This is a genomic window from Ruegeria sp. BF7, from assembly GCF_056538605.1.
In genome coordinates this window covers 618891-731278 of record NZ_JBQFTM010000001.1, presented here as the reverse complement: position 1 = coordinate 731278, position 112388 = coordinate 618891, and the positions used below count along the sequence as shown (strand labels likewise).

General features: G+C 57.6%; 115 protein-coding genes, 3 tRNA genes and 1 other RNA gene (1 of these 119 only partly in view). 68 read left to right on the top strand and 51 right to left on the bottom strand.

From position 1 onward, the window contains the following. Positions 1–10: 10 nt before the first annotated feature. Both ACR0IK_RS03700 and tpiA read right to left on the bottom strand, forming a co-directional pair. Positions 11–826 (bottom strand): FkbM family methyltransferase, encoded by an 816-nt coding sequence (locus ACR0IK_RS03700; protein WP_480640484.1) that lies wholly within the window; start codon positions 824–826, stop codon positions 11–13. Between the two features lie 176 nt (positions 827–1002). Next, complete coding sequence (gene tpiA, locus ACR0IK_RS03695) at positions 1003–1752, bottom strand: triose-phosphate isomerase (protein WP_480640483.1); 750 nt, start codon at positions 1750–1752, stop codon at positions 1003–1005. Between the two features lie 124 nt (positions 1753–1876). On the opposite strand from tpiA, the gene ACR0IK_RS03690 reads away from it, so the two are divergent. Next, positions 1877–2788, top strand: a complete 912-nt coding sequence (locus ACR0IK_RS03690) for an isopenicillin N synthase family dioxygenase (RefSeq protein ID WP_480640482.1) — start codon at positions 1877–1879, stop codon at positions 2786–2788. On the opposite strand, the gene ACR0IK_RS03685 is transcribed toward ACR0IK_RS03690, so the two are convergent. After that, positions 2785–3150, bottom strand: a complete 366-nt coding sequence (locus ACR0IK_RS03685; protein ID WP_480590751.1) for a HesB/IscA family protein — start codon at positions 3148–3150, stop codon at positions 2785–2787. The genes ACR0IK_RS03690 and ACR0IK_RS03685 overlap by 4 nt on opposite strands. Positions 3151–3320: 170 nt before the next feature. Between ACR0IK_RS03685 and ACR0IK_RS03680 the strand changes: the two genes are divergently transcribed. Next, a complete protein-coding gene (locus ACR0IK_RS03680) occupies positions 3321–3647 on the top strand; it encodes a hypothetical protein (protein WP_480640481.1) in 327 nt (108 codons plus the stop codon). A gap of 227 nt (positions 3648–3874) precedes the next feature. On the opposite strand, the gene ACR0IK_RS03675 is transcribed toward ACR0IK_RS03680, so the two are convergent. The 3 genes from ACR0IK_RS03675 to ACR0IK_RS03665 all read right to left on the bottom strand — a co-directional run bounded on the left by ACR0IK_RS03675 (position 3875) and on the right by ACR0IK_RS03665 (position 5502). Then, entirely contained in the window at positions 3875–4237 is a 363-nt protein-coding gene (locus ACR0IK_RS03675; RefSeq protein WP_475209640.1) for an SUF system Fe-S cluster assembly protein, read from the bottom strand. Positions 4238–4333: 96 nt separating this feature from the next. Next, on the bottom strand, positions 4334–4612 hold the full coding sequence (locus ACR0IK_RS03670) for an NfeD family protein (RefSeq protein ID WP_480640480.1): 279 nt from the start codon (positions 4610–4612) through the stop codon (positions 4334–4336). Then, the gene (locus ACR0IK_RS03665) at positions 4612–5502 is read right to left on the bottom strand and encodes an SPFH domain-containing protein (protein ID WP_480640779.1); all 891 of its coding nucleotides are present in this window, start codon (positions 5500–5502) and stop codon (positions 4612–4614) included. Before ACR0IK_RS03665 ends, ACR0IK_RS03670 begins: the two co-directional genes overlap by 1 nt. 184 nt (positions 5503–5686) lie before the next feature. Between ACR0IK_RS03665 and ACR0IK_RS03660 the strand changes: the two genes are divergently transcribed. The 3 genes from ACR0IK_RS03660 to lon all read left to right on the top strand — a co-directional run bounded on the left by ACR0IK_RS03660 (position 5687) and on the right by lon (position 10415). After that, entirely contained in the window at positions 5687–6598 is a 912-nt protein-coding gene (locus ACR0IK_RS03660) for a nucleoside hydrolase (RefSeq protein WP_480640479.1), read from the top strand. Between the two features lie 64 nt (positions 6599–6662). Then, on the top strand, positions 6663–7793 hold the full coding sequence (gene tgt, locus ACR0IK_RS03655) for a tRNA guanosine(34) transglycosylase Tgt (protein ID WP_480640477.1): 1131 nt from the start codon (positions 6663–6665) through the stop codon (positions 7791–7793). Between the two features lie 213 nt (positions 7794–8006). Next, positions 8007–10415, top strand: coding sequence for an endopeptidase La (lon, locus tag ACR0IK_RS03650; RefSeq protein ID WP_480590759.1), 2409 nt, complete (start codon positions 8007–8009; stop codon positions 10413–10415). A gap of 32 nt (positions 10416–10447) precedes the next feature. Here lon and ACR0IK_RS03645 read toward each other — a convergent pair whose 3' ends face one another. The 3 genes from ACR0IK_RS03645 to ACR0IK_RS03635 form a co-directional block, all read right to left on the bottom strand. Continuing rightward, complete coding sequence (locus ACR0IK_RS03645; RefSeq protein WP_480640476.1) at positions 10448–12034, bottom strand: APC family permease; 1587 nt, start codon at positions 12032–12034, stop codon at positions 10448–10450. Between the two features lie 128 nt (positions 12035–12162). Beyond that, positions 12163–12237: transfer RNA gene (locus ACR0IK_RS03640), tRNA-Val, on the bottom strand. Positions 12238–12362: 125 nt separating this feature from the next. After that, positions 12363–13745: a M10 family metallopeptidase C-terminal domain-containing protein gene (locus ACR0IK_RS03635; RefSeq protein ID WP_480640475.1), complete on the bottom strand. Its 1383-nt coding sequence runs from the start codon at positions 13743–13745 to the stop codon at positions 12363–12365. A gap of 1018 nt (positions 13746–14763) precedes the next feature. Here ACR0IK_RS03635 and ACR0IK_RS03630 point away from each other — a divergent pair. The 3 genes from ACR0IK_RS03630 (at position 14764) to uvrA (ending at position 17995) form a co-directional block, all read left to right on the top strand. Further along, a tRNA-Asp gene (locus ACR0IK_RS03630) sits at positions 14764–14840 on the top strand. Between the two features lie 44 nt (positions 14841–14884). Then, positions 14885–14961, top strand: a tRNA-Asp gene (locus ACR0IK_RS03625). 175 nt (positions 14962–15136) lie between these two features. Continuing rightward, complete coding sequence (gene uvrA, locus ACR0IK_RS03620) at positions 15137–17995, top strand: excinuclease ABC subunit UvrA (protein WP_480640474.1); 2859 nt, start codon at positions 15137–15139, stop codon at positions 17993–17995. Between the two features lie 10 nt (positions 17996–18005). Here the strand turns inward: uvrA and ACR0IK_RS03615 are convergent, their stop codons facing one another. The 5 genes from ACR0IK_RS03615 to ACR0IK_RS03595 form a co-directional block, all read right to left on the bottom strand. Continuing rightward, positions 18006–18335, bottom strand: a complete 330-nt coding sequence (locus ACR0IK_RS03615) for a hypothetical protein (RefSeq protein WP_480640473.1) — start codon at positions 18333–18335, stop codon at positions 18006–18008. A 99-nt stretch (positions 18336–18434) separates the two neighbouring features. Then, entirely contained in the window at positions 18435–19307 is an 873-nt protein-coding gene (gene mmsB, locus ACR0IK_RS03610; RefSeq protein ID WP_480640472.1) for a 3-hydroxyisobutyrate dehydrogenase, read from the bottom strand. 3 nt (positions 19308–19310) lie between these two features. After that, the gene (locus ACR0IK_RS03605) at positions 19311–20351 is read right to left on the bottom strand and encodes an enoyl-CoA hydratase/isomerase family protein (protein WP_480640471.1); all 1041 of its coding nucleotides are present in this window, start codon (positions 20349–20351) and stop codon (positions 19311–19313) included. A 7-nt stretch (positions 20352–20358) separates the two neighbouring features. Continuing rightward, positions 20359–21501, bottom strand: a complete 1143-nt coding sequence (locus tag ACR0IK_RS03600; protein ID WP_480590773.1) for an acyl-CoA dehydrogenase family protein — start codon at positions 21499–21501, stop codon at positions 20359–20361. A 105-nt stretch (positions 21502–21606) separates the two neighbouring features. Beyond that, on the bottom strand, positions 21607–22722 hold the full coding sequence (locus ACR0IK_RS03595) for a carboxylate-amine ligase (RefSeq protein WP_480590774.1): 1116 nt from the start codon (positions 22720–22722) through the stop codon (positions 21607–21609). Between the two features lie 132 nt (positions 22723–22854). Between ACR0IK_RS03595 and ACR0IK_RS03590 the strand changes: the two genes are divergently transcribed. Then, positions 22855–23706 (top strand): class I SAM-dependent methyltransferase, encoded by an 852-nt coding sequence (locus ACR0IK_RS03590; protein WP_480590776.1) that lies wholly within the window; start codon positions 22855–22857, stop codon positions 23704–23706. A gap of 60 nt (positions 23707–23766) precedes the next feature. Beyond that, positions 23767–24243: a fasciclin domain-containing protein gene (locus ACR0IK_RS03585; RefSeq protein WP_480640470.1), complete on the top strand. Its 477-nt coding sequence runs from the start codon at positions 23767–23769 to the stop codon at positions 24241–24243. Between the two features lie 51 nt (positions 24244–24294). On the opposite strand, the gene ACR0IK_RS03580 is transcribed toward ACR0IK_RS03585, so the two are convergent. Further along, positions 24295–24879, bottom strand: a complete 585-nt coding sequence (locus ACR0IK_RS03580; protein WP_480591087.1) for a L,D-transpeptidase — start codon at positions 24877–24879, stop codon at positions 24295–24297. 196 nt (positions 24880–25075) lie between these two features. Then, the gene (locus tag ACR0IK_RS03575; RefSeq protein WP_480640469.1) at positions 25076–26575 is read right to left on the bottom strand and encodes a CoA-acylating methylmalonate-semialdehyde dehydrogenase; all 1500 of its coding nucleotides are present in this window, start codon (positions 26573–26575) and stop codon (positions 25076–25078) included. A 103-nt stretch (positions 26576–26678) separates the two neighbouring features. Between ACR0IK_RS03575 and ACR0IK_RS03570 the strand changes: the two genes are divergently transcribed. The 3 genes from ACR0IK_RS03570 to coaD all read left to right on the top strand — a co-directional run bounded on the left by ACR0IK_RS03570 (position 26679) and on the right by coaD (position 28655). Further along, complete coding sequence (locus ACR0IK_RS03570) at positions 26679–27581, top strand: LysR family transcriptional regulator (RefSeq protein ID WP_480640468.1); 903 nt, start codon at positions 26679–26681, stop codon at positions 27579–27581. 59 nt (positions 27582–27640) lie between these two features. Beyond that, complete coding sequence (locus ACR0IK_RS03565) at positions 27641–28078, top strand: CBS domain-containing protein (RefSeq protein WP_480590784.1); 438 nt, start codon at positions 27641–27643, stop codon at positions 28076–28078. A gap of 85 nt (positions 28079–28163) precedes the next feature. Continuing rightward, positions 28164–28655 carry a pantetheine-phosphate adenylyltransferase gene (coaD, locus tag ACR0IK_RS03560; protein WP_480590785.1) on the top strand — a complete coding sequence of 164 codons (492 nt, stop codon included), beginning with the start codon at positions 28164–28166 and terminating at the stop codon, positions 28653–28655. On the opposite strand, the gene gap (ACR0IK_RS03555) is transcribed toward coaD, so the two are convergent. The 3 genes from gap (ACR0IK_RS03555) to gap (ACR0IK_RS03545) form a co-directional block, all read right to left on the bottom strand. Then, on the bottom strand, positions 28647–29651 hold the full coding sequence (gap, locus tag ACR0IK_RS03555) for a type I glyceraldehyde-3-phosphate dehydrogenase (RefSeq protein ID WP_480590787.1): 1005 nt from the start codon (positions 29649–29651) through the stop codon (positions 28647–28649). The genes coaD and gap (ACR0IK_RS03555) overlap by 9 nt on opposite strands. 81 nt (positions 29652–29732) lie before the next feature. After that, on the bottom strand, positions 29733–29876 hold the full coding sequence (locus ACR0IK_RS03550; RefSeq protein WP_480590789.1) for a hypothetical protein: 144 nt from the start codon (positions 29874–29876) through the stop codon (positions 29733–29735). A gap of 71 nt (positions 29877–29947) precedes the next feature. Next, positions 29948–30949 (bottom strand): type I glyceraldehyde-3-phosphate dehydrogenase, encoded by a 1002-nt coding sequence (gap, locus tag ACR0IK_RS03545; RefSeq protein ID WP_480640467.1) that lies wholly within the window; start codon positions 30947–30949, stop codon positions 29948–29950. A 181-nt stretch (positions 30950–31130) separates the two neighbouring features. On the opposite strand from gap (ACR0IK_RS03545), the gene ACR0IK_RS03540 reads away from it, so the two are divergent. Beyond that, positions 31131–32090 (top strand): DUF808 domain-containing protein, encoded by a 960-nt coding sequence (locus ACR0IK_RS03540; RefSeq protein WP_480640466.1) that lies wholly within the window; start codon positions 31131–31133, stop codon positions 32088–32090. Between the two features lies 1 nt (position 32091). Continuing rightward, positions 32092–32505 (top strand): hypothetical protein, encoded by a 414-nt coding sequence (locus tag ACR0IK_RS03535; RefSeq protein ID WP_480640465.1) that lies wholly within the window; start codon positions 32092–32094, stop codon positions 32503–32505. A gap of 45 nt (positions 32506–32550) precedes the next feature. Here the strand turns inward: ACR0IK_RS03535 and tkt are convergent, their stop codons facing one another. After that, positions 32551–34575, bottom strand: a complete 2025-nt coding sequence (tkt, locus tag ACR0IK_RS03530; RefSeq protein ID WP_480640778.1) for a transketolase — start codon at positions 34573–34575, stop codon at positions 32551–32553. Between the two features lie 234 nt (positions 34576–34809). On the opposite strand from tkt, the gene ACR0IK_RS03525 reads away from it, so the two are divergent. From ACR0IK_RS03525 to ACR0IK_RS03515, 3 genes are read left to right on the top strand one after another with little or no spacing between them, the layout of a single operon-like run. Further along, positions 34810–35607, top strand: a complete 798-nt coding sequence (locus ACR0IK_RS03525) for a hypothetical protein (protein ID WP_480640464.1) — start codon at positions 34810–34812, stop codon at positions 35605–35607. Then, positions 35607–36002, top strand: a complete 396-nt coding sequence (locus tag ACR0IK_RS03520) for a cell division protein ZapA (RefSeq protein WP_480640463.1) — start codon at positions 35607–35609, stop codon at positions 36000–36002. Before ACR0IK_RS03525 ends, ACR0IK_RS03520 begins: the two co-directional genes overlap by 1 nt. Next, a complete protein-coding gene (locus ACR0IK_RS03515; protein ID WP_480590802.1) occupies positions 35999–36352 on the top strand; it encodes an MliC family protein in 354 nt (117 codons plus the stop codon). Before ACR0IK_RS03520 ends, ACR0IK_RS03515 begins: the two co-directional genes overlap by 4 nt. On the opposite strand, the gene grxD is transcribed toward ACR0IK_RS03515, so the two are convergent. The 6 genes from grxD to ACR0IK_RS03485 all read right to left on the bottom strand — a co-directional run bounded on the left by grxD (position 36353) and on the right by ACR0IK_RS03485 (position 43351). Further along, positions 36353–36715, bottom strand: a complete 363-nt coding sequence (grxD, locus tag ACR0IK_RS03510; protein ID WP_480640462.1) for a Grx4 family monothiol glutaredoxin — start codon at positions 36713–36715, stop codon at positions 36353–36355. It abuts the gene before it with no gap. Continuing rightward, positions 36702–36992 (bottom strand): hypothetical protein, encoded by a 291-nt coding sequence (locus ACR0IK_RS03505; RefSeq protein WP_480640461.1) that lies wholly within the window; start codon positions 36990–36992, stop codon positions 36702–36704. Before ACR0IK_RS03505 ends, grxD begins: the two co-directional genes overlap by 14 nt. Positions 36993–37174: 182 nt before the next feature. Beyond that, positions 37175–37411, bottom strand: a complete 237-nt coding sequence (locus ACR0IK_RS03500) for a BolA/IbaG family iron-sulfur metabolism protein (protein ID WP_170324811.1) — start codon at positions 37409–37411, stop codon at positions 37175–37177. 135 nt (positions 37412–37546) lie between these two features. Beyond that, a complete protein-coding gene (gene purL, locus ACR0IK_RS03495) occupies positions 37547–39706 on the bottom strand; it encodes a phosphoribosylformylglycinamidine synthase subunit PurL (RefSeq protein ID WP_480640460.1) in 2160 nt (719 codons plus the stop codon). A 171-nt stretch (positions 39707–39877) separates the two neighbouring features. Then, positions 39878–42163 (bottom strand): mechanosensitive ion channel family protein, encoded by a 2286-nt coding sequence (locus tag ACR0IK_RS03490; RefSeq protein ID WP_480640459.1) that lies wholly within the window; start codon positions 42161–42163, stop codon positions 39878–39880. Between the two features lie 279 nt (positions 42164–42442). After that, on the bottom strand, positions 42443–43351 hold the full coding sequence (locus ACR0IK_RS03485; protein ID WP_480590811.1) for a LysR family transcriptional regulator: 909 nt from the start codon (positions 43349–43351) through the stop codon (positions 42443–42445). Positions 43352–43520: 169 nt separating this feature from the next. On the opposite strand from ACR0IK_RS03485, the gene ACR0IK_RS03480 reads away from it, so the two are divergent. From ACR0IK_RS03480 to ACR0IK_RS03435, 10 genes are all read left to right on the top strand, one after another. Then, on the top strand, positions 43521–46940 hold the full coding sequence (locus tag ACR0IK_RS03480) for an indolepyruvate ferredoxin oxidoreductase family protein (RefSeq protein ID WP_480640457.1): 3420 nt from the start codon (positions 43521–43523) through the stop codon (positions 46938–46940). A gap of 79 nt (positions 46941–47019) precedes the next feature. Beyond that, the gene (locus ACR0IK_RS03475) at positions 47020–47898 is read left to right on the top strand and encodes a lysophospholipid acyltransferase family protein (RefSeq protein ID WP_480590814.1); all 879 of its coding nucleotides are present in this window, start codon (positions 47020–47022) and stop codon (positions 47896–47898) included. A gap of 8 nt (positions 47899–47906) precedes the next feature. Next, positions 47907–48716 carry a glutamate racemase gene (locus tag ACR0IK_RS03470; RefSeq protein WP_480640456.1) on the top strand — a complete coding sequence of 270 codons (810 nt, stop codon included), beginning with the start codon at positions 47907–47909 and terminating at the stop codon, positions 48714–48716. A gap of 94 nt (positions 48717–48810) precedes the next feature. Beyond that, complete coding sequence (argC, locus tag ACR0IK_RS03465; protein ID WP_480640455.1) at positions 48811–49839, top strand: N-acetyl-gamma-glutamyl-phosphate reductase; 1029 nt, start codon at positions 48811–48813, stop codon at positions 49837–49839. Between the two features lie 7 nt (positions 49840–49846). Beyond that, positions 49847–50293 carry a cytochrome c maturation protein CcmE gene (ccmE, locus tag ACR0IK_RS03460; protein WP_421599844.1) on the top strand — a complete coding sequence of 149 codons (447 nt, stop codon included), beginning with the start codon at positions 49847–49849 and terminating at the stop codon, positions 50291–50293. 148 nt (positions 50294–50441) lie between these two features. Then, the gene (locus ACR0IK_RS03455) at positions 50442–51053 is read left to right on the top strand and encodes a holin-associated N-acetylmuramidase (protein WP_480640454.1); all 612 of its coding nucleotides are present in this window, start codon (positions 50442–50444) and stop codon (positions 51051–51053) included. Next, positions 51044–51622, top strand: coding sequence for a holin family protein (locus ACR0IK_RS03450; protein WP_480640453.1), 579 nt, complete (start codon positions 51044–51046; stop codon positions 51620–51622). Before ACR0IK_RS03455 ends, ACR0IK_RS03450 begins: the two co-directional genes overlap by 10 nt. Before the next feature lie 75 nt (positions 51623–51697). Continuing rightward, a complete protein-coding gene (locus tag ACR0IK_RS03445; protein WP_480640452.1) occupies positions 51698–53662 on the top strand; it encodes a heme lyase CcmF/NrfE family subunit in 1965 nt (654 codons plus the stop codon). Then, positions 53659–54126 carry a cytochrome c-type biogenesis protein gene (locus ACR0IK_RS03440; RefSeq protein ID WP_480640451.1) on the top strand — a complete coding sequence of 156 codons (468 nt, stop codon included), beginning with the start codon at positions 53659–53661 and terminating at the stop codon, positions 54124–54126. Before ACR0IK_RS03445 ends, ACR0IK_RS03440 begins: the two co-directional genes overlap by 4 nt. A gap of 74 nt (positions 54127–54200) precedes the next feature. Further along, positions 54201–54977, top strand: a complete 777-nt coding sequence (locus ACR0IK_RS03435) for an enoyl-CoA hydratase-related protein (RefSeq protein WP_480590827.1) — start codon at positions 54201–54203, stop codon at positions 54975–54977. Positions 54978–54980: 3 nt separating this feature from the next. Here ACR0IK_RS03435 and bmt read toward each other — a convergent pair whose 3' ends face one another. Beyond that, the gene (bmt, locus tag ACR0IK_RS03430; protein ID WP_480590828.1) at positions 54981–55994 is read right to left on the bottom strand and encodes a betaine--homocysteine S-methyltransferase; all 1014 of its coding nucleotides are present in this window, start codon (positions 55992–55994) and stop codon (positions 54981–54983) included. 123 nt (positions 55995–56117) lie between these two features. Beyond that, complete coding sequence (locus ACR0IK_RS03425; RefSeq protein ID WP_480590830.1) at positions 56118–56435, bottom strand: DUF1476 domain-containing protein; 318 nt, start codon at positions 56433–56435, stop codon at positions 56118–56120. A gap of 187 nt (positions 56436–56622) precedes the next feature. Here ACR0IK_RS03425 and purC point away from each other — a divergent pair, with 187 nt between their 5' ends. From purC to ACR0IK_RS03380, 9 genes are all read left to right on the top strand, one after another. After that, positions 56623–57378, top strand: a complete 756-nt coding sequence (gene purC / locus ACR0IK_RS03420; RefSeq protein ID WP_475209549.1) for a phosphoribosylaminoimidazolesuccinocarboxamide synthase — start codon at positions 56623–56625, stop codon at positions 57376–57378. A 131-nt stretch (positions 57379–57509) separates the two neighbouring features. Continuing rightward, positions 57510–58172 (top strand): MarC family protein, encoded by a 663-nt coding sequence (locus tag ACR0IK_RS03415; RefSeq protein ID WP_480590832.1) that lies wholly within the window; start codon positions 57510–57512, stop codon positions 58170–58172. A gap of 116 nt (positions 58173–58288) precedes the next feature. After that, positions 58289–58519, top strand: coding sequence for a phosphoribosylformylglycinamidine synthase subunit PurS (purS, locus tag ACR0IK_RS03410; RefSeq protein WP_109311572.1), 231 nt, complete (start codon positions 58289–58291; stop codon positions 58517–58519). Positions 58520–58523: 4 nt separating this feature from the next. Then, positions 58524–59567 (top strand): zinc-dependent alcohol dehydrogenase family protein, encoded by a 1044-nt coding sequence (locus tag ACR0IK_RS03405; RefSeq protein WP_480640450.1) that lies wholly within the window; start codon positions 58524–58526, stop codon positions 59565–59567. Positions 59568–59578: 11 nt separating this feature from the next. Continuing rightward, a complete protein-coding gene (purQ, locus tag ACR0IK_RS03400) occupies positions 59579–60247 on the top strand; it encodes a phosphoribosylformylglycinamidine synthase subunit PurQ (protein WP_480590835.1) in 669 nt (222 codons plus the stop codon). A gap of 36 nt (positions 60248–60283) precedes the next feature. Beyond that, complete coding sequence (locus ACR0IK_RS03395; protein ID WP_480640449.1) at positions 60284–62062, top strand: sensor histidine kinase; 1779 nt, start codon at positions 60284–60286, stop codon at positions 62060–62062. A 13-nt stretch (positions 62063–62075) separates the two neighbouring features. Beyond that, a complete protein-coding gene (locus ACR0IK_RS03390) occupies positions 62076–63410 on the top strand; it encodes a sigma-54-dependent transcriptional regulator (protein ID WP_480590839.1) in 1335 nt (444 codons plus the stop codon). A 503-nt stretch (positions 63411–63913) separates the two neighbouring features. Further along, positions 63914–66757 (top strand): Rne/Rng family ribonuclease, encoded by a 2844-nt coding sequence (locus ACR0IK_RS03385; protein WP_480640448.1) that lies wholly within the window; start codon positions 63914–63916, stop codon positions 66755–66757. Positions 66758–67054: 297 nt separating this feature from the next. Then, on the top strand, positions 67055–67234 hold the full coding sequence (locus ACR0IK_RS03380; RefSeq protein ID WP_480590843.1) for a hypothetical protein: 180 nt from the start codon (positions 67055–67057) through the stop codon (positions 67232–67234). Positions 67235–67359: 125 nt separating this feature from the next. Here the strand turns inward: ACR0IK_RS03380 and ACR0IK_RS03375 are convergent, their stop codons facing one another. Then, positions 67360–67593, bottom strand: a complete 234-nt coding sequence (locus tag ACR0IK_RS03375; RefSeq protein ID WP_480590844.1) for a sulfurtransferase TusA family protein — start codon at positions 67591–67593, stop codon at positions 67360–67362. A 105-nt stretch (positions 67594–67698) separates the two neighbouring features. Here ACR0IK_RS03375 and ACR0IK_RS03370 point away from each other — a divergent pair, with 105 nt between their 5' ends. The 4 genes from ACR0IK_RS03370 (at position 67699) to ACR0IK_RS03355 (ending at position 72030) form a co-directional block, all read left to right on the top strand. Further along, entirely contained in the window at positions 67699–68451 is a 753-nt protein-coding gene (locus tag ACR0IK_RS03370; protein ID WP_480590846.1) for a cytochrome c biogenesis CcdA family protein, read from the top strand. Positions 68452–68514: 63 nt separating this feature from the next. After that, positions 68515–69729, top strand: coding sequence for a hypothetical protein (locus ACR0IK_RS03365; RefSeq protein ID WP_480640447.1), 1215 nt, complete (start codon positions 68515–68517; stop codon positions 69727–69729). Further along, the gene (locus ACR0IK_RS03360) at positions 69726–71075 is read left to right on the top strand and encodes a cytochrome P450 (protein ID WP_480640446.1); all 1350 of its coding nucleotides are present in this window, start codon (positions 69726–69728) and stop codon (positions 71073–71075) included. The genes ACR0IK_RS03365 and ACR0IK_RS03360 overlap by 4 nt, the downstream gene beginning before the upstream one ends. 73 nt (positions 71076–71148) lie before the next feature. Continuing rightward, positions 71149–72030 (top strand): fructose bisphosphate aldolase, encoded by an 882-nt coding sequence (locus ACR0IK_RS03355; protein WP_480640445.1) that lies wholly within the window; start codon positions 71149–71151, stop codon positions 72028–72030. Between the two features lie 6 nt (positions 72031–72036). Here the strand turns inward: ACR0IK_RS03355 and ACR0IK_RS03350 are convergent, their stop codons facing one another. From ACR0IK_RS03350 to fumC, 6 genes are all read right to left on the bottom strand, one after another. Further along, a complete protein-coding gene (locus ACR0IK_RS03350; RefSeq protein WP_480640444.1) occupies positions 72037–72639 on the bottom strand; it encodes a DNA-3-methyladenine glycosylase I in 603 nt (200 codons plus the stop codon). Between the two features lie 7 nt (positions 72640–72646). Next, on the bottom strand, positions 72647–72934 hold the full coding sequence (locus ACR0IK_RS03345) for a YciI family protein (RefSeq protein WP_480590856.1): 288 nt from the start codon (positions 72932–72934) through the stop codon (positions 72647–72649). Positions 72935–72946: 12 nt separating this feature from the next. Continuing rightward, complete coding sequence (locus ACR0IK_RS03340; RefSeq protein ID WP_480640442.1) at positions 72947–73528, bottom strand: TetR/AcrR family transcriptional regulator; 582 nt, start codon at positions 73526–73528, stop codon at positions 72947–72949. 82 nt (positions 73529–73610) lie between these two features. After that, positions 73611–73838, bottom strand: coding sequence for a ribbon-helix-helix domain-containing protein (locus tag ACR0IK_RS03335; protein ID WP_480590860.1), 228 nt, complete (start codon positions 73836–73838; stop codon positions 73611–73613). Next, positions 73835–74011 (bottom strand): DUF4169 family protein, encoded by a 177-nt coding sequence (locus ACR0IK_RS03330; protein ID WP_480640441.1) that lies wholly within the window; start codon positions 74009–74011, stop codon positions 73835–73837. The genes ACR0IK_RS03335 and ACR0IK_RS03330 overlap by 4 nt, the downstream gene beginning before the upstream one ends. Beyond that, complete coding sequence (fumC, locus tag ACR0IK_RS03325) at positions 74008–75405, bottom strand: class II fumarate hydratase (RefSeq protein ID WP_480640440.1); 1398 nt, start codon at positions 75403–75405, stop codon at positions 74008–74010. The genes ACR0IK_RS03330 and fumC overlap by 4 nt, the downstream gene beginning before the upstream one ends. Before the next feature lie 231 nt (positions 75406–75636). Between fumC and ACR0IK_RS03320 the strand changes: the two genes are divergently transcribed. Then, positions 75637–76164 carry a hypothetical protein gene (locus ACR0IK_RS03320; protein ID WP_480591089.1) on the top strand — a complete coding sequence of 176 codons (528 nt, stop codon included), beginning with the start codon at positions 75637–75639 and terminating at the stop codon, positions 76162–76164. 14 nt (positions 76165–76178) lie between these two features. Here the strand turns inward: ACR0IK_RS03320 and ACR0IK_RS03315 are convergent, their stop codons facing one another. The 7 genes from ACR0IK_RS03315 to ACR0IK_RS03285 form a co-directional block, all read right to left on the bottom strand. Next, entirely contained in the window at positions 76179–76637 is a 459-nt protein-coding gene (locus ACR0IK_RS03315; protein ID WP_480640439.1) for an SspB family protein, read from the bottom strand. Positions 76638–76713: 76 nt separating this feature from the next. Next, positions 76714–77967, bottom strand: a complete 1254-nt coding sequence (gene chrA / locus ACR0IK_RS03310) for a chromate efflux transporter (RefSeq protein ID WP_480640438.1) — start codon at positions 77965–77967, stop codon at positions 76714–76716. Then, complete coding sequence (locus ACR0IK_RS03305; RefSeq protein ID WP_480640437.1) at positions 77964–78779, bottom strand: chromate resistance protein ChrB domain-containing protein; 816 nt, start codon at positions 78777–78779, stop codon at positions 77964–77966. Before ACR0IK_RS03305 ends, chrA begins: the two co-directional genes overlap by 4 nt. A gap of 128 nt (positions 78780–78907) precedes the next feature. Further along, positions 78908–79339, bottom strand: coding sequence for an ester cyclase (locus ACR0IK_RS03300; RefSeq protein ID WP_480590871.1), 432 nt, complete (start codon positions 79337–79339; stop codon positions 78908–78910). 100 nt (positions 79340–79439) lie between these two features. Beyond that, positions 79440–79812, bottom strand: a transfer-messenger RNA (tmRNA) gene (ssrA, locus tag ACR0IK_RS03295). Positions 79813–79848: 36 nt separating this feature from the next. Next, a complete protein-coding gene (locus ACR0IK_RS03290; protein ID WP_480640436.1) occupies positions 79849–80211 on the bottom strand; it encodes a DUF4345 family protein in 363 nt (120 codons plus the stop codon). Positions 80212–80221: 10 nt separating this feature from the next. Further along, on the bottom strand, positions 80222–80953 hold the full coding sequence (locus tag ACR0IK_RS03285; RefSeq protein WP_480590874.1) for a FadR/GntR family transcriptional regulator: 732 nt from the start codon (positions 80951–80953) through the stop codon (positions 80222–80224). An 86-nt stretch (positions 80954–81039) separates the two neighbouring features. On the opposite strand from ACR0IK_RS03285, the gene ACR0IK_RS03280 reads away from it, so the two are divergent. The 18 genes from ACR0IK_RS03280 to ACR0IK_RS03195 all read left to right on the top strand — a co-directional run bounded on the left by ACR0IK_RS03280 (position 81040) and on the right by ACR0IK_RS03195 (position 97208). Continuing rightward, a complete protein-coding gene (locus tag ACR0IK_RS03280) occupies positions 81040–81831 on the top strand; it encodes a DUF2182 domain-containing protein (protein ID WP_480640435.1) in 792 nt (263 codons plus the stop codon). Positions 81832–81835: 4 nt separating this feature from the next. Further along, positions 81836–82540, top strand: a complete 705-nt coding sequence (locus tag ACR0IK_RS03275; protein ID WP_480640434.1) for a DUF1326 domain-containing protein — start codon at positions 81836–81838, stop codon at positions 82538–82540. After that, on the top strand, positions 82537–83046 hold the full coding sequence (locus ACR0IK_RS03270) for a DinB family protein (RefSeq protein ID WP_480640433.1): 510 nt from the start codon (positions 82537–82539) through the stop codon (positions 83044–83046). Before ACR0IK_RS03275 ends, ACR0IK_RS03270 begins: the two co-directional genes overlap by 4 nt. Further along, the gene (locus ACR0IK_RS03265) at positions 83047–84150 is read left to right on the top strand and encodes a dimethylsulfoniopropionate demethylase (protein WP_480640432.1); all 1104 of its coding nucleotides are present in this window, start codon (positions 83047–83049) and stop codon (positions 84148–84150) included. Positions 84151–84250: 100 nt separating this feature from the next. Further along, complete coding sequence (acuI, locus tag ACR0IK_RS03260) at positions 84251–85246, top strand: acryloyl-CoA reductase (protein ID WP_480640431.1); 996 nt, start codon at positions 84251–84253, stop codon at positions 85244–85246. A 187-nt stretch (positions 85247–85433) separates the two neighbouring features. After that, positions 85434–85997, top strand: coding sequence for a ribosome recycling factor (frr, locus tag ACR0IK_RS03255; RefSeq protein WP_480590883.1), 564 nt, complete (start codon positions 85434–85436; stop codon positions 85995–85997). Between the two features lie 9 nt (positions 85998–86006). Next, positions 86007–86738: an isoprenyl transferase gene (locus ACR0IK_RS03250; protein WP_480590885.1), complete on the top strand. Its 732-nt coding sequence runs from the start codon at positions 86007–86009 to the stop codon at positions 86736–86738. Continuing rightward, a complete protein-coding gene (locus tag ACR0IK_RS03245; RefSeq protein WP_480640430.1) occupies positions 86735–87517 on the top strand; it encodes a phosphatidate cytidylyltransferase in 783 nt (260 codons plus the stop codon). The genes ACR0IK_RS03250 and ACR0IK_RS03245 overlap by 4 nt, the downstream gene beginning before the upstream one ends. Further along, on the top strand, positions 87517–88689 hold the full coding sequence (dxr, locus tag ACR0IK_RS03240) for a 1-deoxy-D-xylulose-5-phosphate reductoisomerase (RefSeq protein ID WP_480640429.1): 1173 nt from the start codon (positions 87517–87519) through the stop codon (positions 88687–88689). Before ACR0IK_RS03245 ends, dxr begins: the two co-directional genes overlap by 1 nt. 4 nt (positions 88690–88693) lie before the next feature. Further along, positions 88694–90046 (top strand): RIP metalloprotease RseP, encoded by a 1353-nt coding sequence (rseP, locus tag ACR0IK_RS03235; RefSeq protein ID WP_480640428.1) that lies wholly within the window; start codon positions 88694–88696, stop codon positions 90044–90046. A gap of 89 nt (positions 90047–90135) precedes the next feature. After that, complete coding sequence (locus ACR0IK_RS03230) at positions 90136–90264, top strand: hypothetical protein (protein WP_480590893.1); 129 nt, start codon at positions 90136–90138, stop codon at positions 90262–90264. Between the two features lie 128 nt (positions 90265–90392). Then, positions 90393–92753 carry an outer membrane protein assembly factor BamA gene (gene bamA, locus ACR0IK_RS03225; RefSeq protein WP_480640427.1) on the top strand — a complete coding sequence of 787 codons (2361 nt, stop codon included), beginning with the start codon at positions 90393–90395 and terminating at the stop codon, positions 92751–92753. Between the two features lie 24 nt (positions 92754–92777). Beyond that, positions 92778–93344 (top strand): OmpH/Skp family outer membrane protein, encoded by a 567-nt coding sequence (locus ACR0IK_RS03220; RefSeq protein ID WP_480640426.1) that lies wholly within the window; start codon positions 92778–92780, stop codon positions 93342–93344. 71 nt (positions 93345–93415) lie between these two features. Beyond that, positions 93416–93889 carry a 3-hydroxyacyl-ACP dehydratase FabZ gene (gene fabZ, locus ACR0IK_RS03215; protein WP_170398715.1) on the top strand — a complete coding sequence of 158 codons (474 nt, stop codon included), beginning with the start codon at positions 93416–93418 and terminating at the stop codon, positions 93887–93889. Continuing rightward, positions 93886–94671 (top strand): acyl-ACP--UDP-N-acetylglucosamine O-acyltransferase, encoded by a 786-nt coding sequence (gene lpxA / locus ACR0IK_RS03210; protein WP_480590899.1) that lies wholly within the window; start codon positions 93886–93888, stop codon positions 94669–94671. The genes fabZ and lpxA overlap by 4 nt, the downstream gene beginning before the upstream one ends. Before the next feature lie 4 nt (positions 94672–94675). Further along, entirely contained in the window at positions 94676–95470 is a 795-nt protein-coding gene (locus ACR0IK_RS03205) for an LpxI family protein (protein WP_480590901.1), read from the top strand. Then, complete coding sequence (lpxB, locus tag ACR0IK_RS03200; RefSeq protein WP_480640425.1) at positions 95470–96627, top strand: lipid-A-disaccharide synthase; 1158 nt, start codon at positions 95470–95472, stop codon at positions 96625–96627. The genes ACR0IK_RS03205 and lpxB overlap by 1 nt, the downstream gene beginning before the upstream one ends. Continuing rightward, entirely contained in the window at positions 96627–97208 is a 582-nt protein-coding gene (locus ACR0IK_RS03195; protein WP_480640777.1) for a cadmium resistance transporter, read from the top strand. The genes lpxB and ACR0IK_RS03195 overlap by 1 nt, the downstream gene beginning before the upstream one ends. On the opposite strand, the gene mnmA is transcribed toward ACR0IK_RS03195, so the two are convergent. Further along, positions 97205–98350: a tRNA 2-thiouridine(34) synthase MnmA gene (mnmA, locus tag ACR0IK_RS03190; protein ID WP_480640424.1), complete on the bottom strand. Its 1146-nt coding sequence runs from the start codon at positions 98348–98350 to the stop codon at positions 97205–97207. The two genes, ACR0IK_RS03195 and mnmA, sit on opposite strands and share 4 nt — an antisense overlap. A gap of 129 nt (positions 98351–98479) precedes the next feature. On the opposite strand from mnmA, the gene sciP reads away from it, so the two are divergent. The 5 genes from sciP to ACR0IK_RS03165 all read left to right on the top strand — a co-directional run bounded on the left by sciP (position 98480) and on the right by ACR0IK_RS03165 (position 104141). Beyond that, a complete protein-coding gene (sciP, locus tag ACR0IK_RS03185) occupies positions 98480–98773 on the top strand; it encodes a CtrA inhibitor SciP (RefSeq protein WP_480640423.1) in 294 nt (97 codons plus the stop codon). Between the two features lie 83 nt (positions 98774–98856). Then, a complete protein-coding gene (gene ctrA / locus ACR0IK_RS03180) occupies positions 98857–99573 on the top strand; it encodes a response regulator transcription factor CtrA (RefSeq protein ID WP_480590909.1) in 717 nt (238 codons plus the stop codon). 119 nt (positions 99574–99692) lie between these two features. Then, complete coding sequence (ligA, locus tag ACR0IK_RS03175; RefSeq protein WP_480640422.1) at positions 99693–101819, top strand: NAD-dependent DNA ligase LigA; 2127 nt, start codon at positions 99693–99695, stop codon at positions 101817–101819. Further along, positions 101816–103906, top strand: coding sequence for an ATP-dependent DNA helicase RecG (recG, locus tag ACR0IK_RS03170; RefSeq protein ID WP_480640421.1), 2091 nt, complete (start codon positions 101816–101818; stop codon positions 103904–103906). The genes ligA and recG overlap by 4 nt, the downstream gene beginning before the upstream one ends. Positions 103907–104018: 112 nt before the next feature. After that, positions 104019–104141 carry a hypothetical protein gene (locus tag ACR0IK_RS03165; protein WP_480590914.1) on the top strand — a complete coding sequence of 41 codons (123 nt, stop codon included), beginning with the start codon at positions 104019–104021 and terminating at the stop codon, positions 104139–104141. 185 nt (positions 104142–104326) lie between these two features. Here the strand turns inward: ACR0IK_RS03165 and ACR0IK_RS03160 are convergent, their stop codons facing one another. Both ACR0IK_RS03160 and ACR0IK_RS03155 read right to left on the bottom strand, forming a co-directional pair. Next, a complete protein-coding gene (locus ACR0IK_RS03160; RefSeq protein ID WP_480590916.1) occupies positions 104327–104965 on the bottom strand; it encodes a MarC family protein in 639 nt (212 codons plus the stop codon). Positions 104966–105024: 59 nt separating this feature from the next. Next, the gene (locus tag ACR0IK_RS03155) at positions 105025–105477 is read right to left on the bottom strand and encodes an iron-sulfur cluster assembly scaffold protein (RefSeq protein WP_480590918.1); all 453 of its coding nucleotides are present in this window, start codon (positions 105475–105477) and stop codon (positions 105025–105027) included. 48 nt (positions 105478–105525) lie between these two features. Between ACR0IK_RS03155 and hisI the strand changes: the two genes are divergently transcribed. Further along, entirely contained in the window at positions 105526–105915 is a 390-nt protein-coding gene (hisI, locus tag ACR0IK_RS03150; RefSeq protein ID WP_480590920.1) for a phosphoribosyl-AMP cyclohydrolase, read from the top strand. A gap of 5 nt (positions 105916–105920) precedes the next feature. On the opposite strand, the gene gluQRS is transcribed toward hisI, so the two are convergent. The 4 genes from gluQRS to ACR0IK_RS03130 all read right to left on the bottom strand — a co-directional run bounded on the left by gluQRS (position 105921) and on the right by ACR0IK_RS03130 (position 109840). After that, the gene (gene gluQRS, locus ACR0IK_RS03145) at positions 105921–106814 is read right to left on the bottom strand and encodes a tRNA glutamyl-Q(34) synthetase GluQRS (protein ID WP_480590922.1); all 894 of its coding nucleotides are present in this window, start codon (positions 106812–106814) and stop codon (positions 105921–105923) included. Continuing rightward, positions 106811–107425, bottom strand: coding sequence for a class I SAM-dependent DNA methyltransferase (locus ACR0IK_RS03140; protein ID WP_480640420.1), 615 nt, complete (start codon positions 107423–107425; stop codon positions 106811–106813). Before ACR0IK_RS03140 ends, gluQRS begins: the two co-directional genes overlap by 4 nt. A gap of 37 nt (positions 107426–107462) precedes the next feature. Further along, positions 107463–108803: a methylenetetrahydrofolate--tRNA-(uracil(54)-C(5))-methyltransferase (FADH(2)-oxidizing) TrmFO gene (gene trmFO / locus ACR0IK_RS03135; protein ID WP_480640419.1), complete on the bottom strand. Its 1341-nt coding sequence runs from the start codon at positions 108801–108803 to the stop codon at positions 107463–107465. Between the two features lie 251 nt (positions 108804–109054). Next, positions 109055–109840 (bottom strand): enoyl-CoA hydratase, encoded by a 786-nt coding sequence (locus tag ACR0IK_RS03130; protein WP_480590931.1) that lies wholly within the window; start codon positions 109838–109840, stop codon positions 109055–109057. 58 nt (positions 109841–109898) lie between these two features. Between ACR0IK_RS03130 and ACR0IK_RS03125 the strand changes: the two genes are divergently transcribed. Further along, positions 109899–110342, top strand: coding sequence for a PaaI family thioesterase (locus tag ACR0IK_RS03125; protein ID WP_480590932.1), 444 nt, complete (start codon positions 109899–109901; stop codon positions 110340–110342). A 57-nt stretch (positions 110343–110399) separates the two neighbouring features. Here the strand turns inward: ACR0IK_RS03125 and ACR0IK_RS03120 are convergent, their stop codons facing one another. Beyond that, positions 110400–110627, bottom strand: a complete 228-nt coding sequence (locus tag ACR0IK_RS03120; RefSeq protein ID WP_480640418.1) for a DUF1127 domain-containing protein — start codon at positions 110625–110627, stop codon at positions 110400–110402. Positions 110628–110726: 99 nt separating this feature from the next. Between ACR0IK_RS03120 and ACR0IK_RS03115 the strand changes: the two genes are divergently transcribed. Further along, entirely contained in the window at positions 110727–112130 is a 1404-nt protein-coding gene (locus ACR0IK_RS03115) for an aminotransferase-like domain-containing protein (RefSeq protein WP_480640417.1), read from the top strand. A gap of 4 nt (positions 112131–112134) precedes the next feature. Here the strand turns inward: ACR0IK_RS03115 and ACR0IK_RS03110 are convergent, their stop codons facing one another. Then, positions 112135–112388: the 3' portion of a nuclear transport factor 2 family protein gene (locus tag ACR0IK_RS03110; RefSeq protein ID WP_480590938.1), read on the bottom strand. Its footprint extends 109 nt past the window's final position; the window shows 254 of its 363 coding nt (coding positions 110–363); its start codon lies off the right edge, out of view; it ends in the stop codon at positions 112135–112137.

The following is a 112388-nucleotide window of genomic DNA, read 5'->3' as shown; positions in this document are numbered from 1 at the left end:
AACAAGGGTGTTATTTGCGTTTTCTGAACAAGCGGGAAAAACCTCGTTTTTTCCTGGATTTGGCACTGTCTGTTCGCGTCGTTTCAGACGGCTCAATGCGTTCCGGGGGGGACGGTTCTTTGGTTGTCGGTTGGTAGTTGTGCCATTTGTCGATGGAAAATCCACCTTTAAGGACATCCACATAGTCGGCAGGCGCGTATTTTGGGTTGATGAACACAAGGTCCACTTGAAAGAGGTAACCGCTGTAATAGCACAGGTCGATTATCTCCAAGAGCTCAAAACCGGCGGCCATCGCCAGCTGCATTCGCTCGAATATTCTTTCTCGCGGAGATTCAAGGATCAGGACCGAGCAGTGCTCTAATGCTTCTTGCGCACCTTCCAGAATCATTTCTTCGGCCCCGTCGACATCGATTTTCAACAGGAAAGGGGCAGCCGGGGCCTGTTCGAGGACAAAGGTATCAAGCTTCAGCGTCGGCACTGTGCGTAGCGTTTCGGTCGGTGCTTCGCCGTGCGCGAACCTTGCATGTGTGACGTCTTGTCCTTGCATGACGGTGGAGACCGTCAGTTGCGCAGTCCCGTCAGAATTGGAAACCGCGACTTTGTTGAGCTCGTAATCTATGTTTGCGTCGCTGTAGACTTTTTCGATGGATTCGAAATGCTCTTCGATGGGCTCAAACAGATAGTGCTTCTTTTCTGGAAATGCGGCCATCAATTCATGTGTGCCAAAGTGGATGCCAACATCCAGCACGCATTCGATGGGAAATTCGGCATCGCGAAGCTGTTGAAGAAGCGAAATCTTGCTCGGGTGACGCTGACTACTTTTCATAACGTTCCTTAAATCGGCGAAAGTGTGTGGTGTCTGGTTGGTGTGCCGGGACACACGACTGCTACAGATTGAGTTTGATTCTGGTCCGGGTAATTTACCTCGCGCGAGAGTTTGACGATGAGGCGAGCGAATTCAACAAGTTCTTTTCCCGCCGAATAAAATCAGACGAGAAGCGCTCAGGCTTGCTCCAATGCCTCGACAATTGCAGAGAAGTCTGCAGCCTTCAGGCTAGCGCCGCCAACCAGTGCACCGTCCACGTTTGATACACCAAAGATTTCGGTCGCGTTGGACGGTTTGACCGAACCCCCGTAAAGTAGCCGCACCGAGCGACCGACGCCTTCACCGAAACGCCGTTCCAGACGGGTGCGGATAAAGTCGTGAACCTCTCCGATTTCGTTCAGCGTGGGAACTTTGCCGGTTCCAATGGCCCAAATCGGTTCATAAGCGACGATCAGGTTCTCGCCGGTCGACTGGTCGGGGATCGAGCCCGACATCTGTCCGCCGATGATGTCCAGTGTGTTGGCGGCTTCGCGCTGTTCCAGGCTTTCGCCGACGCAGATTATCGCCTTCAGCCCGGCATCTATAGCAGCGCGGGCCTTGGCGCGAACGTCTTCGTTCTGCTCGTCGTGATCCTCGCGGCGCTCGGAATGGCCCAGAATGACCGCGTTTGCACCGGCGTCCACCAGCATGTCTGCGCTGATATCGCCAGTATGCGCGCCCGAAGTCGCCGCATGGCAATCTTGCCCGCCGACAGTGATCCCCGTTCCACGCACGGTCTCGGCCGCGCGGTGCAACAAGGTTGCAGGCGGGCAGATCAGCACATCTATGGCCGTAGAGGGGAATGCACGGGCCAAAGCCTCCAACTCGCTCAGGGCTGCCGTGGTTCCGTTCATTTTCCAATTGCCAGCCGCCAGCTTACGCCGCATGTCCCATTCTCCCTGAAGTATAGTTGTTCTTTGAACCGGATAGCACCGCCAGTCCAGACTGACAATTCCGGTTGCAGAGCAGACCGCAAAACGGCAGTGTCCGGGCGCAGAAAGGAACGGGCGTATGATCGAAAACCTTGATCTGACAAAACTGGACCAACGCGATCCGGTCGAACTTGGCAAGCTGCTGCGCGCGATGGGTGAAGTAGGTTTTCTGACCGTTTCGAACACCGGGCTGAACGCTGACCGCGTGCGCCAGGTTCTGGGCGCGTATCGTGGGTTCTTTCATCTGCCCGAGGCCGAGAAGAAACGGGTCGATATGGCGCTGACCGGGTCCAACCGGGGCTGGGGCGCGTCGCGATCCGAGCAGGTCGACCCGGAGGCGAACGCCGATTTAAAAGAGGTGTTCGATTGCGGCTTTGAGTTGCCTGTGAACAGTCCCTATGCCGATGCAGGGCTTGGCGTCTATGCCCCGAATCTGTGGCCGGATAACCAGCCCGCGTTCAAGGAAAAAATCCAAGCCTATTACACGGATGCCTGCGCGGTTGCGATGCGGGTTCTGCGCGCGATTGCGGTGGCGCTGGGGCGTGCAGAGAACAGCTTTGATATCACGTTTGATACGCCGATGGCGTTGCTGCGCGGCAACTACTATCCTCAGCGCCCGGACTGGGCCGGAGATCGCGACTTTGGCATCGGCGCGCATACAGATTACGGCTGCCTGACTTTGCTGGCCACTGACGGGACCTCGGGGCTTGAGGTGCGAATGCCCGATCATAGTTGGGTAAAGGTTGAGGCCGCGCCTGGGACCTTTATCATCAATTTTGGTGAAATGCTGGAGTTCTGGACCGCAGGGCAGGTTAAGGCCACTCTACACCGTGTGGTTGGTGGCCCGCACGAGCGCCTGTCCGTGCCGCTGTTTTTCAACCCGTCATTTGACACCAACGTGGCACCACCGAACTCAGGTCGGATCATTCGCGCCGGCGAGCATCTGACCCGACGGTTCAATGAGACCTACGTCCACCTACAGGCATCTTAGGATTGGGGCGTCAGCCCTTCGTCAAACTTGATCGACTCGCCGCAACCGCAAGCGTCGACAACGTTTGGGTTGCGGAATTTGAAACCGGCCTCGAGCAACGAGACTTCATAGTCGATCTCGGTTCCGAACAGGAACATCTGCGCCATCGGAGCAATCATGATCCGCGCGCCGTCCTGTTCGACGACCTCGTCATTCGTAGCGGCTTGATCGACATAGTCCATGGTGTATTCCATGCCGGCACAGCCGCCTTTCTTGACGCCGATGCGCAGGCCGGCGTGACCACCTGATTTCATCAGGCGGACAATCTGCTCTGCCGCTTTGGGCGTCATGGTCACGGCCTGTTTGCCGGGAATGCCGAACATTGTGATCTCCGTTGTCGCACGTAGCCTTCAATTTAGTGCTGACAGGGCAACGGCTCAAGACATAGCAGCGCTGCTTACCTAACTTTTCTGCCATCCCAGGAATGATGCTTGCCTTTTGAAATCAGGTGACTTTAGCTGAGCCCAAGGGTTTTCAGACAAGGTGAGATGAGATGGCTGACAATAAAGTTTTTGGCAAAAACATGGCATTGGCGTCAATTCTTGTGGTGACCGCCGGTATGGCGTCGGCCGAAACCGCGCAAAAAGTACATCCAGTCAATTGCACAACTGCCGAAGGCGATTTGCGCGCGATTGCGGCAGAGAAGAAGCACGCGCAGGATCAGCAGGTCGAAAGCGTGGTCGCACTTACACCTGCAGGCGCGCTTTTGGGATTGGCGACCGGCACCGAAAACAAGAGATTGTCCATGCTGTCAGGCGACTATGTTAAAGCGTTGGATGAAAGAGCCGCCGAGATCAAGTCCAAGTGCGGTGTTCAGTAACCTTTTGGTTAAAATAAGAAAAGACCGCTCTCGGGCAAGAGCGGTCTCTTATTCAGGCCGTCCGGCCGGGACTACGGGGGACGTGTAATTCCTTCCGGCCTGTACTGTGTACTTATTGGGATGCATGTACCAGCACGCCGGGACTATTCGCGGACCATGTAACGGTATTTCGACAAGTCGGTGACAGAAAAATAAATCTTTTGCGACAAAGGATTATTTTGCCTGGCTTACATAAAGCCAAGTTCCAGCCGCGCTTCGTCCGACATCATCTCCATGCCCCAGGGTGGTTCCCATGTCAGTTCGACGTCAACCTCTTTGACACCCGCGACGGGTTCGATTGCTTCGACGATCCAGCCGGGCATTTCGCCGGCGACCGGACAACCGGGCGCGGTCAGCGTCATGATGACTTTCACCGCGTTTTCCTGCGTGATGTCAATCGTGTAGATCAAACCCAGATCGTAGATATTCACCGGGATTTCCGGATCAAAGACCGTACGGCAGGCTTCTACCACTGCGTCGTAAAGGGGATGCTCAATGGACGAAGGCGCAATCAGTGGTGTGCCTTCCAGATGTTCACTCGGATGAGTCATTCGTGCCTCGGGTCTAGTTCCTGAGCAATTATATAGGGAAAGCCTGTGGCAGCGTCCAGTGGCGCAATGACGCCCCCTAAGGGGCGCCCGCAGGTCTTAGTCGTTGATGTCGTGCCGGAAGGTTTTCACCTGACCATGGGGCAGGGAATAAACTCGCCGCAAAACCAGCCATGCGATCAGGGATAATGCCGCAAAGATCAGCAGCAAAACCGGCAGCGAGGGCGTCATTCCGGGGATGACAAGAAACAACCCGGTGATGGCTGCCCCGATCGCAAAGCCCAGAAAGATAAATCCGGGCAACACGATCTCAAGGATTCCAAGTGCTAGCGCCGCGGCCAGCCAGATCCACCAGGTCAGCCAGAAGGGATCGGCCATTACTTACCTCCTCTCAGCATCTTGAAGGCATCGCCAAAGGCCTCGAGCGCGTTGGCGGGCACAACGACGGTTTGAGAACCGGTGCCATTGCCCAATGCATTCAATGCCTCGACCTGTTTCAGGGCAACCTGATACTGTGCGGCCTCGATACCGTTGTCCTGAATGGCCTTGGCAACCACGCCGGTAGCATAGGCTTCTGCTTCGGCCTGAATTCGGCGGGCCTTAGCGGTCTGTTCGGCCGCATAAAGTTCCGCATCGGCGCTCAACTCAACCGCACGTTTCTGGCCCTCGGCTTCGGTCACCTGTGCGCGACGCGCGCGCTCGGCGTTCAACTGCTGCAGCATCGCGTCGCGGGTGGCCTGATCCAGGTTCACGTCCAGAATCTCGGCACGAGTCACTTCGATCCCCCAGTCATCAACGGCGGTTTCTACGCTTTCCTGGATGCGTTCAATCAACTGAGCGCGGTTCGACTGGACTTCATCCAGATCCATCTTACCAATTTCAGCCCGGACGATACCGGCAACGGTTGTTGCAATCGCTCCGTCAACGTCACGAATACGGTACACCGTCTTTTCCGGTTCGAGAATGCGATAAAACACCGAGGTGTCAATCTGTACCAGAACGTTGTCCTTGGTAATCGCGTCCTGCGTTGCGTTAGGCAGCTGGCGTTCAAGAATGGATATCTTGTGGCGGGCAACGTCAAGAAAAGGCACGATAAAGTTGATACCCGGGCCAAGCACCGAGTGCAGACGCCCGAACCGCTCGACCACGTATTTTTCGGATTGCGGTACGATCTTGATGCCCTTGAAAATGACAACGACGATCAACACCGCCGCCAACACATAAATGATGTTTGATGTCAGCAATCCAATGATCTGTTCTTCGTTCATGCCTATCATATCTGTCCTCTTTTATTGTGTACTATAGTATACATATGGGGATTGAGTCGCCCGTTTTCAATTCTGGTATGGGGTGATCTGGCGTGGATGCAAATCTCTGAAATCGTAGATGAGCAGTGGAAAATGCGGATTGTGACCGCTTTGCATCCCACCGTGTTTGCGTTATCGGGCAGGGATGAAACTGATCATCGATACAGACCCCGGCATCGACGATGCCATGGCGATTGCCTATGCCGCCGCCGCGCCCGAAATTGACCTTATTGGGCTGACCACAGTTTTCGGCAATACGCATGTACATCAATCCAGCCGCAACGCGCGTTTTTTGCTGCATAAACTGGGGTTGGACGCGCCAGTGGCCGAGGGTGCTGCATTCGCGTTGGGTCAAAGCCGTCACGCTCCGTCCGAGCACGTGCATGGCCCGGAAGGCTTTGGAGATATTACTGAAATCCCTGACATCGGTGCAAACCACGGCATGTCGGCGGCCGAGTTTTTGGTCGATACAGCGCGTAGCCATAAGGGAGAACTGGTCGTCTGTGCGGTTGGCCCTTTGACCAATATCGCCCTGGCTATGCAGCTGGACCCTGGGTTTACCCACAATATCCGGCGCTTGGTCGTCATGGGTGGGGCGGTTTATTGCCCCGGCAATGTGAACGCCCATGCCGAGGCCAACATCTATCACGACGCCCGTGCCGCGGATATCGTCTTTGCCACGCCACCGGAAACCGTGCTGGTAGGGTTGGATGTGACGTTGAAAACTCTCTATGAAACCGCCGATTTCGAGGCGCTAGCCGGACAATCGCCTGATATGGGTGGGTTTCTGCGGGATATCTCTCGGTTCTATCTAAAGTTCTACAAAGAGGTTGGCGGGTTGGAAGGGTGCGGCCTGCACGACTCAACTGCGGTGATCGCCTGCACGCATGAACCGATGTTCGAAATGGTCGAAACCGGTCTGAACGTGGTAACCGAAGGGCCAGAGATCGGCGCCACGCGCCCCGATCCGTCGCGCCCTGCGGTCCGCGTGTGCCGGGATGTGGACGGGGCAGGGGTCGTCCATCTGTTTACCGAGCGCGTCGCGTCACTGCCCTGACGGGTTGCAATGGCTGGGCAGATCGGGCACATCCCACCCGGTTCAGCGACCCCGAGGCAACCCCATGACCGAGCGTTTTTCTTTTGATCTGAAAGCTACTGACGGCAAGGCCCGAACCGGTGTTATCAACACGCCGCGCGGCGATGTGCGAACGCCCGCTTTCATGCCCGTGGGTACTGCGGCGACGGTCAAGGCGATGATGCCCGAAAGCGTGCGTGCGACAGGGGCGGATATCCTGCTGGGCAATACCTATCACCTGATGTTGCGTCCCACGGCCGAACGCATTGACCGGTTGGGCGGGTTACATAAGTTCATGAATTGGGAGTGCCCGATCCTGACCGACTCGGGCGGGTTTCAGGTCATGTCGCTGGCCGGGTTGCGAAAGCTGACCGAAAAGGGTGTGACGTTTAAGTCCCATGTCGACGGCTCAAAGCACGAGCTGACGCCGGAAAGGTCGATGGAGATCCAGCGCCTTCTGGGCTCCGACATTGTCATGTGTTTTGACGAATGCCCGGCCCTGCCTGCCGACCGGGATCGCATTGCCGAGTCGATGCGCTTGTCGATGCGGTGGGCTGATCGCTCGCGTGAGGCGTTCGGCGATCGCCCCGGCCACGCACTGTTCGGCATCATGCAGGGCGGGCTGGAACAGGATCTGCGAGAGGAAAGCGCCGCGGCGCTCAAGCAGATCGGTTTTGAAGGCTATGCGGTCGGTGGTCTGGCCGTGGGCGAGGGGCAGCAGGCCATGTTCGATTGTCTCGATTACGCCCCTGATTTCCTGCCGACAGATAGACCTCGGTATCTGATGGGGGTTGGCAAACCCGACGACATCGTCGGTGCAGTCGCGCGCGGCATCGACATGATGGATTGCGTTCTGCCCTCACGCTCGGGCCGCACAGGTCAGGTGTTTACTCGCCACGGTGTCGTGAACATCAAAAACGCCCGCCACGCTGACGATCCGCGCCCTTTAGACGAGCATTGCACTTGTCCGGCCTGTTCGAACTACTCCCGCGCGTATCTGCACCATGTGTTCCGTTCGAACGAGATGATCTCGGGCATGCTGCTAACCTGGCACAACCTGCACTACTTCCAGGAAATCATGCAGGGTATGCGCGACGCGATTGCAGTGGGCAAGTTCGAGGCATGGCAGGCCGAGTTCCACGCGCAGCGTGCACAAGGCGATATCGAGCCGCTTTAGTCATTTCGCGACAGCGCCATTGTGCGAAAACGGTGGATATGTCGGCGCGATACCTTGCAGTCCGGAAAACCTCGGGTCATTCTGAACCGCGATACACGACGGTAAGGTTGAAAAAGGGCGATGAGGCCCCACCTTTATCGTCCAAGACAGGAGATGGCCAAGCGTTGCCTTATTCAGGGACCGGAGCCATCTTGCCAACGATAAGGATTGAGCATGCAAGAGCCTCTGAATTCCTCATACCCCGTACTTCCGCTGCGCGATATCGTGGTATTTCCACACATGATCGTGCCGTTGTTCGTGGGTCGGGAAAAATCCGTCCGCGCATTGGAAGAAGTGATGCAGGACGACAAGCAGATTCTGCTGTCCAGCCAGATTGACCCGGGCGATGACGACCCGGTCGAAGAAGGAATTTACCGATCTGGTGTTCTGGCCAATGTTCTGCAATTGCTGAAGCTGCCCGATGGCACCGTAAAGGTGCTGGTCGAAGGGCAGGCACGCGTGCAGATCACTGAATTTCTCGAAAACGAAGATTTCTTCGAAGCCCGCGCCGAATATCTGACCGAAATTCCGGGCGACGTCACCACGACCGAGGCGCTGCTGCGCACCGTCGCAGATGAGTTTGAGCGCTATGCCAAAGTGCGTAAGAACATCCCCGAGGAGGCGCTGACCGCCGTCGGCGAAACCGCCGAACCGGCCAAGCTGGCCGATCTTGTGTCGGGTCATCTGGGCATCGAGGTCGAACAAAAACAGGAACTGCTGGAGACGCTCTCGGTCAGCGAGCGGCTTGAGAAGGTCTATGGCCTGATGCAGGGTGAAATGTCGGTTCTGCAGGTCGAGAAAAAGATCAAGACCCGCGTCAAATCCCAGATGGAGAAAACCCAGCGCGAATACTATCTGAATGAGCAGATGAAGGCCATTCAGAAGGAACTTGGCGATGGCGAGGACGGCAGCAATGAAGTTGCCGAACTGGAAGCCAAGATAGCCGAGACCAAGCTGTCGAAAGAGGCGCGCGAAAAGGTCGAGGGCGAGCTGAAAAAGCTGCGCAACATGAGTCCGATGTCTGCCGAGGCGACCGTCGTGCGAAACTATCTGGACTGGATTCTTTCGCTGCCGTGGGGCACCAAATCCCGTGTTAAAAAGGATCTGGGCCGTGCGCAGGAGATTCTGGATGCTGATCACTATGGCCTTGAAAAGGTAAAGGAACGAATCGTCGAGTATCTGGCGGTTCAACAGCGTTCAAAAAAACTGAAAGGCCCGATCTTGTGCCTCGTTGGCCCTCCGGGCGTGGGTAAGACCTCGCTGGGTAAGTCGGTTGCCAAAGCCACGGGGCGCGAGTTCATTCGCATCTCGCTGGGTGGTGTGCGCGACGAATCCGAGATCAGGGGTCACCGTCGGACCTATATCGGCTCGATGCCCGGTAAGATCATTCAGGCGTTGAAAAAGGCGAAAACCACGAACCCGCTCATCCTGCTCGATGAAATCGACAAGATGGGGCAGGACTTCCGTGGCGACCCGGCTTCGGCCATGCTTGAGGTGCTGGACCCGGAACAGAACAACACGTTCATGGACCACTACCTTGAGGTCGAATACGACCTGTCAAACGTGATGTTCCTGACCACGTCGAACAGCTACAACATGCCTGGGCCTCTGTTGGACCGGATGGAAATCATCCCGCTGGCCGGCTACACCGAAGAGGAAAAGAGCGAGATCGCCAAGCAGCACCTGATCAGCAAGCAGGTCAAAAACCATGGTCTGAAAGCCAAGGAATTTGAACTGACCGATGAGGCACTGCAGAAGATGATCCGTACCTACACCCGCGAGGCGGGTGTGCGGAACCTCGAGCGTGAAATCGCCAAGGTGGCTCGGAAATCGCTGACCAAGATCATCAAGAAAGAGGCGGATTCGGTTACCGTTACGCCGGATAATTTGGATGAGTTCCTGGGCGTGCCCAAGTTCCGTTACGGTCTCGCCGAGCAGGACGATCAGGTTGGTGTTGTCACCGGCCTGGCCTGGACCTCAGTTGGCGGTGATTTGTTGCATATCGAGGCGTTGAAACTTCCCGGTAAAGGTCGGATGAAGACCACGGGTAAGCTGGGCGATGTGATGAAAGAATCCATCGATGCGGCCTCGTCTTATGTGCGGTCGATTTCGCCTCAAATCGGGGTGAAGCCACCGAAGTTCGACACGCTGGATATCCACGTCCACGTGCCGGATGGGGCGACGCCGAAAGATGGCCCGAGCGCCGGTCTGGCGATGGTGACCTCGATCGTGTCCGTGCTGACCGGTATCCCGGTGCGCAAGGATATCGCGATGACCGGTGAGGTTTCGCTGCGCGGCAACGCCATGCCGATCGGCGGTTTGAAGGAAAAACTGCTGGCGGCCCTTCGCGGTGGCATCAAGACCGTCCTGATCCCGGAAGAAAACGAAAAGGATCTGGCCGAGATTCCGGACAATGTGAAAGAAGGGTTGAAGATCATCCCTGTCACGCATGTCTCGGAAGTGCTGAAACACGCGCTAATCCGCGAACCGGAACCGGTTGAATGGGATGAGGCCGCGGAAGAGGCCGCGGCAGCTGCCGCCAAAGCGACCGAAGATGCGGGGCGATCGGCAACAGCACATTAAACAAATCAAAGGCGGGGGAGACCCCGCCTTTTTTACAACCCGATGATGGGTTTTTTCGGGTCCAGAATCTCTTCCTCGGCGATGTATTCCCGAAATTTTTCCGCAGGCAAGGCAGAGCGCACCGCCAGGCCAAAAATCACTGCGGAAAACAACACGCATAGCACAATGTCCCATCCGAACGGAATTTGTTTCAGCGCGCCGTCCCCAAATTGACCGAGATAGGAAATCAACCCGATTCCAATAAGGTACGGCAACAGCCACAGTGCTTCGGTCACGTCCATTTCGTCCAGCCGGTTGTGAAACCGTACCAACAGCAGAATCACTCCGATGGCCAGCGCGATGCCCAGTCGCCAGACCGTGTCCCAGCCACTCCAGTAAACGACAAGGGTTGCGATGGCGAAGGCTAACACCGCGACCAGTCTTACCGCCGGGATACGGATGGACCGGGGGTGATCCGGCATCAGATGGCGCAGGCAGACGACCGCAATCGGGCCAACCGCAAAGGACAGCACGATTGCGGCACCGTTGAGCGCGATGACGGTGGTGAACGGCACAGTCAACAAAAACAGCACTCCGATCAGGAAGTTCAGCGCCAGCGCCCATAACGGAACACCGAATGAGGAAAGAACCATCAGCCGTTTCGGCAGAAATCCGTTTTTCGAGAGGGCCATGGCGATCCGGGCGTTCGATCCCGTTGCAACCAACCCGTTTCCGAATGGCCCGATCACTGACCCGATGTTCAGAACGCTCAGGAACCAAACAAAACCGACCGAGATTATGACGCCGTCCAGCGGGCCTTGGCCGCCGAAACTCAGGTTGGCCCAACCGTTTTTAAGCATGTTGGAATCCAGTGCCCCGACAAAGGCGACTTGCAGGCCCAGGTAAATGGCCGCGCACAGCACAATGGACAGGACCAGCGCTGTGGGGATGGCGAATTTTGGGTTTCGAACCTCACCGGCCATATCGACCACATGGCGAAACCCGATAAAGGAGAAAATGACCCCACCTGTCGAGACCGCAGCCATGATGCCTTGCAAACCGTAGGGCGCGAATCCGTGTGGCTGCGTGAAATTCTGCGCGTCGAAGCGGTTGTAGATTAGCAGGGCGGACAAAATGACCGGGATTGCGATTTTTGCCCATGTCAGGGTTGCGTTTACCTGAGTAAAGAACTTGACGCCCAACGCGTTGACCGAGACGAAAAGCAACATGAAGAACAGGGCGACGGTGATGCCCGCTCCGGTCAGGTTTCCGGTTTCGGCCGTGTGTAACCACGGAGCATAGGGGGCGAGGTATTTCAGCATGGCCTCAACCTCGATCGGGGCGGTTGTGTTGTAGCCAATCCAGGCCGTCCAACCCATCGCCATCGAGACGATATTGCCATGCGAAAACTGCGGCACCCGCGCAATGCCTCCGGGGATTGGCAGCATGGCTGAGATCTCGGCAAATGTGATCGCCAAAACGAACATGGCCGCGGCGCCGATGACCCACGAGATTACGGCAGCCGGACCGGCATGTTGCACCGCGAGTAGGGGGCCAAACAACCAGCCGGACCCAATGATGCCACCGACCGAGATGAAGGTCAGGCCGAGCAGCCCGATATCCCGTTTCAGTCTGGCCACGACCGTGCCCCATCCATCATCGCCGCATAAAGATGCGGCCGTTCAAAACAGGATACGCAGTTGTGGCGATTTCTGGCAAGCACTTGTCAGGGAAGGGCAAAACCAATGCAGGCAGACAAAAAGGGGAATGGTGGGTGATAAGAGATTTGAACTCCTGACATCTTCGATGTGAACGAAGCGCTCTACCACTGAGCTAATCACCCGTGAGGACGCGTGATACAGAGAGTTCTGGCGGCTTGCAAGAGCGCCCGATGCGCAATTTTTGTAATGTAAGCACAAAAAAAACAGGCAGCAGATACCCGCTGCCTGTTGCTAAGAAAGCAGGACCTTAAAGGATGAAGTCGTTTGCGGTCAGATCGTGCAAACCGACAAGTTTGAACATCATTTCGGGTTCTTCGTCACCGTCAGTGTCCACATAGACGAAGGTTCTGTCATACAGGGTGCCTTCGTAGTCACTGTGTACGAAATAAACCTCGCCCTGATCGGAATTCGTTGCCGGGGTTTCCCCGTTGAAGACAAAACTGTCGTTGCCGGCCAGAACCGTACTGGCATCAATAGTGCTCAGGTCGATCTTGTCCTGTCCGCGCGTAAAGTCGCGGATCAGATCGGCGGTCTGACGAATGGCGGAGCCTTCGTCGATCGAGTTGAAGACGAAAGTGTCATTGCCGGCGCCACCGGTCATGTCGTCCCTCCCGACACCGCCGACCAGAGTGTCTGTGCCTTTGCCGCCGTAAAGCGTATCCCAGCCTCGGCTGCCGAGCACGGTATCGTTGCCGGCACCGCCTCTCAGGACGTCGTCTTTAATGCCGCCGTCCAGAAGGTCGTTGCCAGCATTGCCCACCAGATAGTTGATCAGTTCGTCCCCGGTGATGACGTCGTCCTGCGCCGTACCCATAACATGCCCGATGTTCTGGATGGTGTCGGTGCCATAGCCGGTATTCTGCGCGCCGGTGTTGGACAGGTTCACAGTTACACCATTGGTGCCTGTATATCGCAACCAGTTATCGCCCTGACCGCCGTTGATCGTGTCGTCGCCGTCCCCGTCTTTATTCACAAAGGTGTCGTTGCCATTGTCACCCGACAGGGTGTCGTTGCCTTTGCCGCCGGTAATCGAGTCATTGCCGTCGCCGCCGAAAATCCTGTCGTTACCAGCACCCCCGGCAAGGGTGTCGTTGCCATAGGCACCGTTCAGGTAGTTGTTGTGTTCGTTGCCAACCAACCAGTCATTGCCATACCCGCCAAACGCGTTTTCGATAACAACTGTGTTGGCGATGGTGAACCCGCCTGCAATGCCAGAGGCGGACGAGATCTCTCCACCTGCATTGTGGCCCTCAAGATCGGCGTCGTTGAGGTTGATATACACGTCGCGCCACACGCCAACGGCAGAGATCGCATCGTTCCCACCGGTGTCCCAAATGGCCTTCCAAAACGTCCCCGCGCCGTTTACGCCCTTGATTTGGTAGATGTCGTTACCAGTTGCATTTTCAGCCGTCCCGTAAATGGCTTGGAGAGCCGCAATGTCCAACGCCATCGGGGTTGCCGAGTCACCATAGGTGTAGCTTGTCACAGGGACCTTAGATGCACGTCCTGAATTGTAGGACATGATCGTATAGACGCCCTGGTTTTGACCATCCGTTCCGAAATCGCCGAACGGTTCGGATACGCCATCGAAGATCGTCGAAGTGCCGCCGCCGTCGTGCGGGTGGGCCAAGCCAAGTCCGTGCAGAATTTCATGTAGGATTGTTGAGAAACCCGCGCCGCCATCTTGCAGTCCTTGATTGTCAAAGATTACCGAATCATAGGCAAGCACTCCAAAAAGTGAGGGAATTCCATTTTTCTGTAATAGGGGCTTATCACCAGGAACCTGATGAAAACCAACATACCCAGGACCACCAAGTGTTTCTTGTGTGGCCACTGCATAGACCAGGTTTACTCCCGACCACGATGACTGTACGAATGTGATAGGAATAATGGACTCGATAACGTCGAATGCTCTTTGAATTGCAGTTTTCATCTGAGTTGGAATAGGGGCTTGTCCTAAAGATCCGTCGTCAAACCGATATGTGATTTCTACCGGGCCATACGATGAAGTCCAACCTGCCCCCCACAACAAGCCGTCGACGTAGGGTTTACCTGTCTGAATTCCTTCGGGATATACCGCTGCAAAAGCCATTTTCCTACTTTCATCTTTCACAACACAACCAGAGGGCAGTCACGAAGCGATGCCATAGATTGCATTAGCCTTCCATTTGACCCCTTAAAGTCAGGGCCTGTTTTTTCTTGTGTACTTTCACTTCGAAACTTGCGGGTGCAAGCCGATAGTCAAAACTTATTAAGTTTTGGTACTTTATGTCGCCTCTTGCACACGCAATGTGGCCTAAAAATGACGACCGGGTTGGGTGCTCAGGATGACGTTGCGACCGGGAATGGTTCTATTAATCTTTATGTACAAATTTTACGAAAACCTACATCTTATGCGTGTCTTTTGCGGAATCGGTCAGCGGCGAATCCGTAGAGTTTTGTCAGGGTGTTTTGAGGGCGTGATTCCCTCTGCCAGACAGGGCAAATCCGGATACGCGGCCAGTGCATGAATGGGAAGCCTGGCAGGGGATGGGTCCCTGTTGAAGCGAACATTTTTTACGATCTGGAAAAAAACTTCAAAACGCCGCTTGACGATGTCGGGGCGTGGCCATAATACACCCCAACGTTCAGCAACGAACGGGCAGCGGGCGGTTGTAGCTCAGTTGGTTAGAGTACCGGCCTGTCACGCCGGGGGTCGCGGGTTCGAGCCCCGTCAACCGCGCCATCGCTGCCATCCTTGGTCCAGGGTAAAGGCCACAAAATAGATGCGCGGTTGTAGCTCAGTTGGTTAGAGTACCGGCCTGTCACGCCGGGGGTCGCGGGTTCGAGCCCCGTCAACCGCGCCATTTTCCTCCTGATGCCTATAAATCTCACCCCTTGCAAGGGGCGCGTATTGGATCTGGGTTACGATGTCAGGAGATGTCGGCAATATTCTGGTCGTTCACATTTTGTTCTAACTTTTTTGTTGGAGACTCAGTGCCGCTCGCCTATTTCTAGGACACTTGTGTTTTGGGGGCCAAAATGGCTGAGCTGAAGAATATCGAGGTGCGCGGTGCGCGCGAGCATAACCTCAAGGGCATCGACGTCGATATCCCACGGGATCAACTGGTGGTAATCACCGGACTGTCGGGCTCGGGCAAGTCCTCGTTGGCGTTCGATACGATCTATGCCGAAGGCCAGCGCCGATATGTCGAAAGCCTGTCGGCCTATGCGCGCCAGTTCCTCGATATGATGGAGAAGCCCGATGTGGATCACATCAGCGGCCTGTCCCCGGCAATTTCCATCGAACAGAAAACCACGTCGAAGAACCCGCGCTCAACGGTCGGTACGGTCACCGAGATCTATGACTATCTGCGCCTTTTGTTTGCCCGCGCAGGGACACCCTACAGCCCTGCCACTGGTCAGCCGATTGAGGCGCAGCAAGTGCAGGACATGGTCGACCGGATCATGACGATGGAGGAGGGCACGCGAGGTTACCTTCTGGCGCCCATCGTGCGGGACCGGAAGGGGGAATACAAAAAAGAATTTCTCGAACTGCGAAAACAGGGCTTTCAGCGGGTGAAAGTGGATGGCGAGTTCTATGAGCTTGATGAGCCACCCACGCTGGACAAGAAATTCCGCCACGATATCGACGTCGTGGTCGACCGTCTGGTTGTGCGCGAAGGAATGGAGACGCGGCTGGCCGACAGCCTGCGCACGGCTCTGGATCTGGCAGACGGCATCGCGGTTCTGGAGACCGCACCGCGCGAGGGCAAATCGGAGCGGATCACGTTCAGTGAGAATTTTGCCTGCCCGGTCAGTGGTTTCACCATCCCCGAGATCGAGCCCCGTCTGTTTTCGTTCAACGCGCCCTTCGGGGCTTGTCCGGACTGCGATGGTCTGGGTGTCGAGCTGTTCTTTGACGAGCGGCTAGTAGTGCCGGACCAGACGCTGAAGCTCTATGACGGGGCTTTGGCCCCGTGGCGCAAAGGCAAGTCTCCGTATTTTCTGCAAACCATCGAGGCCATCGCGCGCCATTACGAGTTTGACAAGAATACGCCCTGGAAAGATCTGCCAGCCAAGGTGCAGCAAGTGTTCCTGCGTGGGTCGGGTGATGAAGAGATCCAGTTCCGTTACGACGAGGGCGGGCGGGTCTATCAGGTCACCCGCAGCTTTGAGGGCGTGATTCCCAATATGGAGCGGCGCTATCGCGAGACCGACAGCGCCTGGATCCGGGAAGAATTCGAACGGTACCAGAACAATCGACCATGTGGGGCCTGCGATGGTTACCGCCTGCGGCCCGAAGCTCTGGCCGTTAAGATCGCCGGCCTGCATGTCGGGCAGGTGGTTCAGATGTCGATCCGCGAGGCTCTGGCCTGGATCGAAGACGCGCCGAACCATCTGAGCATTCAGAAGAACGAGATCGCCCGTGCCATTTTGAAGGAAATTCGTGAGCGGCTGGGATTCCTGAATAACGTTGGTTTGGAATACCTTACGCTATCCCGTTCAAGTGGCACCCTGTCCGGAGGTGAAAGCCAGCGTATCCGTTTGGCCAGCCAGATTGGCTCGGGTCTGACCGGGGTTCTGTACGTGCTGGACGAGCCTTCTATTGGACTGCATCAGCGTGATAATGATCGGCTGCTGGGCACGCTCAAGAATCTGCGCGATCAGGGCAACACCGTGATTGTCGTGGAACATGACGAAGAAGCCATCCGTGAAGCGGATTACGTCTTCGATATCGGCCCCGGTGCAGGTGTGCATGGCGGACAGGTGGTCAGCGAGGGCACACCCGATAAGATCGCGGCCGACGCGGCCTCTATGACCGGTCAGTATCTCGCCGGCACCCGAGAGATCCCGATTCCGTCGAAACGGCGCAAGGGAAACAAGAAGAAAGTTTCGGTGGTCAAGGCGACCGGGAACAACCTGAAAAACGTCACCGCCGATTTCCCGTTGGGCAAGTTCGTTTGTGTGACCGGTGTGTCCGGGGGAGGTAAGTCCACGCTGACAATTGAGACGCTGTTCAAGACCGCCTCAATGCGTCTGAACGGAGCGCGGCAGACCCCGGCGCCCTGTGAAACGATCAAAGGGTTGGAGCATCTGGATAAGGTCATCGACATTGACCAGCGACCCATCGGACGGACTCCGCGTTCGAATCCAGCGACTTACACCGGGGCCTTTACCCCGATCCGGGACTGGTTCGCCGGTCTGCCCGAGGCCAAGGCGCGCGGTTACAAGCCGGGACGCTTCAGCTTCAACGTCAAAGGTGGCCGATGCGAGGCCTGTCAGGGTGACGGTGTCATCAAGATCGAGATGCACTTTCTGCCGGACGTCTATGTGACCTGCGAAACCTGCAAAGGCGCGCGTTACAATCGCGAGACGCTGGAGATCAAGTTCAAGGGCAAGTCCATCGCCGATGTCCTTGATATGACAGTGGAAGACGCGCAGGAGTTCTTTAAGGCGGTGCCATCGATCCGTGACAAGATGGATGCCTTGGCGCGGGTTGGGCTTGGCTACATCAAGGTCGGCCAGCAGGCGACCACGCTGTCCGGTGGTGAAGCGCAGCGAGTCAAGCTGTCCAAGGAACTGTCCAAACGCTCGACCGGGCGGACGCTGTATATTCTGGACGAGCCGACCACCGGGCTGCATTTCGAAGATGTGCGTAAGCTATTGGAAGTTCTTCACGAATTGGTCGATCAGGGAAATACGGTTATTGTAATCGAACACAATCTGGACGTCGTGAAAACCTCCGACCATATCATCGATATAGGCCCCGAAGGTGGCGATGGTGGGGGTGAGATCGTAGCAACCGGAACGCCCGAGGACGTGGCTGCGGTCGAGCGCAGCCATACCGGACGCTACCTGAAACAAATGTTGGATGGTCGGGCGGTAGCGGCGGAATAGGGGGCTATCCTCAGTTGAGGATATCTGCCACCGCTCCGATCAGGTTCAGCACCTTTCGCGTGTCAGGATCAACGCGATAGACATAGTCACCGGCGCGGATGTAGCTGCCGCGATTCAGCCCATAGCGGTACGGATCATTGATCCAGCGATAGTCGCTGTTGATGTAGTCACCCGTGTGATACAGGTTTTTGACCTGTCCCGGCGGCACGCAAGGCACGGCTTTCTTCGCCAGACCCGGCGGGCAGTGACCGGCCTTACCTTTGCCATTCCCGGCCATGGCCACGCCAGAGCTGAGCGCAAGCGCCAGGATCGCCGTCGAAATGGTCAAAACGCGCGACATCTTAAATCCTTTCGCGTGAAAACTGTGGCCAAGGATAGATGGCCGTCGCTGCGCTTTGGGTCAACCCCATGGGCAGGAAGCTGCCCACGGGGCGCGCTCTTAGCCTCGTCCGCGTTTTTCGAACCGTGGCAGCATGGCCGAGAAGTCCATTCCCAGCCCATCTTCGACTTCGACGAATTTCTCATAAAGTGAGGTTGCCGCCTGTCCCATCGGCGTGTCGGCATCCGCGCTTTCGGCAGCCTGTTGGCTGAGCCGCAGGTCCTTCAGCATCAGTTCGGCGGCAAAACCGGGTTGATAGTCGTTATCCGCCGGGCTGGTCGGTCCGACGCCGGGGGCAGGGCAATAAGCGTTCATCGTCCAGCTATAGCCCGAAGATGTGCTGACCACGTCAAACATCTTTTGCCTGTCCAGTCCAAGTTTGTCAGCCAGCGCAAAGGCTTCGCAGGTGGCAATCATGGTGACGCCCAGGATCATGTTGTTGCAAATTTTCGCGGCCTGACCGGCGCCGGACTCGCCGCAATGCACGGCCTTTTGGCCCATGATATCAAACAGGGGCTCCGCCTTGGCAAAGGCGTCGTCGCTGCCGCCTGCCATAAAGGTCAGCGTGCCAGCCGCCGCGCCGCCGATTCCACCCGAAACCGGAGCGTCGACCGCGAGGACACCGGCCTCTTTCGCCTGATCCGCGACGGCGCGGGCGCTGTCGACGTCGACGGTTGAACAATCAATCCACACTGATCCAGACTGCATCGCGGGGATGATCTCATTCGCGACCGCGCGCAGAATCTGACCGTTCGGAAGCATAGTGACAACGATGTCGGCACCAGCGGCGGCATCTGCACCAGAACCGGCCATGGTGACACCCGCAACATCGACATCAGCCATGTCAAAGCCCGTCACCTCATGCCCAGCTTTGGCCAGGTTGGCGGCCATTGGATTGCCCATGTTGCCAAGCCCGATAAACCCGATTTTCATTTCTTATGTCTCCTCAAAAGTCAGCATGTCTTTACCCAGAGGCTGCAGCATCTTTGAAACCGCGACCGCAGGCACGGTTTGATCGGCAAACTGCCAGCGCGGCGTGCGGTCTTTGTCGATGATCTGGGCGCGAATGCCTTCCAGAAAATCCCCGTGTTCCATCGCGCGGAAGGTATAGCGATATTCCAACTCCAGCGCTTTACGCTGGGTCAGGCTGGGGGTGCGTAAGCGGTGCAGCATCTCAACCGTACACGCCATCGAAAGCGGTGAATTGCGGTCCATGAGTTTGCGCGCATCTGCCGCCATATTGTGTTTGGAATGGGTCAGGGTGTTCAGGATGTCCCCAAGGCTCTCTCCGGCAAAACATGCGTCAATCTCGGGTTGCTGACGCCCAAGTTCGCTTTCAGGTGGCACCGCCGAGTGCTTCTGCAGCATTTCAGTGTCACCCGACGCCTCAAGCATCTCGATCAGATCGGACCACTCGGCGAGCGGTATGTAGTGATCGGCAAAACCGGCAAAGATCGCATCACCGGGTCCCATGCGATGGCCGGTAATACCCAGATATTCTCCAGTTCGACCGGGGGCCAGCGCCAACATCAGGGTGCTGCCGACATCCGGCACCAGTCCAATCGAACATTCCGGCAGCGCAATTTTCGAGCTTTCACCAACAATGCGATGGCTGCCGTGGCAACCGATGCCAACACCGCCGCCCATGGTGAACCCCTGCAGGAAACTGACGACCGGTTTGGGGTATTCAAAGATCAGCGCGTTCAGACGGTATTCGTCCTGCCAGAAGGTGCGACCATAGGCATAGTCGCCCTTGATACCGGTTGCATAAAGGTCGGCAATGTCCCCGCCAGCACAAAAGGCCTTTTCGCCTTCGGCATCCAGAATCACCAGATCCACGGCGTCGTCTTCGCGCCAGTTACGCAGCGCCGTGTCGATCGCCATGCACATGTCATAGGTCAGCGCGTTTAACGCTTTGGGGCGTGTCAGGGTGATACGCCCGGCGCGGCCAGTGATACGGATGTCGATGTCAGGCATGGGCCCCTCAGCGTTCGGCAAGCATTTGTCGGGCGACAATGACCCGCATGATTTCATTCGTGCCTTCCAGAATCTGATGCACGCGGAGATCGCGGACCAGTTTCTCGATCCCATAATCCGCCAGATAACCGTAGCCACCATGCAATTGCAGGCACTGGTCCACAACCTTTGACCCGGTCTCGGTCACGAATTTCTTGGCCATGGCGCAGAACTTGGTCGCATCCGGCGCGCCCTGATCCAGTTTCCACGCGGCCTGCCGCAGGAAGGTTCGTGCGGCCTGAAGTTCGATCTCCATATCGGCCAGCCGGAACTGCAACGCCTGGAACTGGTCGATGGATTGGCCAAAGGCCTTGCGTTCCGACATGTATTGCAAGGTCATGTTCAGCCCGGCCTGCGCGGCCCCCAACGAGCAGGAGGCGATGTTCAACCGCCCGCCATCCAGACCCATCATCGCGTATTTGAAGCCGTCGCCCTCGGTTCCCACAAGGTTGCCCGCCGGGATTTTGCAATCATCGAACTGCACCTGCGCCGTCGGTTGGCTTTTCCAACCCATCTTCTGTTCAAGTGCCCCAAAACTGAGGCCGGGTGTGCCGTCCTCGACATAAACAGTCGAGATGCCCTTGGGGCCATCCTGCCCGGTGCGTACCATGCAAACATAGGCGTCGGAATAGCCGCCGCCCGAGATAAAGGCCTTGGTGCCGTTCAGCGTGTAGCCTTCATTGGTGCGGTCTGCGCGCGTTTTCAGCGCGGCGGCGTCCGAGCCTGATCCGGGTTCGGTCAGGCAGTAACTGAGGACGGTATTCAGGCTCAGCACGTCGGGCATGATGCGGGATTTCAGATCGTCGCTGGCGAAATTGTCCAACATCTTGGCGCACATGTTGTGGATCGACAGGAACGCCGCGACCGAGGGGCAGGCCATCGAAAGGGCCTCGAACACCAGCGTTGCATCCAGACGGGTCAGGCCAGACCCGCCGCTGTCTTCCGAAACATAGAGCCCGCCGAACCCCAACTCGCCGATCTGAGGCCAGAGTTCCTTGGGGATGGTCCCGTCGGCCTCCCACTGACGGGCGTTGGGTGCGATGTTGTCCTGCCCGAAATCATAGGCCATATCGAAGATCGCGGTCTGCTCTTCTGTCAGTGCAAAATCCAAGGCTTGCCTCCCACGTTGCCGAATGAATTGAACGAGTGTTTATTTCTGAATTCTTACAGAAATTTTGCACGGTCAGCAATCACCGGTATGAGGCATTCCGGGGTATCAAAGGTCCAGGTGGTATTCTTCGATCAGATGTCGGACAACAGCCTTGCCGGGGTCGTCACCCTTTGCCACGGCCTCGGCATAGACGCGGCGTTGTCGCGTAGCAGAGGTACCCGTTTGCGCGATCTGCTGCAGGCGGGCCAATTCTGTCATGGTGCCTAGTGCCTCGGCATCTTCGGCCAGCAGGCCCATCAGTTCGCCCATCAGCTCGGGCATCGGTTTGATTGAACGATCCCCAAAATCGATCAACCCTTCGCCGACACCGTAACGCTGCGCGCGCCAGCGGTTTTCGCCAATCAGAAACTGGTCGTAATGCCGCCAGCGAAGGTTCCGGTCTTTCAGACGACACAACATGCGGGTCAGGGCCTGTACCAGAGCGGCTAGCGACAGCGTGTGTTCCAGCCTCGGCTGCACATCCATGATCCGGGTTTCCAGCGTCGGAAACCGGTGTGAGGGGCGCAGGTCCCACCAAATCTTCGTCGTGTCCTCGATCACCCCCAGTTCGACCAGAATGCCTGTGGTGCGTTCGTAATCCGACCAACTGGCCAGAACCGGAGGTAGCCCGGTGCGTGGCAGATTGTCAAAGACGGTCAGGCGATAGGAAGACAGGCCCGTATCCTCTCCGTTCCAATAGGGCGAGGATGTCGAAAGCGCCAGCAGGTGCGGCAGGAAATACGAAAGCTGTGGCATCAGGTCGGCGCGCAGGGCCGGGTCCTCGACCCCGACGTGAACATGCATGCCGCAGATCAGCATGCGCCGCGCGACGCCGCCCAAGGCGTGCTGCAGCGCGTCATAGCGATCCTTGCGGGTGTGGTGCTGTTTCTTCCAATCGGCGAACGGGTGGCAGGACACCGCAATTGGGGCGAGGTTATATTCAGCGGCGCGTTCGGCCACACAGGAGCGCAGGCGTTTCAAATCCTCTCGGGCGGACTTGACCGTTGTGTGGGGCCGGGTGCCGACCTCGATCTGGCATTGCAGAAATTCGGGGCTGACCTGTCCTTCGAAATCCGACTGGCAGGCCTCCATCAAGGCGGCGGGGGCTTCGGCGAGTTCAAGGCTGTCGCGATCGACCAGCAAATATTCCTCTTCGATGCCCAGCGTGTATTCTTGCTGCATGGCGGCCCTCGTTTAACTATTCCGACCAGTGAATACGGAAATTCCTGTTTTGCCAAGCGTTTGACGCAGCCCTTCTTGCAGAGGCCCGTCAAGCGGCGGTAATGAACAAGCGAGTCGAAAGTGGAGCCGCCCGTGAAACCCAGAAAATTCCCCAAGATCAACGAAGCCCTGGATGAACTGGGTGTGAAGCTGATCGACAAGGCCGCTGAAAACGACGAGCGCGCCCGGCTAGAGGCGTTCGAACGGGCAGGGGGATTGACCCGCCCGGCCTATGCTTTGTCGCCGGGAATGGAAGGGTTCGATATCGGCCAACTGGTTGCTGAATACAGCCAACATGCCGATGCGCTGGACGCCCTGAAGGACCCGGCACGCAATCAGACCAGCTATCGGATCGGCAACGGTTACTACGACAGCCCTGATGCCGACGCGCTGTACCTGATGATCCGACGGTTTGCGCCGAAGCAGGTGATCGAGGTCGGCTGTGGCAACTCGACCCGCGTAACCCGTCAGGCAATCATTGACGGTGGGCTGGACACGCGGATCACTGCAATTGATCCATACCCGCGGGCAGATATCGCGCATGTTGTGGACCACTTCGAACAGAAACGGCTCGAGGAAGTTGATCCGGCGCTGTTCGATCAGCTTGAGGCGGGCGATGTTCTGTTCATCGATTCCAGTCATGTGGTTCGGATGAGCAACGACGTAGCGCATTTGTTCTGCCGGATCATTCCGTCGCTGAAACCGGGCGTGGTGATCCATGTCCACGATGTTTTTCTGCCCTATGAATACCCTAAGCGTTTCTTCTACGACTGCCCGGGTTGGGGTGAGCAGTACGTGCTTCACGCCTTGCTGCAATCCGGCGCGTTTTCAATGCTTTGGCCCGGGTACTACTTGCAAAGGGACCGCCCTGATGCGGTTGAGGCGTTGCCATTTCTGAAAGAAGGACGGGCGCAAAGTATCTGGGTGCAAATCAAGGAAAAGTGATCCGGGCAGGCTGAGGCTCCGTACCCCTTTCCATAACAAGCTGGAGAGGAGAGAACAGCCATGTTTCGCCGCACATTCATGGGCGCCGCCGCCGCACTTGCACTTGCCCTGCCTGTAAAAGCGCAGGCCGCTGATATCGTGGACACCGCCGTTTCGGCCGGATCGTTCAACACGCTGGTTGCAGCTGTACAGGCCGCGGGTCTGGTCGACACGCTGAAAGGCGATGGTCCCTTCACCGTATTTGCGCCGACCGACGAAGCCTTTGCCGCGTTGCCCGAAGGTACGGTGGAAACCCTGTTGCTGCCGGAAAACAAGGATCAGCTGGTCGAAATCCTGACCTATCACGTGGTGCCGGCCAAGGTGATGTCGGGTGACATCGCAGGAAAGCGTGCCAAGGTTCTGACCGTACAGGGGGATCGTCTGAGCGTGAATGCAAGGAACGGTGTTAAGGTCAATGACGCCGAAGTGGTGCAGGCCGATATCGAAGCCAGCAACGGTGTGATTCACGTAATCGACGCAGTAATCCTGCCGGAATAACACCGTCCAGAATAGAAAAAAGCCCCGGTCTGACGGCCGGGGCTTTGTGCGTCAAACCAGTCTGACCTGAGTTCCGATCTGGACCAGAGGATACAGTTCCTCGACATGCTGATTGTAGAGACCAATACAGCCGGACGAACTTTGACGACCGATTTTGCGCGTATCATGGGTGCCGTGCACCAGATAAGCCGGCCAGTCCAGATACATGGCACGGGTGCCTAGTGGGTTGCCAGGATCGCCGCCTTCCATTCGAACAGGCAAAGAAGGATCACGCTCCCGCATAGATGCGGTAGGAGTCCAGCTTGGGAATTCGGTTTTGCGCACGATCTTGGTGTACCCGCGCTTGGTCAGTTCCTCGCTCATCGGAACTGAACTCGGGTACAGTTTATATGCCCCGTCCGGGCCCCAATAGTGCACTGCGCGGCTGGTGATATCGGCCAGCAGACAGCCAACTCCCAGTTCGTCGAAATGATCCTGCCAGTTCTGTTGAGAAAAGGAAGACACGTTGCGTCGCACCGGAAGTTGCGTGCTGATGGCATCTTCATCGGTTGGGAAAGCGTCGCTGCTTTGCGCACGCACGATAGCTGGCGTCGCCAGAAGCGACGCTGCGCCCAACAATGCGGTGCGGCGGTTCATGCGGGTATTTGACAAATTGGCCTCCGGTTCAGGAACTGCTCGAGCAATAATTTGCCGTAAAGTATTGACCCTTGCTCCCGTTTTCTAGGGCGCTTGCTCTGAATTTATCGTGAAATCGAGAGTTTTGGCGGTGCTTCGCCGAAAAAACCCGACCTGTAAAAGGCCGGGTTCGGGATATTCGCGGTTCAGCAGTGGATCAGTCCATTGCCTTAAAGTTGAACTCGCCACCTTCCTTGATGCCCGAGGGCCAGCGTGCGGTGACGGTTTTGGTGCGGGTGTAGAACTTGAAGCTGTCCGGACCGTGCTGGTTCAGGTCGCCGAACATCGATTTCTTCCAGCCGCCAAAGGTGTGGTAGGCCAGCGGAACCGGGATTGGAACGTTGATACCGACCATGCCGATGTTGATCCGGCTGGCAAAGTCGCGCGCGGTGTCACCGTCGCGGGTAAAGATCGCGGTACCGTTGCCATATTCATGATCCATGGCCAGGCCAATCGCCTCTTCGTACGAACCAGCGCGCACAGTCGACAGAACCGGACCGAATATTTCCTGCTTGTAGATGTCCATGTCGGGCGTGACATGGTCGAACAGGTGCGGACCGACAAAGAAACCGTCCTCATAACCCTGCAGGCTGAAATCGCGATTGTCGACAACCAGCTTCGCGCCTTGCTCGACGCCCGAGTTGATCAGACCGAGGATACGCTCTTTCGCGGCGGCGGTCACAACCGGACCCATGTCCACGTCGTCACCTGCGGTGTAGGGGCCAACCTTCAGTTTCTCGATGCGCGGGATTAGCTTGTCGATCAGCGCGTCAGCGGTCTCTTCACCAACCGGCACAGCGACCGAAACGGCCATGCAGCGTTCACCCGCCGCGCCAAAACCTGCTCCGACCAGAGCGTCAGCCGCCTGATCCAGATCCGCGTCGGGCATGACGATCATGTGGTTTTTGGCGCCACCGAAACACTGAGCGCGTTTGCCATTGGCGGTTGCGCGGCTGTAGATGTACTGCGCGATTGGGGTCGAACCCACAAAGCTGACGCCCTGGATGATCTCGCTGTCGAGGATGGTGTCCACGGCCTCTTTGTCGCCGTTCACAACCTGGAAGACGCCCTTGGGCAGACCGGCTTCAACGAACAGTTCGGCCAGCATCAGCGGAACAGAGGGGTCACGCTCGGACGGTTTCAGAACCACGGCGTTGCCGCAGGCCAAAGCCGGACCGACGTGCCACAGTGGCATCATCGCCGGAAAGTTGAACGGCATGATCGAGCCGACCACACCCAGAGGCTGACGCATCGAATACATGTCGATGCCGGGGCCTGCGCTGTCGGTGAATTCACCCTTCAGCATCTGGGGTGCACCGATGCAATACTCGATCACTTCCAGACCACGCTGCAGATCGCCTTTGGCGTCGGGGATAGTTTTACCGTGCTCGCGGCTCAGCGCCTCGGCCAGCTTGTCCATGTCGCGGTTCATCAAGCCAACCATGGCCATCATCACACGCGCACGCTTCTGTGGATTGGTTGCGCCCCATTGAGGCTGTGCTGCGGCGGCGGCCTCGATAGCGGCGGTGGTCTCTGCAACACTGGCCATCGGACAGCGGTACTGAACCTCGCCGGTTGCCGGGTTGAAAATGTCGTCGAAACGACCAGAGGTTCCGGCGGTCATCTCGCCATTCAGAAAGTGGGTCAGATCTTGCATCGATAGCTCCTCCGATAGACTTGAGCGCACAATAGGCTTGCAGAAATTCCGTGAACAGAGGCAATATCTCAAAAGAGCTTTGCAAAAATGCAAAAGGTGACAGATGAACCCAAACTGGGATGATATGCGGGTTTTCCTTGCCGTCGCGCGCGAGGAAAGCTTGTCTTCCGCCGGGCGCATCCTGAAGATAGACCCGGCCACGGTCGGACGGCGCATTGCCCGGCTTGAGGCGACTCTGGACGCAACATTGTTCACAAAGTCCCAACAGGGATATGTGCTGACAGCGACGGGGGAACGTCTGCTGGATCACGGTCTGCAAGCCGAAGAAGCGATGCGTGCGGCGGCGGGTGCCGTGGTGGGCTCGACCAAGTCGCTCAGTGGTCAAATCCGGATCGGCGCGCCTGACGGTAGCGCGAATTACCTGTTGCCGCAGGTCTGTGCGAAAATCAGCGATGCCAATCCCGATCTGGACATTCAGATTCTGGCCTTGCCGCGGATCATCAACCTGTCCCGGCGCGAGGCGGATATGGCCGTGACCGTCAGTGCGCCAACCGCAGGAAAGCTGCTGGTCAAAAGGGTCAGCGATTACAAGCTGCATTTGGTGGCGACGCAGGATTACTTGGACCGCCACGATCCCATCTACAACGTCGCCGATCTGATGGGGCACCGGTTGATTGGGTATATCCCGGACATGATCTTCGACCGCGAATTGGACTATCTCAATGATATCGGCATTGACCGTGTCGCGCTTGCATCGAATTCCGTCTCGGTTCAGTTGCGTCAGGTAACGCTGGGCACTGGGGTGTGCGTGGCCCATGACTTCACTTTGCCGTTTCACCGAAACCTAAAGAAAATCTTGACGGATCAAGTGAGTTTAACCCGAAGTTTTTATCTTGTCCGGCATCAGGGGGATCAGCGCAATGAACGGTTGAACCGATTTGCCGACGCTCTGACACAGGGCATCCGTGACGAAATTGCGCGGCTTGAAGCCGATGCTGATGCTTGACAGGTCGACCCAATCGCGCAACGCTTTGGAATAAGATTATTATTTCGGAGGTGTTCTTCATGCTCGTACAGGCCATTCTGACATCTAAGTCTACAGAAGGCGTGGTGACGGTCGAACCTTCGGCGACAGTCTCAGAAGCTTCGAAGATTCTAGCAGAAAAACGTATCGGTACCGTTATCGTGTCGGAGGACGGTGGGCAAACGGCATCGGGCATCCTGTCCGAACGTGATATCGTTCGCGAATTGGCCGCAAGTGGTAGCGGATGTCTGAACCAGCCGGTCAGCGCCTACATGACGCAAGACCTGATCACGACGACGCGGCAGGCAACAGTTCAGGATATCATGGCCCGCATGACCGAAGGCCGCTTTCGCCATATGCCCGTGGTTGAAGACGGCAAGCTGGTTGGAATTGTAACGCTTGGCGACGTGGTCAAGGCACAACTGGCGGAATTGGCGATGGAAAAAGATGCGTTGCAGGGCATGATTATGGGCCATTGACGGCCCGGACCACCGAACTGATAGCTTGCACCTGCATCAAGTTTATGTTTGCTTGCGCAGAAATTTTATTGCGCAGGAGGGCGTGATGCGGGTGGGATTATATCCTGGAACCTTTGACCCGATCACTTTGGGCCATATCGATATTATTCGCCGCGCCTCGGCACTAGTGGATAAGCTGGTGATCGGAGTCGCCATCAACCGCGACAAGGGGCCGATGTTTGCTCTGGAAGAGCGCGTTGCCATGATTGAGGCGGAGTGCGCGTTTCTGTCCGAACAGACCGGGACCGAGATTGTTGCCCATCCCTTCGAAAACCTGCTGATCGATTGTGCCCGTGATGTCGGTGCGCAGATCATCGTGCGCGGTCTGCGGGCCGTGGCGGATTTCGAGTATGAGTTTCAGATGGTTGGCATGAACCGTGTGCTGGATAACTCGATCGAAACCGTGTTCCTGATGGCTGAAGCCCGGCATCAGGCGATTGCCTCGAAACTGGTGAAAGAGATTGCGCGGCTGAACGGGGACGTGTCGAAATTCGTCACGCCCCAGGTCAATGACGCGCTGCGAGAAAAGCTAGGCTAGGGCACCCATCGCGGCGGCCGTGTCCAGCATCCGGTTCGAGAAACCCCATTCGTTGTCGTACCACGCCAGCACGCGCACCAGCGTGCCGTCGGTGACTTTGGTTTCTGCCAAGGATACGGTCGAACTGTGGGCATCGTGGTTGAAGTCCACTGATACCAGCGGGCGGTTTTCCGCGGCCAGAACGCCGGGGATTTTGGCAGCGGCTTCAACAAACAGCGCGTTGACCTCGTCTTCGGTGGTGGGGCGCGAAACCTCGGCCACCAGATCCACAACCGATACGTTGGGGGTAGGGACGCGGATCGCCTGACCGGTCAATTTTCCTGCCAGTTGCGGCAGAACCAGACCCACGGCTGCAGCGGCACCTGTTGTGGTCGGGATCATCGACAAAGCTGCAGCCCGCGACAAGTAGGGGTCCTTGCCCGCAGTATCGTGAACCGGTTGGCTTGCAGTATAGGCGTGAACGGTGGTCATGTTGCCGTGCACGATGCCCAGCCCTGCATCCAGTGCGGCGGCAACGGGGGACAGGCAGTTCGTGGTGCAGGAAGCGTTCGAAACCACGGTGTCTTCGGCTGCCAGTTCGTGTTCGTTCACACCGAACACGACCGTTTTGACTGCTCCATCTCCGCGAGCGGGAGCCGAGATCAGAACTTTTTTCGAGCCGTTTTTTAGGTGACGTTCGGCGGCCTCGCGCGTGCGGAACACGCCAGTGCATTCCAGAACCACGTCGACATCCGACCAGTTCAGCGCCTCGGGGTCGCGCTCGCTGGTTAGGCGGATGGGGCCGGCGCCAACGTCCAGGCCCGCTTCGGACAATGTGACCGTGTTGGGATAGCGGCCATGCACGCTGTCAAATTCGAACAGATGTGCGTTCATTTCCGGCTTAGCCAAGTCGTTGATCGCGACGATTTCCACGTCTGTGCGCCCCGTCTCCATCACCGCGCGCAGCACGCCGCGTCCGATCCGTCCGAATCCGTTGATTGCCAGCTTGAGTGTCATTTTCTGCTCCGTCCGAATGTCGGCTAAATATGGTTAGCGCTAACATCGTCAGATAAACGGAAATGTCAAGAAAAACCTCTGTCAGCGCCAGATGGCGACCCAGTCCAGAAAGGCGTACAGCTTTTTTCCGAGGAAGATCAAATGCTCGGGGCCAAAGAATGCGTAGTCGATAATGATCGCACCGAGGATCAAGAGGCCGAGCCAGATAGCGATTTGGTTGGTCATTGCGGCCCCGAACGAAAATGCCCGCCCAGATAACCTGAGCGGGCAAAAAGGTTCAAGATTTCAAACCGGTCTTAGTTAAGGCGGCCCATCGCAACGGCGACGTCAGCCATACGGACCGAGAAGCCCCATTCGTTGTCATACCAAGCCAAAACGCGAACCAGTCGGCCATCGACAACGCGAGTCTGATCTGGTGCGAAGATGGAGCTTTCCTCGGTGTGGTTGAAATCGGTCGAGACCAGCGGAGCGGGTTCATAGCCCAGAACACGCTGCATCGGGCCTTGTGCGGCTTCGCGGGCAATTTCGTTGACTTCCTCAACGGTGACTTCGCGCGAGGCGCGGAAAGTCAGGTCCACGGCCGAGACGTTCGGGGTGGGTACGCGGATGGCGGAACCGTCCAGGCGACCTTTCAGGTTCGGCAGAACCTCACCCAGAGCCTTAGCGGCACCAGTCGAGGTCGGGATCATCGACATAGCTGCAGCGCGAGCGCGGTACAGGTCGCTGTGACGACGGTCCAAAGTAGGCTGGTCGCCGGTATAGGCGTGGATCGTGGTCATGATACCGTTTTCGATTCCGACACCTTCGTCCAGCACCTTGGCAAGCGGAGCAAGGCAGTTCGTGGTGCAGGATCCGTTCGAGACCATATTATCATTTGCAGTCAAAGTGTTGTGGTTCACTCCGAACACGATGGTCTTGTCGACATTCTTGCCCGGAGCGGACAGTAGAACTTTGCCAGCGCCACGTTCAAGGTGCGTTTTCGCCTTGGTGCCGTCATTGAACTTACCGGTGCATTCCAGAACGACGTCGCAACCTTCCCAGTCCAGCTCGTTCATGTCGTAAGTCGAGAACATTTCCATCGGGCCGCGTCCCAGATCCATGGTGTTGCCATTGATGGCGATGTCGCGGGGAAAACGGCCATGAATGCTGTCATACTTCAATAGATGCGCGCTTGTTTCCAACGGGCCGGTCGCATTGACCTTGATCACTTCGATGTCGTTACGGCCTGACGCGGCGATGTGCGACAGGGTGCAGCGGCCGATGCGGCCAAAACCATTAATACCGACCTTTATGGTCATGTGACGTCTCCAAATGCGCTTGCGTTGCAGGCCATATAGCGGCGATTTCTGAATCTCAAAAGAGTAAAAGCGGCATAATTTTAAGGTGTTAGCGCAAACCTCACGAGATTGCGCTAACGCTTGCGCTAGCTGAGGGATCGGGTAGGGTCCGTTTGCGGCAGGAGACAGGAAAGGATGCGCGATGAGCGGTCTGTTGGCCCTTTTGGATGATGTGGCGGGGATCGCCAAGGTCGCGGCGTCCTCGGTGGATGACGTCGTTGCGGCGGCGGGCAAGGCCGGGGCCAAGACGGCGGGAGTGATCATTGACGATGCGGCGGTTACTCCGAAATACGTTCAGGGCTTTGCACCGGCGCGTGAGTTGCCGATCATCTGGCGCATTGCGCGGGGCTCGGTATTCAACAAGATCGTGCTGTTGTTGCCGGTGGCGCTGTTGCTGGCCAATTTCGCGCCGTGGCTGATCACGCCTTTGCTTATGTTGGGCGGGTCGTATTTGTGTTTCGAAGGGGCCGAGAAGATTTTCCATGTCCTGTTCCCCCATGGAAGCCATGCCATCGACGAAGACATGAACGTGCGCGACCCCGGACATCTGGAGGAACAGAAGGTCAGGGGGGCCATCAAAACAGATTTTATCCTGTCGGCTGAGATCATGACCATTGCATTGGCGGCCATTGAAGCTCCGAATCTGTGGATGCAGGCAGCGACGCTGGCGGTTGTGGGGATTGGTGTGACAATTGCGGTTTATGGATCGGTCGCGCTGATCGTGAAGATGGACGACGTAGGCCTGTACCTGGCGCAGAACGCGCCGACGCCTATTGGGCGGGGATTGGGGCGCGGTCTGGTCAAAGCGATGCCGGGCGTGATGAAAACTCTGTCGATTGTCGGAACTGCTGCAATGCTGTGGGTCGGCGGATCAATTGTCATTCACGGGATGGAAGTTCTGGGCTTTGGCTGGCTCGGCCATCACATCCACGACTGGGCCTATGCGATTGGGCATTCGGTATCGGAACAGTGGGTGGGCGCTGTGGAATGGATTTCCAAAGCTGCGATGGACGGCGTGTTTGGTCTGGCCTGGGGGTTTGTTTTGATCCCGGTTGCAACCAAGGTCATGGGGCCGTTGTTCAACAGGAAAGCTGACCACTAAGATGCAGCATTTCCGCTTAGAAACCTTAATAGATGGGCCTATCATCCGAGAAATTGGATCACGCGGGTCCTCTCGGAGCGGTGCATCTTCGCTTCTCTCTGCACTGAGCATTGCCGCCGACGAAGTGCCGTTTGATGAAGAAGAACTCTACGGATTCTTACATTTTCGTATTGATACCGCACTTAAGGCACAGAAGCGTAGTCATTGGTCGGGCGGACGAGTTTACAACACTTTGACCGGGCAATCGGCAACTTACGTTCCCCTTTCAGGTACACATCTTCGCCAAGCGTTGTCTTGTATCGGCTTGCAACCACCCAAGAAAGTGGTGGTGCAAGGACGGTATGAGTTGCGATTGGATTACGCTCTGAAAGCCTATGACGCGCTCAAACTGAAGGTTAAGACTGGATCCAAATGAAAAGGGCGGCCAAAGCCGCCCTTTGCTCTATTCTTCGTGATTGGCTTACAGGCCCAGCAGTTCCTTGACTTTGGCAACCGTTGCCTCTGCGGTGATGCCGAAGTGCTTGTAAAGTTCACCCGCCGGAGCAGACGCGCCAAAGCCCGACATGCCGATGAAACCGGCCTTGGCTTCGCGGCCACGCTCGCCCAGCAGCCAGCGGTCCCAGCCACCGGCGCGAACTGCGGCCTCGATACCGACGCGCACGGCACCTGCGGGCAGAACGCGCTTGCGGTAGGATTCGTCCTGCTCGGCGAACAGTTCCATGCAGGGCATGGAGACAACGCGGGTGCCAATGCCTTCGGCCTCGAGCATGGCCTTGGCTTTCATCGCCAGCGAAACTTCCGAACCGGTCGCAATCAGGATGGCCTGACGCTTGCCTTCGGCTTCGGCCAGAACGTAAGCGCCTTGTGCAACTAGGTTCTTGGCTTTGTGCTGGGTCCGTACGGTAGGCACGCCCTGACGGGTCAGCGACAGGACCGAGGGGCTGTCCTTGAAGGTCAGCGCCAGCTCCCAGGCTTCGGCGGTCTCAACCGTGTCGGCAGGGCGGAACACATAGGTGTTCGGCGTTGCGCGCGAGATGGCCAGATGCTCGACCGGCTGGTGCGTCGGGCCGTCTTCGCCCAGACCGATCGAGTCGTGGGTCATCACGAAGACCGACGGTATTTTCATCAGCGCTGCCAGTCGCATGGACGGACGGGCATAGTCGGTGAAGGCCATGAACGTACCGCCATAGGGGCGGATGCCGCCATGCAGCGCCATGCCGTTCATCGCGGCGGCCATGCCGTGTTCACGAATACCGTAGTGGATGTAACGGCCCTTGCGGTTTTCCGGCAGGAACACGCCCATATCGGCTGATTTGGTGTTGTTCGACCCGGTCAGGTCAGCCGAGCCGCCGACGGTCTCGGTCATGATCGGGTTCACGACGTTCAGAACCTTTTCAGACGAGGCGCGGGTGGCCAGTTTCGGCTGGTCTTCCGACATCTGTTTCTTGAACGCACGAATGGCACCGGCCAGTTTCTTCGGCGCTTCGAACGCGTAGGCGCGGTTGAACTCGGCCTGCTTGCGATCGGACAACTGCGCGAAACGCTCTTCCCACGCGGCGCGCTCAGCGACACCGCGGGTGCCGATGGCCTCCCACGCGGATTTCACGTTGGCCGGGACTTCGAACGCGTCATGCGGCCAGCCATAACCGTCTTTGGCTGCTTTCAGCTGTTCCTGATCCGTCAAAGCGCCGTGGCCTTTGGACGTATCCTGCGCCGCGTGACCCAGAGCAATGTGACTTTCACAGGCGATCATGGTCGGCTTGTTCGACTTTTTCGCCTGAACAATGGCCGCGTCGATGGCTTTGGGATCATGGCCGTCGATTTCGATCACATGCCAGCCCGAGGCCGCGAAACGGCGCACCTGATCAGTGCGGTCGGCCATATCGACAGTGCCGTCAATGGTGATGTTGTTGTTATCCCAGAAGACGATCAGCTTGCTCAACTCGTGACGACCGGCCAGCGTGATTGCTTCTTGGCTGACGCCCTCCATCAGGCAACCGTCGCCCGCAATCACATAGGTATAGTGATCAACGACCTTCTTGCCGTAATGCGCGCGCTGGATTTCTTCGGCCATGGCAAAGCCCACAGCGTTTGAGATGCCCTGACCCAGCGGACCGGTTGTGGTTTCGATCCCATCAACCAGGAAATTTTCCGGGTGGCCTGCGGTTTTCGCGCCCAGCTGGCGGAAGTTCTTGATCTCGTCCAGCGTGACGTCAGCATGACCCGTGAGATAGAGCAGCGAATAGATTAGCATCGAGCCATGACCCGCCGAAAGGATGAATCGGTCGCGATCAGGCCAGTTCGGGGCCGAGGCATCGAATTTCAGGTGCTTTTCGAACAGCACGGTCGCAACGTCGGCCATGCCCATTGGCATGCCGGAATGGCCGGAATTGGCGGCGGCGACGGCGTCAAGGGTCAGGGTGCGGATGGCCGCAGCTTTGTCCCAGTGTTCAGGATTGGCATTGCGCAGCGCAGTCAGGTCCACGGGCATTGTTCCTTTGGATTACAGGCAGATGGGCGCTCAATACCATCCGCCCCCCAAAGTGCAAGCAGAACTGGGCAATCTGGCCGAGGTGTGGTTCAAGAAAGTGGCCCAAGTTGTTGAAAGCAAACAGTGGGTATTTTCTGTCTCGTTGGGTTAGACTAGGGCAAGACGCGGCTTGTGTTGATTCGGACACAGGCGCGATACAAGGAACCTTGGTTAAGAGGTGGCAGGGGCATGAGCCAGATCGAAGAACTACAGCGCCGTATCATTGCCGCAATGGATCGGATCGGAACGGGCGTCGAGGCGCTGCGGGATGTAGCACCGGCCAGCGGCGGTGCGGATGACACCCTGCGCGCGGCACTGGACGATGAACGCGTTGCAAATGCGCAGTTGGAAGAACGTCTGAAATCGCTGAAGGAACGCCACGAGCAGGAAGTCGATGCCATGCGCGCCGATATGGAAAGCCTGCGGACGGCGCCGATAGAAGATCCTGAAAATGGCTCGTTACGGGAACAGTTGGCTGCAGCAACTGCAAAGCTGGCCTCGGTCGAGGCTGCCCGCGCTGAATTGGCGGCGGCTAAGGCAGCGTTGGAAAACCAGGATGAACTTGCAGCGCTCAAGGCTGAAAATGCACAATTGGCAGCCGCCGTCAGCGCGGCGCAAGAGGTTGAGGCCGAAAATGCGCGTCTTCGGTCAGAATTGGCCGACAGCGAGCGGGTGGCCGAGTTGAGCGCCGAGTTGGACATGCTACGCGCGGAACGCGCCAGCCACGGCGCGGCGATGTCGCGTCTGGATGACGATCTGCAGCGGATGCGTAAGGCGAATGAGCAATTGCGCCAATCGGTCGACGAATTGCGGGCCGCGGCCGAAGACGGCTTGCCCGATGCCGATCTGCTCAACCGCGCCACGGTGGCCGAGCTTGAGGCGACGCGCGCCGCGCAGGCGACGGATGCGGCCGAGGCACACGCGGTTCTGGCTCGGCTTGAACCGCTGTTGTCGCAGGCGAAACTGGCGGAAGGAGAGGTTGAATAATGCCCGAGGTGACCATTCAAATCGGTGGGCGCGGCTTTGAAGTCTCGTGCCAGGAAGGCGAAGAGGCGTTTCTGCATTCCGCAGCCAAGATGCTGGATGATGAGGCGCAGGTCCTATCCGATCAGATCGGCCGAATGCCGGAATCGCGGATGTTGCTGATGGCCGGTCTGATGCTGGCGGACAAGACCGCTGGAACGGATGAAAAATTACATGCTCTCGAAGCTAAACTGGCCGCGGTCGAGGCAGAGTTGCAAGCGCTCAGAAATATGCCGCAACCAGAACCCGAACGGATTGAGGTGGCAGTAGTGCCACCCTCGGTGACAGACACTCTGGCGGAGTTAGCCGCACGGGCCGAAGCCCTGGCTTCGGTGGTCGAAGAAAGGTCTTCGGAATGAACGCCGTCAGAACTCTGACTTTTGCTGCGATGATGACACTGCCCGCCGGAGTGGCTGTGGCTGAAATCGACATTCTACCGGTGACATTTACCTGTGAAAACGGAGTTCCGCTGGAGGTCGCCTATTTCAATGCGCCAGACGGGTCCAGTGCGGCGGCGATGATCGTCGACAATCAACTGGTCACGCTGCGGCAGGCCCAAAGCGGGTCCGGTATCCGTTACGAGTCTGCGGGAGAGGTAGGGACTTACATCCTGCGTTCCAAAGGCTGGGACGCCACGGTGAGCTTTCTGGCGACAGGTTCGGATGCCGCCAGTGAGCAAATCATTCTACAAAACTGCAGCAGTCGCTGATCAGGCGTTCGCTTCGCGGATTTTGTCTGCGGCTTCTTTGTTGTAGCCGACGCCGTTGTCGTCAAACAGCGTATCCAGCTCGCCCGACAGGGTCATTTCGGTGATTATGTCGCAACCACCGACGAATTCGCCTTTGACGAATAGCTGCGGCACGGTCGGCCAGTCGGAATAATCCTTGATGCCCTGACGCACATCTTCATCGGCCAGAACGTTCACGTCGGTATATTCCACACCAATGTAGTTCAGCACACCGGCCACGCGGGACGAAAACCCACACTGCGGCATTTCCTTGGTGCCTTTCATGTACAGCACAACATCATTGGCTTTGACGGTTTCATCGATTTGGGTCTTAACGTCGCTCATCTTGCTTGTCCTCTTCACCCGCATCCGGGGCGGTCGTTTCATTCTTTGACGGGTCAGAGGTCCATCCTTCTTCCTCCAACCGTCGGTGTTCGGCTTGCGCCAGGGCCAGCGGATCCAGCCCGTATCTTTCGATGCCGCCGACCTTGCTGATTTTGTCCGGATCGGGACGCATGTCGGCGAGGTTACGTTTTCTGTTCCGCTTCACATAGGCTTCGATCAGCGCGGCGGCAACTACCAATGCTGCGGGTACACCTATCCAGAACAGCCAGCCACTCATTTTAGGCACTCACCTTTTGCGTCGTTCGTACTCGCGCCGTCTCATTTTCCTTGTGACACGCCAATATCTGGGCCCGTATTTTAGCAGTCTTGGTAGATCACAAAACAAGATCGCTAACGAGTAGACTATGTCGAAGACCAGATAGGTTAGTCGTAGCAGAACCCATCCGATCGGTTCGTCCACTATTCAGGCGCTTTCGTCGTCAGTGCCAGTGCGTGCAGGTCGCCATCCGGGCCGTCCATCTTACCTTTCAACGCTGCATAGACCGCACGTTGCTGCTGGACCCGGTTTTTGCCGCGAAAGCTCTCATCCACGACCATGGCAGACATATGCACGCCGTCATGCCCGCCGACTTGAATTTCCGCATCCGGAAAGGCTTCGCGCAGCAGGTGTTCGATTTCGTGGGCGCTCATCGGCATGTAGGTAACTCCTGAAGGTCTTTCCCAAGATGTAGAGCGCCAGGGCGGGGCGTGCAAGGGTGTGAAAGGGGGCTGAAAACGACAAAACCCGCGTCTATCGGGACGCAGGTTTTGCGATCAGTAGGTGATCAGCGTTCAGGCCACGGCTTCGGCAAAGCTGTTACGGAAAGTGGCGGTCAGTTCCTCGAGCGAAGCCTCGGAGTTGCCAATACGCACGCTGTCGCTGGTAAAGCGGCCAACAGAGACCAGCGGAACGCCAGCCTGACCTGCTGCGATCATCAGTGCCTCAGCCTGATCGAAGTTGCAGGCCACTAGGTAACGGGCCTGATCCTCTCCGAACAGAAATGCAGTAGAAGCCTCATCAAGGTGAACCCCCACGCCGGCGGCCTCGGCCAACTCGAACGCTGCCAGTGCCAGACCGCCATCGCCCAGATCGGTGCAGGCCTTGATCATCTTGCGATTGGCGCGGATGAACTCGCCGTTACGCTTTTCCGCGTCCAGATCGACATGCGGCGCGTCGCCGTCTTCGCGGTTGAACACTTCGGCCAGCAGGGCTGACTGACCCAGATGGCCATGGGTTTCACCGATGACCAGCGCGACGTGGCCTTCACGGACTTCATTGCCGATGATTTCGTCGGTGTGATTCAGCAGACCAACCGCACCGATGGTCGGGGTGGGTAGGATCGCCTGACCGTCGGTTTCATTATACAGCGACACGTTGCCTGACACGATGGGCATGTCCAGCGCGGCAACCGCCTCGCCGATACCCTGAATGGCGCCGACGAACTGGCCCATGATTTCGGGCTTTTCGGGGTTGCCGAAGTTCAGGTTGTCGGTGGTTGCCAGTGGTTTCGCACCCACGGCGGTCAGGTTGCGATAGGCTTCGGCGACCGCCTGCTTGCCGCCTTCGACTGGGTTGGCGCGCACATAGCGCGGGGTGACGTCACTGGTGAATGCCAGCGCCTTGTCGGTGCCGTGCACGCGAACCATGCCCGCACCCAGACCCGGCGTGCGGGCGGTGTCAGCCATGACCATCGTGTCATATTGTTCGTAGACCCATTGCTTGCCCGCATAGTTGGGCGATGCGAGCAGGGTACGCAGACCGTCAATTGGGTCGATTTGGGGTACCTCAGGCAGTTCTTCAGCCTCGGGCGTTGCCACCCAAGGGCGGTCATATTCCGGTGCGGTCGACGAGAGCTTGGACAGAACCAGATCGGCTTTGACCTCTCCGTTATGGACAATCAGGAAGCGGTCTTCGGCAATGGTTTCGCCTACGATGGCAAAGTCCAGGTCCCATTTTTCGAATACAGCGCGGGCCTCGGCCTCAAGCTCGGGCTTTAGAACCATCAACATGCGTTCTTGAGATTCCGACAACATCATCTCATAAGCGGTCATGTTTTCTTCGCGCTGGGGGACGTTCTCTAAGTCCAGACGCACGCCCAGACCGCCTTTGTCACCCATTTCCACCGCGGAACAGGTCAGACCCGCTGCGCCCATGTCCTGGATTGAGATTACGGCCCCGGTCCGCATCAATTCCAGCGTGGCTTCCATCAGGCGCTTTTCAGTGAATGGGTCGCCGACCTGAACTGTGGGACGCTTTTCTTCGATTGTGTCGTCGAACTCAGCCGAAGCCATGGTTGCGCCGCCCACGCCGTCACGACCGGTCTTGGCACCCAGATAGACGACAGGCATACCGACGCCCGAAGCTGCCGAGTAGAAAATCTTATCGCTGTCGGCCAATCCTGCAGCAAACGCGTTCACCAGACAGTTACCGTTATAGGCCGGGTGGAATCTCACCTCACCACCTACGCAGGGCACGCCGAAGCAGTTGCCATAGCCGCCGATGCCTTCGACCACACCGTTTACCAGTTGGCGGGTCTTGTGATGGCCGGGCTCGCCGAAGGACAAAGCGTTCATAGACGCGATGGGACGCGCGCCCATGGTGAAGACGTCGCGCAGGATGCCGCCGACACCCGTCGCCGCACCCTGATAGGGTTCGATGTAGGACGGGTGGTTGTGGCTCTCCATTTTGAAGACCACCGCCTGACCGTCGCCAATGTCGACAACACCCGCGTTCTCACCCGGTCCGCAGATCACCTGAGGGCCCGAGGTGGGCAGGGTACGCAGCCATTTCTTGGACGACTTATAGGAACAATGCTCGTTCCACATGGCCGAAAAGATGCCCAGTTCGGTGAAGGTCGGCTCGCGCCCGATGATCTCGAGGATCATGTCGTATTCGTCGGGCTTGAGCCCGTGTGCGGCGATCAGATCGGGTGTGATTGCGGGCTCTTGCATCTTCTGTCCTGTGTCCAAGTGGGCCGAGATTGCGCGCCTTTTAGGGCAAGGGCGCGCCCGTGGAAAGGGTTAAGACCCGCAAGGCATAGTTTGACGCGGGCCAAAGGTAAAAAAACGGCCGCCCGGTGCGTTGAGCAGGGCGGCCATTATGGTCTTTCAGGTATCTTCGTTTTACTCCGGCGCGCCGTGAGCGGAACCGGTTTTTTGACCCTGCTGTTCGGCTTGCTGGTTGGCGGCTTCACCGGCAGCAGCCCCGATGGCGGCTTTTTGTTCCTCAGTGAGGTGATCGGCGTCGTCCAGTCCAGGGATCGCTACGCGCACCTCGCGGCGGGCAAAGTCGATGCCGTTTTCCTTGAACGCGGCCTTCACGCGATTGAAGATTTCCTTGCGCAGGGTGAACTGCTTGCCCGGCTTGGCCATGAACTTGCCACGGATGATCATGCCAACATCGTCAAAGTCAAACACGCCTTGCGACTTGAAGGGCTGCAGGAACCCATCCTTGTGGGTTTCGTCTTCCATCATCTCAGCACCGATCTTCTTGAAGATCTTCTTCACCTTGTTGGGGTCGGTGTCGAATGGCACGGTGAACTTCAGTTTCATGATGACCCAGTCGCGGCTGTAATTGGTCAACTTCTGGATTTCACCGTAAGGGATGGTGTGAACCGGACCGCGGTGGTGACGCAGTTGCATCGAGCGGATCGAGATTTTCTCGACCGTTCCGGTGGTGCCTCCGACATCCACATATTCGCCAACCCGGAAAGCATCATCCACCAGAAAGAAAATGCCGCCGACGATGTCAGCCACCAGTTTCTGGGCGCCAAAGCCGATGGCCAGACCCAACACACCAGCACCGGCCAGAAGCGGGGTGATATTAATTCCCAATGCCCCAAGGGCAAGCAGGACAAAAATCACCGCGATGGCAGCCTGCGCGGTCACTCTCAGCAGCGGCAGAACCGTCGCCAGACGCGAACCGCCTGAACCACCGCCTTCACCAGCCTCTTCGTCGGGGCTTTGCTCGGCTGCAGTTTGTTCTTTCGCCAGACGCCGGTTGATCCAGAGCGAGACGACCTCGTTCAGGATGTAGCCGACAGCGATGATGATGAAGAACTGGATCAGCTTGCTACCGGATTCGGCGCCTCCACCTGCGATTTCCTGCAGGTCCAGATCCCATGCCCTGGCAATCATCAGGATGACCAGAATGCCAGCCAAAACCCGGCCAATGCGGATATAACTGCGTTTGCTGGATTTATACGCCCGCTCAGCAACAGGGCCTTCGCCCTGCATCGGAGGTTGAAGATGGCGCACCAAACCGCGGATCAACGTGTCCAGCGCTGGCGCAATCAGCAGCCAGAACATGGTGGTGTAGTGAGCGCCCTGAACCAGCATATGCAGGTAAACCGGGTTGCGCTGTGCGACAAGGAATTCGACAAGCAACCAGATCACCGCCGACACGCCGATGGCGAAATAGGGGTAATAATGAGCAACTTCTTCGTCGAACTTGGTGTGATCGGGGTCTGTGCCCAACATCATTTGCGAAAGCCCCTCACGGGCTTTCCAGGCTATTACGCCAATATAGATGTGGGTCGCAGCGTTCAGCCAGAATCCGATACGTGTTTCACGGCCGGTAATGCCGTTCAGTTCGTTGAAATGAAGAATGAACAGCGTGAAACCGATCAGGAACAGAAGGCCAATCAGATTTCGGTGCAGGTATTTCGCCCAATGATCATCAATATTCACCAGCCGATAGTGCGGTTTGTTCGGAGCCAGAATGAACCGCGAGGCGGCAGCTCCCAATCGGGGAATCCAGATCAGGTAGAAAACAAAGGGCGCGGCGTAGATGATTTGTTCGGGCGTCAGAAGGCCGCGTCCCAGCGCTCGGATAACGACGTAAAACACGACAAGTCCTGCGATTTCGCGGCAGAAACGGCGGAAAAGGTATCTGACTGCCCCCCACAGGTCGTTTTCATCGGCCGCTTCAACCCCGCGAAGCCAATTGCGGGTAAGGAAGCCGAACAGCTTTTCCGCAACGAACCCGACGACTAGGACGCTTAAGATCAAGCCCAAAAGAGATAGTGCGCCGGTGGTCCCAAAGGTGCCGACAAAGGTCTCGACCGCTTGAACCTGCGCTGTGAAAAGGTTCGGTATGGTGACCGCAACATGCGTCCACGACGCCACCATTTCGGCCCAAATCTCGTTGATTTCAGTTATCGGGTCTTCACGATCCGCTGCCTCAGCGGCGTGTTTTTCCGCGACCGCATCCAGACGCTCCAACAAAATGGCGCGAACTTGATCGTCAGACATACGCGCGACCAGATCGTCGACCTGTTCAGGTGTCAGGTCTTCGGGAATGCTGACAGGGGCTGTGGAACCGGTCGAGCCGTTGCTCTGCGCCAAAACAGGCCCGGTCAGGCAAACAACGGAGATTATCACCAGCAATAGGCGAAAGGGCTGAAACATCGAATCTGTCCTCGAACACAAGTCTTCGTGATTTTTTTCGTGATCATAGGTCTAAGTGCCCGAAAATCACAGAAGTTTTGGCAATCGGACTGGCACAAGTGGCCTTAAGCCAAAAAAAAGGCCGAGCACTAAGCTCGGCCGTAGTCCAACAGGGAGGTATGAAGATGATGAGCGTTTCAGCATCACCGCCTTCGAGTGCTCATTTAGGGATCAGTTTGTGAACGATCAAGATTTTTCAGACTGATTACTGGTCATGCCCGCTATGCTGCGTGCGCATAGCTAGAGTTTTCCCATCTGCTTCAACTGTTTGCGTTGGGCGATGATCTCATCCTGAACAAAGTCACGGAAGGCTTCGACGCGTTTGGAATGGCGCAATTCTTCGGGGTAGGCGAGATAGACGGGAACGTCTGCGGTTTCGATATCTGACAGGATCGGAACAAGATGCGGAAAATCCTGCGTCACGTAATCCGGCAGCACGCCGATGCCCAGATTATGAAGCACGCCCTGCAGAACACCGAAATAGTTGTTCACGGTCAGCAGCGAACCGGGGTTATACGTCATCAAGTGCCGTACCATCGAGGCGCTTGCACCGACCTGTGGGGCCGAGGGCGTCTGGCAAATCAGTCGATGGTCCTTGATTTCGTCCAGTGACTCCAGCATCCCGCCATGCGTTTCGATGTATTCCTGGGTCGCGTACAGCATCATCTGCACGGTCATCAGCCGCTTGCGGACCAGATCGGCCTGGCTGGGTTCTTTCATGCGAATAGCGACGTCGGCTTCGCGCATGGGCAGGTCCAGCACACGCTCTTCCAGCATAAGGTCTATGTTGAGGTCGGGATACTGCTCGTACAGTTTCGGCAGGCGAGGGGCCAGCCAGAGCGTACCGAAGCCAAAAGTGGTGGTGACCCGCAGCACGCCAAAGACTTCTTCTTCGCTGTCGCGGATACGGGCGGCAGCGGCATCCAGTCGTTTTGACATGGCCGAAGTTGCATCGAACAGCAACTCACCCTGTTCGGTCAGGATCAGACCGCGTGCGTGTCGGTGAAACAGAGTCGAATCGAGCGACTCTTCCAGTGCTCTGATCTGTCGGCTGACGGCCGATTGTGATAGATTCAGCTTGTCACCCGCATGAGTCAGGCTGCCTGCATCCGCCACCGCGTGAAATATTCTAAGCTTGTCCCAATCCATCGCCGCAACTTTCGTTATTCCTCGGAACGCCTATATGAAATAGGTAACAACTTCCACATTCAAACACTGAAATCCTTAGGATTCAGAGGATAAAACCTATGCAGGTCAGATATTATGACCTAAAATGGGTGAAAAAGTAGCACACTGATCTGACGAGGGGAGGCGTCTGATGAGTCAGCCACAAATATCGTTGAGTGACCGGTTCGATCTGGAAAAGAACCCAGTCCTTTTGAACGGGACGCAAGCGCTTGTGCGTCTGATGCTGATCCAAAAGGCGCGGGACACGCGGGTGGGGTTGAACACGGCGGGTCTGGTGACCGGTTATCGCGGGTCGCCGCTGGGTGCCGTGGACCAGCAGATGACGAAAGCGCAAAAGCAACTGGCCGAAAGCGACGTCACGTTTCAATACGGATTGAACGAGGATCTGGCTGCCACCGCCCTATGGGGTAGCCAGCAATCGGGGTTGCGCGGGGACGGACGGTTCGATGGCGTATTCGGCCTATGGTACGGCAAAGGGCCTGGGGTAGACCGGTCCGGCGATGCGATGCGCCACGCCAACATGGCGGGTACGGCCAAGCATGGCGGCGTGCTAGTGGCCATGGGAGATGATCACACCGGCGAAAGCTCAACCGTACTGCACCAGTCCGAATGGTCGCTGGTCGACATGTACATACCAATTGTCAGCCCTGCGGGTGTACAGGAGGTTCTGGATTACGGTGTCTACGGGTTTGCGCTCAGCCGGTTCTCGGGGCTTTGGGTCGGTCTGAAGACGATGAAGGACACGATCGAAGTAACATCGGTCGTTGACGGAAGCGCCGATCGAATGAAGCTGGTCGTGCCTGAGTTCGACGTTCCCGACGGCGGGTTGAACATCCGCCTGGGCGACACACCGCACCTGCAGGAAGGGCGGATGATCGACTATAAACGCTTCGCTGCCGAAACGTTTTCGCACGTTAACAAGATGGACCGTCGGGTCTGGGGCAAACCCGGGGCCAAAGTGGGCTTTGTCGCGGCAGGGAAGAACTGGCTGGACCTGACCCATGCGATGTCTCTTTTGAACATCGACGAGGCCGAGTCCGAGCGTCTGGGCATCACCACATACAAGATCGGACAAACCTTCCCGCTGGACATGGCCGGATTCCATGACTGGGCACAAGGGCTTGACCTTATTGTTATCGTTGAAGAAAAACGCAAACTGATCGAGGTTCAGGTCAAAGAAGCCATCTTTGACGATCGCCGCGGTCGCCGTGTGTACGGTTGGTACAAAGGCGGGGCCGGGACGCTGCACCGCGAGGAACTGTTCCCGACGCGTGGCGCGCTGGACCCGATCATGATCGCCGAGAAACTGGGTGAGATTCTGATCGAGGAGGGCCGGGATACCGACGGTGTTCGCGCCGGCCTGGCCAGCCTGTCCGATGCTCGCCGGGCTGACAATGCCGAGGAAATCGCAACGCGACTGCCGTATTTCTGTTCGGGCTGCCCGCATAACAGCTCGACCCGGTTGCCCGATGGCAGCCGTGCTTATGCGGGCATCGGTTGTCACTACATGGTGCAGTGGATGGACCGCGAAACCACCGGCTTCACGCAAATGGGCGGTGAGGGTGCAAACTGGATCGGTGAGGCGCCATTCTCGACCACCAAACATGTGTTCCAGAACCTCGGCGACGGGACATATAACCACTCGGGTGTGCAGGCGGTCCGGGCGGCTTTGTCGGCGGGCACGAATATCACCTTCAAGATCCTGTTCAACGACGCCGTCGCTATGACCGGCGGGCAGGAGAACGAAGGCGGTCTGACGGCAGAACGGATCGTGGCCGAAGTCAATGCCATGGGCGTTCAGCATGTCGCGGTGGTTTACGATGAAAAAGAAGATTTGAATTTCAAGGCTCTGCCCGCCGGAGTTGAAACCTTTGAACGAGCCGAACTGATTCAAGTGCAGGAACGGTTCCGCGAGATTGAGGGCGTTTCGGTCATCGTCTACGTCCAGACCTGCGCGGCTGAAAAACGGCGTCGTCGCAAAAAAGGTACGTTCCCGGATCCGGACAAACGGGTCTTTATCAACACTGATATCTGCGAAGGATGCGGTGATTGCGGTGTGCAGTCGAACTGCGTCTCGATTGTGCCCGTCGAGACCGAATTGGGCCGCAAGCGGGCCGTCGACCAATCCAGCTGCAACAAGGACTTCTCTTGTATCAACGGGTTTTGCCCGTCGTTTGTAACGTTGGAAGGCGCGCAAATCCGAAAGGAGGCAACCACCGAAATCGACCTGCCGGATTTGCCTGAACCCGTGCTGCCAGAGATTAAGGGCACACATAACGTGGTCATCACCGGAGTTGGGGGCACCGGCGTCGTGACCTTGGGTGCCATACTGGCGCAAGCGGCACAGATCGACGGCAAAGGCGCCGGGATGATGGAGATGGCAGGTTTGGCCCAGAAGGGAGGCGCTGTGCATATCAACTGCCGCTTGGCCAACCGCCCCGAAGATATCAGTGCCATTCGCGTCGCCACAGGCGAGGCACATGCCTTGATCGGTGGCGATCTGGTGGTGTCCGCCGGGGCCAAGACGTTGGGCCTGACACGGGCCGGCCAAACCGGGGCTGTCGTCAACAGCCATGAAACCGTCACCGGTGATTTCACCCGTGATACTGAGTTCAGAATTCCGGGCGACAGACTCAAATTGTCATTGCAGGCGCGGTTGAAAGAGGATGTCTCGCTGTTTGATGCTACCGATCTGGCGCGCGCAGTGATGGGAGACTCGATCTATTCCAACATGATGATCTTCGGCGCGGCATGGCAACGCGGTCTTCTGCCTGTCAGCCATCAGGCCATCGTTTCGGCCATTGAATTGAACGGCACGGCGGTTGAGCGCAACAAACGCGCTTTCGAAATTGGGCGTTGGGCCGTCTTGCATCCGCAAGAGGTTACAGGAATTCTAGAGCCTAATACGGCTGAATTGCCGAAGACTCTGGACGCGATTATTGGTTTTCGTGTGCAACACCTGACCGCTTACCAAAGCGGTCATCTGGCTAAACGGTATCTCAAATTGGTCAATGCGTTTGACGATGAAGGCATCCGCAAGGCCGTGGCGAAAGGATATCACAAGCTGTTGTCCTATAAGGATGAATACGAGGTTGCCCGCCTGATGCTGGACAGTCGGGATAAGGCGGCGGCAGAGTTTGATGGGGTTTTCAAAATGACCTTCCATTTGGCCCCGCCCATTCTGGGTGGCACCGGATCGGACGGTCGGCCAAAGAAACGTGCGTATGGGGAATGGTTGCTGAAGCCTATGAAAGCTCTCGCCAAACTGAAAGTCCTGCGCGGGACACCGCTGGACATTTTCGGTTACAATGCCGAACGGCGTATGGAACGGAAGCTGATCAAGCAATATGAGCGGGATATCAAAGAGATAATCCCTCTTGTTACACCTCAAACGCGGGATGCGATTATCGCCCTTGCGCAATTGCCGTTGGACATTCGTGGGTTCGGGCCGGTTTTGCGTGCAAACGAGGCCAGAGCGGCCAATCGGCGCGAAGAACTGCTATCCTCGATCCGCAACGGAGGGCCCGAACTGCGCGCGGCGGCGGAGTAAATCGTCACTGTCTTGTCACGGAACCTAGGCAAAATTGTTGCTTAAACCTATCTTGCAGGCAGTAAACTCGGAGATTCGAATGCCCTCGCGCCGTCATGTCGCTCGTGACATTTCCTACGCTTATTCCGCCGAAACCAAAGGCGGGCAGATGGTGATCAAACTGATGGAGAACACCACCGGTCGTATGCGCCTGATCAAGCGCGCGGATGGGTATGAGAAAGAGGTGGCTAACGGGCGCGATTTCTGGTCGGTGATGGTGGAACGCTACGGGCTGTCTCTGGATGTGGTCGGCGGGGCGTTGTCGAATGTTCCCAAAGACGGTCCACTGATCCTGATTGCCAATCACCCTTATGGCATTCTCGACGGGATGATGATGGGCCACATCCTGTCTCAAACCCGGGGTGATTTCCGTATTCTGGCCAACCATGTTTTCCGCAAGGCTGAGGATCTGAATCGCATCATTCTGCCGATCTCGTTTGATGAATCGAAAGAGGCTATGAAACTGAATCTGGAAACCCGCAAGACCGCGCTGAACTATCTGAGCGAGGGCGGGGCGATTGGTATTTTTCCCGGAGGAACGGTCAGCACAGGCGTCAAGCCGTTCTCACATCCGATGGACCCGGGCTGGCGCGGTTTCACGGCGCGAATGGTGGCCAAGTCGAGCGCCACAGTGGTGCCGGTTTTCTTTGATGGACACACCTCGCGGCTTTTCCAGATTGCTAGTCATTTGCACAATACCCTGCGCATGGGTTTGCTGATCAAAGAGTTCAAGAAACGCGTCGATACGCCGGTCAAAGTGGTGATCGGAGACCCCATCTCGCGCGACGTTCTGGACCCTCTGGCGAAGGATACGCGCAAGATGATGGATTTCTTGCGCAAAGCCACGTATGAGCTGTCCCCAACGCCGCTGAAGTCTTATGACTACGGCTATGAATTTGAGGAACGGCATCGCGCCTAAAGGGGCAAATGGCAGTAGGTATCTTTGATTCTGGATTGGGCGGTCTGACCGTTCTGGACGCCGCGCAGAAACGTCTGCCGGACGTGGATTTCCTGTATTTCGCGGACAGCGCACATGCGCCCTATGGTGTGCGCGATGCCGAGAATATCTATGACCTGACACGGCGTGCCGTTTACGATCTTTGGAACCGCGGCTGTGATCTGGTGATTCTGGCCTGTAACACTGCCAGTGCGGCTGCTTTGCGCCGGATGCAGGAAGAAGGCGTGCCAGATGGCAAGCGCGTTCTGGGTGTCTTCGTACCTCTGATCGAAGCCCTGACCGAGCGTCAATGGGGCGACAACAGCCCTCCGCGTGAGGTCGCTGTCAAACACGTGGCGCTGTTTGCAACGCCTGCGACGGTGTCCAGCCGGGCCTTCCAGCGGGAACTGGCGTTTCGCGCAATTGGTGTGGATGTCGAGGCGCAGGCTTGTGGCGGTGTGGTCGACGCAATCGAAGACGGCGACATGATTCTGGCCGAGGCGCTGGTGCGCAGCCATGTGGATGCGCTAAAACGGAAAATGCCGGAACCGCAGGCCGCGATTTTGGGCTGTACTCACTATCCGCTGATGGCCGAAACTTTTCAGGCTGCCTTGGGTTCGGATGTGCAAGTGTTCAGCCAGGGGGCTTTGGTGGCTGAAAGCCTTGCGGATTACTTGCAGCGGCACCCGAAGATGCAGGGTGAGGGCAAAGGTGGGTTTCTGACCACAGGAAAGCCCGGCACGGTCAGCGACCGTGCTACGCAGTTCCTCCGACGACAAATCACGTTCGAGGCCGCCTGACTTAGGTCAAGGACGGCTTAACGCATTCTCCTTTATTCGAAGGCCGTTACATCGGCGGTCGTGATATGTGACACTATGGAACAAGAGGTCTGACATGACCCATAAAATCGCAATTCTGGGTGCCTCCGGCTATACCGGCGCCGAACTGGTGCGGTTGATCGCCGAGCACCCAAACATGGAAATCACGGCTTTGGCTGCCGAGCGGAAAGCCGGGATGTCGATGGCGCAGGTTTTCCCGCATCTGCGCCACATGGATTTGCCAGACCTTTGCAAAATCGCTGAGATTGATTTCTCGCAAATCGATCTGTGCTTCTGCGCGCTGCCCCACAAGACCAGCCAAGAGGTCATTCGCGACCTGCCGAAAGACCTGAAAATCATCGATCTCTCTGCGGATTTCCGTCTGCGGGACGCGGATGAATACGAGAAGTGGTACGGCAATCCGCACGTCGCTCTGGAGCAGCAGGAAGAGGCAGTTTATGGCCTGACCGAGTTCTACCGGGATGATATCCGCAACGCGTGGCTCGTTGCGGGCACGGGCTGCAATGCGGCCACGGGGCAGTATGTGCTGAGGCCGCTGATAATGGCGGGCGTGATCGATCTGGACGATATCGTGCTGGACCTGAAATGCGCCGTGTCGGGGGCAGGGAGATCGCTAAAAGAAAATCTGCTGCACGCCGAGCTTAGCGAGGGGTACAATGCCTATGCCGTGGGTGGTACTCACCGACATCTGGGCGAGTTTGATCAGGAGTTTTCGGCTCTGGCTGGTCGCACCGTGCACGTGCAGTTCACGCCGCACCTGATCCCGGCCAACCGGGGTATTCTAGCGACCACTTACGTCAAGGGCGATCCGGCCAGTGTGTACGAAGCGCTGGGTAAGGCCTATGAAAATGAACCATTTATCCGGATGCTGCCGTTTGGCGAGACGCCTTCGACCCACCATGTGCGGGGTTCGAATTTCTGCCATATCGGTGTGGTTGGCGACCGGATTGAACGGCGCGCCATCGTGATCGGCGCGTTGGATAACCTGACAAAAGGTAGCAGTGGCCAAGCCTTGCAGAACGCTAACCTGATGTTAGGTGAGGATGAAACCGCGGGCCTGATGATGGCCCCGCTGTTCCCGTGAGGACGAAATGAAAACGCTCAAGAAACGCCGTCGTGTACAAGTCATTCTGCTGGCCGTCGTGGCTCTTTTCGTGGCCACGGGGTTGATTGGATATGCGTTGCAGGACGGTATAAACTTCTTCCGCTCACCCAGTCAGGTGATCGCCGAGCCGCCGAAACCGACTGAGGTTTTCCGCATCGGCGGTCTTGTCGAGGAAGGCTCGATCATACGTGGGCAGGGCGAGACGGTGCATTTTGTCGTGACCGATGGTGGCGAAAGTGTGCCGGTGGCATTCACCGGTGTTCTGCCTGATTTGTTTGCCGAAAATCAGGGTATGGTGGGCACGGGTTCATACGTGAATGGTGTTTTTGAAGCCACTGAAATCCTTGCCAAACATGATGAAACTTACATGCCGAAAGAGGTCGTGGATGCTCTGAAAGAGCAAGGCGTTTACCAGGAAGCAGACGAAAGCTGAACTCAGCTGCCCTGCGGGCCTGCGGCGGGAATTGATTTGGAATTAATAATGCAGGGCGTTGCGCGCAACCGGCGGGCAGCGCCCTGTTTCGTTGGAGGAATTTAACCGGGTTGGGAAACTGTGTGTCGGACCAAATGCGGAGGGTGCGATGCAGACGGTGCGACAGATTGCAACTGAGATTGTGGCCCGCGAAGGCGGGTTTGTGGACGATCCAGACGATCCCGGCGGAGCGACCAAGTACGGTGTGACCATTCACACCATGCGCCGCCTTGGGCTGGACCTTTCGGGCGATGGGGTGACCAACGGTGCCGATGTACGTATGCTCAGCAAATCACAGGCTGTCGATATTTTTGTGCAGCATTACTTTGAGCTGCCCCGGCTGAGCCTGCTCCCGACGATTTTGCACCCTTCGGTGTTTGACATGTACGTCAACGCCGGTGGGCAGGCCGTCAAGATTCTTCAACGTCTGCTACGTGAAATGGGGTTCGGGGTCACCGTTGACGGAATCGTTGGGCCAAAAACTGCGCGGGCCTGCGAGAACGCGGCGGACCCTGATCCGGTGGCTTTGCGGGATTCCTATGGTGTCGCGCGGCGTAACTTTTACTTTCGGCTTGCCGACAACAGGCCCGCATCCCGCAAATACGCCCGGAGCCGGGCGGGTGGCAAAGGCGGGTGGATTCGCCGGGCCGAGGAATTTGTCTCTCCGGCATATCACTTAAGCAATGCAGATTTTCAAAGGAGAGTTGCGGGATGGGGCTGATCTCGAACGTCTTGACGTTTCTGTTCGGAGGCGGTCGCAACGTCGTGCGCGAAACTGCTGAAATATTTCGGGAAAATGCCGAGAACGGGGCTGCGCGCAGTCTGACGTTACAGCAACAGGCGATGGTTCAGTTCGGTCAGGAGTTTCAGGTGCCTCGCAAAGGCGCATTTGATCGGGTCATGGACGGGCTCAACCGGTTGCCGCGCCCGGCGATGGCGCTGGGGACGTTGGGTTTGTTCGTTGCCGCCATGGTCGATCCGTTGTGGTTCGCGGCGCGGATGCAGGGGATCGCCTTAGTGCCCGAGCCGTTGTGGTGGCTGCTTGGTGTAATCGTGTCGTTCTATTTCGGTGCGCGTCATCAGACCAAGGTTCAGGATATGCAACGAGAGATTACGGCCACGATGCAGCGCGCGCCCCAGATGCTGGAAAACCTTCAAGCGCTGAAAGCCCTGCGCAGTGATGGAATCGGGGCTGCCGACCCGGGGACCGACGTTGCACTGGCCGAAAGTGCCAGCCATCCCGGCAACAACCCGGCGTTGGAGGACTGGCGGCGCAAACGCACAACCTGACCCGCGACACTATGCTCGCCCCAGAGGGGCGAAAGTGATTGGTGCTTGCCCGGTAACGGGATTATATCCGGGGCCATGATTACAGAACTTGGCCACTTTGCCCTGATCCTCGCTTTTCTAGTTGCCATCGTGCAGTCAGTGGTTCCGCTGATTGGTGCCGCCAAACGGTGGCCCGGATGGATGTCCTTTGCCGAACCTGCGGCCATCTTGCAGTTCCTGCTGGTTGGGTTCTCGTTCTGGGCACTGGTCTGGGCGTTTGTGACGTCGGATTTCTCGCTGCGGGTGGTGGTTGAAAACAGCCATTCAGCTAAACCGATGCTGTACAAGATCAGTGGCACATGGGGGAACCACGAAGGCTCGATGCTGTTGTGGGTTCTGATCGTGTCGTTGTTCGGCGCCATGGCCGCGTTCTTCGGGGGCGGCCTGCCACCCACACTGAAAGCGCGGGTTCTGGCGGTTCAGTCCGCGATTGCTGTAGCGTTCTTTGCCTTCATCCTGTTCACGTCGAACCCGTTCGACAGGCTGATCGTGGCGCCATTTGACGGGCGCGATCTGAACCCACTGTTGCAGGACCCCGGTTTGGCCTTTCATCCGCCGTTCCTGTACCTGGGCTACGTGGGCCTGAGCATGGCCTTCAGCTTTGCCGTCGCCGCCCTTATCGAGGGGCGCGTCGACGCCGCATGGGGACGCTGGGTGCGCCCCTGGACGCTGGCCGCGTGGGTTTTTCTGACCATCGGCATCGCGTTGGGATCCTGGTGGGCATATTACGAGCTTGGTTGGGGCGGGTTCTGGTTTTGGGACCCGGTCGAGAACGCCTCGTTCATGCCGTGGCTGCTGGCTGCTGCACTGCTGCACTCGGCCATTGTGGTGGAAAAGCGCGAGGCTCTGAAAAGCTGGACCATTCTGCTTGCGATCATAGCCTTTGGTTTCTCGCTGATCGGTACGTTCATTGTGCGATCGGGGCTGTTGACCTCGGTCCACGCTTTCGCCAATGACCCCGAACGCGGCGTGTTCATCCTGTTCATTCTTGTGATCTTCATCGGCGGGTCTCTGACCCTGTTTGCCGCGCGTGCGCAGGCGATGGAGGCCAAGGGTGTCTTTGGTATGGTCAGCCGCGAAAGCGCGCTGATTCTGAACAATATCCTGTTGGCCGTCAGCTGTTTCGTCGTGTTTGTCGGGACGATGTGGCCGATGGTGGCCGAGATGGCGTTCGATCGCAAACTCTCGGTTGGAGCGCCGTTCTTCAATTCGGCCTTCACGCCGTTCATGGTCGCATTGGGCATTGCTCTGCCGGTGGGCGCGATGCTTCCGTGGAAACGCGGCAAACTTGGCAAAACTGCTTTTTCCCTGCGCTATGCCTTCCTGCTGGCACTGGCTCTGGCCTTGCTGGTCTGGGCGATGCAGACCGGGCGCAGTGCGCTGGGGCCGGTTGGTCTGTTCCTGGGCGCATGGATCACCTTTGGAGCCGCCGTTGACTTGTGGAGCCGCACTGGGCGACAACGCAGCCTCAAGCGCCTGTTCCGTCTGCCGGGCGCAGACTGGGGCAAGGCTGTGGCGCATACCGGTCTGGGTGTGACCATTTTCGCCATTGCTGGCCTGACTGCGTGGGAGGTCGAAGACATCCGCGTTGCCCAACCCGGTCAGCCGTTCGAGGTCGGGCAGTTCACCCTGATGCTCAATGATGTCCGGCGTGTACAGGGGCCGAACTATTTCTCGACCATGGCTGACGTTGTGGTTGAAAAGAACGGGCGGCCTATGGGCACGCTTCATCCTGAAAAACGAGACTATCCGGTCGCTCGGATGCCTACAACCGAAGCGGCGATAGACTATCGGTTCCTCGGCGATCTCTATGTGGTTATCGGTGATCAGCAGGCCGATGGCGGCTGGGTCATGCGGACCTATATCAAACCGCTGGCGAACTGGATCTGGGGCGGCTGTATCCTGATGTCCCTGGGCGGGTTGCTCAGCCTGTCGGACCGTCGGTTCCGTGTAGCAGCCGGTGCGCGCAAGACGCCAGCGGGCGGAGTACCTGCGGAATGAAACGTCTGATCCTGATCCTGATCCTGATCCTGACGCTGATTGCGTCGCCTCTGTTTGCTGTCCAGCCCGACGAAGTTCTGGACGATCCGGCGCTGGAACAACGGGCGCGGGACCTCAGCACCGGGCTGCGTTGTCTGGTCTGCCGCAACGAAAGCATCGATGAAAGCAATGCCGAACTGGCACGCGATTTAAGGATACTTCTGCGGGAACGTCTTGTGGCGGGGGACACGGATGAAGAGGCAATAGCCTTCATCGTGGATCGTTACGGCGAGTATGTGTTGCTGAAACCGACCACATCGGGCTCGAACTTAATGCTGTGGCTGGCCGGTCCGGTCATGTTGCTGATTGCCGCCGCGATGGGCTGGAGCTTCCTGCGCAAGCGGGCTCAGGTTCAAACCAGCGGTGATAAAGACAAGCTGACAGAAGCCGAAAAAGAGCGTTTGCGCCAAATTCTTGAAGACTGACCCAGGGTTCCACTTTTCCTTCCCCTGTATTTCAGTCAGGGTTTCGAAAAGAACGGAATTTTGGTGAGGGGTTCATGGAATACGAAACGATCCTGTTGGACATCACGGACGATTTGGCGGTTGTGACCCTGAACCGTCCCGACAAGATGAACGCGATGACAGCGCAGATGCGGGCTGAGGTCACGCACGCGATGAAGCACGCCGCCCGCCACGCGCGGGCGATTGTTCTGACCGGATCCGGCGGTGCCTTTTGTTCGGGGCAGGATCTTGGCGACGCGTCCAGCACAGGCAAGATCGATCTGGAACGGACGCTGCGCGATGAATATGAGCCGATGCTGGAGACGATCTATGACAGTCCGGTTCCCACCATCGCCGCCGTCAACGGCCCGGCCGCCGGGGCGGGGGCAAACCTTGCGCTGAGTGCAGATGTGGTGATTGCAACCGAAAGCGCCTATTTCCTACAGGCGTTTGCCCGGATTGGCCTGTTGCCCGACGCAGGTGGTACGTGGTTCATGCCGCGTCAGATGGGGTTTGCCAAAGCCATGGGGGCCGCCTTGTTTGCCGACAAGATCAGCGCGCGGCAAGCGGATGACTGGGGCCTGATCTGGGAAGCCGTGCCCGACGATGTGTTCGACGCCCATTGGCGCAAGCGCGCAGCTTATCTGGCCAAAGGTCCCACGGCCGGATTCGAAGCGATCAAAAAGGCGATCCGCGGGACATATGAGAAAACACTGCCGCAGCAACTGGCGATCGAGGCGCATCTGCAGGGTGATTGTGGCCGCAGCCGCGATTTCGCCGAAGGCGTCGTGGCCTTCATGGAAAAACGCCCCCCGAAATTCGAAGGGCGCTGAAGCTCAGGCACGGCGGCGACGGCGTGTACGACGCTCCGGTGCGCCATCGTCGCCAGTGCCATCCGATGCAGAGGAGAACGGCCCCAGGGCATCGGTGATCTGATCCAGTGTCGGGCGCGAGCCGCGCGGGCGCGTGTCCAGTGCTTCGCGCATTTTGTGCAGATGGTCGGGCATGGTGCCGCAGCAACCGCCTATGATCGTGGCCCCGGCATCCCGGGCCATTGCCGCGTAATCACCCATCAGTTCGGGCGTGCCGTCATAGTGGATGTGGCCATCGACATATTTCGGGATACCGGCATTGCCTTTCGAGATCACGGGACGCTCGGTTCCTTGTGCAGCAAAGCCCAGCACCGTGCGCAGAATGTCCGAGGCGCCGGTGCCGCAATTGGCTCCGAAAGCAACCGGTGGATTGGGCAGGGTTTCGACCAACTGCGCCAGTTCAGCCGAGGTGACGCCCATCATGGTACGCCCGGCGGTATCAAAGCTCATGGTGCCGCACCAGGGCATGTCGGCCAGGGCAAAGGCCTCGGCAGCCGCGCGGAACTCCTCCGGGGCGCTGATGGTTTCCAGCCACAGGACATCCGCACCGCCAACCTTGAGTGCCTCTGCCTGTTCGTGGAACATCTCGACTGCTGCGGCGTGGGAAAGGCTGCCGACAGGTTCCATGATCTCACCGGTCGGACCGACTGAGCCAGCCACCACGACAGGACGTCCGGCTTTGTCGGCGACCTCGCGGCCGAGTTCCGCGCCAATGCGGTTCAATTCGGCCACACGGTTCTGCGCATCATGCAGTTTCAAGCGTGCCGATGTGCCACCGAATGTGTTGGTCAGGAACAGATCGCTGCCCGCATCGACCGAGCCCTGATACAACGCGCGAATCTTGTCCGGGGCGTCCACGTTCCACAGCTCGGGCGCATCACCGGACTGCAGACCCATGTTGAAAAGGTTCGTACCTGTTGCGCCGTCTGCCAGAATGGCATCTTTGATTTCGAGAAGCTTGCTCAGTGCATTTGTCATTGGGATATTCCAAAAAAAGGCGCAATCGGCCTGACAATTATTAGAGACGCCCCGTGTCTCATGACCGGGACGTCAAATCAAATTCATAAATCTCATGAAGATCATGAGGTGGTCAAACAAGCCTTAGTCCGTTTCGCTGAGAACCTGGGCTTTGGCTTCGGGAAGAAGCTCGGCCATCTTGGCGCGGATTTCGTCATCCGAGGAAAGCGAACCCAGATCGCCCGAGACTTTGCGCACAACGTCTTCGTGCCCGGCTTCTTCCAGATCGGCTGTGACGACGGTTTTTGCGTAGTCTTCAGCCTCTTGGCCGGATTTGCCGAGTTTCTCTGCAGCCCAAAGGCCAAGCAGCTTGTTGCAGCGGGCCTGTGCCTTGAACTGCATTTCCTCGTCATGCGCAAACTTTGCTTCAAAGGCGTATTCGCGTTCGTCAAACGTGGTCATTGGTTGGGGACCTCTTGGATAACAACTTCTTTCCTGATGATATGACTATACGTGCGGCTGTTCGCAAGGTATTTGCGCTGCGTCAAAGCCCCTCGGGTCAGTAAACTTGCGGGAAAGGGGGGCTTGCACTATGAGAACGCCAACGTGAGGGGACTCATTCCCTCTGTTCTGAGTGGAAAGGTCGCTTATGGCGCGTCGCAAGAAAATCTATGAAGGTAAGGCCAAGATTCTGTACGAAGGTCCCGAACCGGGCACTATTGTACAGTATTTCAAGGATGACGCCACCGCGTTCAACGCCGAGAAAAAAGACGTGATCGACGGCAAGGGCGTACTGAACAACCGCCTGAGTGAATTCTTCATGAACGGGCTGGCTCAGATCGGCGTGCCGACCCATTTTATCCGCCGTCTGAACATGCGCGAACAACTGGTGCGCAGCTGTGAAATCGTGCCTCTGGAAGTGATCGTGCGCAACTATGCTGCCGGTTCGATGTCGAAACGTCTGGGCATCGCAGAGGGCACGCAACTGCCGCGTCCGATCGTGGAATACTGCTACAAGGACGATGCGCTGGGTGATCCTCTGGTTACCGAAGAACACATCGCCGCTTTTGGCTGGGCCAGCCAGCAGGACATGGAGGACATCCTGAGCCTCGCGTTGAGGGTGAATGACTTCATGAGCGGCATAATGCTGGCCGTGGGCATCCGTCTGGTTGATTTCAAGATCGAGATCGGCCGTGTCTATGACGGCGACTACCAACGACTGATCATCGCGGATGAGATCAGCCCCGACAGTTGCCGCCTGTGGGATATCGAGACCGGCCAGAAACTAGACAAGGACGTGTTCCGCCGCGATTTGGGCAGCCTGACCGATGCCTATTCCGAGGTTGCGCGCCGTCTGGGTGTTTTGCCCAAAAGCAACGTGACGAAACCGACGCTTATCAACTGAGCAGTATTTCGGTCCAAAAAATGCTGAAAGCGCTGTCTGCACCGACGGCGCTTTTTTCTTTTGCTCTAGTGGTTTGACAGCGCGTCCGGTCCTTCGCATTGTCGGGCAGGTGCAACCAGGGTGGTCCCGATATGGCCGAATTGTTTGATCAGGCTGTTTTTCTCAAATTCCTCGCGGCGCTGCTGGCGATCTTCAACCCGCTTTACGGCATCCCGATATTCCTAAGCATGACCGAGGGCTACTCGGCCTCGGAACGCAAACGAGTGGCGCTGATCGTAACGGGCACTGTTGTGATTGTCGCCCTGATCGCCGTACTGGTGGGCGAAGAGGTTCTGGCCATCTTTGGCATCGATATTCCATCGTTCCGTATCGCCGGTGGATTGATCATTCTGGGGGTCGGCATGTCGATGCTGAATGCCTCTGACCGGCCACAGGGCGATCAGCAGGCGGTGGAAGAGGGGGCCAAGAAGAAAAGCAATATCGCCGTTGTTCCGCTGGCGATACCTCTGACCATCGGTCCGGGCACTATCGCGACCACAATTGTCTTTGCCCACACGCTGTCCGACGGGGCCGAGATTGTCACCTTGGGGTCCGCAGTGTTGATTGCCTGCGCCATTGTGGGGCTGGGATTGCTGTTCGCGGACCCGATTTCCCGGTTTTTCGGGCCGACCATGATCAATGTGATTACCCGCGTCATGGCTATTATCCTTGTCGCTGTGGCCGTTGAAATGGTGCTGACCGGCACATTCAACGCCATAGATGCGCGGTACCCGGGACTGATCGGCGGAAGCTGATCGGCTCGCCTGCGTCAAACTGTATGCGGACAAGGGTTGTCGAACGCCGCTTCGCACGCTATCCCCCGCGCAACGGAACGGGCCCGGAACCACGGCCCTCAGCTGGAGTTGCAGGAATGAAAGCACGGGTGCATGTGATGCTGAAGAACGGGGTCCTCGACCCGCAGGGCGAGGCCGTGCGGCACGCTTTGGGCGCCATGGGCTTTGATCAGGTCGAAGGGGTGCGTCAGGGCAAGGTGATCGACCTGGAACTGGCTGAAGGCGCGACCGAGGCGGACATCACCGAGATGTGCGAAAAGCTGTTGGCCAATACCGTCATCGAGCGCTACGAGATCGAACTGGTCTGACTAGATGCGGGCCGCCCGTCTGATCACCTATCGTCAGCCACTGGAGCTGACAACCATTCCCGACCCCGAACCGGCCGAGGACGGCGTTGTCGTCCGGGTTTTGGCCTGCGGCGTTTGCCGGTCGGATTGGCACGCGTGGTCGGGGTCTGACCCGGATGTGGTCTTGCCGATGACACTCGGGCATGAGTATTGCGGCGAGGTTGTCGCGGTTGGGGCGCGTGTGTCTCTGTGGAAAGCCGGGGATCGGGTGATCGCGCCGTTCATTCTGGCCTGCGGTCATTGTCCCGATTGTGCGCAAGGTCATCAGACGATCTGTGCAGATCAGGTCGTGCCCGGTTTCACCTGTGATGGCGCCTTTGCCGAGTACATCGCTGTCGCGCATGCTGACGCCAACCTGACGGCCTTGCCGGACACGCTGCCACCCGAAATTGCGGCTGCCCTGGGTTGCCGGGTAACAACCGCATGGCAGGCATTGGTCGGTCGGGCGCAGATACAGGGCGGCGAATGGCTGGCCATCTTTGGCGGCGGTGGCGTCGGTCTGTCCACGCTGTTGCTGGGCAAGGCGCTGGGGGCCCGTGTCGTTGTAGTCGATATCGCCGACGACAAGCTGACCTATGCCCAAAGCCTTGGTGCTGACGCGGTGGTCAATGCGGCCACCAGCAATGCACCTGAAGCAGTGAAAGAAATCACCGGCGGCGGGGCACATGTGGCGATCGAGGCGCTGGGGGTCGAAACCACCACCGTCGCGGCGGTGAAATCCTTGCGCAAACTGGGTCGGATGGTACAGATCGGGATGCCAACAGGGCAGCACTCGGACATGTCCCTCCCGATGGACGTGCTGTATTCAGGCCAGTTGGCCGTATATGGAACACGCGGGATGCCAAGCTGGCGCTATCCGTCGCTGTTGTCACTGATTTCAGGGGGCAGTGTTGATCTCGGCCCGCTGGTAACGCGAAAAATAACTCTGAACCAGGTAAGTGACGAGCTTGCCGCCTTTGACCACCCAGCGCCGCCAGGTGTTGCCGTGGTCACCGATTTTGTCTGTTAGGAGGGTCCGCAATGCGCGCAGCCGTCATCGTTTTCCCCGGTTCGAACTGTGATCGGGACCTTGCAGTGGCCTTTGAGCAGGCTGGATTTCAGGTCGATATGGTCTGGCACAAGGATGCCGCGCTGCCCGAGGGCGTCGACATCGTGGGCGTGCCCGGCGGGTTTTCATATGGCGACTACCTGCGCTGTGGTGCAATCGCCGCGCAATCACCGATCTGTAAGGCCGTGGTCGATCACACCAACCGGGGCGGTTACGCCGTGGGGGTGTGCAACGGGTTCCAGATTCTGACCGAAACCGGCATTCTGCCCGGCGCGCTGTTGCGCAACGCAGGCTTGAAATACATCTGCAAGACCGTGGGCCTGAAGGTGGAAACCAGCGACAGCGCCTTTACTCAAGGCTACAATGCGGGTGACGTGATCGGAATTCCGATTGCGCACCATGACGGAAACTATTTTGCCGATGACGCGACATTGTCTGCGCTTCGGGATCAGGACCGGATCGCATTCACCTATACCGAGAATCCGAACGGCTCGGTCGGGGACATTGCCGGCATCCTGTCCGAAAATCGCAGGGTTCTCGGTATGATGCCGCATCCGGAACGTGCAGCGGATGATGGGCATGGTGGCACCGACGGTACGGCATTGTTCCGCGCATTGTCGGGTGTCCTCGCGCCTGCGTGACTTGAGGTTGTGCCGAACCCCGCGTAATTTTCCGGGATGAGCTCCGATCTTCGTTCCGGCTGGTCCAACCTGACAAAACCGTTCCGCGGCGCGCCCCTTGGTTGGCGCCTGCGGTTTGCTGTGATCGCCTTGTTGGTCGCTGCCTTCGCGACGATATGGATCACGAACCGTCTGCTGACGGACAGATTCACTGAGTCAACTCGCAACCGGGCCGAGGTGCGCCTTGCGCTGTATTCCGGTAACCTGCTGAGCGAACTGCGCAGAAACGCGATTGTACCGCAACTGCTGTCGCGTGATCCGGCGTTGATCTCGGCGCTGCAATCCGGTGACTTTTCGCTGTCTACACAACGCCTGATCTCATTTGTCGAAGAGATCGGGGCAGCGTCCCTGATGCTGTTGGATGGGGACGGGCGGCTGGTCGCGTCCACCGATCGCAACCGTTTGGGTGAAGCGCACCGCAGTTCGCCCTATTTTATTGATGCGGTACGTTCTAACGCCACGATCTTTACCGTTATTCCGAAGGAATCCGGCGGCTACAGTTTTGTCTACTCGCGCCGGATCGATGCCAATGCCGATAACCTTGGCGTGATTGTTGTCGAGGTCGATCTGCACAAGTTCGAGCTTGCGTGGGCCGGTATTTCCGATGCTGTGATGGTCACCGACAGCACCGGGGCGATCATCCTGTCGACCGAACCACAGTGGCGCGGGCTGGACGAAAACTCAGCCATGTTGCGGCAACCTCCGGAAGGTGCAATTCAACGCGCGATCCGCGCCACGGCGGATTGGACTGCTCTACCGCCCGATGCCTATCTGCAGGGCGAGGCTGTGATGCGGATGGAAACACGCATACCGTTCCGTGGCTGGCAGATGACGTCCTTCACGACCTACGCTTCGATCCGTGAAAAGGTAAACAGCGTTCTCGCGCTTGAGATCATGGGCTTTGCGATTCTGTTGGCACTGGCCTTCTACGCACTCAGCCGAAGGGCAACGCTACGGATGGCCTTGTTCCAGCGCGAGTCGGCAGAGCTTCGCGCATTGAATGCAAGGCTGCAGCGGGAAATCGCTGAGCGCGAAAGGGTTGAAAAGACGCTGGAAGTTGCCGAGCAGACGCTGGCACAAAGCTCGAAACTGGCCGCGTTGGGCGAGATGTCAGCCGCCGTCAGTCACGAGTTGAATCAACCGCTGGCTGCAATGAAAACCTATCTGGCCGGCGCGCGTTTGCTGCTGCGCCGAAACCGACCCGAAGAGGCATTGGCCAGCTTTGGCCGCATCGACGGTTTGATCGAGCGGATGGGCGCGATCACCCGGCAACTTAAATCCTACGCGCGTAAGGGAGCGGATGCGTTTTCGCCCGTAAATCTTGGCGAAGCGCTGGCCTCGTCCCTGTCGATGATGGAACCGCAACTGCGTCAGCGGCATGTGAAGATCACACAGATTTTGCCCGAGGAACCTGTCATTGTGATGGGGGACAGGATGCGGATTGAACAGGTGATGGTGAACCTCTTGCGCAATGCGCTTGACGCCACCAAATCTGTATCAGAGCCGGATGTGGAAATCATTCTGGCAGCAGGCGATATGGCGGTGCTGACAGTCCGTGACAACGGCTATGGTATCGAGGACATCGAGAACCTGTTCGAGCCGTTTTATACAACTAAGCAGCCCGGAGACGGGGTCGGTTTGGGACTTGCCATATCTTCGGGTATCGTAAACGACCATGGGGGGCGGTTGACCGCCCGCAACAGCCAGCACGGTGGCGCGGTGTTTGAGATGCAGCTGCCGATACTGGGAAGCGACGGCCTCGAGGCCGCTGAATAACAAAGGAATTACTATGGCACAGGCCATGAAAATCGCCATTGTGGATGACGAACAGGACATGCGCCAGTCGATCAGCCAGTGGCTGGCACTGTCGGGATATGACACCGAGACCTTTTCCAGCGCCGAGGACGCGCTGAAAGTGTTGGGGCCGGATTATCCGGGTATCGTGATCTCGGATATCAAAATGCCCGGCATGGACGGCATTCAGCTCCTGAAAAAGCTTATGGGCGCCGACAGTACGTTGCCGGTCATCATGATCACCGGTCACGGTGACGTGCCCATGGCGGTTGAGGCGATGCGCGTGGGCGCGTTCGATTTCCTTGAAAAGCCATTTAACCCGGATCGGATGTCCGAACTGGCCAAGCGCGCCAGCAATGCCCGCCGTCTGACACTGGACAACCGGGCACTGCGGCGCGAGCTGTCAGGTGGCACGCAGATAATGAACAAGCTGATCGGCGCCAGCCCGGTGATGGAGCGTCTGCGCGAGGATATCCTGGACCTGGGGCAAGCGGACGGTCATGTCCTGATTGATGGTGAAACGGGCACCGGTAAAACGCTGGTCGCGCACGCGCTCCACGCGGTCGGCAGCCGGGCAGGCAAGAAATTCGTTCTGGTGTCCTGCGCGGCGCTTGAGGAAGACGTTCTGTCGAAACGCCTCTTTGGCCCGATGATGCCCGAGGATACGCAGTTGCCCGCCATTGAAGAGGCGCGCGGGGGGACGCTGGTTCTGGAGGATGTCGAGGCGCTGAGTGACACGCTTCAGGCCCGCTTGCTGAGTGTCATGAATGATCAGGGCACGCCGGCGGAAACGCGGATCGTTGCGATTTCCAACCTGCAAGAGGCCGGAAAGACCAGCGAAGACGTACTACGCCCGGACCTGTTCTATCGCCTGGCCGCGCTGCGGATCACCATGCCGCCCCTGCGCCAGCGGGGCGAGGATATCCTGACGCTGTTCACCCGTCTCAGCGAGCAGTTTGCCGAGGAATACGGATGTGATGCGCCTCAGGTCAGTGCTCAGGAAGCTGCGCAACTGTTGCAGGCCCCGTGGCCGGGCAATGTACGCCAGTTGATCAACATCGCAGAACGCGCCGTGCTACAGTCGCGCCGCGGCTCGGGCACGATTGCGTCGCTGCTGATGTCGGATCACGAGGAAATGCAGCCGGTGATGACGACCGAGGGCAAACCGCTCAAGGAATATGTCGAAGCGTTCGAGCGGATGCTGATTGATAACACGATGCGCCGTCACAAGGGCTCGATTGCCTCGGTGATGGATGAACTGTGTTTGCCGCGGCGAACGCTGAACGAAAAGATGGCTAAATACGGTCTGCAGCGTTCGGATTATCTGTGATCAGGCAGGGGGCTCTGCCCCCGCCGCCCTTCTGGCGCTCCCCCGGGAAAATATTTTACCAGATAAAGAGATCCTGAGCAGTGTTCAGGACCTCTGATGCAGTTTGCCCATTGTCTTTTCCACAGGACTGCTTTTATTGTGTCCGAACGGGCCGGGCCTTTTTGTGCCCCTAAGCCCCGAATCTTTGAGTTTCGCTACTTTGCCGCGGATGGTGACAATCCCACGAGGCAAAGCAGACCGATTGTGCCCCAGATTGGGGCAGATGAACGCCTGAGCCCGTTTTTTCGGGCAAAAGGAATAAATGGGCAGGTCGCGGCAAACCGCGCCTGTCGGAGAAGAACCGCGATGACGCGCGCGCAACGAACGAATATACGGGCAGGGGGCCACAGCGCCAAACCCTGCCGCGCGCCGTCCGATATCGCCCTGACAAGACACCACCCCAAAAGCGCCTGTCCTCCCGGACGGGCCAGGACAACGCGTTTGGCGCGGTGCACCAAGGACACATGGCTAAGAAAATGCTTATCGATGCCACCCACGCGGAGGAAACTCGCGTTGTGGTGGTCGACGGAAACAAGGTTGAGGAGTTTGACTTTGAATCCGAAAACAAACGCCAGCTTGCCGGCAACATCTATCTTGCAAAAGTAACACGGGTCGAACCGTCGCTGCAGGCGGCTTTTGTTGATTATGGCGGGAACCGGCACGGTTTCCTCGCGTTCTCGGAAATTCACCCGGATTACTACCAGATCCCTGTCGCCGACCGCGAAGCGCTCATGGAAGAAGAGCGCGCCTATGCCGAGGCGATGAAGGCGCGGGATGAAGCCGAAGAGAGCAAGCCCAAGAAGCGCCGCTCGCGGTCGCGCACCAAGGCGGCGGACGTGAAATCCGACGATCCGGTCGAAACAATTGAAGTTTCCTCCGAACCGTCGGGCATGGAAACAATCGACCTGGATGAAGGTGAAGAGGGCGCTGATCTGACGGTTCCCGAAGGCACCTCTCCGATGGACCATGTCGCTGAGACGCCGGTTGAAGAGCCTGTTGATGAAGCGGAGGTGTCGGAAGAAGCCGAAGCTCCTGCTGCGGAAGTTGAGGTTGCGGAAGAACCCTCTGCCGAGGCTGAGGAAGACGTGACTGGCACGTCGGAAGAAGCGTCTGCGGAAGCCGAAGAGTCTCAAGGTGAAGTGGTTGGGGCATCTGCCGACGCTGATGCCGAGAGTGCCGCAGATGATGTGGACGTTGCCGAGGAAGCAGCGGCTGACGAAGTCGCAGCGGACGAAAGCAAAACTGAGGCTGACGACGACGAGGCGGAAGTAGAGTCTCGCCCGGACGCGACCGCCAAGGATGACAGCATCGAGTCGGTGGCCGATGAGGATGACATCGAGGACATTCGCCCGCCGCGCAAGCCGCGTCCGCGCCGCTACAAGATTCAGGAAGTCATCAAGGTGCGTCAGGTTCTGCTGGTGCAGGTCGTCAAGGAGGAGCGCGGCAACAAAGGTGCAGCGCTGACCACTTATCTGTCGCTGGCTGGTCGCTACTGCGTTCTGATGCCCAACACCGCACGCGGGGGCGGGATCAGCCGCAAGATCACCAATGCGCCGGATCGTAAGAAGCTGAAGGAAATCGCCTCGGAAATCGACGTTCCAAGCGGTGCAGGCCTGATCATTAGAACAGCCGGTGCCAAGCGCACCAAATCCGAGATCAAGCGCGATTATGAATACCTGCAGCGCATGTGGGAGCAGATCCGCGAACTGACGCTGAAATCCATTGCGCCCGCCAAGATTTATGAAGAGGGCGACCTGATCAAACGCTCGATCCGCGACCTGTATAATCGCGAGATTGACGAGGTTCTGGTCGAGGGCGAAGGCGGTTACCGTATCGCCAAGGACTTCATGAAGATGATCATGCCGTCCCACGCCAAGAACGTGAGACGGTATGAGGACGCGCTGCCTCTGTTCGCGCGCTATCAGGTTGAGAGCTACCTGACCGGTATGTTCAACCCGACGGTGCAGCTTAAATCCGGCGGCTACATCGTGATCGGCGTCACTGAGGCGCTGGTGGCGATCGACGTGAACTCGGGTCGGGCGACGAAAGAAGGCTCGATCGAGGAAACCGCGCTCAAGACCAACCTTGAGGCCGCTGAAGAGGTAGCCCGCCAATTGCGTCTGCGTGACTTGGCCGGTCTGATCGTGATCGATTTCATCGATATGGACGAGCGCAAGAACAACGCAGCCGTCGAAAAGCGTTTGAAGGATAAGCTCAAGACCGACCGCGCGCGAATTCAGGTCGGCCGGATTTCCGGCTTTGGCTTGATGGAGATGAGCCGTCAGCGCCTGCGTCCAGGTATGCTTGAAGCGACCACGCAGCCTTGCCCGGCCTGTCATGGTACCGGTCTGATCCGTTCGGATGACAATATGGCACTGTCGATCCTGCGACAGATCGAAGAAGAGGGCACCCGCCGCCGCTCGCGCGAAGTTCTGGTGCGCTGCCCGGTCAGCATTGCCAACTTCCTGATGAACCAGAAGCGCGAGCATATCGCGCAGATCGAAGCGCGCTATGGACTTTCGGTCCGGGTCGAAGGTGATGTGCACCTCGTCAGCCCCGATTTCTCGATGGAGAAGTTCAAGACCGCCAGCCGTGTTGTGCCCGAGGCCAGTGCGCCGGTTGTGTCGGTGGACGCCTCGTTGATGGATTTGGTGGACGCGGACGAAGAAGAGGCTGTCGTCGAAGAAACCGTTCAGGCTGAGGAAGAATCCAAGCCCAAACGCAAGCGTCGCCGTCGTCGCCGCAAGAAGAGCAATGCTGGCGGAGAAGGCTCCGAGACCGACACCGGGATTGAGGAAGAGGCCTCAGCTGAGGCGGCGGATGAATCCGCGTCCGAACCCGAGGCGGAAGAGGCCGTTCAGGAAGAGAAGCCGGAAAAACCCAAACGTCGCCGGGCTCCGCGCCGCAAGAAGAAGGACGCGGAACCTGTGGAAGCGGTCGAAGAAAGCCCAGCAGAGGCCGAAGTTGAGGCTGCAGAGGAAGCCGTCGCGCCCGAAGGCGAGCCGGTGACTGAACCCGAAGCGGAACAGGTGAGCGAAGAACCCGAACCGGTTGAGGCTGCGGCGGAGCCGGCTGCGGAAGAAGCCTCGGAACCTGAACCTCAGGAGACAAGCGAACCAACAACGGAAGAGGTGTCTGAAACCGTTTCTGAAGCTGTGGAAACGTTAGAGATCGAAACCGCGGTGGAAGTGGAAGAAGTGGTCGAGGAGACCCCCGAACCCGTGCTTGAAGTTGTCGCGGAAGAGCCCGAACAGCCCGGCGAACCGGCCAAACCGAAACGGCGCGGCTGGTGGTCTTTGGGGCAGTAAGAAAGCCGTCAGTGGGGTTACCCACGCAATAATCTTCGAGAACGCGTTGGCTTACGTCGACGCGTTTTCTTTTTATTGTTCTGTGGGTTGCAGGAGATTTCGAATTAGTAAAGTAGCGAGCGTGTAATGGCGTAATTGCAGGGTCACACAACGCAAAAGGTCAAGCAGAACCAGCGGAGCCTCAAGGATGCTTACGCTCACTTCAATAAACTGTTTCATGAGCGGAATAAACTCGAGGATGAGCTTGAGAACGCTCAGACTTCTTCGGCTTCCCGCCAATGCGCTATGGAGGCACGCATGGCGCGCGAGGACTTCCAGATGTCGTTGCTGGATGAGGTCTATGGGGAAGCTGAAAACCCTGCACGGCAATCGGCGTACACCGACGATGTGGAATTCAAAATTCCAATTGGGGATCGGAAGGGAGAGATCGTCACTCAAGCCGACTTTGTATTCCTGACGAAATACGCGAAAGTTTGAAACGACAAGTTCGCGTCAAAATGGAAGGAAGATGCAAAGAACTAGGTCGAATTCCTGCAGGAAAAGATTCCAATCTAATCGGTGGGCCGAAGTTTCGGAACGTGAGGCTCCCCTGAACTTTTGCCTCAGCCGGCTTTTTGAATGAGATACACCTGATGCCCGTCCACGTCCTCTTGCGACAACAACTGGTGCCCGCTTTCGGCGCAGAAATGCGGAACGTCGATGATGGCGGCCGGATCGTCCGCCATAATGCGCAAAACAGCCCCTGAGGGCATGGATTTAAGGCGTTTTCTGGCTTTCAGGACGGGCAAGGGACACAAAAGACCCAGCGCGTCCAGCGTTTCGGTGGGATTTGACATGAGGGTCAGATATTTCCACTTTGCCGGACTGTCCAGCGCCCATGCACGGGGATGTGACCGAATGGCCCCGTGACGTGGCCGGTTTGATACCCTATGTGCTGATCCATGTTCGGAATTGATATCATCGACGCGGGCTTGCTGCCTGCCATGTTCATCGCGATGCTGGGTGGGCTGATCAGCTTTCTGTCGCCCTGCGTGTTGCCCATCGTGCCGCCCTATCTGGCGTATATGAGCGGCGTGACGATCAACGAGATGCAGGATGAGGCAGCGGCGCGGCGCAAGGCGACGCTGTCCGCGTTGTTCTTTGTGCTGGGCCTTTCGACAGTGTTCCTGCTGCTTGGGTTCACGGCTTCGGCCTTTGGGGCGTTTGTGCTGCAGAATCAGGTTCTGTTTGCCAAGTTGTCCGGCGCGGTCGTGATCATCTTTGGCCTGCATTTCCTGAACGTGTTCCGCATTCCCTTCCTGGATCGCGAGGCGCGGATCGACGCGGGCGACTCAGGTGGCTCGGTCTTTGGTGCCTATATTCTGGGTCTGGCCTTTGCATTTGGCTGGACTCCGTGCATCGGGCCTCAGCTCGGCGCAATCCTGTCGCTGGCGGCGTCAGAGGCCTCGGTCGCGCGGGGAACTCTGCTGCTGGGTGTTTATGCCGCAGGGCTGGGGATTCCGTTCCTGCTGGCGGCCATGTTCCTGAACCGGTCGATGTCGGTGATGAACCGGATCAAGCCCCATATGGGTACGATCGAGAAGGTCATGGGTGGTTTGCTTTTGTTCGTCGGCATTATGCTGATCACCGGCCTGTTCACCGAATTCAGCTGGTGGCTGCTGGAGACCTTCCCGGCGCTGGCCAATTTCGGGTGATGTACTGATCCGGCTTACCTTGGCGGTAAGGCTGCGCTAACCTGCGCCGCAGAAGGTAAGGGCATGAGCGGTCACACAAATCAGCCTCGGGTATGCAGGCGTCGGGTGTTTTACATCCCCGGCTATGATCCGATTCACCCACGCCGATATCGTGAGCTGTACCGCAAGGAAAGTCGGGCTCAGGCCGAGATTTCCGGTTATGAGATTTCGATTTCTCCAAAGTCCGGTGAAGAACCATACGGTTGGCATGTCCGATCACATCAGGACGGCGCGGACATCGAGGCGGATATCGACGTTCTGGTCTGGTCGGATATCGTGCGCGAGAGCATGTCAAACTCGATCCCTGCGACCTATGTGCAGCTCTTGCGCACAGCATGGACTTATATCGGATCAGGTACATTGTGGCGCCTTATGCGGCTGCGGAAGGGGCCGGTGATCGCCGCGCTTTATCCCGTTGGGATGCTGATTGTGCAGTTGGCTTTGGCGTTTCTCGTACTCTGGGCAATGACCGCACTACTATGGGCCATTGCGGGGTGGCTGGCCTTGGTGCCAGCAGTTGCGGCGGCATATGCCTTGCTGCAATGGTTCCGAAAAATCGACAACCGCCTGTTTGCCTATTACCTGATGCATGACTACGCCTATTCGGCAGCGCAGAAAGGGGCGGTTCCAGCCGAACTGAAGGCCCGCTTGGGCGGGTTTGGCGCACATATTCAGAACGCACTTGAGGCGGATGTGGATGAGGTTCTGGTTGTCGGTCATTCCTCGGGCGCGCATCTTGGGGTGATGGTTCTGGCCGATCTGATCCGCGAAGGCGGGATGTTTGATACTGGGCCGGCATTGTCCTTCCTCACATTGGGGCAAGTGGTGCCCATGGTTTCGTTTCTGCCCGAAGCCGAAGACCTGCGCACTGATCTGCAATTCCTGTCCGAACAACCAGGCATCACCTGGGTCGACGTGTCTGCGCCGGGCGACGGCTGCGCGTTTGCCCTCTGTGATCCGGTGGGTGTCAGCGGTGTTGCAACCGACCAGAAACGTTGGCCTTTGGTTCTTTCAGCCGCCTTTACGCAAACCTTGTCGCCGGAACGCTGGCAAGAGCTGCGCTGGCGCTTTTTCCGGCTGCATTTCCAGTATCTTTGCGCGTTCGATCGCCCCAAAGAGTACGACTATTTCCGCATTACTGCAGGTCCTTTGACTTTGGGACAGAGGTTTGATGGCCGCGTTCCGTCGAAATCGCGCATCGAACAATCAGTCTCGAAATACAGGTCGGTACGTATATGAAGCCGCCAAAGCCAACACCCCGCCCGGACAAGGTTTCGCTATGGCGGTACCTGAAACTGTTCCGCAAGGATTTGCTGTCGGCGCAGCCACAGCGGCTCTATCGCGCGTGGATGGCCGAATTTCGCACGCCGTTCTTCCGGTCCTACATGATCAACCAGCCCGAGCTTGTGGATACGGTTCTCAGGAAACGTCCCGATGATTTTCCCAAATCCGGTCGTATCAGCGAGGGGTTGCGGCCGCTGCTGGGTGACTCGGTCTTTCTGACCAATGGAGAGACGTGGAAACGGCAGCGACGGATCATCGACCCGGCCTTTGAGGGTGGTCGGTTGAAGGATACCTTTCCGGCCATGCTGCAGGCCGCCGAAGCGTGCGTTGCACGGTTGCGAGGGCAGGCGGGGCAGATGATCGAATGCGAGGAACTCACCAGCCACGCTGCGGCGGATGTGATTTTCCGAACCTTGTTCTCGGTTCCGATCGAACATGAGGTGGCCGCGCAAGTGTTCGAGAAGTTTCGGGCCTATCAGCGGCAGCAACCCTTGTTGAATCTGGCGGCGTTTGTTCCCTTGCCGCGTTGGGTGCCGCGCTTGCACGCACGGAATACGCGGCGGAATGCCAAGGCTATTCGCGCGTTGATCACGGGTCTGACGGCAGAACGAGCCAGGCTGATCGCCGAGGGGGAGGCACCCGACGATCTTGCCACCAAGATCATGACCACGCCCGATCCCGAAACCGGGCAGTGCTTTGACACCCAAGAAATGGTCGATCAGGTTGCCATCTTTTTTCTGGCAGGGCACGAAACCAGCGCATCGGCGTTGGCCTGGACCATGTACCTGATGGCGCTTTACCCCGACTGGCAGGAAAAGCTGAGCGCTGAGGCGCAGGTTTTGGATGATCCCGATTTTGGCACCGTGTCCAAGCTGCGGCTTAGCCGGGATGTGTTTCGCGAAGCGCTGCGCCTTTACCCACCCGTACCGATGATGGTGCGCGAAGCGACCTGTCCGGAACAGTTCCGGGGTAGGGATGTGGCCCGTGGATCGCAGATTGTCGTAAGTCCATGGCACCTACACCGGCAGGAACGCCTTTGGGACCGTCCTGACGAGTTTGATCCGACCCGTTGGAGCACCGAAAACGGCAAGACCTGTCAGCGGCAGGCATTCATTCCGTTTTCTGCAGGGCCCCGTGTTTGTACCGGCGCCGGGTTCGCCATGGTCGAGGGGCCTCTGTTATTGTCGATGCTGCTACGGCACTTCCGGTTCGAGTTGGTAGAAGGGCGCATTCCCATTCCGGAGGCACATCTGACGGTGCGGTCGAAGGAAGGGATATGGTTGCGCGTGGTTGAGCGCTAACAAACTACCATCGCCTTGCGCCTTGCTGTATGCGATGGAAAAACGCGGAATCATTATTGAACGGGAAAGTCTTATGTCCAAAGCAGAACAGCGCGAGCAGATGTCCAACGGCGCGGGTTTCATTGCAGCCCTGGATCAAAGTGGCGGCTCGACACCCAAAGCGCTGGCGCTTTATGGGGTAGAGGCTACCGAGTATAACTCAGACGAAGAGATGTTCGGTGAAATCCAGAAAATGCGCGCTCGCATCATTCTGGCTGACGACTTTACCAAGGACAAAGTGATCGGTGCGATCCTGTTTGAACGCACCCTGGGCGAGGAAATCGATGGCCGCAAAGTTGCTGATTACCTGTGGTCGCAAAAAGGTATCGTACCGTTCCTGAAAATCGACAAAGGTCTGGAAGATCAAGCCAACGGTGTTCAGATGATGAAACCTATCCCTGGGCTGGCGGAAACGCTGGCCAAAGCGGAAGGCGTGTTTGGCACCAAAGAACGGTCGGTGATCCATGAGGCCAACGCGGAAGGCATCGCAGCTGTGGTTGCACAGCAATTCGATGTCGCGCGCGAGGTTGTTGCCGCGGGCATGGTTCCGATCGTCGAACCCGAAGTAAACATCAACTCGGCCACCAAGGCCGAGGCCGAGGATATTCTGAAGACCGAAATCCTGAAGAATCTCGATCAATTGGACGAGGGGCAGGACATCATGCTGAAGCTGACGCTGCCCACCAAAGCTGACTTGTTTGACGAAGTAGCGGACCACCCACGCGTTGTCCGCGTTGTAGCCTTGTCTGGTGGTTATTCGACCGAGCAAGCCTGCGATCTGCTGAATCAGAACGGCAAGATGATTGCATCCTTCTCGCGTGCGCTGACCGAAGGCCTGTCAAAACAGCAATCAGACGCCGAGTTCAATGCGGCACTGGGCGGCAACATCGACAAAATCTTCCGCGCCTCGATCTAAGAGGCGCTATTCCGGTTTAGTGAATTCGCGGCGCATCTGCGCCGCTTTTTCACGCATGGAACACCCAATGGCGTGGTCGTTCACCAACCCCATGGCCTGCATGAAGGCAAATACCGTTGTCGGCCCGACAAACTTCCAACCGCGTTTCTTCAAATCCTTCGACATCGCGATTGATTCCGCCGAGGTCGATGCGGTTTGTGGATCGGGCGGGTTGCCTGCCTCGTATCGCCAGACATAAGCGGCAAGCGATCCTTCCGTCGCTACAAGCTTTTGCGCGCGGCGCGCGTTATTGATGACAGCCTCGATTTTTCCGCGATGTCGAATGATGCCCGCGTCCTGTAACAGGCGTTCAACATCAGCTTCACCAAACGCAGCTACAGCATAGAAATCAAATTGATTAAACGCTTTGCGAAAGTTTTCGCGTTTTGCCAGGATCGTGCGCCAGCTGAGGCCCGATTGAAAGCTCTCCAGACACAGTTTTTCGAACAGGCGTCGATCATCTGCTACCGGGTAGCCCCATTCAGTGTCGTGGTATTGAAAGAACTCGGGGGCTGCCTGACACCACGCGCAGCGCGGTTGCCCATCCGGACCGGAAACGATTTTGGACATGGAAACCTCAGTTCAAAAGAAAGTTCAGGCGGTTGTCTGCGCGGGCCGGTTCCATCTCAAGAATTTCGGCCGTCACCACATTGGCAACAACAAAAGGATCCTGATTGACGAAATTGGAAACCTCATCTTGACTGTTCCCAACGGCCAAAACGCCACCACCTATGCCAGGTTTCAAACTCCCTGCGAGCAGGAACATACCCGTGTCGAATCCCTGCTTCAGCCAGGCGCGGTGTCCATCCATATATTCAGGGGCAAGATTTTTGTTCTCGGAAAAACGCAATAATATTATATACATGAGAAGCCCTATTCAGGTTGCATCAATTTGAGGTAGTAGATCATTCAACCAGATATTCAGTTGCCGAACCTCACGGTCTAAGAAGGCTTCGTCTTGATAAGCCTGTGCGAGGGACGAGATTCCTTGGCTTTGTGCCAACAAACGCATAGCCAGTTCCGGCGCATCTTCCGAAAGGCCGGCCGCAGAAAACTGTCGTTCCAGCCAGTCTCGAAACAGGTCGAACAGCAGGTTGGCGTCGTCTTGCGCAGCATGTTCTAGCTTGGACAACTCGGTACACAGTGTTCCGACCGGACAGCCATAACGCACTATCTTTGCGCGGTTCATGATCATAATTCCGATAAACTGTCGGATGCGCTGTTTCGGATCCGGGAAGTCCTGCTTCCAATCGTCCAGCATCTGTTTTGTCCTGCTTAACCGCAGGTCTATCACAGCCTTGAGAATTTGATCCTTTGTCTTGAAATGATAATAAAAATTTCCGCGAGAGATGTGGACCGCCTTGGCGATTTCGGCAAATGACGTCTGTGCGAAACCGTTTTGATAAAACAGTTCATCCGCGACCTGAACAATTTGCTCGCTGGTACTGCGCTCTGGCATTTAACGGCACTCTCCCGCTCTAGGACACTTGTCCTAAAGTGATGTTAGGACAAGTGTCCTAGAGCGTCAACTCAATTCGAATCTACGAAGATGAGGCGTCACGATAGCAATTGAGGATGTAAACCCGTATGGCCGAAGCCAATCCCACCTCAGGGTCTCGTTCAACGTCAATCTCAGCTGCCAAGGCGTTAATTGCGATACCTTTAGACTTGGCGATGTTGCGAAAGGCATGCCAGAATTCGTCCTCAAGGGACACTGAGGTTCGATGACCTTTCAGAGTTAATGATCGTTTGACCGGGCGACCGCTCATTCTTCCAACTCTCGATCATCCAACTCGCGGCGCTGTTTTTCCCGCTCGAACTTGGCCTTGGTCTTTTCGACCTTGCTGCGGCCGAATTTGACAGAGTTCCGATCAGCACGGGCCTTTTTTTCGGCCCGCGCTTTTTCTTTTCGATACCGGTTCAGATTGACCGGTTTGCTCATTTGTCTTTCGGGCCGATCATATGTTCGGGGCGGACAACGGCGTCAAAGGTCTCTTCATCGACAAAACCCAACGCGATGGCCTCTTCCTTGAGGGTCGTGCCGTTCTTGTGCGCCGTCTTGGCGACAGTGGTGGCGTTGTCATAGCCGATGGTCGGTGCCAGAGCGGTCACCAGCATCAGCGATTCCTTCATCAGCTTGTCGATGCGCGGCTCATTGGCCTTTATGCCCAGCAGCATCCGCTCGGTAAAGCTGTCGGTGGCGTCGCCCAGCAGCTGGATGGACTGCAGCAGGTTGTAAGACATCATCGGGTTGTACACGTTCAACTGGAAGTGCCCCTGCGATCCGGCAAACTTCATCGCCGCGTCGTTACCCATCACATGAGCAGCGACTTGCGTCAGCGCTTCGGCCTGCGTTGGATTCACCTTGCCGGGCATGATCGACGAGCCGGGTTCGTTTTCCGGCAGGATCAGCTCACCCAGACCCGAGCGGGGACCAGAACCCAACAGGCGGATGTCGTTCGCGATCTTGTAGCAAGAACCCGCGATGGTTGCCAACGCGCCCGACAGGAAGACCATGGCGTCATGGGCTGCCAGAGCTTCGAACTTGTTCGGTGCGGTTACGAAGGGCAGGCCGGTGATGTCTGCCATGTTCTTGGCCACGGCCTCATCCCAGCCGTTGTGGGTGTTCAGACCGGTGCCAACGGCCGTACCGCCCTGAGCCAGTTCGTAAATTCCGGGCATCGAGGCGTGAACGCGGACAATACCCTGACGGATCTGGTGCGCGTAACCACCGAATTCCTGCTCCAGCGTCAGTGGCGTTGCGTCCTGCGTGTGCGTGCGACCAATCTTGATGATGCCTGCGAACTCTTTCGCTTTGGCTTCCAGCGCTGTGGCGAATTTCTCAAGCCCCGGTAGCAGCACGTCACGCACGCTCATCGCGGTGGCGATGTGCATGGCCGTAGGAAATGTGTCATTCGAGGATTGACCCATGTTGCAGTGGTCGTTCGGGTGCACCGGGTCTTTTGATCCGATCACGCCACCCAGGATTTCAATCGCGCGGTTGGCGATGACCTCGTTCGAGTTCATGTTGGATTGGGTGCCCGAACCGGTCTGCCAGACGACCAGAGGGAAGTTGTCGTCAAACTTGCCTTCGATCACCTCACCAGCGGCTTGAATGACGGCATCCGCAATTCTCGCATCCAGTTTGCCGATAGCCTTGTTCTCTATTGCGCAGGCTTTCTTGATCACTCCCAGCGCGCGCACGATGGCAACGGGCTGCTTTTCCCAGCCAATGGGGAAATTCATGATCGAACGCTGTGTCTGGGCACCCCAATACTTGTCGGCAGGGACTTCCAACGGGCCAAAGCTGTCGGATTCGGTGCGGGTCTGAGACATCGGTCACTCCGTAGTGTATGCAGTCGCATGCCGTTTACCCGTAACAATGTCATCGTGCAATCGGCCAGTTGCGCGCACCATAAACTCAAGGGGGCCAGAGGTATAGCCGGAAGGGATTGGTAAATTCGGTCGGAAACGCATTGTGTACGCTATCGGGTCAGCTACAATAGGTGGATCATCTTGTTGGAGGCTAAGGTGGGCACATTGGTTCGAGCTTATCCCCTGAAAATCATGGCCTTTTTATTGGGCATCTTGATTTCGTCCGCTTTAACTGGACTGAAAGCCCACGCGGCGGATATTGCCCCCTTTGTGGGCAGTTACGTCGGGTCTGCAAATGTCGTGGATGAAGACGGAAGCGAAACGCCCCGCGACATGAGCGTGTCGATTGAAGAGTTGAAAAACGGCTTCAATGTCAGTTGGACGACCACAACCTATAAGGCGGACGGTCGGGTAAAAGATCAGAAATTTTCAATAGATTTCAAGCAGTCGGACAGGTCCGACGTGTATTCCGCCGCGATGAAGCGCAACGTGTTCGGGCATGAGGTTCCGCTGGACCCGATGCAGGGCGAACCGTTTGTCTGGGGGCGGATCGAAGGTGACACCCTGACTGTGTTCTCGCTGTTTATCGGCGAGACGGGGAATTATGAGCTCCAGCAGTTCGACCGCACTCTGGCAGAGGGCGGTCTGGACCTGTCGTTTTCGCGGTTCCGGAATGGGGTAAAATCGCGATCGGTCGAAACGTTTCTGAAAAAGCAGTAGCGCCCGCCAGGTAGTTACTTGCGGAAACTGTCCAGCGAGACCACTTCGGCATCGTGGTGATCGGCTTCTTCTTCTACCTCGATCGATTCTTCGACGACGGGTTCGATTTCATCCTCATCCTCGGGGCTTTCAAAGCGCAACCCGAATTCAACCGAAGGGTCGACGAAGGTTTTAATCGACGCATAGGGGATATACAGCGGTTCCGGCGCATCGCCAAAATTCAGCGTGATCGAAAATCCGTTCTCGCCGACCTCAAGGTTCTCGAACCAGTGCTGCATAACGATGGTCATTTCCTCTGGGTACCGCTCACGCAGCCAGTCGGCCAGTTTGACGTCCTCCTGGCGAGTGTCGAACGTGATGAAGAAATGATGCGCCCCGGGCAGGCCATTATCGGAAACGCTGGTCAGAACGGTCTTGATGAGCCCGCGCATGGCGGTGTGCATCAGGTTCCCATAGTCGATGTCTTGCGACATGTGTCATCCTCAAAAGTGGTTACCCTCAGCATAGGGGATTTCATCGGAAACGAAAGACCGCCTGTGTGAGGATTGTTTAAACGTAATGCAGTCCGGTTCCTATCGCGGCCATGATCACCAATGTGGTTGCCATTCCAAATTTAAACTTAAAAATCAACAGCCCAGCGAGCATTGTTAGGATCAGCGCGGCGGGGTTGAGGGTGGTCAGCTCGGGCCAGGGCAGTGTCACAGGTCCCAATGATGCTTCGGGGATTTCATGAAACAGAACGTTCAGACTGAACCACAGGGACAGGTTGAGAATCACGCCCACAACAGCCGCAGTAATCCCGTGCAGGGCGGCGGACAATCTGGGACGGGCGGCCAGTTGGTCCAGATAAGGGGCCGCAAGAAAAATCCATAGAAAACAGGGAACAAATGTGGCCCATAGGGCAACGGCTCCGGCTGCGATCGCCAGGGATGCACCACCGCTCATCTGTCCGGTCAGCATGGCGACGAACTGGGTCACCAGAATCAGCGGTCCCGGAGTGGTCTCGGCCAGGCCCAGCGCGTCGATCATCTGGTCCGTGTTGACCCAATGGTACTTGTCCACGACGGTCTGGGTCATATAGGCAAGAACGGCGTAGGCTCCGCCAAAGGTGACAACGGCGAGGCGGGCGAAGAACCAGCCCAGATCGCTCAGAAGTTTTTGCCCCGTTAAGGTCAGTGCCAGCAGCGGGCCCAGCCACATTGCCAGCCAGAAGGCGGCAGTTTGGAACGTACCGGTGACTTTGGGGGCAGGGGGAAGGTCGTCCGCCCGTGCCTGACCGTCAAAAGTTACGTATCCCCAAATCGCTGCGGCCAGAATGATCAGCGGAAAGGGCAGGTTCAGCGCGAAGATGGCGAGGAAAGCAAGCCCTGCGATGGCGCGGTGCTGTGTATCCGTCAGCGCCTTGCGCGACAGGTTCCGAAGCGCCTGCAGGACGATCACGATTACCGTGGCTTTCACCCCCAGAAACCCGGCCTGAACCAAAGGCAAATCACCGAAGGCGGCGTACAGACCGACCAGAATTGCGATGATGCAGGCTCCGGGCAGCACGAACAAGGCCCCGGCGACCAAACCGCCGTTTACTCCGCGCAAACGCCAGCCTGCATAGGTTGCCAGCTGCATTGCCTCGGGACCCGGTAGCAACATGCACAGCGACAAGGCTCGCAGATAGGTCTGCTCGTCCAGCCAGGGACGTCTTTCGACCAGTTCCTGGTGCATAAGCGAAATCTGCGCTGCCGGGCCTCCGAAGGAAAGCAGGCCGATGCGGCTGAACACCCGGATGAGCTCCGCAATCGATGGCGTCATGATCTGCGATCCGTCGGCCAGTCGTGATGTTCGTCAAAACCGTCCCTTGCCCAACGATACAGGGCGTCATAAAGGTGCAGGCCCGCCTCTAGGTTCTGATGGTCGTCCCGGTATTGCCGCGACAGGCCCACCGATATCGCCAGCAAGCCGGCGGCCTCAGGCGCCAGATCATGACGGTTGGTGTCCGCAGCGCGGATCACCGTGGCCAGCCGGTCGAGGGCAGGGGTGTGCAACTGAAACTCGTCCAGCATGGTGTCAAAGGTGCAGCGGTCGTTTCGATGGGACCAGAACGCTTCCTCGATATCGAACGGTGTCGCATCGAAGGCTTGAGCGGTTGCTTCGACCTCGGACGGGGCTACGAACAGGAACTGCGCGTTGCGGTCCACGAAGCGGCGGATCAGCCACGGGCACGCGATCCGGTCGATTTTCGGCCGGTAGCGTGTTACCCAGACAGATCGCCCATCTTCCGTCGTTGGTAAAGCTGAGGCCGGTATCCGTGGGGTCTTCGCCATGTCGCGCCAACCATACATTCCGCCTTCCAGAAATTCGGCCTCACATCCTTTGCTACGCAGCCAGGACACGACGCCTTGGCTAAGCTTCTTGCCCTTTTGGCAAATGATGACGGCGTTACGATTGCCAATTCGGCGGGCAATGCCGTCGATATCCTTGGCCGAATGGCGAACGGCACCGGGGATAAGGTAGGGATCGGCCTCAAAATCCGGGTCCAAGCAAATATCGATCAAGACCGGTGCCTGCGGTGTTCCGATCAGGCGTAGCAACTGTTTTGGACTGATTGAACTGGGCGCGGGCATAGCATGTCTCCTGATGCAAACGGATACATGCGAAACTTGGGCTGGCGCCTCACGGGGCGTTCGCAATCTTACCCCATGGCCATTGCTTACGACCAAGCGCCTTAGGGGTCAAGATTGCGCTGCTGGTGTCAGGCCCAATCCAACCTTTGTCCGGTCATGCAGACAGGCAGGGTGTCTTGCGGAAACTGGCCGAGTTGTTCGAACAGAGAGATAAAGTCAAACTGGTTATAAGCCTCGACCATGCAGCCATCATTGATCCGGGCGATAACACTGCCGGTTGCCTGTAACGGAGCCCCATTATCTGCGCGGGTGGTGCTGACGTGAAGGATCGCGGAGACCCAATCACCGTCTTCGATAATCTTCGGAAGATCGACCTTGATATCCCCCAGCACATGCCGAAAGGCCATGACCAGATCGCGAAAATCATCCGCGCCGACCTGCATTTCTGGGATCAGCCCCTCGGCCATGGTGTCGGGGGCAAAGAACTGGTCGATGGCATCTGTGTTCCCGTTTTCCCAAACCTCGGCATACCAGTTTCTGAGTATATCTGCGTGTGACATCCCAGCTCTCCTTTTCCTGTTTGGCTGAGAATGAAGCGAAAGGATGAAGAAACCCTGAACGTGAACAAGATCACAGATAAACCGCAGACAAAAAGGGGGAAATGCAGGTTTCTGTTGCCAGGTACCTGCGAACCCCGCCTTACGCGGCTAGGCGCAAGGGCTTAAGTTTCGGTCTTGTTACTGCTTACGCAGCAACTGCAACCGGAGCACGATTGTCGTTTGCAATTGTACTGTTTTCGCCGGTAACGGTGGCAGACAGCCGAGACAAAGCTAACCCCTTTAGACGTTCGTCGATCCTGTTTCGGCCCCCCGATTCTGAAAGAGTTCCTCAAACGAAGGATTCTTCCAGAAGGTATATGGTGGAGCCGCCGGGTACCGCCCCCGGGTCCGATCCGCTTATTACGAGCGCGTTTATGTCCATAGTCCCGAAGGACATATCCTATATAGGTGAGCACACGCGCGGATGCAAACCGGGAAATTTCGGGAATGGTTAGCGTGAAAACAAACGATTAGGCGGATCTGTTAAAGTTTGCCAGAATCAACCACAACGCCAAGGCCAGTTCGATTCCCCCGAATGTCACCGCCTTGACCACAGGTGGGTTGTCCAGAATGACTGAAACGAACCGACCCAGTGCTGCGCCTGCGTAGACAACCCCAAGCATGGCATAACCCATCGGATTGTTCAGCCACAGCACGACTGCACCGGTCACAACGAACAGCCCACCGACCGAGGCGCGCATCTCGCTTAGCCCCATGTTGCTGTCGGTTGGTGTCAGATCCAGCGATGCGGCGGTAAATGCCGGGGCGAGGAAGCCGAACAAACCAAAGCCAATCGTTAGAAGAGCAGCAATTACGTTCAGCGTTGTAACCATTATACCTCCGTCATGCTGGCTTACGGTGTTGCTGTGCTACATCCCGCGCCAGTTTCCGCGTGTAGTTTTCCAACTCGATCAGCGCTGCGTCTGCTTTTACTGCATCGCGCGCTTCCAGTGCGTCGGCGATGCGATTGTGCAGGTCAATGATCTCTTGGCGGGATCGGGCCGTAAAGGTGATCATGTTCATCAGCGGCTGCATCGCCTCAACGGCACCGGCCAGTTGATAGGACAGAACCGGGTTCCCGGCCGCATCGACCAGTGCACGGTGAAAGGCGACATCCGAAGAACAGAACGCTTCATCCGTCAGGCCGGGTTGTGACTGACGGAAAATCTCGGTCCGCATGGTGGCGAGTTGATCGGCAGTGCGGCGTTGGGCAGAAAGCGGGGCGCAGGCACGTTCCAGCGCAAAGCGAGCCTCGCATGCAGTGTCGAAACTGATCGCGTTCATCGACAGCAGCAAGGTCGAAGTTGTGATTTGCTGCGAATAGGCGTCCTCAAAGCTGATCCGGTTCACAAAAGCGCCACCGCTGGCTCCGCGCTGGGTTCGGATAAGTGATTGCGCCGCAAGGCGTTTGAGGGCCTCGCGCACTGTAGGGCGCGAAACCTGGAACTGATCGGACAATTCAGCCTCGGATGGCAACCTTTCGTCCACGATCAGTTCGCCCGATATAATAGCGTCGCGTATGGCCTGAGCGATCTGCGCGGATAAATCTGAAGGTTTTTGAGGTACGATTTTCATGTTCCTGGGATCGCCGGCGAAATTTTATTTGTCTGACATTTAAAAGTCTGACATTTGAAATGCAAGGACTGAGTCGGGAGGGAAACGTGAGTCGCGCAGTTCTACGCAGCGGATTGTGGCTGGGATTCTACATTCTGATCCTGTGGGCTTGGTGGGTAATGTTCACCATGAGCCGCGACATGGATCTGGATTGGATCGGCAGGCCCGGTCCTATGGGTCAGGCTATGGCCGCCATGGATCCCCGTATGGACATGTATATGCCCATGGCCGAATTCGGCCCGCTGTTCTGGATGTGGGCGATCATGATGGCTGCGATGATGCTGCCGACATTGGTGCCGACCCTGCGCAGCTACGACGACCTGATCTGCAGCGCCAATGGCACCCGAGCAGGTTGGATCGGTGTGCTGGCTGGGTATTTCGTCGTCTGGGTGGGTTTTGCCGCTTTGATCACCAGTGTTCAACTGGGTCTGCTTTTCGGCGGCTTCGTCGATATGCTGGGCATCGCCAAGTCCGCTTTGTTTGCAGGCGGGCTGATGATCTTGGTCGGAGCTTTTCAGTTCACCCGCGCGAAAGAGGTTTGTCACGGCGTATGTCACGCTCCTATGACCTATTTCCTGAGCCACTGGAAAACCGGGTTTACGGGCGGTCTGCGTATGGGGCTTGCGCTTGGCGCGTTCTGCGTTGGGTGCTGCTGGGGCTTTATGGCGCTTGGGTTTGTTGGTGGTGTCATGAGCTTGCTCTGGATGGGCCTCGCGACACTGTTCATGGTTTTGGAGAAACTGCCTCAAATCGGGCACGCGGTGACGCGGCCAATGGGGTTTGCACTGATCGCAGGGGGGCTTGCCCTGCTGGTCTATCCCTTTGCTTACGGAGGATAAGTATATGGCTAAAAACAGGAAACCTGAGGCCGACAGGCTGCCGATCAGCCAACGCATTGACAGCCGTATGCCCAATCCCAAACGGCGCGAAATGAGCCCGACGGACTGGGCCATCAAGGGTGAACTGATCCTGAACTGCTCGTGCGATGTGTTCTGCCCCTGCGTCGTGTCTCTGGGCGCGCATCCTCCGACCGAAGGGCATTGCCACGCGTGGATGGGTGTCATCATCGACGAAGGCCATTACGAGGGCGAGGATCTGTCGGGCCTGAACGTGGGTCTGCTTGTCGACATTCCGGGCCGCATGGGAGAGGGCCAGTGGAAAGTCGCGGCCTATGTGGACGAACGCGCCAGCGGAAAGGCTTATAACGGGTTGCTGCAGATTTTCAGCGGCCAGGCAGGTGGCACAACCGGTCTGTTCACCATGCTGGTGAGTGAAATCATCGGGGCCGAGCGGGCTCCGGTCCAGATCGAGCGTGACGGCAATAAGCGTCGAATCGTGATTGGTCGCAAGATTCAGGGTGAGATTGAGATGTTGGCTGGCAAGGACCCTGAGCATCCGGTGATGGTATCGAACTCGAAATACTGGATGGGTCCCGACATCATCGTGGCACGCGGCACCAAGTCCAAGGTGCGCGACTATGGCCGTGTTTGGGATTTCGGTGGCAAGTCTGCGGAGATCTGCCCGATCGACTGGAACGGTCCAAAATGATGATCACAGGCGCCTATGCACAGGAAATGGCGCGGTACAACCGATGGCAAAACAAGCAGTTATCGGGGTTTCTGCAATCACTCGCGCCCGAAGAACTGACTAAGGAACGCGGTGCATTCTTCGGCTCGATCATGGGAACGGCCAACCATTTGCTGTGGGGCAATTGGATTTGGGTGTCCCGTTTTGACAAAGGCGCAGGTCCGGGAGGCGGTATACCTGATAGCGTTTCGCTATGTGCCGATCTGGTTGATTGGTTGCCTCTGTGTGAAACAGTGGATGCCCGTATCGCTGAATGGGCGGGATCGTTGGTAGATGCGCCATTGACCGGTGATTTCACCTGGTTCTCGGCCGCAAAAGAAGCTGATGTTACATTGCCTTACGCGCAATGTGTGATCCACATGTTCAACCACCAGACCCACCATCGTGGACAGTTGCACCAGATGCTGACCGAAACCGGATCAACCGCGCCTGTCAGTGATCTGGTCTTTATGCCGAAGGAGGCCTGAATGCCGCAGATTTCCATGTCACGCCGGTTGCGGCGGACACCGTTCTCTGACGGGGTCGAGGCCGCCGGGGTCAAGGGATACACGGTTTATAACCGAATGCTGTTGCCGACGGTTTTTGAAAGCGTCGAGGCGGATTACCGTCACCTGAAGTCCCATGTACAGGTTTGGGATGTGTCTTGCGAAAGGCAGGTCGAGTTGCGTGGTCCGGATGCCGCCAGGCTAATGCAAATGCTGACGCCGCGCGATCTGCGAGGGATGCTGCCGGGGCAATGCTTTTACGTACCCATCGTCGATGAAACCGGTGGGATGCTGAACGATCCGGTGGCGGTGAAACTGTCCGATGATCGCTGGTGGATTTCCATCGCCGACAGTGACCTCTTGCTGTGGGTCAAAGGCATCGCCAACGGGTATAGACTGGATGTTCTGGTGGACGAGCCGGACGTGTCGCCGCTAGCGGTACAGGGGCCGAAGGCGGATGACCTGATGTCACGCGTCTTTGGCGATCGGGTGCGCGATATCCGGTTCTTCAAGTTCGACATGTTCGAATTTGAGGGCCGCGATCTGGCGGTGGCGCGATCAGGGTATTCCAAACAGGGCGGGTTTGAGATTTACGTCGAGGGTTCCGACATCGGGATGCCGCTGTGGAACGCTCTGTTTGCTGCAGGCGAGGACCTGCAGGTGCGTGCGGGCTGTCCCAACCTGATTGAGCGGATCGAGGGCGGGTTGTTGTCTTATGGCAACGACATGACCGACGATAACACACCGCATGAGTGCGGTTTGGGCAAGTTCTGCAACACGCATACGGCTATTGGGTGCATCGGGCGCGATGCCTTGCTGCGTGTGGCCAAGGAAGGCCCGGTACAGCAGATTCGTCCGATTGCCATCGAAGGCGATGTCGTGCCGCCCTGTGACCGTCCGTGGCCGGTAGTTGCCGGTGGAAAACGGGTGGGGCAGGTGACCTCGGCAGCTTGGTCTCCGGACTTTTCGATCAACGTGTCGATTGGAATGCTGCGGTTGAGCCATTGGGACGCCGGAACAGTTGTTGAGGTCGAAACGCCTGACGGTATGCGCCGCGCAACAGTGCAGGAGCGGTTCTGGATTTGATTGCGGTAGGGGGCGCTGCCCCGTCGCTGTGCGACGCCCTCGGGAATTTTTAGCCAGGTGAAGATTGCGATCTGGCCATGAAAAAACGAAAGGAAATAAGATGTTCAATGCATTGGTCATGGAGAAGGATGAAGAAAGCGGACTGGCCAGCCCGTCGGTGAAACAGCTTTCGCTTGATGATCTGCCTAAGGGTGAGGTCACGGTGGCTGTCGAGTACTCGACGGTGAATTACAAGGATGGATTGTGCACGTCCGCCAAGGGTGGCGGCTTGGTGCGCTCTTACCCGCACGTGCCGGGGATAGATTATGCCGGCACGGTCGAGGCGTCCTCGGACGATCGCTATAAGCCCGGTGACAAGGTGGTTCTGACCGGCTGGCGCGTGGGTGAGGCTCATTGGGGTGGCTATTCGCAAAAGGCGAATGCCCGAGCCGATTGGCTGGTTCCTTTGCCCGAAGGGTTGGATGCGCGGCAGGCGATGGCCGTGGGCACGGCCGGTTTTACGGCGATGCTGGCGGTCATGGCGCTGGAAGATCACGGCATGACAACCGACCACGGTCCGGTTCTGGTGACTGGGGCAGCGGGTGGCGTGGGCTCGGTGGCAACTGCCATTCTGGCCAATCTGGGCTATGAGGTTGCGGCCGTCACCGGGCGCCCTGAAACGGGTGACTACCTGAAGTCTCTGGGGGCCAGCACCATCGTGCCGCGTGAGGAATTGAACGAGACCACCAAACGCCCGCTGGAAAGCGAAACCTGGGCCGGTTGCGTCGATGCGGTTGGTGGCGAGATGCTGGCGCGTGTGCTGGGACAAATGAAATACGGCGCGTCGGTTGCGGCCGTGGGTCTGGCCGGAGGTGCGGCTCTGCCTGCAACGGTGATTCCGTTCCTGCTGCGCGGGGTCAATCTATTGGGCATCGACAGCGTGATGCAGCCCTATGAAAACCGCGTACGCGCCTGGCAGCGCATCGCAACGGACCTACCCATGGACAAGCTGGAAGCGATGGTTCACCCTGCAACCCTAAGTGATCTTCCGCAATTGGGCGCCGATATCCTGAAAGGTCAGGTTCAGGGCCGCGTCGTTGTCGACGTAAACGCCTGATCGACAGGGCTTGCACCCGGACCGGTTGCCCTGAGCGCAGATCGGTCCGGGTGTCATCGAAACTCCCAGAAAATGCCGGAAACACCTCTGGTCATTGGCGCAATTCCGCATCATCATTGCTATACATCCCAACTGCGATGGCTTATGAGCCATGCAAACAGCACCTGAAGACGGGGGAGTGAGCAGCATGTCTGATGATTTCGAACTGGATACTGATGATCTGAAACGGCGCATGGAAGGCGCCATGTCCAACCTCAGAACCGAATTTGCCTCGCTTCGGACTGGTCGGGCGTCAGCCTCTATGCTGGAACCGGTTATGGTCGATGCTTATGGCTCGATGACACCGATCAATCAGGTTGGAACGGTCAACGTGCCCGAGCCGCGTATGGTTACGGTCAATGTCTGGGACAAGGGTTTGGTCGGCAAAGTCGAAAAGGCCATTCGTGAAAGCGGACTGGGAATCAACCCTCAGCTGAACGGAACTATCATCATGCTGCCGATTCCGGAGCTGAACGAAGAGCGTCGCCGCGAACTGGGTAAGGTCGCCGGCCAATACGCCGAGCACGCGCGGGTTTCGATCCGCAACGTTCGCCGTGACGGAATGGATCAGGTCAAGAAGGCCAAAGCAGACGGCATGTCCGAGGACGATCAGAAGTTTTGGGAAACTGAAGTTCAGGATCTGACTGACGAGATGATCAAATCTGTAGATGCCGCGCTTGAGACCAAGCAGGCAGAGATCATGCAGGTCTGAGACCGGGATATGCTCAACGCCCCACATACTGAGCCAGCGAACGGGCCGCGCCATGTCGCTATTATCATGGACGGAAACGGTCGCTGGGCGCAGGCGCGTGGTCGGCCAAGGCTGTTCGGCCACCACGCCGGGGCGCGACGTGTACGCGAAGTGGTCGAGGCCTGCCCGGGGCTTGGGATCAAATACCTGACAGTTTTTGCCTTTTCGACAGAGAACTGGAAGCGCACGCAGGCCGAGGTCGCTGGGCTAATGAGCCTTTTTCGGCGCTATATCATCAAGGAAACCCGAACCCTGAAAAAAAACGGGATTCGGGTACGCTTTATCGGGGACCGGGTGCGGCTCGATAAGAAGCTGACAGAGTTGATGGATACGCTGGAAGAGGAAACCAAAGAAAACGACCTGGTTCATCTTACTGTTGCCCTGAATTACGGCGGGCGGGATGAGGTAGCGCGCGCCACCAAACGGCTGGCGCGGGACGTGGCCGAAGGGCGTCTCCTCCCAGAAAATGTGGATGAGGAAACGCTGCCCAAGTATCTGGATACGCACGTTCTTCCTGATCCGGACCTGGTCATCCGAACCAGCGGAGAGGCGCGGATTTCAAACTTTCTGCTCTGGCAGTCGGCCTATTCCGAATATGAATTCATTGACACCCTGTGGCCAGATTTCACTGCGGCTGAGTTAGAGCACTTGTGCCGTAATTTCGGATCCCGTGAACGTCGTTTCGGGGCAGTTCCGGCATGAGTGACGGCCGATGGTCTGACCTGACCGCCCGGGTTCTATCGGCTGTTGTGCTGGTCCTTGTAGGCTCGGTCGAGGTCTGGCTGGGTGGGCTATGGTTCGAAACCTTCATCGCGATAGCCTGTGGTCTTATGATTTGGGAACTGGTGCGAATGATCGACCCGGACAAAACCGGGGCGGCCTTGCAGCTTGGTATTCTGACCGGGGTTGCAGTTCTGCTCAGCTATCATCTGCCGCCGCTTTACAAATTGCCGGTCTTGATTGCTCCGGCCCTGGTTGGGGCCGGGCAGATCAGCCGATCCAAAACGACCTATGCGCTGTTTGCGATCTGGATTGCAGCGGCTGGCCTAGGCTTCATCTCGATCCGCGAGAACATGGGGTTTGGCTGGATGGTGTGGCTAATCTCGGTGGTGGTCGCAACGGATGTGGCCGGGTATTTTGTTGGCAAAACATTAGGTGGCCCGAAATTCTGGCCCAAGGTCAGCCCCAAGAAGACATGGTCGGGGACCGCTGGCGGATGGGCTGCGGCGGCCATTGTTGGCACAGTTTTCGCGATCCATGCTGGCTTCGGTATCATGTTTGTGGCGATCTCGGTGCTTGCCTCGATGGCCAGTCAGGCCGGGGACATCGTCGAAAGTGCAACCAAGCGGAAGTTTGGGGTTAAAGACAGCTCAAACCTGATCCCGGGCCACGGCGGCTTTCTGGATCGGTTCGACGGCATGATGGGCGCGGCCTTGTTTGTTCTGATCGCGGGCCTGATCTATTCCCCCGGGGGCATGTAATGCGCAAAGTTTCGATTTTTGGTGCAACCGGCTCGATCGGGCAGAACACCATTGATCTGATCGACCGGGATCCGTCAGCCTATGACGTTGTGGCGCTGACCGGCGGGACGAATATCGAAAAACTGGCCGAAGATGCACGTCGCCTTAAGGCCGACGTGGCCGTGACCGCGCATGAAGATCGGCTTGAGGATTTGCGTGTCGCACTGTCCGGAAGCGGTGTCGAGGCCGCGGCGGGGCAGGCGGCCTTGACCGAGGCTGCGGCGCGGCCAGCCGATTGGGTTATGTCCGCTATTGTCGGAGCCGCTGGGTTGCCGCCGGGGCTTGAGGCGCTGAAACAGGGCGCGACGCTGGCACTTGCCAACAAGGAAACACTGGTTTGCGCCGGGGCGCTGGTACTGGAAACAGCGCGGGATCACAATGCGCGCCTCCTGCCGGTAGACAGTGAACATTCGGCGGTGTTCCAGGCTCTGGTAGGCGAAGATATGGACGCTGTAGAGCGGATCATCATCACCGCCAGTGGGGGTGCCTTCCGCGATTGGCCGCTGAGCGATCTGGCCAGCGCCACGGTTGAACAGGCCTCGAACCATCCGAACTGGAACATGGGGCAGCGGATCACCATCGACAGTGCATCGATGTTCAATAAAGCGCTGGAGCTGATTGAAACCAAAGAGTTCTTCGGCGTCTCGCCGGATCAGATCGAAGTGCTTGTTCATCCTGAATCCATCGTGCACTCGCTGGTCGGTTTTAATGACGGGGCTGTCATGGCCCATATGGGCGCGCCTGACATGCGGCACGCGATTGGGTACGCGTTGCACTGGCCGGACCGACGCGATCTGCCGGTTGAACGCCTGAACCTTGCCAAACTGGGTCAATTGCGGTTTCAGGAGCCGAACGAGGTACGCTATCCGGCCTTGCGTCTGGCCCGCAATGTGATGCAGCGGGGCGGCCTGTCCGGCGCCGTTTTCAACGCCGCCAAAGAGCGCGCCTTGGATCACTTTATCGCGCGTCGTGTCGGCTTTCTTGAAATGGCTGATATTGTCGAGGCGGTTCTGAACAGGTTTGAGGCGTCAGACGGCCTTCTTGATGCCCAATTAGACCTTGATAACGTGCTGCAAACGAACCATTTGGCACGTAAGTGGGCCGACGAGGCCGCCATCCAGTCTGCAGGATAAAAACTTGGACCTAATCTCTCTGATCCCTCAATTCGGCAACCTGCTGTATACCATCTTCGCCTTTGTGATTGCGCTGTCCGTCATCGTCGCGGTGCATGAATACGGCCATTATATAGTGGGGCGGTGGTCCGGCATCCATGCCGAGGTGTTCTCGATCGGGTTTGGTCCGGTGCTGTGGAGCCGCGTCGACAAACGCGGCACCCGATGGCAGATCGCCGCGCTGCCATTTGGCGGTTATGTCAAGTTTCTGGGCGATGCCAACGCCGCGTCAGGCAAGGACGAACAGACGATGATGGAAATCATCGAACAAAGCCCCGAAGAGCTGCGCCGCACTATGCATGGCGCGCCATTGTGGGCGCGTGCGGCCACGGTTGCAGCGGGTCCTGCGTTCAACTTTGTGATGTCCATTCTGGTGTTCGGCTTGATATTCTTTTCTCAGGGCGTGACCCGCGAACCCTTGACCGTTGGCAAGCTGTATTCTCTGCCGGGTACGGAACAGCAGCTGCGGGACGGGGATGAGATCGTTGCCGTCGCGGGCGTCCCTGTGCCTAATTTCGATCAGCAGGGGGCCTGGTCCGATTTCACCGACGCTTTGCCGGTTGAGCCCGAGCTGGATTACACAGTGATCCGCGACGGGCAAACGATGGATGTGTCCGGCCCCTGGCTGTTCCCGCCGCTGATCCAGCAGGTTGCCCCGCGCAGCGCAGCTATGGATATCGACCTTAAATCCGGCGATGTGATCACGGCGATCAACGGAGAACCGGTTTTCGCCTTCGAACAGCTCAAGGAGCATGTGGAAGGCTCGGACGGTAAGGTTCTACTGCTGGATGTCTGGCGCGACGGGGCCGAACTTGAGTTCGCGCTGGCGCCACGCCGCACCGATGAGCCAAAGCCCGAAGGTGGATTTGTGACCCATTGGCGCATTGGGATTGTTGGTGGGATGGCCCTGGAACCGGCGACCGAACCAGCGGGCCTGGTAGCCTCCCTGTCCGGTGGCGTGCGGCAGACTTGGCGCATCATCGACGGATCGCTGTCGGGCGTCTGGCACATGATCACCGGGGCGATCAGTACTTGTAACATGTCCGGTCCCATCGGTATTGCCGAAACCTCGGGCGCAATGGCCAGTCAGGGTGCGCAGAACTTCATATTCTTTATTGCGGTTCTTTCGACTGCCGTTGGATTGCTGAACCTGTTCCCCATTCCAGCGTTGGATGGTGGCCATCTGATTTTCTACGCCTATGAGGCCGTGGCGGGTAAACCACCCAGCGACGCCGTGCTACGGGTTCTGATGGGGGTCGGCGTGTCACTGATCCTTGGGTTGATGGTCTTTTCAGTGACGAACGATTTGTTCTGCTGATTGTGGCGCGCGTTGCATGAAGATGCCGCAATTCCGCCCCATTTCGGGCGTAAGTTCTGCTGCGAAAAGTAAATGTGTCAGAGGTTGTGATGTCAAAGGCTCTGCGTAAATCAGCCGAAAGTGTTGGATACCTGTTCGTGTTGAACTGGGACATGCTGCTGTTTTTCGGCGCGACCGCTGTTGCGATGGGCGGCTGGGCTTACCTGATAACGATGTGATTCTCAGCACCAGTCGTGAAAACCACTTGAGGCGGCCCTTTCGGCCGCTTTGTTTTTTGGTCTTTTGACAAGGATAAATATTCTCGCTACTCAGCATTAAAGTCCAAAAATATTGGGTAGTGAAAAAAATGACTGATAGGCGAGGCGCGGGCACATCCTGCGGGGGGCAGAAGCCGGAAAACAAGATTTTGTGGCGGTCACTAACGTATATTTTCCTTTTGACATTGATAGGTTTTGTGCCGTTTCCGCAGGTTGCGTGGGCGCAAAACTTTGTCATAAATTCATTCGATGTCGAAGGTAACCGGCGCATCGAAACATCGACGATTATCGCGCGCACAGGCATCGAACCGGGGCAGTCCGTAACTGCCGGCGAGCTGAACGATGCCTATCAGCGTTTGCTTGACAGTGGTGTTTTTGAGACAGTCGAACTGACCCCGCGCGGCAGTACGCTGCTGATTGAAGTCGAGGAATATCCGACGATCAACCAGATCAGCATCGAGGGCAACCAGCGTGTCAAGGATGAGGTGCTGCTGGAAGCGATCACCTCGCAGTCCCGGCGGGTCTTCACGCCTCAGGTCGCGGAAACCGATGCGGATCTGATCGCCGAGATATACTCGTCGCAGGGGCGTGTATCCGCCACGGTCATTCCGCGCATCATCCGCCGCAGCGACAACCGGGTCGATCTGGTTTTCGAAGTCGCCGAAGGTACCACGATCGAAGTTGAGCGCGTCAGTTTTGTCGGCAACCGCGCCTATTCCGATCGTCGTCTGCGCCGGGTTCTGGAAACCAAGCAGGCCAACATTCTGCGGACGTTCCTCAGCGGTGATACTTTCATCGCCGACCGGATCGAGTTCGATAAACAGGTCATTCGGGATTTCTACCTGTCCCGCGGCTATGTGGATTTCCGCATCAACAGCGCGAATGTTGAGTTCACCCGTGAACGGGACGCCTTTTTCCTGGTGATGAACATCACAGAAGGGCAGAAATTCTCGTTTGGACAAATCAGCACGGTCAGCGAGATCCCGGGTGTGGACCCCGCTCCGTACCAGGCTGCGCTCAAGATCAAACCGGGTGTGACATATACACCGTCTCTGGTTGAAAACTCGATCGCCCGGATGGAGCGTCTGGGGATTAAACAGGGTGTAGATTTCCTGCGGGTCGAACCCCGCGTGACCCGCAACGCGCGGGATCTGACGCTGGATGTTCAGTTCGTACTGACCCGCGGACCGCGCATTTTTGTTGAACGGATCGACATCGAGGGCAATACCACAACGCTGGACCGTGTGATCCGTCGTCAGTTCGATACGGTTGAGGGCGACCCCTTCAACCCGCGTGAAATCCGCCAAGCTGCCGAGCGTATTCGCGCGCTGGGTTTCTTTGCGGTTGCAGATGTGGAGCCGCGTGAAGGGTCTTCGCCCAGCCAGGTGATTGTGGACGTTGACGTAGAAGAGCAACCGACCGGCTCTCTGAGCCTGGGTGGTAGCTACTCGGTTTCCGATGGTTTCGGGGTCGCGATCGGACTGCGAGAAACCAACTTTCTGGGACGTGGACAAACGGTTGGTCTGACCCTGTCGACTGCACAGGATTCGGAGCAATACACGCTGGACTTCACCGAACCCTATCTATTAGGGCGCAAACTGCGCTTCGATGTGGGGCTAGGCCTTTCGACGACCAACTCGAGCTTTGCCAGCTATGACACTGAAACGTTGTTCTTCCGGCCTCAGCTGAGCTACGCCATTGGTGAGTTGTCCGCGCTTCGGTTGCGTTATGGCTGGGAAAACAGCGAGATGACTCAGCAGGATGATGAGGTCAACGGCGCGGTCATTTCCTCGGAAATCGATCAGGGTGAGCGCACGACCAGTTCTTTGGGATTGTCCTATGTATATGACAGCCGCCTCGGCGGCCTGAACCCGAATGCAGGCGTGCTGTTCGAAGCTGGCGTCGATGCGGCCGGGCTGGGTGGGGACAATGAGTTCTACAAAACCACCGCCCGCGGCATCGCCCAGACCCGTGTCTGGAACGAGGAAGTCGTTTTGCGCGCATCCGTCGAAGTGGGTGCGCTGCACTGGCGCGGCGATGATTTTAGCCGGACCCTCGACCGCTTTGTTCTGGGACCCAGCATCTTCCGCGGCTTCGAGCCCGCAGGTATCGGTCCGCGCGATCTGTCTAACGGACAGGATGATGCGATCGGGGGCAACTACTACTGGGTTGCGCGTCTGGAATCAGACTTCCCGCTGGGTCTGCCCGAGGAACTGGGTCTACGGGGTGGTGTGTTCTATGACTTCGGTAACCTCTACAACCTGAATGACGTGAACACTGCAGGCGCGGACATCGTTGGCGAAGATGGCTCGATCCGTCACGTGATCGGTGTGTCGGTTCTGTGGGAAACGCCCTTCGGTCCGCTGCGCTTTAACTTCTCGAAAGCGTTGAAGAAAGAGGACTTCGACAAAGAGCAGAACTTTGACCTGACTGTTCAGGCCCGGTTCTGATCCTCAATGTTGAAACATGTGTTCATGAAACCGCAGGGCCCTTTTCGGGCCCTGTGTGTTTTTCTAGCTATTGCCTTTGCAGCCCCGGTCGTGGCGCAGCAACTGGGGGTGCCGCAAAGCAGCGTTGTGACTCTGTCCAGCGAACGGTTGTTTTCCGACTCGGCCTTTGGGCAGCGAATCCTGCGCGAGATCGAGACCGAAGGTATCCTGCTGGGAGAAGAAAACGAGCGGATCGTGGCCGAGCTGAGCCGGGAAGAAAGGCTGTTGACCGAACAGCGCGCGACCATGACCGCGGATGAATTCCGCCCGTTGGCTGATGCATTTGACGAAAAGGTTCAGTCTCACCGGGAAGGGCAACGCGCCAAGCTGGACGCATTGGCACGCCGTAGCGAAGAGGCCCGGCAAAGGTTCTTTGAGTTGGTGCAACCGGTTTTGATTGATCTGCTGCGAGAATCTGGCGCGTCGATCATCATTGAACGGTCCAGTGTCTTTCTCAGCTCGGACCGAACTGACATCACCGATGCGGCCATTACGCGGATCGACACGGTGATAGGCGATGGCAGCACTATCGAAAACGAGGCCAGCGAATAGGTTTGCTTGCCCTTGCGGCGCTGTATTGCTACCACGCCGCAAACAGAAATCCAGAACGGGACGACGACATTATGAGCACGGAAACCAAAAGCGCCGACATTCAGCTGATCCAACGGATCTTGCCGCATCGCTATCCGTTTCTGCTGGTCGACAAGGTGGTTGATATCTCGGGCTATCAGTCGGCCGTTGGCATCAAGAATGTCACCATGAACGAGCCGCATTTTCAGGGCCATTTCCCCGGCACTCCGATCATGCCGGGCGTGACCATTGTCGAGGCGATGGCGCAAACCGCAGGCGTGATGCTGGGCGTGGGTATGGATGTAATCGACAGCGAGCTGCTGATCTATTTCATGAATATCGACAAGTGTAAGTTCCGCCGCAAAGTGATCCCGGGTGACGTGCTTGAGATGCATGTTGAAACCGTGCGCGGCAAAAAAGGCGGCAAGATCTTCAAGTTCAGCGGCAAAGCGACCGTTGAAGGCGAGATCGCAGCAGAGGCCGAATTCTCGGCCTATGTCGATTGGGACATGGAAAAAACAACATGAGCGGTATCCACCCAAGCGCAATTATCGAAGACGGCGCTCAGATTGGTGAAGACTGCATCATCGGGCCGTTCTGCTATATCGGCGCGCAGGTCAAGCTGGGCGATCGGGTTGAGTTGAAGTCGCATGTTGTTGTAACCGGTGATACCTCGGTTGGCGATGAAACGGTGATCTTCAATTTCTCGGTGATCGGAGAAATTCCGCAAGACCTGAAATTCGGCGGTGAAGATACGCGGTTGGAGATCGGCAAGCGCAACCGTATCCGCGAGCATGTGACAGTAAATACCGGAACTGAAGGTGGCGGTGGAGTGACCCGGATCGGTGACGATTGTCTGCTAATGGCTGGTGTCCATGTGGCGCATGACGTTCAGATCGGCAATCGGGTGATCATGGTCAACCATGCCGGCGCGGCGGGTCATTGTGTCATCGAAGATGACGTGATCGTCGGTGGCATCTCGGGTCTGCACCAATGGGTGCGCGTGGGTCGTGGTGCGATCATCGGCGCGCTGACCATGGTTGCCAATGATGTGATCCCCTACGGTCTGGTTCAGGCCCCTCGGGGTGAGTTGGACGGCCTGAACCTGGTGGGTCTCAAACGGCGCGGTGTTTCGCGCGAGGATATCGCGGCTCTGCGGGCTGCGTTCCGCGAATTGTCATCGGGTGAGGGGACGTTCATGGAGCGCGCTCATCGGGTGGGTGCCGACAACGAAAGCGAATACGTGCAACGGATCGTGGATTTCGTGACCGGAGAGTCTGATCGCTCTTTCCTGACACCGAGGAAGTAGACCGATGTTGGCGCTGATTGCTGGAACAGGCGCGCTGCCGGGCGAAGTGTTGAAACACCTGGCCGACCGCCCGGTGATCTGTGCGATGGAGGGGTTCACGCCCGACACCCTGACCGCGGACATCGTATTTCCGCTGGAACGGCTAGGCAGTTTTATCGCCGATCTGAAAGCGCGTGGCGTGACCGAGATTTGCCTGGCAGGCGCGGTGCGGCGTCCGGTGATTGATCCAACACGTATCGACGCGGCGACGATGCCCCTGGTCCCGGTGCTGCAACAGGCGCTCATGTCCGGGGATGACGGAGCCTTGCGTGCCGTAATCGGCATTTTCGAGGAATCCGGGTTGACCGTTCGCGCGGCCCATGAGATCGCGTCCGCATTGCTGCCGCAGCTTGGGTGCCTGACCGAGGCGCAACCATCGGAGGATGATCTGGCCGATGCGGACAGGGCTGCGGGTATCCTCCGGGCCATGGGTGCGGCGGATATCGGGCAGGCCTGTGCCGTGTCCAAAGGGCAGGCATTGGCGGTGGAAAGCATCTTTGGCACAGACTGGATGTTGCAGTCTTTGACCCAACGCCCGGATGCGGGGGGCGGGGTTCTGTTCAAAGCCCCGAAACCGGATCAGGATCGCCGCGCCGATTTGCCGACGATTGGTCCGGGTACGGTTTCCTCTGCCGTGGCCGCGGGATTGACCGGGATCGTCATCGAAAAGGGTGGCGTCATCGTTTTGCAGCAGGATCGCGTCCTCGACGAATGTAACCGCCTTGGCCTGTTTCTATACGTTCGAGAGCGGGCCAGCTGATGCGGGTGTTCGTGGTCGCCGGTGAACCTTCGGGCGACCGATTGGGCAGTTCATTGATCGAGGGGCTTCGAACCCTCGTTCCCGAAGTTCAGTTCGATGGCGTTGGCGGCCCCTTGATGCAGGCGCAGGGTTTGGAAAGCCGTTTCCCGATGGCCGAGCTTTCGGTGATGGGCCTGGTCGAGGTTCTGCCCAAGTTCTTCCATCTCAAACGCCGGATTGCCGAAACTGCACAGGCGGTTCTGGACACGCAGCCGGATGTGCTGATCACCATCGACAGCCCTGACTTCTCGCTGCGTGTTGCCAAGATCGTCAAGGCGCAGAGCGATATCCGGACGGTGCATTACGTGGCCCCCAGTGTCTGGGCGTGGCGGCCGGGTCGGGCCGACAAGATGGCCAAGGTGATCGATCACGTTCTGGCGCTGCTGCCCTTCGAACCGCCCTATATGGAACGCGCGGGCATGGAATGTGATTTCGTTGGCCACCCGGTTGCTAGTGAACCGGTGGCGACCGAAGGCGATATCCGAGAGTTTCGCGCCGCCTATGATCTCGGCGCTGAGCCGATCCTTTTGGCGCTGCCGGGCTCGCGCGGGGGAGAAATTGATCGACTGGCCCCGGTCTTTGGTGAGGCGCTGCAGCAATACCTGCAAAACCGGCCGGACGTGCGGGTCGTAGTGCCCGCGGTGGCGCATATGGTCGATACCGTAGCACAGCACGTGCAAAGCTGGCCGGGCGATCCGGTGGTTGTAGATCCGCGCAACCTGCCCTCTGATCAGGCTGTCGCACAGAAGCGGGCCGCTTTCGCAGCGGCTGAACTGGCGTTGGCGGCTTCGGGCACTGTCTCGCTGGAACTGGCGGCGCAGGCCACGCCGATGGTGATTGCTTATAACCTCAACTGGCTCACGACCCTGATCGCCAGGCGCATGGTCAACCTCGATACGGTGACACTGGTCAATCTGGTGTCGGAGACCCGCACAGTTCCCGAATGCCTGCTGGATGACTGCCAGCCGGGCAGGATCGCTGACGCTCTTTCACAGGTGACTGCAAACCCGAATGCGCAGCACGAGGCCATGGAGACAACGATGTTGCGGCTCGGACGCGGCGGCGAGGCGCCCGGACTGCGGGCGGCCAAAGCGGTTCTGTCCCGGATGAACGCGTGATGTTGGATTTTGCGCTTTTTGGGCTGTCGGCCTTCATGGCACAGATCCTGACAAATCTGGATAATCTGGCGGCGCTGCTGGCGCTGTCGTTGGTCTCGGGGGCAAAGCGTTCGGTCTTCGGGTTCCTGATGGCGCAGGCGATCGTGATCGGCGCGGCGCTTTTGCTGGCCTTGGGGGTCGAGGATGTGGTCCCGCACTGGGCCGGCTATCTGGGGGTGATCCCGCTGAGCCTCGGCATTCTGGCATTGCTCCGGAGGAAAAGCGGGAAAGAAACCGAGACAAATCCCAATCTGGAAACCGGGGCATCGGTGATCATGGTCACGCTGCTGTTCATCAGCCTGTCGATGGACACATTCGCGGTACTGGCGCCTCTACTGGCCGACTCGGCCCCCAGCTTTCGGACTGCTGGCGTGATCGGCGCAGCGCTTGCTGCAGCCAGCCTGGCCACGGTCGCACTATTTGGATCAAAAGCGCCGTTCATGAGCGGCGCTCTGGCTCGACGACTGGAGCGACTGGTACCTTACGTTATGATCTGCGCTGGACTTTACATCCTCAGTAATTCGTGGACCGACGCGGTTTAATAGCCGCGCCAGATCCAGCCGCCGCCAAAGATGCGGCTGCCTTCCGAAGCATAGAACACGCAGGCCTGGCCCGGTGAAACACCTTCTTCGGGCGTTAGCAGTTCGACTTGGGCCATGGTGTCGGACAGGGGGCGGATGATCGCCTCGCGCGGGGGACGGGTCGAGCGGACCTTGACCGACACATGCCATTCATCGCGTGAGGTGAAGGGCTCATCCCCCAACCAGTTGATCTCGCGCACCGGAATGGTGCGCGTAGCCAGCATCTCTTTCGGACCGACAACAACCTGCTGTTTGTCAACATCCAGCTTGACCACGTAGAGCGGCTCGCTCAGGCCGCCGATCCCCAGACCACGCCGCTGACCGATCGTGTAATGGATGACGCCGTTGTGTTGTGCCAGTACGCGGCCATCGGCATGCACGATCTCACCGGGTTCCGCAGCACCAGGGCGCAGTTTCTCGATCACACTGGCATAGTTGCCATCGGGCACGAAACAGATGTCCTGACTATCGGGCTTGTCGGCCACGGCCAGCCCGTATTGCGCCGCCATCTCGCGGGTTGCGTCTTTCGAGGGCAGATGGCCCAGCGGAAAGCGCAGGAAGTCCAGCTGCTCGGGCGTGGTCGAAAACAGGAAGTAGGACTGATCCCGGTTTGCATCTTCGGCACTGTGCAACTCCGGACCATTCGGCCCCATCTTGCGCTGGATATAGTGACCGGTTGCCATGCAGTCGGCCTCAAGGTCCTTGGCCGTTTCCAGCAGGTCCTTGAACTTCACCCGTTCGTTGCAACGAATGCACGGCACTGGTGTTGCACCGGCCAGATAGCTGTCCGCAAACTCGTCAATCACCGCGTCCTTGAAGATGTTCTCATAGTCCAGGACGTAATGGGGAAAGCCACGCTCTTCGGCCACGCGGCGCGCATCATGAATATCGATCCCCGCGCAGCAGGCACCCTTTTTGGCCAGCGCTGCTCCGTGATCATAGAGCTGCAGCGTCACGCCCACCACGTCATAGCCCTGATCGGCCAGATGGGCCGCCACAACGGAACTATCCACGCCGCCCGACATGGCAACAACCACCCGAGTTTCCGACGGGGGTTTGGCAAAGCCAAGCGAGTTCAGCGGTGTCTCGGTGTCGAGTGCCATGACGATTCCAGTGCGGGTTAAGAAAGACCGGCAGAATATAGGAAAATTCTACACACTCTCAAGGGGCGGTTTCACTCTGCATTAAGTAGGCTGGTGTCAGCTTTGTCGCAGCACGAAGAGGACCGAAAGATGTATTTGCACAAAGTAGAAGGACCAAGGTCCGTAACCTTGCCGGATGGAACGGTTTTATCGCGCGCCGACCTGCCGCCAGAAGATACGACCCGATGGGTGGCCTCGCGCAAGGCGATTGTCGTTCGGGGCGTGGTTTATGGGCTGATTACCCTGTCTGACGCCAAGAACCGATATGGGCTGAGTGATGAGGAGTTCAACTCGTGGGTTTCTGCGGTCGCGGACCACGGTACGGATGCTCTGAAAGTCACCGCGCTAAAAAAATATCGACAACCTATAGGCGAAAGTGAATAAATGATTCAACGGTAACGTCAGATTAACCATTTTTGAGCAGGCTCAATTTGAAATTGGTAAATTGACCCGAATTGGAGCAGTAAATGCGTATACTTCTTGTCGAGGATGATCCGACCACGTCGAAAAGCATCGAACTGATGCTGACGCACGCCAACCTCAACGTCTATGCAACGGACCTCGGCGAGGAAGGTATCGATCTGGCGAAGCTCTATGATTACGATCTGATCTTGCTGGATCTGAACCTGCCGGACATGAACGGACATGAAGTGCTGCGCCAGTTGCGTATTGCGCGGGTGGAAACGCCAATCCTGATCCTGTCGGGCGCGGATGATACTGAAAGCAAGATCAAGGGTTTCGGTTTCGGCGCGGATGATTATATGACCAAGCCTTTCCATCGCGAGGAACTAGTGGCCCGTATTCACGCCATCATTCGGCGATCGAAAGGGCATTCCCAGTCCATTATCCAGACGGGACAAGTGGCTGTGAACCTGGATGCCAAAACGGTTGAAGTGGAGGGCAAGGCCGTTCATCTAACCGGCAAGGAATACCAGATGCTCGAGCTGTTGAGCCTGCGCAAGGGCACCACGCTGACCAAAGAAATGTTCCTCAACCACCTATACGGCGGCATGGATGAACCCGAATTGAAGATTATCGACGTATTCATCTGCAAACTGCGCAAAAAGCTCAGCAACGCGACCGGTGGCGATAACTATATCGAAACCGTTTGGGGCAGGGGGTATGTCTTGCGCGATCCGCAAAGCAACGGCCTGGACGAAACTCGGATGGTCGTCGGCGCCTGATTTGAACACGGTCGCCTGTGGTCCGGGGCGACCTCCTTCACTCACTGAACAGCACGTCTGGACCTGACCATGACCTCGCCCTATCACTGAGGTCCAAGAATAAGTGACAGGGCGAGGCCATGAGCAAATTGATTCCGGTATCTGATCTGACTGAGGACGCCGCGCGGGCGGAATTGGCGCAGCTTGCGGAACAGCTTGCGCGGGCGAATACACTGTATCACGCCAAAGACGCGCCAGAGATTTCCGATGCCGAATACGATGCGCTCAAACGCCGAAACGCCGAGATCGAGACGCGTTTTCCGCAGCTGAAACGGACCGACAGCCCTTCGGATCAGGTGGGTGCGCGACCGGCTGACGGGTTCTCCAAAGTTACCCACGCCGTGCGCATGATGTCGCTGGGCAATGCGTTTGACGACGAAGACGTTCAGGATTTTGACCGCTCAATCCGAAAGTACCTGGGACTGGCAGTAACACAGCCTTTGCCCTTCACTGCCGAGCCTAAGATTGACGGTTTGTCACTGTCATTACGCTATGAGAACGGGCAACTGGTTCAGGCCGCCACCCGCGGGGATGGAGAGGTCGGAGAAAACGTCACCGCCAATGCCCGGACGATTTCTGACATTCCGCAAACCATAGCTGATGCACCAGAAGTGCTTGAAGCGCGTGGTGAGGTCTATATGTCTCATGAAGACTTCGAAAAGCTGAACGCGCGGCAAGAAGAGGCTGGTGAAAAGCCCTTTGCCAACCCGCGAAACGCAGCTGCGGGTTCGCTGAGGCAATTGGATTCAGCGGTTACGCGCATGCGACCGCTACGGTTCTTTGCCTATGCGTGGGGCGAATTGTCTGAGCCATTGTCCGACACCCAAATGGGTGCGATTGATAGGTTGCGCGCTTTTGGGTTTTCTACCAACCCGCTGACCCGGCTTTGTGAAGACGTCGGGCAGATGTTGGCGCATTATCGGGATATTGAGGCTCAGCGGTCTACTCTCGGCTATGACATCGACGGTGTTGTTTACAAGGTGAACGATCTGTCGCTGCAGGCACGTCTTGGGTTTCGGTCCACGACGCCTCGCTGGGCGATCGCGCATAAGTTTCCCGCCGAGTTGGCCTGGACCCGGCTTGAAGCGATCGACATTCAGGTGGGCCGGACCGGTGCGCTCAGCCCGGTTGCCCGGCTGCATCCGGTGACTGTGGGCGGCGTAGTCGTATCGAATGCCACGCTACACAACGAGGATTATATCGCGGGTCGCGATGCCAAGGGCGGTACGATCCGTGACGGTAAGGACATCCGCGTCGGTGACTGGGTGCAGGTTTATCGTGCCGGTGACGTGATCCCGAAACTGGCCGATGTGGATATTTCAAAGCGCCCCGAAGGGGCTGAGCCTTTCGATTTTCCCACGACCTGTCCCGAATGCAACAGCGATGCTGTGCGCGAGGAAGGCGATGCTGTCCGGCGCTGTACCGGGGGTGTGATCTGTCCAGCGCAGGCTGTTGAAAAGCTGAAGCATTTTGTTTCGCGCAAGGCTTTCGATATCGAAGGCTTGGGGGCAAAGCAGATCGAGATGTTCTATGACGACCCTGACTTGCCGGTCAGAACACCGGTCGATATTTTCACCTTACAGGCGCGTGATGCTGCGAACCTGAACAAGTTGGCCAATCGCAAGGGATGGGGTGCGCAGAGCGCCAGCAACCTGTGGAGCGCGATTGATGAAAAGCGCAGTATACCGTTTGGACGGCTGCTGTTTGCTTTGGGCATCCGGCACATGGGTGAGGCCGCATCGAACCTGATCGCAACCCACTATGGCGCGTGGTCGGATTTTGAAACCGCCGTGACCGCCGCAGCAAGTTTCGAGGGGGCCGAATGGGAAGATTTGCTGAGTGTCGACGGTGTTGGTGAAGTCATGGCACGCGCCCTCGTGTCCGCCTTTGCGCAAGAGGCCGAACGCGCCAGCATCGATGCGCTTGTCGAACAACTGGACGTGCAGGAGGCCAAACGCCCGGACACCACCGGAAGTCCGGTCGCAGGCAAGTCTGTTGTATTCACCGGTACGCTGGAAAAGATGACCCGTGCCGAAGCCAAGGCCCGCGCCGAGGCGTTAGGGGCCAAGGTTTCAGGCTCGGTCAGCAAAAAAACCGATATTCTGGTGGCTGGACCCGGGGCGGGGTCCAAGGCGAAAAAGGCTGCTGAGCTGGGGATTGAAACGCTGGATGAGGATGGCTGGCTGCAGCTGATCGGAACCTCATGAGCGGTCGACCTGAACAGTTATTCCCGCTGTTCGCGGGTTTGGAAACGCTGGACGGTGTAGGGCCGAAAACGGCTCAGGTTTTAACGCAGGCGGGAACGGAGTCGCCGCGGGACGTTTTGTTCAGCCTGCCTTACGCCGTTATCGACCGCAGACGCCGCGACACCATTCAGGGTGCCGACCTGCCCAGGACATTGACGGTTGAGGTGACGGTTGGGGTTCACCGACCGCCACGCAACAAGGGCGGTGCGTATCGGGTGCATGTCGAGGACAGTCAGGCCGATTTTCAGCTGGTGTTCTTCCATGCACGCGGAGACTATCTTAAGCGGGTCTTGCCTGAGGGATCACGGCGTGTGATTTCGGGCAAGCTGGAACTGTTCGATGGCATGGCGCAGATGGTCCACCCGGATCACATGCTGCCACCCGAAGAGGCTCAGGACATTCCGGACTTTGAACCGGTGTATCATCTGACACAGGGGATCACGCAAAAAACGGCATACAAAGCTACGCGCAGCGCCTTGGAGCGTGCGCCGGAATTGGAGGAATGGATAGACCCGGCTCTGGTAACGAAACAAGATTGGCCGGGCTGGTCGGTGTCCATTTTGGCTGCGCATAACCCACAGGGGGCGGATGATGTTGCGGCTCATGCGCCCGCACGGGAGCGACTGGCTTATGATGAACTCTTTGCGCACCAACTGACGCTGGCGCTGGCGCGTCAACGTGAGCGGAAAGTCCGGGGCATTGTCAGCGTCGGAACAGGAACGTTGCAGGCGAAGGTCCTGGCCAGCCTTCCTTACAAGCCTACCGGTGCGCAATTACGGGCGATTGATGAAATCGCTGCCGACATGGGCGCGGACGCGCGGATGAACCGGTTGTTGCAGGGGGACGTGGGCGCGGGAAAAACTCTGGTGGCGTTCATGGCGCTGCTTGTTGCAGTCGAAGCAGGCGGACAGGGTGTCATGATGGCCCCGACCGAGATTCTGGCCCGGCAGCACCTGGAAGGCCTGAGGCCTTTGGCCGAGGAGGCCGGAGTTGTTCTGGACATTCTCACCGGTCGCGACAAGGGCGCTGAAAGACGCGCCAAACTGGCGGCATTGAAGAACGGCGATATTCACATTCTGGTCGGCACCCATGCCGTCTTTCAAAGCGATGTGGAATTCAGGGCGCTCCGCCTTGCCATCGTTGATGAACAGCACCGGTTTGGTGTCCGGCAGCGGATGGAGTTGTCGGAAAAAGGGAAGGGCGCGGATGTCTTGGTGATGACGGCCACGCCGATCCCGCGCAGTCTGGCGCTGGCACAATACGGCGATATGGATGTCTCGGTGCTGGATGAAAAACCGCCCGGGCGAAAGCCTATCAAAACGGCCATTGTCAGCACCGAACGTATGGATGAGGTCGTGTCCCATCTGCGCCGCGCCATTGCCGAAGGGCGCCAGTGCTATTGGGTCTGTCCGCTGGTCGATGAATCCGAGGTGTCAGATCTGACGGCTGCTGAGGAACGGTTTAAACGCTTGCGCGCGATTCTGGGCGAAGGAACGGTCGGTCTTGTGCACGGCCAGATGCCCTCGGCCGACAAAGATGCGGCAATGAAAGCGTTTCAGGAGGGGCAAACCAAGGTCTTGGTCGCCACGACCGTGATCGAGGTCGGGGTCAACGTTCCCAATGCCTCAATCATGGTGATCGAACGGGCCGAGATTTTCGGGCTGGCGCAACTGCACCAGCTCCGTGGTCGAGTAGGGCGTGGCGAGGCGGATTCCACCTGTCTGCTGATGTATCAACCGCCGCTCAGCGAAGGTGGGCGGAAACGACTTGAGGTTCTGCGCGAAACCGAAGACGGGTTCATAATCTCGGAAACCGACCTGCAAATGCGCGGTGCGGGTGATCTGATCGGCACGGCGCAGTCCGGTCTGCCGAAATTCCGGATCGCGGACCTTGAACGTCAGGCCGGATTGATGGCCGTCGCCCAAACGGACGCCCGTGCGCTGCTTTCAGCTGACCCGCAACTGAACTCGGACCGAGGCCAGGCGGCGCGCGTTCTTTTGTGGCTGATGAAACAGGATCAGGCAATACGTTTGATTTCAGTGGGTTAGGAATTCTGTTCTTGTAAGTTCACAAATGTTCTCAAAAAGTTCTTTACCGACTCACCGAAATATGAGAACAAAAGGTCAACAAAGGATTAAAGCTTTGACCGGAGGTGAGACCATGCTGAACCAGATCAAGACCGCCCTGAGCCGCTCGCAGTCGACGATTTTGCAAGATGCTGCGGGCGCCGTATCTTTGGTGGTGATGCTGATGGTTGCCCTTCACCTTCCCGGAACGTTCTGACCCTTTCTGCCTGCGATCTCGTGCCGATCATACCGCTCTGTCATACCCATTTCAGTCAAGGGTGACCTGCCTGTCCCATTTCCCTTGAGGGGCCTGCCTCGGCCCCGCGCGGCTATCCGGACCCCACGCGAGACACGCACAACCTGCCGCCGCCCTTTCCGCCCGGAAGGTGCGGCGGTTTTTTCTTATAGTTCGCCCGTTTTGATGATCTCAATCATCGCCGACAGCACGGAATTGACCGCGACCGAAGCCAGGATCATCCCCATGACACGGCTGATGATGGCAGCACCCGAATATCGAATAAGGCGGATGATCGGGTCCGCCAGCAGCATCAGAACAAAGGCGATCAGCACCACAGACAACATCACCAAGGCCGTAATGCCCTGATCTGCGGCACTGTACCGATTGTTGTCGGTCAGGATGACAATGGCCAACATCGCCCCAGGTGAGGCAAGGGAGGGAACTGCCAGAGGAAATATAGCCGGATTGGGGCGTTGCGACGGCCTTTCGAGTTCTTCTTCGGCCTCGTGTTGTTCCACGACCTGTTTGCTTTCGCCAAAAATCATCGTCAGCGCGAAAAGAAAGAGAATGATGCCGCCCGCAACCTGAAAAGAATTCAGACCGATATCCAGTGCTTCGATAAGCAATTGTCCGAAAACAAGGAAGAACAACAGCACCCCAGCGCTGACCAGAGCAGCAAGAAGTGCCGTTTTGCGACGGGCGGATGCGGTCAGAGTTGCCGTGACCGCGATGAAGACGGGGATTGTTCCGATGGGGTCGATAACAACCCACAGGGTAACGAAATGCTCAAGCAAATTGTTCAAACCAGACACTCCCCAAAAGTTCGGCTGAGGTTAGACAGGTTTGCCTCAGAAAGCCACGTTCAGGCGCAATTGGCCTGTTCGGCCTGCTCCATGGCTTCGGCCGTGGCCTCAAGTGCAAGCAGGATCGAGGCATGACGGTTCTTATAATCACGCGCAGGAATCAGAACTTCGAGCCCGTCAAAAGGGGCGTCGGGTGCCGTCCCGTCTTTTTTCAGCATGGCCGACAATTGATCACGCGCGGTTTCCACCTGCGCCCGTGTTGCGCCGATAATGGCACCGCCGACAACTGCAGCCGAGGCCTGACCCAGCGCGCAGGCTTTCACATCCTGCCCGTAATCTGAGACCTTTCCGTCCTGCATCTTCACATCCACGGTCACAGTCGACCCGCAAAGGGGCGAGCGCTTTTTCACGGTGGCATCAGGGTTGTCGAGACGGTCCAGATGCGGAATATCCGCGGCCAGCGCCAGAATGCGGCCGGAATAGAGCTTTATCAGATCGTTCTCGCCGGACATGGCTTTCCCTCGTTGTCTGTTCCCCATACATAGTGAGCATCCACCGGGATGCAAAAGGTTTTTCTCATGTCCTCTACTGTAACATTTGACCCGACCAAACTGAAATATGACGAGTCCGGTCTGATCCCTGCCATCGCTCAGGATGAAGGCTCGGGCGAGGTATTGATGATGGCCTGGATGAACGCCCAAGCTGTTGAGAAAACGCTGGAAACCGGGCGCGTCACCTATTGGTCGCGGTCCCGCCAGTCGTTCTGGATTAAAGGTGAAACTTCGGGCCATGTGCAGCAGCTGGTAGATTTCCGCTTTGATTGTGACCGCGATTGCTTGCTGGTTCTGGTGCGTCAAACCGGTGCCGCGTGCCACACCAACCGCCGCTCGTGTTTCTACACTGCCGTTCGTGAAGGGGCCGAGGTTGAGTTGATGTCACCGATCAAGTGACCTGGTTACAGCCCGACCATTGCCCGGATATCTGCTGGTGAGGCGCCCTCGGCCCGGTATTTCGAGATTGCCCGCGCATCATCACGTTTTGCCAGACGCTTACCTGCGTCGTCCCGGATCAACCGGTGATGGAGGTAGCGCGGTGTCGGCAATCCAAGCAGGGCCTGCAATACAACATGAATACGTGTCGCCTCAAACAGGTCCCGACCGCGTATGACATCGGTGATGCCCTGCGCGGCGTCATCCAATACCACGGACAGATGGTAGGACGTGCCCATATCGCGCCGGGACAATACGACATCGCCGATGGTTTCTGTCAGTTCTTCCAGCGTAAAACCAATGGGCCCGGTTTCGCCGTCCGGCCCCATGCCGGTTTCCTGAAATGATCCAACTATTGCGCCTGTATTCCCCGAACTCAGAAGCAACCTGCCAGCCGCAGCCATGTGTAGACGTAACGGAACATCCTTGGGTCGCGGGCTGTCCGTTGCGGTATTTTTCCATTTTTCTCGGCACGTACCAGGGTAGATGATCCCGTCCGGCCCATGCAAAGGCGCGCCTTCCTGCGGCGCGCTGGCGGCGGCTACGATATCTTTGCGGTTGCAAGTGCACGGGTAGAGCAACCCGCGCGCCCACAGATCGTCCAACACCTTGTCGTACGAGGCCATACGATCAGATTGCCGCATTACTGGTTTAGGCCACTGAAGGCCCAGCCATTGCAAGTCGTCAAAGATCTGATCTTCCCAATGGAGCCGCGAACGCGAACGGTCGATATCCTCGATCCTCAGCAGGAACTGTCCGTTCTCAGCCATTGCAAGATCATGAGCCAGTAATGCCGAATAGGCATGGCCCAAATGCAGGGGGCCAGTAGGAGATGGCGCAAATCGGGTTTTAAAAATCACGCTTTTTCAACAACATATACGTCAGATTTCAAGTCCATGCCGGGCAGATGGGGACCATATTCCCGGAACAGAAGTCGCGCGGCCCCCATATCCAGCCAGTCATTCAGCCTAACAGTATAGGACTTATCCGCAAGCGTATGATCGTTAAAGGAAAAAGCCAGCAGACCATTTCTGGGCAGGGCGCGCATCAGCATATCAAACACCTCGGGCGGTGCTGTGCCAACACTGATGGCGCCAATGGCGGCAATCGCCTTGTAGGCACCTTCCTCCAATGGGTTCGGGTCCGTGATCTCGAAAGAGGAAAGCTTGCGATAGATTCCCTTGGCCTCGGCTCCTTCCAGCATTTTGGGGGTTGGGTCTATCCCGTCAATCACCTGAAAACCGGCGGCGTGCAGGGCTTCACCCGACAGGCCGGTGCCACATCCATAGTCCAATACAGGTGTTTGAGGTTCGGGCATCTTGGACCAGAGCGCCTCGGCCACGCGTCCGGGGGTCGCGTAGCCGTGTGCACCGACTTCGGCATCATAGGAGGAAGCCCATTTCTGGTAATGAGCCCGCGATGCCTCGGGAGTATCTAAACCGTAGCTTTCTTTGATTTTATTGTCGCTCATATACCGATGTTAGGACTTCAGGCAGGGGTGCGTCCAGTCAGCAATGCCTCAGCCAGTTTGTCCATTCGGCCTTGGCCCGATCGGTATAGGCCTTGTAACGATCCTTGCGGCCTCGGCGCCCTCCCTTCAGACCGTCCACAGGGCGGAACAGGCCGAAATTGACGTTCATTGGTTGGAAGGTCTTGGCCTCGGCCCCGCCGGTGATGTGGTGGATCAAGGCCCCCATGGCGCTGTCCTGCGGGACTTCGGGCAGGGATCGGCCCAGTATTTCAGCCGCGGCCAGACGACCGGCCAGAAGCCCCATGGCGGCGCTTTCGACATAGCCCTCAACGCCGGTGATCTGCCCAGCGAAACGGATGTTCGGCTTGGATTTCAGGCGCATCTGCGCATCCAGCAGCGTGGGCGAATTGATGAACGTGTTACGGTGGATGCCGCCCAGACGTGCAAAACTGGCGTTCTCAAGGCCTGGGATCATGCGGAACACTTCGGTCTGCGCGCCGTATTTCATCTTGGTCTGAAAGCCCACGATGTTGAACAGCGTGCCAAGGGCGTTATCCCGGCGCAGCTGTACCACAGCATGAGGTTTCACGTTTGGCTGGTGCGGGTTGGTCAGGCCAACGGGTTTCATCGGGCCATGGCGCAGGGTTTCGCGCCCCCGTTCCGACATCACTTCGATCGGCAGGCAGCCATCGAAATACCCAGCAGTTTCGCCGTCGTGAAACTCGGACTTGTCGGCGGCCAGCAGGGCGTCGATGAACGCCTCATACTGATCGCGGTCCATGGGACAATTCAGATAGGCAGTGCGTTCTTCTTCGGTTTCGCCCTTGTCATAGCGTGACTGCATCCACGCTTTGCTCATATCGATACTGTCGGCATAAACGATGGGAGCGATGGCATCAAAAAAAGCCAGCGACTCGGCGCCGGTCTCGATCCTAATAGCCTCACCCAGCGTGGCCGAGGTCAGGGGGCCGGTGGCAAAAAGCCAATGGCCATCATCGGGCAGGGAGGTCACCTCTTCGCCCGTGACCTCAACCCGGGGATGGGCGCGCAGTTTCTCGGTGACCGCTTCAGCAAAAGGATCGCGGTCCACGGCCAACGCGCCACCAGCGGGCAGACGGTGCGCGTCCGCCGTCGTCATGATCAAACCGTTGGCTTGGCGCATCTCCCAATGCAGCAGGCCTACTGCATTCTGTTCGTCGTCGTCCGATCGGAACGAGTTCGAACACACCATCTCGGCCAGGTTGCCGGTCTGGTGCGCAAACGTGCCCACTTTGGGCCGCATTTCGTGGATCACAACATCCACGCCCATTTCCGCCGCCTGCCACGCGGCCTCGGACCCGGCCATGCCGCCGCCCACGATATGCAAATTCTGTGTCATGCGCTGCCACATAGGGCACAGCACCGCTCAACGCAACACGAGGCGTATCGTTTGTGAATTAGGGGGATTTTGGGGTCACCGCTGCGGGAATGTCGACGCCGGTGAGAGAAACCAGCTTGGAGGGACCTTCCGCCCACGGCGACCCAAAAGTGTCTCCAGAGCATATGCTCTGACCCAGCTTTGCCACAGTGTCGCCTTTTTGGAAAGTGCAAAAATGAGGACAGTCTTTAAAAATGTTGGCAACAATCGCCTTATTGATGCCAATTTGGCGGTCTTTTTTCGATAAATGCAGATATCCCTTCTTCGGTATCCCGGTGCAGCATATTCTGTGCCATTACCTCGCCGGTATAGGCGTAGGCCTCCTCAATCGACATATCCAACTGCTTGTAGAAAGCCTGCTTGCCGATCTTCACGGCTGATCCCAGCTTGTCCGCAAGCTGACCGGCAAGGGTTGCCGTTTCGTGTTCCAGCAACATTTCAGGCACCACACGATTGATCAGCCCCAGCTCAACCGCTTTTTCGGCCGAGATGAAGTCGCCGGTCGTCAGCATCTCGAACGCGCGCTTGCGTGGGATGTTCCGGCTGAGCGCAACCATTGGAGTGGAGCAGAACAGTCCGATGTTAACTCCGTTGACTCCAAATCGAGTGCCCTCAGCGGCAACAGCCAGATCGCAAGTAGCGACCAACTGGCACCCCGCAGCAGTCGCGATACCATGGACCTGCGCGATGACAGGTTGGGGCAGAGACTGGATCGACAGCATCATCTGCGCGCATCGGGCAAACAGGTCCTGGAAATAGGCCTTGCCACCATCTTCGGACTGACGCCCGGCCGTCATCTGTTTCAGGTCGTGACCCGCGCAAAACGCTTTGCCTTCCCCAGACAGGATCACGGCGCGAATCGACCTGTCATCCCGCAAGGCGTCAAACTCGGCCTGTAGCGCGGCCAGCATTTCATCACTCAAGGCATTCAGGCGCTCGGGCGCGTTCATTTTAAGGGTCGCGACCGCGTCTGTGTCGTTACGTTCCAGAATTGCCATCTTGCCCTCCGATCTGATGTCGGGCCAACTCTAGGTCGGCAAGTCGAGGAGGGGAAGCATGGCGTTGGTAATGGGCCGGAAAGATCTGATGGATTACATGAAACAGATCTTTCCGCAGGTGCATCGGGATTTTGTCGTCGAAGAATTGGAAGAAGATTCGATTGTCATGCGACTGGTTGTCGAAGACAGGCATCTGCGCCCCGGTGGAACCGTGTCCGGGCCGTCCATGTTCGGATTGGCCGATGTTAGCGTCTATGCGTTGGTTCTGGCCCGCAAGGGACGACAATCACTGGCGGTGACTACAAACAGCTCGTTAGACTTTCTGCGCAAACCCGAGGGCGGTAAGGATTTGATAGCTCATTGCCGCTTGCTGAAACTTGGGCGCAGTCTGGCGGTCGGAGATGTTCTGATGTTCTCGGATGGGTCTGACAAACCAGTGGCCCGGGCGACCATGACCTACTCGCTTCCACCCGAGGGGTCTGCGGCTGCGGCTTTTGGGTAAAAAAGGGCCGGGCAGAGCCCGGCCAGGAAGAGGTCCCGTCAAGGGACTGGGGAATTTTCACTCCTGCCAGAAGTAGCGGGTATACTCATTGCGGGCCTGGTATTTTGTCAGGCCGACATCTTTCAGAAGCCTGTCATCCAGATTGGACAAATTAACACGGCTGCGGCGTTGGCGTTCCCACTTTGTCACTGTCGCCGCAAACCGCACGGCCAGCGCGGCGATCAGCGGCAGCCGGGGACTGTCGTTCAGCAGCATGAGGGCGGGGTTGTGCATTGCGCGTGTCATAGTAGGTATCCTTTCAAATTGTATTGACACAAAGCATGTATGTTCGGTATATGCGATTGATACATTCAGGATTGTGTCAAAATCAAAGGAAGAATTGTAATGGATACAATTTGGCCAGAGGCGCTGCCGAAATCCAAGGGTCCGAAGTACACTCTGGTTGCCGACACAATCCGAAAAGCCATTGATAACAAGCTTCTCGAGGTCGGCACGAAGCTACCTCCGGTACGGGAACCGGCGTATCGACTACAAATTACGCCGGGCACTGTCGCAAGGGCTTATACGATTCTGACCGATGAGGGATTGTTACAAGCCGAGGTCGGGCGTGGTACATTTGTTGCCCCACCGAAATCCCCAATTTTGGATGACGTGTGGGCCAGACAACTGCATCTGCGGGATGACAAATACAACGCCAATGTCAGCCTTTTCAGCCCGCGTTTGGCGGATATGGGGCAGGTGTCTCTGATCCGGGAGTGTTTGCAGAAGGTGTCACAAGCCGATCCGGGCTTGTTTCTGAACTATCCGACCCGCGATGCATATCAGCCCATGCGGCAGGCAGTCGTCGAATGGCTGTCGGATCTGCCGTTGGGTGCGCTGACCCATGACGACATTGTACTGACTCATGGCGGGCAAAATGGTCTTTGCCTTGTGTTTCAAACCATTCTGCGTGGGCCTAAGCCCGTGGTGTTGGTCGAAGACCTGTCTTACGCCGGATTCCGCCGCGCTGGTGAACTGATGCGCGCCGACGTGATTGGTGTGAAAATGGACAAATGGGGGATCGACCCCAAGGCAATGGAGAATTTGTTGCGCCAAACTGCGGCGCAAGCGGTTTGTGTTTCGCCTGAAGTACAGAATCCGACAGGTTCACACACGCCGCTTGAACGCCGGAAAGAGGTTGTTGAGGTCGCCCGGCGCTTTGACCTGCAGATCATCGAGGACGACTGCTATCGCATGGGTGACGCGCGTGAGCCCAGCTATCGGGCTCTGGCCCCTGAACGGGGGTGGCATGTGTCCTCGATCTCGAAAATCCTGACACCGTCACTGCGCGTCGGATTTGCCATCGCGCCCCGAGAGAGAAGCGTCGATCTGCGGCGTTCGGCTGAATACGGTTACTTCGGTCTGGCGCAGCCGCTGGCTGAACTCACCCGGTTACTGCTGTCCGATCCCCGGACTCTTCAGATCGCCAGGGATGTGCGTGTTCGGATGGGCGACTATGTCCGAGTGGCGGTGAATGCGCTGGGTGGGTTTGACCTCAACTGGGCGCCCGATGTGCCCTTTGTCTGGCTCAACCTTCCGTCCGGCTGGCGCGCTGGTTCGTTCACACGCGCGGCTGAGAGGGAAGGAATACAACTCAGGTCCGCTGATGAATTTGCCCTGCGGGACGGGCGGGCGCCAAACGCAGTGCGCATTGCGATGAATGGACATGTGTCACTGGAACGATTCGAGGACGCGATGCAGCGGTTGCGGCGACTGCTGGACAATCCGCCTGAACAGATCAGCGTTTGATCCTTCAATTTAATGGGGCAGGGTCGCCAAAGAAACCCGCCAAGTAAGCGATTTTACCGTCGACATCCAATTGAACAAAATCGTGGCCTGACACAAAGATTCTACCGTCCGGACCGATCATGTGCCACGTGAAGTGGACAACATCGTGGTGATTGGAGGGTTTGCTCGTTAACTCAACGCGACCACCTGAGCTTTGAAGAACCTCACCTATATGATCGCACAGGTTCGCGCGGCCACTCACATTTGCGGTCGGGTCGA

Excerpts from the sequence above, each read along its gene's own strand:
- ACR0IK_RS03685 (WP_480590751.1), bottom strand. The coding sequence starts at position 3,150 with ATGTTCGGCATTCCCGGCAAACAGGCCGTGACCATGACGCCCAAAGCG.
- ACR0IK_RS03415 (WP_480590832.1), top strand. The coding sequence starts at position 57,510 with ATGGCCGAATTGTTTGATCAGGCTGTTTTTCTCAAATTCCTCGCGGCG.
- ACR0IK_RS03290 (WP_480640436.1), bottom strand. The coding sequence starts at position 80,211 with ATGGTTACAACGCTGAACGTAATTGCTGCTCTTCTAACGATTGGCTTT.
- ACR0IK_RS03500 (WP_170324811.1), bottom strand. The coding sequence starts at position 37,411 with ATGCCGATGAGCGCCCACGAAATCGAACACCTGCTGCGCGAAGCCTTT.
- ACR0IK_RS03320 (WP_480591089.1), top strand. The coding sequence starts at position 75,637 with ATGGCCTTTTTATTGGGCATCTTGATTTCGTCCGCTTTAACTGGACTG.
- trmFO (WP_480640419.1), bottom strand. The coding sequence starts at position 108,803 with ATGACACAGAATTTGCATATCGTGGGCGGCGGCATGGCCGGGTCCGAG.
- ACR0IK_RS03125 (WP_480590932.1), top strand. The coding sequence starts at position 109,899 with ATGGCGTTGGTAATGGGCCGGAAAGATCTGATGGATTACATGAAACAG.
- ACR0IK_RS03365 (WP_480640447.1), top strand. The coding sequence starts at position 68,515 with ATGAGCGGTCACACAAATCAGCCTCGGGTATGCAGGCGTCGGGTGTTT.
- purS (WP_109311572.1), top strand. The coding sequence starts at position 58,289 with ATGAAAGCACGGGTGCATGTGATGCTGAAGAACGGGGTCCTCGACCCG.
- ACR0IK_RS03340 (WP_480640442.1), bottom strand. The coding sequence starts at position 73,528 with ATGCCAGAGCGCAGTACCAGCGAGCAAATTGTTCAGGTCGCGGATGAA.
- ACR0IK_RS03230 (WP_480590893.1), top strand. The coding sequence starts at position 90,136 with ATGTCAAAGGCTCTGCGTAAATCAGCCGAAAGTGTTGGATACCTGTTC.
- ACR0IK_RS03330 (WP_480640441.1), bottom strand. The coding sequence starts at position 74,011 with ATGAGCAAACCGGTCAATCTGAACCGGTATCGAAAAGAAAAAGCGCGG.
- purQ (WP_480590835.1), top strand. The coding sequence starts at position 59,579 with ATGCGCGCAGCCGTCATCGTTTTCCCCGGTTCGAACTGTGATCGGGAC.
- ACR0IK_RS03490 (WP_480640459.1), bottom strand. The coding sequence starts at position 42,163 with ATGTTTCAGCCCTTTCGCCTATTGCTGGTGATAATCTCCGTTGTTTGC.
- ACR0IK_RS03515 (WP_480590802.1), top strand. The coding sequence starts at position 35,999 with ATGAACGCCGTCAGAACTCTGACTTTTGCTGCGATGATGACACTGCCC.
- purL (WP_480640460.1), bottom strand. The coding sequence starts at position 39,706 with ATGCAAGAGCCCGCAATCACACCCGATCTGATCGCCGCACACGGGCTC.
- ACR0IK_RS03380 (WP_480590843.1), top strand. The coding sequence starts at position 67,055 with ATGGCGCGCGAGGACTTCCAGATGTCGTTGCTGGATGAGGTCTATGGG.
- ACR0IK_RS03595 (WP_480590774.1), bottom strand. The coding sequence starts at position 22,722 with ATGCAGCAAGAATACACGCTGGGCATCGAAGAGGAATATTTGCTGGTC.
- ACR0IK_RS03660 (WP_480640479.1), top strand. The coding sequence starts at position 5,687 with ATGAAACTGATCATCGATACAGACCCCGGCATCGACGATGCCATGGCG.
- ligA (WP_480640422.1), top strand. The coding sequence starts at position 99,693 with ATGAGCAAATTGATTCCGGTATCTGATCTGACTGAGGACGCCGCGCGG.
- ACR0IK_RS03525 (WP_480640464.1), top strand. The coding sequence starts at position 34,810 with ATGAGCCAGATCGAAGAACTACAGCGCCGTATCATTGCCGCAATGGAT.
- ACR0IK_RS03450 (WP_480640453.1), top strand. The coding sequence starts at position 51,044 with ATGGGGCTGATCTCGAACGTCTTGACGTTTCTGTTCGGAGGCGGTCGC.
- ACR0IK_RS03370 (WP_480590846.1), top strand. The coding sequence starts at position 67,699 with ATGTTCGGAATTGATATCATCGACGCGGGCTTGCTGCCTGCCATGTTC.
- ACR0IK_RS03570 (WP_480640468.1), top strand. The coding sequence starts at position 26,679 with ATGAACCCAAACTGGGATGATATGCGGGTTTTCCTTGCCGTCGCGCGC.
- ACR0IK_RS03550 (WP_480590789.1), bottom strand. The coding sequence starts at position 29,876 with ATGACCAACCAAATCGCTATCTGGCTCGGCCTCTTGATCCTCGGTGCG.
- ACR0IK_RS03565 (WP_480590784.1), top strand. The coding sequence starts at position 27,641 with ATGCTCGTACAGGCCATTCTGACATCTAAGTCTACAGAAGGCGTGGTG.
- ACR0IK_RS03130 (WP_480590931.1), bottom strand. The coding sequence starts at position 109,840 with ATGGCAATTCTGGAACGTAACGACACAGACGCGGTCGCGACCCTTAAA.
- coaD (WP_480590785.1), top strand. The coding sequence starts at position 28,164 with ATGCGGGTGGGATTATATCCTGGAACCTTTGACCCGATCACTTTGGGC.
- ACR0IK_RS03575 (WP_480640469.1), bottom strand. The coding sequence starts at position 26,575 with ATGCAAGATCTGACCCACTTTCTGAATGGCGAGATGACCGCCGGAACC.
- ACR0IK_RS03540 (WP_480640466.1), top strand. The coding sequence starts at position 31,131 with ATGAGCGGTCTGTTGGCCCTTTTGGATGATGTGGCGGGGATCGCCAAG.
- dxr (WP_480640429.1), top strand. The coding sequence starts at position 87,517 with ATGCGCAAAGTTTCGATTTTTGGTGCAACCGGCTCGATCGGGCAGAAC.
- ACR0IK_RS03440 (WP_480640451.1), top strand. The coding sequence starts at position 53,659 with ATGAAACGTCTGATCCTGATCCTGATCCTGATCCTGACGCTGATTGCG.
- mmsB (WP_480640472.1), bottom strand. The coding sequence starts at position 19,307 with ATGAAAATCGGGTTTATCGGGCTTGGCAACATGGGCAATCCAATGGCC.
- ACR0IK_RS03470 (WP_480640456.1), top strand. The coding sequence starts at position 47,907 with ATGGCAGTAGGTATCTTTGATTCTGGATTGGGCGGTCTGACCGTTCTG.
- ACR0IK_RS03205 (WP_480590901.1), top strand. The coding sequence starts at position 94,676 with ATGTTGGCGCTGATTGCTGGAACAGGCGCGCTGCCGGGCGAAGTGTTG.
- acuI (WP_480640431.1), top strand. The coding sequence starts at position 84,251 with ATGTTCAATGCATTGGTCATGGAGAAGGATGAAGAAAGCGGACTGGCC.
- ACR0IK_RS03670 (WP_480640480.1), bottom strand. The coding sequence starts at position 4,612 with ATGGCCGATCCCTTCTGGCTGACCTGGTGGATCTGGCTGGCCGCGGCG.
- ACR0IK_RS03675 (WP_475209640.1), bottom strand. The coding sequence starts at position 4,237 with ATGACTCATCCGAGTGAACATCTGGAAGGCACACCACTGATTGCGCCT.
- ACR0IK_RS03265 (WP_480640432.1), top strand. The coding sequence starts at position 83,047 with ATGCCGCAGATTTCCATGTCACGCCGGTTGCGGCGGACACCGTTCTCT.
- bmt (WP_480590828.1), bottom strand. The coding sequence starts at position 55,994 with ATGACAAATGCACTGAGCAAGCTTCTCGAAATCAAAGATGCCATTCTG.
- fabZ (WP_170398715.1), top strand. The coding sequence starts at position 93,416 with ATGAGCACGGAAACCAAAAGCGCCGACATTCAGCTGATCCAACGGATC.
- ACR0IK_RS03425 (WP_480590830.1), bottom strand. The coding sequence starts at position 56,435 with ATGACCACGTTTGACGAACGCGAATACGCCTTTGAAGCAAAGTTTGCG.
- ACR0IK_RS03165 (WP_480590914.1), top strand. The coding sequence starts at position 104,019 with ATGCTGAACCAGATCAAGACCGCCCTGAGCCGCTCGCAGTCGACGATT.
- ACR0IK_RS03455 (WP_480640454.1), top strand. The coding sequence starts at position 50,442 with ATGCAGACGGTGCGACAGATTGCAACTGAGATTGTGGCCCGCGAAGGC.
- hisI (WP_480590920.1), top strand. The coding sequence starts at position 105,526 with ATGCAAAAGGTTTTTCTCATGTCCTCTACTGTAACATTTGACCCGACC.
- frr (WP_480590883.1), top strand. The coding sequence starts at position 85,434 with ATGTCTGATGATTTCGAACTGGATACTGATGATCTGAAACGGCGCATG.
- lon (WP_480590759.1), top strand. The coding sequence starts at position 8,007 with ATGCAAGAGCCTCTGAATTCCTCATACCCCGTACTTCCGCTGCGCGAT.
- lpxA (WP_480590899.1), top strand. The coding sequence starts at position 93,886 with ATGAGCGGTATCCACCCAAGCGCAATTATCGAAGACGGCGCTCAGATT.
- ACR0IK_RS03390 (WP_480590839.1), top strand. The coding sequence starts at position 62,076 with ATGGCACAGGCCATGAAAATCGCCATTGTGGATGACGAACAGGACATG.
- ACR0IK_RS03120 (WP_480640418.1), bottom strand. The coding sequence starts at position 110,627 with ATGACACGCGCAATGCACAACCCCGCCCTCATGCTGCTGAACGACAGT.
- grxD (WP_480640462.1), bottom strand. The coding sequence starts at position 36,715 with ATGAGCGACGTTAAGACCCAAATCGATGAAACCGTCAAAGCCAATGAT.
- purC (WP_475209549.1), top strand. The coding sequence starts at position 56,623 with ATGGCGCGTCGCAAGAAAATCTATGAAGGTAAGGCCAAGATTCTGTAC.
- ACR0IK_RS03345 (WP_480590856.1), bottom strand. The coding sequence starts at position 72,934 with ATGTATATAATATTATTGCGTTTTTCCGAGAACAAAAATCTTGCCCCT.
- ctrA (WP_480590909.1), top strand. The coding sequence starts at position 98,857 with ATGCGTATACTTCTTGTCGAGGATGATCCGACCACGTCGAAAAGCATC.
- uvrA (WP_480640474.1), top strand. The coding sequence starts at position 15,137 with ATGGCTGAGCTGAAGAATATCGAGGTGCGCGGTGCGCGCGAGCATAAC.
- recG (WP_480640421.1), top strand. The coding sequence starts at position 101,816 with ATGAGCGGTCGACCTGAACAGTTATTCCCGCTGTTCGCGGGTTTGGAA.
- ACR0IK_RS03335 (WP_480590860.1), bottom strand. The coding sequence starts at position 73,838 with ATGAGCGGTCGCCCGGTCAAACGATCATTAACTCTGAAAGGTCATCGA.
- ACR0IK_RS03300 (WP_480590871.1), bottom strand. The coding sequence starts at position 79,339 with ATGTCACACGCAGATATACTCAGAAACTGGTATGCCGAGGTTTGGGAA.
- ACR0IK_RS03155 (WP_480590918.1), bottom strand. The coding sequence starts at position 105,477 with ATGTCCGGCGAGAACGATCTGATAAAGCTCTATTCCGGCCGCATTCTG.
- ACR0IK_RS03585 (WP_480640470.1), top strand. The coding sequence starts at position 23,767 with ATGTTTCGCCGCACATTCATGGGCGCCGCCGCCGCACTTGCACTTGCC.
- ACR0IK_RS03270 (WP_480640433.1), top strand. The coding sequence starts at position 82,537 with ATGATGATCACAGGCGCCTATGCACAGGAAATGGCGCGGTACAACCGA.
- ACR0IK_RS03350 (WP_480640444.1), bottom strand. The coding sequence starts at position 72,639 with ATGTCCAAAATCGTTTCCGGTCCGGATGGGCAACCGCGCTGCGCGTGG.
- ACR0IK_RS03220 (WP_480640426.1), top strand. The coding sequence starts at position 92,778 with ATGAAACCGCAGGGCCCTTTTCGGGCCCTGTGTGTTTTTCTAGCTATT.
- gap (WP_480590787.1), bottom strand. The coding sequence starts at position 29,651 with ATGACACTCAAGCTGGCAATCAACGGATTCGGACGGATCGGACGCGGC.
- ACR0IK_RS03115 (WP_480640417.1), top strand. The coding sequence starts at position 110,727 with ATGGATACAATTTGGCCAGAGGCGCTGCCGAAATCCAAGGGTCCGAAG.
- mnmA (WP_480640424.1), bottom strand. The coding sequence starts at position 98,350 with ATGGCACTCGACACCGAGACACCGCTGAACTCGCTTGGCTTTGCCAAA.
- ACR0IK_RS03405 (WP_480640450.1), top strand. The coding sequence starts at position 58,524 with ATGCGGGCCGCCCGTCTGATCACCTATCGTCAGCCACTGGAGCTGACA.
- ACR0IK_RS03665 (WP_480640779.1), bottom strand. The coding sequence starts at position 5,502 with ATGAACGAAGAACAGATCATTGGATTGCTGACATCAAACATCATTTAT.
- bamA (WP_480640427.1), top strand. The coding sequence starts at position 90,393 with ATGACTGATAGGCGAGGCGCGGGCACATCCTGCGGGGGGCAGAAGCCG.
- lpxB (WP_480640425.1), top strand. The coding sequence starts at position 95,470 with ATGCGGGTGTTCGTGGTCGCCGGTGAACCTTCGGGCGACCGATTGGGC.
- argC (WP_480640455.1), top strand. The coding sequence starts at position 48,811 with ATGACCCATAAAATCGCAATTCTGGGTGCCTCCGGCTATACCGGCGCC.
- tgt (WP_480640477.1), top strand. The coding sequence starts at position 6,663 with ATGACCGAGCGTTTTTCTTTTGATCTGAAAGCTACTGACGGCAAGGCC.
- ACR0IK_RS03305 (WP_480640437.1), bottom strand. The coding sequence starts at position 78,779 with ATGCCCGCGCCCAGTTCAATCAGTCCAAAACAGTTGCTACGCCTGATC.
- ACR0IK_RS03315 (WP_480640439.1), bottom strand. The coding sequence starts at position 76,637 with ATGTCGCAAGACATCGACTATGGGAACCTGATGCACACCGCCATGCGC.
- ACR0IK_RS03360 (WP_480640446.1), top strand. The coding sequence starts at position 69,726 with ATGAAGCCGCCAAAGCCAACACCCCGCCCGGACAAGGTTTCGCTATGG.
- sciP (WP_480640423.1), top strand. The coding sequence starts at position 98,480 with ATGTATTTGCACAAAGTAGAAGGACCAAGGTCCGTAACCTTGCCGGAT.
- ACR0IK_RS03580 (WP_480591087.1), bottom strand. The coding sequence starts at position 24,879 with ATGAACCGCCGCACCGCATTGTTGGGCGCAGCGTCGCTTCTGGCGACG.
- ACR0IK_RS03250 (WP_480590885.1), top strand. The coding sequence starts at position 86,007 with ATGCTCAACGCCCCACATACTGAGCCAGCGAACGGGCCGCGCCATGTC.
- ACR0IK_RS03520 (WP_480640463.1), top strand. The coding sequence starts at position 35,607 with ATGCCCGAGGTGACCATTCAAATCGGTGGGCGCGGCTTTGAAGTCTCG.
- ACR0IK_RS03690 (WP_480640482.1), top strand. The coding sequence starts at position 1,877 with ATGATCGAAAACCTTGATCTGACAAAACTGGACCAACGCGATCCGGTC.
- ACR0IK_RS03355 (WP_480640445.1), top strand. The coding sequence starts at position 71,149 with ATGTCCAAAGCAGAACAGCGCGAGCAGATGTCCAACGGCGCGGGTTTC.
- ACR0IK_RS03275 (WP_480640434.1), top strand. The coding sequence starts at position 81,836 with ATGGCTAAAAACAGGAAACCTGAGGCCGACAGGCTGCCGATCAGCCAA.
- ACR0IK_RS03195 (WP_480640777.1), top strand. The coding sequence starts at position 96,627 with ATGTTGGATTTTGCGCTTTTTGGGCTGTCGGCCTTCATGGCACAGATC.
- ACR0IK_RS03385 (WP_480640448.1), top strand. The coding sequence starts at position 63,914 with ATGGCTAAGAAAATGCTTATCGATGCCACCCACGCGGAGGAAACTCGC.
- ACR0IK_RS03680 (WP_480640481.1), top strand. The coding sequence starts at position 3,321 with ATGGCTGACAATAAAGTTTTTGGCAAAAACATGGCATTGGCGTCAATT.
- ACR0IK_RS03505 (WP_480640461.1), bottom strand. The coding sequence starts at position 36,992 with ATGAGTGGCTGGCTGTTCTGGATAGGTGTACCCGCAGCATTGGTAGTT.
- ACR0IK_RS03475 (WP_480590814.1), top strand. The coding sequence starts at position 47,020 with ATGCCCTCGCGCCGTCATGTCGCTCGTGACATTTCCTACGCTTATTCC.
- ccmE (WP_421599844.1), top strand. The coding sequence starts at position 49,847 with ATGAAAACGCTCAAGAAACGCCGTCGTGTACAAGTCATTCTGCTGGCC.
- gap (WP_480640467.1), bottom strand. The coding sequence starts at position 30,949 with ATGACCATAAAGGTCGGTATTAATGGTTTTGGCCGCATCGGCCGCTGC.
- ACR0IK_RS03140 (WP_480640420.1), bottom strand. The coding sequence starts at position 107,425 with ATGAGCGACAATAAAATCAAAGAAAGCTACGGTTTAGATACTCCCGAG.
- ACR0IK_RS03395 (WP_480640449.1), top strand. The coding sequence starts at position 60,284 with ATGAGCTCCGATCTTCGTTCCGGCTGGTCCAACCTGACAAAACCGTTC.
- chrA (WP_480640438.1), bottom strand. The coding sequence starts at position 77,967 with ATGACGCCATCGATTGCGGAGCTCATCCGGGTGTTCAGCCGCATCGGC.
- fumC (WP_480640440.1), bottom strand. The coding sequence starts at position 75,405 with ATGTCTCAGACCCGCACCGAATCCGACAGCTTTGGCCCGTTGGAAGTC.
- ACR0IK_RS03480 (WP_480640457.1), top strand. The coding sequence starts at position 43,521 with ATGAGTCAGCCACAAATATCGTTGAGTGACCGGTTCGATCTGGAAAAG.
- ACR0IK_RS03375 (WP_480590844.1), bottom strand. The coding sequence starts at position 67,593 with ATGTCAAATCCCACCGAAACGCTGGACGCGCTGGGTCTTTTGTGTCCC.
- ACR0IK_RS03535 (WP_480640465.1), top strand. The coding sequence starts at position 32,092 with ATGCAGCATTTCCGCTTAGAAACCTTAATAGATGGGCCTATCATCCGA.
- ACR0IK_RS03615 (WP_480640473.1), bottom strand. The coding sequence starts at position 18,335 with ATGTCGCGCGTTTTGACCATTTCGACGGCGATCCTGGCGCTTGCGCTC.
- ACR0IK_RS03445 (WP_480640452.1), top strand. The coding sequence starts at position 51,698 with ATGATTACAGAACTTGGCCACTTTGCCCTGATCCTCGCTTTTCTAGTT.
- ACR0IK_RS03700 (WP_480640484.1), bottom strand. The coding sequence starts at position 826 with ATGAAAAGTAGTCAGCGTCACCCGAGCAAGATTTCGCTTCTTCAACAG.
- ACR0IK_RS03605 (WP_480640471.1), bottom strand. The coding sequence starts at position 20,351 with ATGCCTGACATCGACATCCGTATCACTGGCCGCGCCGGGCGTATCACC.
- ACR0IK_RS03245 (WP_480640430.1), top strand. The coding sequence starts at position 86,735 with ATGAGTGACGGCCGATGGTCTGACCTGACCGCCCGGGTTCTATCGGCT.
- ACR0IK_RS03285 (WP_480590874.1), bottom strand. The coding sequence starts at position 80,953 with ATGAAAATCGTACCTCAAAAACCTTCAGATTTATCCGCGCAGATCGCT.
- tpiA (WP_480640483.1), bottom strand. The coding sequence starts at position 1,752 with ATGCGGCGTAAGCTGGCGGCTGGCAATTGGAAAATGAACGGAACCACG.
- ACR0IK_RS03435 (WP_480590827.1), top strand. The coding sequence starts at position 54,201 with ATGGAATACGAAACGATCCTGTTGGACATCACGGACGATTTGGCGGTT.
- ACR0IK_RS03485 (WP_480590811.1), bottom strand. The coding sequence starts at position 43,351 with ATGGATTGGGACAAGCTTAGAATATTTCACGCGGTGGCGGATGCAGGC.